The 115,343-nt window shown below is 50.0% G+C and carries 96 protein-coding genes (2 of these 96 only partly in view); 27 read left to right on the top strand and 69 right to left on the bottom strand.

What is annotated here, in order from left to right; genetic code table 11:
* The 23 genes from rplF to HRI97_RS02180 form a co-directional block, all read right to left on the bottom strand.
* Positions 1-13: the start of a 50S ribosomal protein L6 gene (rplF, locus tag HRI97_RS02290; protein ID WP_180486848.1), read on the bottom strand. Its footprint begins 527 nt before the window's first position; only the first 13 of its 540 coding nucleotides appear in the window; it begins with the start codon at positions 11-13; the stop codon falls past the left edge of the window.
* Positions 14-25: 12 nt separating this feature from the next.
* Positions 26-424, bottom strand: coding sequence for a 30S ribosomal protein S8 (gene rpsH, locus HRI97_RS02285; protein ID WP_180486849.1), 399 nt, complete (start codon positions 422-424; stop codon positions 26-28).
* A 15-nt stretch (positions 425-439) separates the two neighbouring features.
* Positions 440-625, bottom strand: a complete 186-nt coding sequence (locus HRI97_RS02280; RefSeq protein WP_021331277.1) for a type Z 30S ribosomal protein S14 — start codon at positions 623-625, stop codon at positions 440-442.
* Positions 626-635: 10 nt separating this feature from the next.
* Positions 636-1,187 (bottom strand): 50S ribosomal protein L5, encoded by a 552-nt coding sequence (rplE, locus tag HRI97_RS02275; RefSeq protein WP_180486850.1) that lies wholly within the window; start codon positions 1,185-1,187, stop codon positions 636-638.
* Complete coding sequence (gene rplX / locus HRI97_RS02270) at positions 1,187-1,504, bottom strand: 50S ribosomal protein L24 (RefSeq protein ID WP_180486851.1); 318 nt, start codon at positions 1,502-1,504, stop codon at positions 1,187-1,189. The genes rplE and rplX overlap by 1 nt, the downstream gene beginning before the upstream one ends.
* Positions 1,505-1,516: 12 nt before the next feature.
* Positions 1,517-1,885 carry a 50S ribosomal protein L14 gene (rplN, locus tag HRI97_RS02265; protein ID WP_180486852.1) on the bottom strand — a complete coding sequence of 123 codons (369 nt, stop codon included), beginning with the start codon at positions 1,883-1,885 and terminating at the stop codon, positions 1,517-1,519.
* 15 nt (positions 1,886-1,900) lie between these two features.
* Complete coding sequence (gene rpsQ, locus HRI97_RS02260) at positions 1,901-2,176, bottom strand: 30S ribosomal protein S17 (RefSeq protein ID WP_180486853.1); 276 nt, start codon at positions 2,174-2,176, stop codon at positions 1,901-1,903.
* Between the two features lie 10 nt (positions 2,177-2,186).
* Entirely contained in the window at positions 2,187-2,411 is a 225-nt protein-coding gene (rpmC, locus tag HRI97_RS02255) for a 50S ribosomal protein L29 (RefSeq protein ID WP_180486854.1), read from the bottom strand.
* A 12-nt stretch (positions 2,412-2,423) separates the two neighbouring features.
* Positions 2,424-2,843, bottom strand: coding sequence for a 50S ribosomal protein L16 (gene rplP / locus HRI97_RS02250; protein WP_253726296.1), 420 nt, complete (start codon positions 2,841-2,843; stop codon positions 2,424-2,426).
* A 3-nt stretch (positions 2,844-2,846) separates the two neighbouring features.
* Positions 2,847-3,572: a 30S ribosomal protein S3 gene (rpsC, locus tag HRI97_RS02245; protein WP_180486856.1), complete on the bottom strand. Its 726-nt coding sequence runs from the start codon at positions 3,570-3,572 to the stop codon at positions 2,847-2,849.
* A 1-nt stretch (position 3,573) separates the two neighbouring features.
* Positions 3,574-3,930: a 50S ribosomal protein L22 gene (rplV, locus tag HRI97_RS02240; protein WP_021331280.1), complete on the bottom strand. Its 357-nt coding sequence runs from the start codon at positions 3,928-3,930 to the stop codon at positions 3,574-3,576.
* An 11-nt stretch (positions 3,931-3,941) separates the two neighbouring features.
* Positions 3,942-4,274, bottom strand: a complete 333-nt coding sequence (gene rpsS / locus HRI97_RS02235; RefSeq protein WP_180486857.1) for a 30S ribosomal protein S19 — start codon at positions 4,272-4,274, stop codon at positions 3,942-3,944.
* Between the two features lie 17 nt (positions 4,275-4,291).
* Entirely contained in the window at positions 4,292-5,116 is an 825-nt protein-coding gene (gene rplB, locus HRI97_RS02230) for a 50S ribosomal protein L2 (RefSeq protein WP_180486858.1), read from the bottom strand.
* 27 nt (positions 5,117-5,143) lie between these two features.
* Complete coding sequence (locus HRI97_RS02225; RefSeq protein ID WP_021331276.1) at positions 5,144-5,428, bottom strand: 50S ribosomal protein L23; 285 nt, start codon at positions 5,426-5,428, stop codon at positions 5,144-5,146.
* Entirely contained in the window at positions 5,428-6,069 is a 642-nt protein-coding gene (gene rplD / locus HRI97_RS02220) for a 50S ribosomal protein L4 (RefSeq protein WP_253726295.1), read from the bottom strand. Before rplD ends, HRI97_RS02225 begins: the two co-directional genes overlap by 1 nt.
* Before the next feature lie 19 nt (positions 6,070-6,088).
* Entirely contained in the window at positions 6,089-6,709 is a 621-nt protein-coding gene (rplC, locus tag HRI97_RS02215) for a 50S ribosomal protein L3 (protein WP_180486860.1), read from the bottom strand.
* Positions 6,710-6,859: 150 nt separating this feature from the next.
* The gene (gene rpsJ, locus HRI97_RS02210; protein ID WP_253726294.1) at positions 6,860-7,168 is read right to left on the bottom strand and encodes a 30S ribosomal protein S10; all 309 of its coding nucleotides are present in this window, start codon (positions 7,166-7,168) and stop codon (positions 6,860-6,862) included.
* Between the two features lie 54 nt (positions 7,169-7,222).
* Positions 7,223-8,419 carry an elongation factor Tu gene (tuf, locus tag HRI97_RS02205; RefSeq protein WP_180486862.1) on the bottom strand — a complete coding sequence of 399 codons (1,197 nt, stop codon included), beginning with the start codon at positions 8,417-8,419 and terminating at the stop codon, positions 7,223-7,225.
* 612 nt (positions 8,420-9,031) lie between these two features.
* Positions 9,032-9,277 carry a TIGR03905 family TSCPD domain-containing protein gene (locus HRI97_RS02200; protein WP_180486864.1) on the bottom strand — a complete coding sequence of 82 codons (246 nt, stop codon included), beginning with the start codon at positions 9,275-9,277 and terminating at the stop codon, positions 9,032-9,034.
* 27 nt (positions 9,278-9,304) lie between these two features.
* Positions 9,305-10,729, bottom strand: a complete 1,425-nt coding sequence (locus tag HRI97_RS02195) for an HU family DNA-binding protein (RefSeq protein WP_253726293.1) — start codon at positions 10,727-10,729, stop codon at positions 9,305-9,307.
* On the bottom strand, positions 10,719-10,997 hold the full coding sequence (locus tag HRI97_RS02190; RefSeq protein WP_253726292.1) for an HU family DNA-binding protein: 279 nt from the start codon (positions 10,995-10,997) through the stop codon (positions 10,719-10,721). Before HRI97_RS02190 ends, HRI97_RS02195 begins: the two co-directional genes overlap by 11 nt.
* A 124-nt stretch (positions 10,998-11,121) precedes the next feature.
* The gene (locus HRI97_RS02185) at positions 11,122-11,379 is read right to left on the bottom strand and encodes a hypothetical protein (protein ID WP_253726291.1); all 258 of its coding nucleotides are present in this window, start codon (positions 11,377-11,379) and stop codon (positions 11,122-11,124) included.
* 387 nt (positions 11,380-11,766) lie between these two features.
* Complete coding sequence (locus HRI97_RS02180; protein ID WP_253726290.1) at positions 11,767-13,098, bottom strand: hypothetical protein; 1,332 nt, start codon at positions 13,096-13,098, stop codon at positions 11,767-11,769.
* A 1,088-nt stretch (positions 13,099-14,186) separates the two neighbouring features.
* Here HRI97_RS02180 and dnaE point away from each other — a divergent pair.
* The 3 genes from dnaE to HRI97_RS02165 are packed head-to-tail and all read left to right on the top strand — an operon-like array spanning position 14,187 to position 20,874.
* Positions 14,187-17,762, top strand: coding sequence for a DNA polymerase III subunit alpha (gene dnaE, locus HRI97_RS02175; RefSeq protein ID WP_253726289.1), 3,576 nt, complete (start codon positions 14,187-14,189; stop codon positions 17,760-17,762).
* A gap of 19 nt (positions 17,763-17,781) precedes the next feature.
* Positions 17,782-18,378: a YggT family protein gene (locus HRI97_RS02170; RefSeq protein ID WP_180486869.1), complete on the top strand. Its 597-nt coding sequence runs from the start codon at positions 17,782-17,784 to the stop codon at positions 18,376-18,378.
* A gap of 3 nt (positions 18,379-18,381) precedes the next feature.
* Entirely contained in the window at positions 18,382-20,874 is a 2,493-nt protein-coding gene (locus HRI97_RS02165; protein ID WP_253726288.1) for an ATP-dependent DNA helicase RecG, read from the top strand.
* A gap of 79 nt (positions 20,875-20,953) precedes the next feature.
* Here the strand turns inward: HRI97_RS02165 and HRI97_RS02160 are convergent, their stop codons facing one another.
* The 7 genes from HRI97_RS02160 to lepB form a co-directional block, all read right to left on the bottom strand.
* Complete coding sequence (locus tag HRI97_RS02160; RefSeq protein ID WP_180486870.1) at positions 20,954-21,793, bottom strand: sigma-70 family RNA polymerase sigma factor; 840 nt, start codon at positions 21,791-21,793, stop codon at positions 20,954-20,956.
* Positions 21,794-22,243: 450 nt separating this feature from the next.
* The gene (locus HRI97_RS02155) at positions 22,244-24,382 is read right to left on the bottom strand and encodes a methyl-accepting chemotaxis protein (protein WP_253726287.1); all 2,139 of its coding nucleotides are present in this window, start codon (positions 24,380-24,382) and stop codon (positions 22,244-22,246) included.
* A gap of 188 nt (positions 24,383-24,570) precedes the next feature.
* On the bottom strand, positions 24,571-25,848 hold the full coding sequence (locus HRI97_RS02150) for an O-acetylhomoserine aminocarboxypropyltransferase/cysteine synthase family protein (protein ID WP_253726286.1): 1,278 nt from the start codon (positions 25,846-25,848) through the stop codon (positions 24,571-24,573).
* Positions 25,849-25,887: 39 nt separating this feature from the next.
* Positions 25,888-27,126 carry an HD domain-containing phosphohydrolase gene (locus tag HRI97_RS02145; RefSeq protein WP_253726285.1) on the bottom strand — a complete coding sequence of 413 codons (1,239 nt, stop codon included), beginning with the start codon at positions 27,124-27,126 and terminating at the stop codon, positions 25,888-25,890.
* Positions 27,127-27,323: 197 nt separating this feature from the next.
* Positions 27,324-29,264 carry a motility associated factor glycosyltransferase family protein gene (locus HRI97_RS02140; RefSeq protein ID WP_253726284.1) on the bottom strand — a complete coding sequence of 647 codons (1,941 nt, stop codon included), beginning with the start codon at positions 29,262-29,264 and terminating at the stop codon, positions 27,324-27,326.
* Positions 29,245-31,113 carry a penicillin-binding protein gene (locus HRI97_RS02135; protein ID WP_253726283.1) on the bottom strand — a complete coding sequence of 623 codons (1,869 nt, stop codon included), beginning with the start codon at positions 31,111-31,113 and terminating at the stop codon, positions 29,245-29,247. The genes HRI97_RS02140 and HRI97_RS02135 overlap by 20 nt, the downstream gene beginning before the upstream one ends.
* Entirely contained in the window at positions 31,110-31,622 is a 513-nt protein-coding gene (gene lepB, locus HRI97_RS02130; protein WP_253726282.1) for a signal peptidase I, read from the bottom strand. Before lepB ends, HRI97_RS02135 begins: the two co-directional genes overlap by 4 nt.
* A gap of 45 nt (positions 31,623-31,667) precedes the next feature.
* Here lepB and HRI97_RS02125 point away from each other — a divergent pair, with 45 nt between their 5' ends.
* The 6 genes from HRI97_RS02125 to murA all read left to right on the top strand — a co-directional run bounded on the left by HRI97_RS02125 (position 31,668) and on the right by murA (position 39,702).
* Positions 31,668-32,858 carry a M23 family metallopeptidase gene (locus tag HRI97_RS02125; RefSeq protein WP_253726281.1) on the top strand — a complete coding sequence of 397 codons (1,191 nt, stop codon included), beginning with the start codon at positions 31,668-31,670 and terminating at the stop codon, positions 32,856-32,858.
* Positions 32,859-32,939: 81 nt separating this feature from the next.
* Complete coding sequence (locus HRI97_RS02120) at positions 32,940-33,185, top strand: zinc ribbon domain-containing protein (RefSeq protein ID WP_180486878.1); 246 nt, start codon at positions 32,940-32,942, stop codon at positions 33,183-33,185.
* Positions 33,182-35,398, top strand: coding sequence for a polysaccharide deacetylase family protein (locus HRI97_RS02115; RefSeq protein WP_253726280.1), 2,217 nt, complete (start codon positions 33,182-33,184; stop codon positions 35,396-35,398). Before HRI97_RS02120 ends, HRI97_RS02115 begins: the two co-directional genes overlap by 4 nt.
* An 893-nt stretch (positions 35,399-36,291) precedes the next feature.
* Positions 36,292-36,798 carry a hypothetical protein gene (locus HRI97_RS02110; protein ID WP_253726279.1) on the top strand — a complete coding sequence of 169 codons (507 nt, stop codon included), beginning with the start codon at positions 36,292-36,294 and terminating at the stop codon, positions 36,796-36,798.
* Positions 36,799-37,097: 299 nt separating this feature from the next.
* Positions 37,098-38,369 carry a peptidase T gene (gene pepT / locus HRI97_RS02105; protein WP_253726278.1) on the top strand — a complete coding sequence of 424 codons (1,272 nt, stop codon included), beginning with the start codon at positions 37,098-37,100 and terminating at the stop codon, positions 38,367-38,369.
* A gap of 49 nt (positions 38,370-38,418) precedes the next feature.
* Positions 38,419-39,702, top strand: a complete 1,284-nt coding sequence (murA, locus tag HRI97_RS02100) for a UDP-N-acetylglucosamine 1-carboxyvinyltransferase (RefSeq protein WP_253726277.1) — start codon at positions 38,419-38,421, stop codon at positions 39,700-39,702.
* A gap of 325 nt (positions 39,703-40,027) precedes the next feature.
* Here the strand turns inward: murA and HRI97_RS02095 are convergent, their stop codons facing one another.
* From HRI97_RS02095 to HRI97_RS02080, 4 genes are all read right to left on the bottom strand, one after another.
* The gene (locus HRI97_RS02095) at positions 40,028-40,750 is read right to left on the bottom strand and encodes an SH3 domain-containing protein (RefSeq protein WP_253726276.1); all 723 of its coding nucleotides are present in this window, start codon (positions 40,748-40,750) and stop codon (positions 40,028-40,030) included.
* A gap of 57 nt (positions 40,751-40,807) precedes the next feature.
* A complete protein-coding gene (locus HRI97_RS02090) occupies positions 40,808-42,610 on the bottom strand; it encodes a hypothetical protein (RefSeq protein ID WP_253726275.1) in 1,803 nt (600 codons plus the stop codon).
* 6 nt (positions 42,611-42,616) lie between these two features.
* Complete coding sequence (locus HRI97_RS02085; protein ID WP_253726274.1) at positions 42,617-43,582, bottom strand: hypothetical protein; 966 nt, start codon at positions 43,580-43,582, stop codon at positions 42,617-42,619.
* A gap of 713 nt (positions 43,583-44,295) precedes the next feature.
* The gene (locus HRI97_RS02080) at positions 44,296-44,847 is read right to left on the bottom strand and encodes an anti-sigma factor antagonist (RefSeq protein WP_390902858.1); all 552 of its coding nucleotides are present in this window, start codon (positions 44,845-44,847) and stop codon (positions 44,296-44,298) included.
* Between the two features lie 279 nt (positions 44,848-45,126).
* Between HRI97_RS02080 and HRI97_RS02075 the strand changes: the two genes are divergently transcribed.
* Entirely contained in the window at positions 45,127-45,858 is a 732-nt protein-coding gene (locus HRI97_RS02075; RefSeq protein WP_253726273.1) for an RNA methyltransferase, read from the top strand.
* Here the strand turns inward: HRI97_RS02075 and HRI97_RS02070 are convergent.
* Together HRI97_RS02070 and HRI97_RS02065 are read right to left on the bottom strand one after the other, a co-directional pair.
* Positions 45,855-47,000, bottom strand: a complete 1,146-nt coding sequence (locus tag HRI97_RS02070; protein ID WP_253726272.1) for a sigma 54-interacting transcriptional regulator — start codon at positions 46,998-47,000, stop codon at positions 45,855-45,857. The two genes, HRI97_RS02075 and HRI97_RS02070, sit on opposite strands and share 4 nt — an antisense overlap.
* Before the next feature lie 95 nt (positions 47,001-47,095).
* Positions 47,096-47,836: a WecB/TagA/CpsF family glycosyltransferase gene (locus tag HRI97_RS02065; protein WP_180486905.1), complete on the bottom strand. Its 741-nt coding sequence runs from the start codon at positions 47,834-47,836 to the stop codon at positions 47,096-47,098.
* 211 nt (positions 47,837-48,047) lie between these two features.
* On the opposite strand from HRI97_RS02065, the gene HRI97_RS02060 reads away from it, so the two are divergent.
* The 3 genes from HRI97_RS02060 to HRI97_RS02050 all read left to right on the top strand — a co-directional run bounded on the left by HRI97_RS02060 (position 48,048) and on the right by HRI97_RS02050 (position 49,945).
* Positions 48,048-48,494 carry a PTS sugar transporter subunit IIA gene (locus tag HRI97_RS02060; protein ID WP_180486906.1) on the top strand — a complete coding sequence of 149 codons (447 nt, stop codon included), beginning with the start codon at positions 48,048-48,050 and terminating at the stop codon, positions 48,492-48,494.
* 86 nt (positions 48,495-48,580) lie between these two features.
* A complete protein-coding gene (locus tag HRI97_RS02055; protein WP_253726271.1) occupies positions 48,581-49,120 on the top strand; it encodes a hypothetical protein in 540 nt (179 codons plus the stop codon).
* Positions 49,121-49,180: 60 nt separating this feature from the next.
* A complete protein-coding gene (locus HRI97_RS02050; RefSeq protein WP_253726270.1) occupies positions 49,181-49,945 on the top strand; it encodes a transglycosylase SLT domain-containing protein in 765 nt (254 codons plus the stop codon).
* 116 nt (positions 49,946-50,061) lie between these two features.
* Here the strand turns inward: HRI97_RS02050 and HRI97_RS02045 are convergent, their stop codons facing one another.
* Positions 50,062-51,390 carry an ArsB/NhaD family transporter gene (locus HRI97_RS02045; RefSeq protein WP_253726269.1) on the bottom strand — a complete coding sequence of 443 codons (1,329 nt, stop codon included), beginning with the start codon at positions 51,388-51,390 and terminating at the stop codon, positions 50,062-50,064.
* A gap of 266 nt (positions 51,391-51,656) precedes the next feature.
* Here HRI97_RS02045 and HRI97_RS02040 point away from each other — a divergent pair, with 266 nt between their 5' ends.
* The 3 genes from HRI97_RS02040 to HRI97_RS02030 all read left to right on the top strand — a co-directional run bounded on the left by HRI97_RS02040 (position 51,657) and on the right by HRI97_RS02030 (position 56,427).
* The gene (locus HRI97_RS02040; RefSeq protein WP_253726268.1) at positions 51,657-52,928 is read left to right on the top strand and encodes a deoxyguanosinetriphosphate triphosphohydrolase family protein; all 1,272 of its coding nucleotides are present in this window, start codon (positions 51,657-51,659) and stop codon (positions 52,926-52,928) included.
* A 501-nt stretch (positions 52,929-53,429) separates the two neighbouring features.
* On the top strand, positions 53,430-54,617 hold the full coding sequence (locus HRI97_RS02035) for an ABC transporter substrate-binding protein (protein WP_253726267.1): 1,188 nt from the start codon (positions 53,430-53,432) through the stop codon (positions 54,615-54,617).
* Between the two features lie 16 nt (positions 54,618-54,633).
* Positions 54,634-56,427 carry an ABC transporter permease gene (locus tag HRI97_RS02030; protein WP_253726266.1) on the top strand — a complete coding sequence of 598 codons (1,794 nt, stop codon included), beginning with the start codon at positions 54,634-54,636 and terminating at the stop codon, positions 56,425-56,427.
* A 148-nt stretch (positions 56,428-56,575) separates the two neighbouring features.
* On the opposite strand, the gene HRI97_RS02025 is transcribed toward HRI97_RS02030, so the two are convergent.
* The 4 genes from HRI97_RS02025 to HRI97_RS02010 all read right to left on the bottom strand — a co-directional run bounded on the left by HRI97_RS02025 (position 56,576) and on the right by HRI97_RS02010 (position 60,525).
* Positions 56,576-56,845, bottom strand: coding sequence for an ACT domain-containing protein (locus tag HRI97_RS02025; protein WP_180486920.1), 270 nt, complete (start codon positions 56,843-56,845; stop codon positions 56,576-56,578).
* Between the two features lie 92 nt (positions 56,846-56,937).
* Positions 56,938-57,684, bottom strand: coding sequence for a leucyl/phenylalanyl-tRNA--protein transferase (gene aat / locus HRI97_RS02020; RefSeq protein WP_253726265.1), 747 nt, complete (start codon positions 57,682-57,684; stop codon positions 56,938-56,940).
* Positions 57,671-60,070 (bottom strand): AAA family ATPase, encoded by a 2,400-nt coding sequence (locus tag HRI97_RS02015; RefSeq protein WP_253726264.1) that lies wholly within the window; start codon positions 60,068-60,070, stop codon positions 57,671-57,673. The genes aat and HRI97_RS02015 overlap by 14 nt, the downstream gene beginning before the upstream one ends.
* A gap of 134 nt (positions 60,071-60,204) precedes the next feature.
* Positions 60,205-60,525, bottom strand: a complete 321-nt coding sequence (locus tag HRI97_RS02010; protein WP_180486923.1) for an ATP-dependent Clp protease adaptor ClpS — start codon at positions 60,523-60,525, stop codon at positions 60,205-60,207.
* Positions 60,526-60,723: 198 nt separating this feature from the next.
* Here HRI97_RS02010 and HRI97_RS02005 point away from each other — a divergent pair, with 198 nt between their 5' ends.
* Complete coding sequence (locus HRI97_RS02005; protein WP_253726263.1) at positions 60,724-61,488, top strand: rhomboid family intramembrane serine protease; 765 nt, start codon at positions 60,724-60,726, stop codon at positions 61,486-61,488.
* 190 nt (positions 61,489-61,678) lie between these two features.
* Here HRI97_RS02005 and HRI97_RS02000 read toward each other — a convergent pair whose 3' ends face one another.
* The 8 genes from HRI97_RS02000 to HRI97_RS01965 form a co-directional block, all read right to left on the bottom strand.
* The gene (locus HRI97_RS02000) at positions 61,679-62,857 is read right to left on the bottom strand and encodes a phosphoglycerate dehydrogenase (protein WP_253726262.1); all 1,179 of its coding nucleotides are present in this window, start codon (positions 62,855-62,857) and stop codon (positions 61,679-61,681) included.
* A gap of 90 nt (positions 62,858-62,947) precedes the next feature.
* Positions 62,948-64,045 (bottom strand): 3-phosphoserine/phosphohydroxythreonine transaminase, encoded by a 1,098-nt coding sequence (serC, locus tag HRI97_RS01995; RefSeq protein WP_253726261.1) that lies wholly within the window; start codon positions 64,043-64,045, stop codon positions 62,948-62,950.
* A gap of 198 nt (positions 64,046-64,243) precedes the next feature.
* Positions 64,244-64,744, bottom strand: a complete 501-nt coding sequence (locus HRI97_RS01990; RefSeq protein ID WP_253726260.1) for a hypothetical protein — start codon at positions 64,742-64,744, stop codon at positions 64,244-64,246.
* A gap of 125 nt (positions 64,745-64,869) precedes the next feature.
* On the bottom strand, positions 64,870-65,748 hold the full coding sequence (locus tag HRI97_RS01985) for an SH3 domain-containing protein (protein WP_253726259.1): 879 nt from the start codon (positions 65,746-65,748) through the stop codon (positions 64,870-64,872).
* A gap of 100 nt (positions 65,749-65,848) precedes the next feature.
* Positions 65,849-66,784 (bottom strand): hypothetical protein, encoded by a 936-nt coding sequence (locus HRI97_RS01980; protein ID WP_253726258.1) that lies wholly within the window; start codon positions 66,782-66,784, stop codon positions 65,849-65,851.
* Positions 66,785-66,922: 138 nt separating this feature from the next.
* Positions 66,923-67,396 carry a hypothetical protein gene (locus tag HRI97_RS01975; protein WP_253726257.1) on the bottom strand — a complete coding sequence of 158 codons (474 nt, stop codon included), beginning with the start codon at positions 67,394-67,396 and terminating at the stop codon, positions 66,923-66,925.
* Between the two features lie 31 nt (positions 67,397-67,427).
* Positions 67,428-68,120, bottom strand: a complete 693-nt coding sequence (locus HRI97_RS01970) for a Gfo/Idh/MocA family oxidoreductase (protein WP_253726256.1) — start codon at positions 68,118-68,120, stop codon at positions 67,428-67,430.
* Between the two features lie 305 nt (positions 68,121-68,425).
* The gene (locus HRI97_RS01965; RefSeq protein WP_253726255.1) at positions 68,426-70,003 is read right to left on the bottom strand and encodes an immunoglobulin-like domain-containing protein; all 1,578 of its coding nucleotides are present in this window, start codon (positions 70,001-70,003) and stop codon (positions 68,426-68,428) included.
* Positions 70,004-70,358: 355 nt separating this feature from the next.
* On the opposite strand from HRI97_RS01965, the gene HRI97_RS01960 reads away from it, so the two are divergent.
* Positions 70,359-72,761: a helix-hairpin-helix domain-containing protein gene (locus HRI97_RS01960; RefSeq protein ID WP_253726254.1), complete on the top strand. Its 2,403-nt coding sequence runs from the start codon at positions 70,359-70,361 to the stop codon at positions 72,759-72,761.
* 58 nt (positions 72,762-72,819) lie between these two features.
* Here HRI97_RS01960 and HRI97_RS01955 read toward each other — a convergent pair whose 3' ends face one another.
* Positions 72,820-73,710: an Rpn family recombination-promoting nuclease/putative transposase gene (locus HRI97_RS01955; RefSeq protein ID WP_253726253.1), complete on the bottom strand. Its 891-nt coding sequence runs from the start codon at positions 73,708-73,710 to the stop codon at positions 72,820-72,822.
* Positions 73,711-74,058: 348 nt separating this feature from the next.
* Here HRI97_RS01955 and HRI97_RS01950 point away from each other — a divergent pair, with 348 nt between their 5' ends.
* From HRI97_RS01950 to HRI97_RS01940, 3 genes are all read left to right on the top strand, one after another.
* Positions 74,059-74,916 carry a sulfide/dihydroorotate dehydrogenase-like FAD/NAD-binding protein gene (locus HRI97_RS01950; RefSeq protein WP_253726252.1) on the top strand — a complete coding sequence of 286 codons (858 nt, stop codon included), beginning with the start codon at positions 74,059-74,061 and terminating at the stop codon, positions 74,914-74,916.
* Positions 74,917-74,993: 77 nt separating this feature from the next.
* Positions 74,994-76,511 carry an NADPH-dependent glutamate synthase gene (gene gltA, locus HRI97_RS01945; protein ID WP_253726251.1) on the top strand — a complete coding sequence of 506 codons (1,518 nt, stop codon included), beginning with the start codon at positions 74,994-74,996 and terminating at the stop codon, positions 76,509-76,511.
* A 530-nt stretch (positions 76,512-77,041) separates the two neighbouring features.
* Complete coding sequence (locus HRI97_RS01940) at positions 77,042-77,974, top strand: GerMN domain-containing protein (RefSeq protein ID WP_253726250.1); 933 nt, start codon at positions 77,042-77,044, stop codon at positions 77,972-77,974.
* A 531-nt stretch (positions 77,975-78,505) separates the two neighbouring features.
* Here HRI97_RS01940 and HRI97_RS01935 read toward each other — a convergent pair.
* The 15 genes from HRI97_RS01935 to HRI97_RS01860 form a co-directional block, all read right to left on the bottom strand.
* Positions 78,506-79,588, bottom strand: coding sequence for a DUF7954 domain-containing protein (locus tag HRI97_RS01935; RefSeq protein ID WP_253726249.1), 1,083 nt, complete (start codon positions 79,586-79,588; stop codon positions 78,506-78,508).
* A gap of 47 nt (positions 79,589-79,635) precedes the next feature.
* The gene (locus HRI97_RS01930) at positions 79,636-81,483 is read right to left on the bottom strand and encodes a proline--tRNA ligase (RefSeq protein ID WP_253726248.1); all 1,848 of its coding nucleotides are present in this window, start codon (positions 81,481-81,483) and stop codon (positions 79,636-79,638) included.
* Between the two features lie 100 nt (positions 81,484-81,583).
* Positions 81,584-83,959, bottom strand: coding sequence for an adenylate/guanylate cyclase domain-containing protein (locus HRI97_RS01925; protein WP_253726247.1), 2,376 nt, complete (start codon positions 83,957-83,959; stop codon positions 81,584-81,586).
* 719 nt (positions 83,960-84,678) lie between these two features.
* Positions 84,679-85,500, bottom strand: a complete 822-nt coding sequence (locus HRI97_RS01920; protein ID WP_301338896.1) for an ADP-ribosylglycohydrolase family protein — start codon at positions 85,498-85,500, stop codon at positions 84,679-84,681.
* A gap of 42 nt (positions 85,501-85,542) precedes the next feature.
* Complete coding sequence (locus tag HRI97_RS01915) at positions 85,543-87,249, bottom strand: AMP-binding protein (RefSeq protein ID WP_253726245.1); 1,707 nt, start codon at positions 87,247-87,249, stop codon at positions 85,543-85,545.
* Positions 87,250-87,305: 56 nt separating this feature from the next.
* A complete protein-coding gene (locus HRI97_RS01910) occupies positions 87,306-88,097 on the bottom strand; it encodes a TatD family hydrolase (protein ID WP_253726244.1) in 792 nt (263 codons plus the stop codon).
* A gap of 44 nt (positions 88,098-88,141) precedes the next feature.
* Positions 88,142-89,047: a PAQR family membrane homeostasis protein TrhA gene (trhA, locus tag HRI97_RS01905; RefSeq protein WP_253726243.1), complete on the bottom strand. Its 906-nt coding sequence runs from the start codon at positions 89,045-89,047 to the stop codon at positions 88,142-88,144.
* A 221-nt stretch (positions 89,048-89,268) separates the two neighbouring features.
* On the bottom strand, positions 89,269-90,423 hold the full coding sequence (locus HRI97_RS01900; protein WP_253726242.1) for a leucine-rich repeat domain-containing protein: 1,155 nt from the start codon (positions 90,421-90,423) through the stop codon (positions 89,269-89,271).
* A 69-nt stretch (positions 90,424-90,492) separates the two neighbouring features.
* A complete protein-coding gene (locus HRI97_RS01895; RefSeq protein WP_253726241.1) occupies positions 90,493-94,248 on the bottom strand; it encodes a right-handed parallel beta-helix repeat-containing protein in 3,756 nt (1,251 codons plus the stop codon).
* Between the two features lie 11 nt (positions 94,249-94,259).
* The gene (locus HRI97_RS01890; RefSeq protein WP_253726240.1) at positions 94,260-95,519 is read right to left on the bottom strand and encodes a fibronectin type III domain-containing protein; all 1,260 of its coding nucleotides are present in this window, start codon (positions 95,517-95,519) and stop codon (positions 94,260-94,262) included.
* Positions 95,509-100,263 carry an adenylate/guanylate cyclase domain-containing protein gene (locus HRI97_RS12675; protein WP_436411268.1) on the bottom strand — a complete coding sequence of 1,585 codons (4,755 nt, stop codon included), beginning with the start codon at positions 100,261-100,263 and terminating at the stop codon, positions 95,509-95,511. Before HRI97_RS12675 ends, HRI97_RS01890 begins: the two co-directional genes overlap by 11 nt.
* Positions 100,264-100,459: 196 nt before the next feature.
* On the bottom strand, positions 100,460-102,334 hold the full coding sequence (locus tag HRI97_RS01875; protein ID WP_253726239.1) for a methyl-accepting chemotaxis protein: 1,875 nt from the start codon (positions 102,332-102,334) through the stop codon (positions 100,460-100,462).
* 137 nt (positions 102,335-102,471) lie between these two features.
* Positions 102,472-103,260: an ABC transporter ATP-binding protein gene (locus HRI97_RS01870; protein ID WP_180486955.1), complete on the bottom strand. Its 789-nt coding sequence runs from the start codon at positions 103,258-103,260 to the stop codon at positions 102,472-102,474.
* 3 nt (positions 103,261-103,263) lie between these two features.
* The gene (locus HRI97_RS01865) at positions 103,264-104,259 is read right to left on the bottom strand and encodes an ABC transporter permease (protein WP_253726238.1); all 996 of its coding nucleotides are present in this window, start codon (positions 104,257-104,259) and stop codon (positions 103,264-103,266) included.
* Between the two features lie 48 nt (positions 104,260-104,307).
* Complete coding sequence (locus HRI97_RS01860) at positions 104,308-105,249, bottom strand: ABC transporter substrate-binding protein (RefSeq protein ID WP_253726237.1); 942 nt, start codon at positions 105,247-105,249, stop codon at positions 104,308-104,310.
* Positions 105,250-106,305: 1,056 nt separating this feature from the next.
* On the opposite strand from HRI97_RS01860, the gene HRI97_RS01855 reads away from it, so the two are divergent.
* From HRI97_RS01855 to HRI97_RS01845, 3 genes are all read left to right on the top strand, one after another.
* Positions 106,306-106,872, top strand: coding sequence for a tetratricopeptide repeat protein (locus HRI97_RS01855; RefSeq protein WP_253726236.1), 567 nt, complete (start codon positions 106,306-106,308; stop codon positions 106,870-106,872).
* Between the two features lie 106 nt (positions 106,873-106,978).
* On the top strand, positions 106,979-108,025 hold the full coding sequence (locus HRI97_RS01850) for a hypothetical protein (RefSeq protein WP_495574007.1): 1,047 nt from the start codon (positions 106,979-106,981) through the stop codon (positions 108,023-108,025).
* Positions 108,026-108,084: 59 nt separating this feature from the next.
* Positions 108,085-108,693, top strand: coding sequence for a helix-turn-helix domain-containing protein (locus HRI97_RS01845; RefSeq protein WP_180486962.1), 609 nt, complete (start codon positions 108,085-108,087; stop codon positions 108,691-108,693).
* Between the two features lie 126 nt (positions 108,694-108,819).
* Here the strand turns inward: HRI97_RS01845 and HRI97_RS01840 are convergent, their stop codons facing one another.
* Entirely contained in the window at positions 108,820-110,037 is a 1,218-nt protein-coding gene (locus HRI97_RS01840) for a hypothetical protein (RefSeq protein ID WP_253726235.1), read from the bottom strand.
* Between the two features lie 393 nt (positions 110,038-110,430).
* Between HRI97_RS01840 and rpsU the strand changes: the two genes are divergently transcribed.
* The 3 genes from rpsU (at position 110,431) to HRI97_RS01825 (ending at position 112,944) form a co-directional block, all read left to right on the top strand.
* The gene (rpsU, locus tag HRI97_RS01835; RefSeq protein WP_016520808.1) at positions 110,431-110,643 is read left to right on the top strand and encodes a 30S ribosomal protein S21; all 213 of its coding nucleotides are present in this window, start codon (positions 110,431-110,433) and stop codon (positions 110,641-110,643) included.
* Between the two features lie 191 nt (positions 110,644-110,834).
* Positions 110,835-111,782: a PilZ domain-containing protein gene (locus tag HRI97_RS01830; protein WP_253726234.1), complete on the top strand. Its 948-nt coding sequence runs from the start codon at positions 110,835-110,837 to the stop codon at positions 111,780-111,782.
* A gap of 1 nt (position 111,783) precedes the next feature.
* Positions 111,784-112,944 carry a tetratricopeptide repeat protein gene (locus HRI97_RS01825; RefSeq protein ID WP_253726233.1) on the top strand — a complete coding sequence of 387 codons (1,161 nt, stop codon included), beginning with the start codon at positions 111,784-111,786 and terminating at the stop codon, positions 112,942-112,944.
* 128 nt (positions 112,945-113,072) lie between these two features.
* On the opposite strand, the gene HRI97_RS01820 is transcribed toward HRI97_RS01825, so the two are convergent.
* The 3 genes in view from HRI97_RS01820 to HRI97_RS01810 are tightly spaced (at most 49 nt apart) and all read right to left on the bottom strand, a layout consistent with a single transcriptional unit that may run on beyond the window.
* Complete coding sequence (locus HRI97_RS01820; protein WP_253726232.1) at positions 113,073-113,579, bottom strand: DUF192 domain-containing protein; 507 nt, start codon at positions 113,577-113,579, stop codon at positions 113,073-113,075.
* Between the two features lie 49 nt (positions 113,580-113,628).
* Positions 113,629-114,171, bottom strand: coding sequence for a hypothetical protein (locus HRI97_RS01815; RefSeq protein ID WP_253726231.1), 543 nt, complete (start codon positions 114,169-114,171; stop codon positions 113,629-113,631).
* A 25-nt stretch (positions 114,172-114,196) separates the two neighbouring features.
* Positions 114,197-115,343, bottom strand: the 3' portion of a protein-coding gene (locus tag HRI97_RS01810; protein ID WP_180486967.1) for a Crp/Fnr family transcriptional regulator. The gene runs 44 nt beyond the window's last position; the window shows 1,147 of its 1,191 coding nt (coding positions 45-1,191); its start codon lies beyond the right edge, outside the window; its stop codon occupies positions 114,197-114,199.

Genomic DNA, 115,343 nt, shown 5'->3' with positions numbered 1-115,343 from the left:
CTAGTTTTGACATAACACTCTCCCCTTACCATACCGTGCAGATCAATTCGCCGCCGACCATTTTTTCGGTCGCCTTTTTTCCGGTCGTCACGCCCGCCGACGTCGAAACGATAAGCGTTCCGTAGCCGTTATACACACGCGGCAAATCTTTAAAGCCAGAATACACGCGGCGTCCGGGCGTCGAAATTCTTTTCAGCCCGTGAATGACCGAATTGTTTTGACCGTCGTATTTCAAAAAGATACGGATAACGTTTTTCCCTTCTTCTTGAACCTTTTTAAAGTTTTTGATATACCCTTCGGTTTTCAAAATCTTGACAATTTCCAGCTTCAGCTTCGAAGTCGGAACGTCGACTTTTTCGTGGCGGACAGCAACCGCATTCCGAACCTTGGTGAGCATATCCGCTACGGGATCCGATGCACTCATTTTACACTCCTGCCGCTACCAACTCGATTTCGTGACGCCCGGGAGCAGGCCTTCACTTGCCAATTTACGGAAGCACAAACGGCACATTTTAAATTTCCGTAAATATCCACGCGGGCGTCCGCAAATCTGACAGCGGTTGTATTCCCGTGTCGGATATTTTTGCTTGCGGGCGGCTTTAATAACCATCGATTTCTTAGCCATAGATCCTCACTTATTTCCGGAACGGCATATTGAACTTGGCAAGCAAAGCGCGGGCTTCGTTGTCCGTCTTTGCGCTCGTTACGATCGCGATATTCATGCCGGATATCCGCGCGATTTTATCGAAATCGATTTCCGGGAAAATAATCTGTTCCGTAATGCCGAGAGAAAAATTTCCGTGTCCGTCAAATCCGGTCGATTTGATACCGCGGAAATCCTTAACGCGCGGAAGGGCGACATTGACGAGGCGGTCCAAAAATTCATACATCATTGTTCCGCGCAGCGTTACCCGTGCGCCCACTTCATTGCCCTCACGAAGTTTGAAATTGGCTATGCTTTTGCGAGCCTTTGTCTTGACCGCGTGCTGTCCCGTAATCTGCGCCAGATCTTCGACAGCGGCATCAAGAAGTTTCTTGTTGGTGAGCGCTTCGCCCACGCCCATGCTCACGACAATCTTTTTGATTGCGGGAACCTGCATCGGCGTCGTATAGCCGAACTCTTTTATGAGAGCGGGAGCGATAGTTTCCTTGTAGACTTTCTTAAGCCGAGGTACGTAATTGTCCATTACAGTGTTTCTCCACATTTACGGCAGACACGAACTTTTTTATCGCCGTCAATTTTATAACCGATCTTTACCGGGCGTCCGCATTTTTTGCACACGACGCCGACGTTGGAAATGTGCAGCGGCGCTTCGACTTCGACGATGCCGCCCTGATCCTGCTGGCTTCTGCGCTTCATCGCCTTTTTGACGATATTGACGCCGGAAACGATCACTTTGTCTTTTTTCGGAATGATGCGCACGACAGAGCCGCGTTTTCCCTTATCTTTGCCGGCAAGCACTTCCACATTATCGTTCTTTTTAATTTTAAATTTCTTTTGCATACGAAATGCTCCTTACAATACTTCCGGCGCAAGCGAAACGATTTTCATAAAATCCATATCGCGCAGTTCGCGGGCAACCGGCCCGAACACGCGTTTGCCTTTCGGATTTTTACTGTCGTCGACGATGACGCACGCGTTGTCGTCGAAGCGGATATAGGTTCCGTCCGGACGACGGTATTCTTTCGACTGGCGCACGATAACGGCTTTTTCGACCGCACCCTTTTTGATCGTCGACGTCGGGATCGCGTCTTTGACGGCTACGACGACGATATCGCCGATACCGGCATAGCGGCGGTGCGTGCCGCCGAGCACTTTGATACACTGAACCGTTTTTGCGCCGGAGTTATCCGCAACGGTAAGCATGGACTGCATTTGAATCATACTGCTGCTCCTGCGTTATTTTGCACGTTCGATAATTTCGACAAGCCGCCAACGTTTGTGCCGGCTGAGCGGTCTGCACTCCACGATGCGCACGGTGTCTCCGATATGAGCGTCGTTTTTTTCATCGTGAGCCATATACTTCTTTGTCCGTTTGACGTATTTTTTATAAAGCCTGTCCATCTTCCTTGTGGCAACGGAGACGACGATCGATTTTTCCATTTTATCGCTCGTCACGAGACCGACAAACGAACGGTGATTCGGCTTTTTTACCTGAACAGTCTGCTCTTCCACGGTTCAGCTCCTATTTATTTGCTTCGGCGGTTTTTTGTGCCGCGGGGCACTTTTGCCGAATGAACGTATTTAAGCGGGCGATTTCGCGGCGCATCGTACGTTTTTGAAGCGGATTATCTACATGGGAGATTACCATCTTAAAACGTAAATCCATGTACTCTTTTTTCATCTTGTCGCGCTTTGCAACGAGTTCTTCATAAGACAGTTCTTTATCTTTGATATTTTTATCGGCCATCTTATCCTCCCGTTACGCCGTAACCGGCTTGTACGCGATTTTCGTCAAAATAGGCAGTTTGCTTTGCGCAAGTTCGAGCGCGCGGTGCGCCTGCTTTACGTCGACACCGCCGATTTCGAATAAAATCATACCCGGCTTGATAACGGCCGCCCAGAATTCGGGCGCACCTTTTCCCTTACCCATGCGGACTTCGGCCGGCTTTTTTGAAATGGGCTTGTCGGGGAATACGCGGATCCACACTTTGCCTTTGCGGTTGAGTTCGCGGTTGATCGCAACGCGGCACGCTTCGATAACCGTCGCTTTGAGCCACGTCGGCTCCGTCGCGACGAGCGCTATGTCGCCGAAATCTATATGATTGTCGCGCGTTGCGTTTCCTTTTTCTCTACCGCGCTGCACTTTACGGTGCAATACTCTTTTCGGACTGAGCGGCATACCTTAACTCCTTGCCTGTTTTTCGGACTGCGCCGGAGCGCGTTCGCGGCGGCCTTTGCGCACAAGCTGGCCGGCGTCTTCGTTTTGTTCGACACCGTAATTCATACCGTTGTACACCCAGACTTTGACGCCGATTTTGCCGTACGTCGTCTGCGCTTCATACGTGCCGTAGTCGATATCGGCTCTCAGCGTATGGAGCGGAACGCGGCCCTCTTTGTGCTCTTCGGTGCGCTTCATGTCCGCGCCTCCGAGACGGCCGGCGAGACGGATTTTAATACCCTGAGCGCCGGCGCGAACCGCGTTGTTGATCGCCTGTTTTAAAGCGCGGCGGTACGAACCGTGACCCGCAAGCTGACGTCCGACGTTTTCGGCGATGAGCGTCGCGTTCAAATCGGCACGCTTGATCTCTTTGATTTTGATCTGCACCTTTTTCGGTTCAAGCTGCTTTTGAATCTGTGCACTGATCGTTTCGATCGTCGCGCCTTTGACGCCGATAATGACGCCCGGACGCGCCGTATGGATTACGATCGTCACGCGCTGCGGATGACGGACGATTTCGATCTCCGCTATGTCGGCGTTTTTGCATTCGGGAAGATTTGCAATCATTTTGCGGATTTTCAAATCTTCGAGGACGAGACCGGCATATTCGCGGGGATCCGCATACCAGCGAGACTGCCATGTTTTGTTTACGCCGAGACGCAAACCGATAGGATTAACTTTCTGACCCACTTTATTTTCCCGCCTTTTCGTCAACGACGACAGTAATATGACACATACGCTTTAAAAGCTGATCCGCACGTCCGCGTGCGCGGAACCAAATCCGTTTGAGCCGCGGACCCTCGTCGATTTTGATCTCTTTGACGTACAGCATATCTTCATCGAGCTTGCTGTTCGCGTTGAGCGCGTTCGACACGGCCGACTTGAGCGTTTTGCCGATAAGGCGCGCGCCTTTTTGCGGCATATTTTCGAGAATGACCGCAGCTTCGGAACAGCGCTTTTGATGTATCACACGGGCGACGGGGCGAACCTTCGTCGGCGATGCGAACAGAAATTTCGATACAGCTCTATATCCTTTGTTTTCAGCCATAGTTTTCACCCTTATTTAGCGGCGGCCGGAGCGGCTGCGGGAGCCGCCTTCGGTGCGGCCGCGGCCGTCTTTGCAGCGGACTTGTCGGATCCGCCGTGCGCGCGGAACACGCGGGTCGGAGAAAATTCTCCGAGCTTATGCCCGACGAGGTTTTCCGTGATATACACGGGAATCCACGACTTACCGTTATATACGGAAATCGTATTTCCGACCATTTCAGGGATGATCGTCGAACAGCGGGAATACGTCTTTATCATCTTCCTGTCCGATTCTTTGTTCATCGCCTGTACTTTCTTATAGAGGCTCTTTTCCACAAAAGGGCCTTTTTTAACCGATCTTGACACTGTCAGCTCCTCCGTACTTACTTCTTACGGCGCGAAATAATAAATTTGCTCGACGTCTTCCGCTTGTTGCGGGTTTTGTAGCCTTTGCACGGCTGTCCCCACGGAGTAACGGGATTGCGTCCCTTTCCGGCGCCTTCGCCGCCGCCGAGCGGGTGATCGACCGGGTTCATCGCCATACCGCGAACCGTCGGGCGTACGCCCATCCAGCGTCTGCGGCCCGCTTTTCCGAGCCGCACGTTCATATGATCTTCGTTTCCGACAACGCCGATCGTCGCATAACATTTGCTGTTGACTCTGCGCATTTCGCTCGACGGCAAACGGATGATGACATAGTCGCCTTCGTTGCCGGCGATCATCGCACTCGTACCGGCCGAACGCGCGAGCTGTCCGCCGCGCCCCAGCTGCAGTTCGATATTGTGCACCGTAAAACCGACGGGAATGAGACCGAGCGGCAGCGCGTTGCCGACCGTCGGAGCCGCCGTTTCGCCGGCCATGATCTTCTGTCCGACCTGCAAACCCTTCGGCGCGATGATATAGCGCTTGTCGCCGTCGGCATAATACACGAGCGCGATATTTGCGCTGCGGTTCGGATCGTATTCGATCGTCTTCACCGTACCGGGAATACCGTGTTTATTGCGTTTAAAATCGATGTCTCGATACTTCCGTTTGTGTCCGCCGCCCTGATGGCGCACGGAAATCCGTCCGCCGCCTCCGCGGCCCGCGTGAGACACCATACCTGACGTAAGTGTTTTTTCGGGTTTCTTTGCCGTCAAGTGATTTCGCACCAAGTCCACGCGTCCGCGCGTACCCGGCGTTATCGGCTTAAATATCTTAAGAGCCATTGTAAATCCCCTTAATCCTTAAAAAGCTTACACGCCTTCAAACGCCTGGATCTTTTCACCAGGGGCGACGCGCACAATCGCTTTTTTATACGAAGCGGTCATACCGGGAATACCCCGCGTGCGCCGCATCTTTCCGCCAATATTCATCGTCGTGCAGCCGATAACTTTTACGTTAAAGAGCTTTCGAACGGCGTCTTTGATCTGTATTTTGCTCGCATCTTTGTGAACGATGAAAACGTATTTATCCTGCTCGCGCAGCATATTCGCTTTTTCCGAAATAACCGGCCTGATAAGAATATCCGTGATATCCATTATTCAGCCTCCTTTTCTTTCGCCGCGTAAAACGAAGAAAGATTTTTTACCGCGCTTTCGAGAGCGATGATCTTCCGTCCGTAAAACAGCGCGTGTGCGCTCAAGCGGTTGTACGACAAAAACTGCAGCGACGGGATATTGCGCGCGGCCTGTTTGATTTTCGCATCGTCGTCTTTCAAGATAAGCACAGTGCGCTCGCCCTTGGTAAAATTGTCGAGAATCTTTACCAAGTCTTTCGTTTTGCCGCTGTCGATCGTAAAATCTTCGACGACGGTAAAACGGTCGCTCTGTGCCTGCATACTCAAAATCGATTTCATTGCCAGGCGTTTTTCCTTTTTCGGTATCGCATAGCTGAAGTCGCGCGGTTTCGGTCCGAAAATCGTACCGCCGCCTGTGAGAAGCGGAGATTTTTTATCACCGCGGCGCGCGTGCCCCGTACCCTTTTGTTTATACGGCTTCGCGTTGCTGCCGTGCACTTCGGAACGACCTTTTGTACAAGCGGTTCCGACGCGCCTGTTTGCCAATTCATTCGTGACGGCATAGTAAATGACATCTTCATTTACCGGAAGACCGAATACGGCGTCGTCAAGCGAAATCGTACGCAGCTCTTTACCGTCGACCGAAAAGACTTTCTTTTCCATAATGAGTCACCTTCCGTCGTTATTTTTTCACCGCGGACTTGACGATCAGCGTGCAGTCTTTATTCCCGGGGACGGCCCCGCGAACCATAATCACTTTCAGATCCGCATCGGTTTTGACGACCTGCAGATTTTGAATCGTAACCTTTTTCGAACCCATACGGCCGGGCATTTTAATATTTTTGAACGTATGACCCGGAGTCGTCGACTGTCCCGTGCCGCCGGCTTCGCGGTGAAATTTCGAACCGTGCGAAGCGCGTCCGCCGTGAAAGCCCCAGCGTTTCATAACGCCCTGAAAGCCCTTACCCTTCGACGTCGACGTAACGTCGAGAAAGCGCGTACCGTCGAAGAGTTCCATGCCGATTTGATCGCCGACTTTCACTTCTTTTTCGAAATCGCGGAATTCTTTCAATGTCCGCTTCGGCGCGATGTTTTCCGCAAATTGATTTTTATACGCTTTCGTCACTCTCGATTCTTTTACATCGTCGATTCCGAGGACGACCGCGTCGTAACCGTTACGCTCTTTTGTTCTCGTGGCGATGACGGTATTGGGATCGATGCGGATCACGGTTACCGGAACAAGGTTTCCGCTTTCATCGAATACCTGCGTCATCCCCACTTTTTTTGCAATCAGACCTTTCATTCTGATACTCCTGTAAAATTTGCAAAACCTGCGCGGCATTCCGTACAAGTTTTGCCGTAAAACGTTCGCCTGAAAGCGAAAACGCTTCGGCTCGGCCGTCATCCCGGATCCTCGGGAGCGTACCGTTTACAGCGGATTTCCGAACGGAAATCACTGTTTTACTTTCACTTCAACACCGGCAGGCAGTTCCAGCTTCATAAGCGAATCCATCACGTCCGAAGTCGGATTCAGTATGTCGATAAGGCGCTTATGCGTGCGCATCTCAAACTGTTCGCGCGACTTTTTGTTTACATGCGGCGAACGGAGCACCGTTATCTTATTGATCCTTGTCGGAAGCGGAATAGGACCTGAAACACGGGCACCCGCTTTTTGAACGGTCTGCACGATGGATTTTGCACTCTGATCGATCACTTCCACATCGTAAGCACGGAGCGTGACGCGAATCTTACCACTTGCCATTATTCCTCCAATCGATGCGAACGGCGCTGCAAAGAGCGCCGCCCGTTTCGAAAACTACTCGATAATCTTCGTAACCTGTCCCGACGCGATCGTATGACCGCCTTCGCGGATAGCAAGCTTCAGACCTTCATCCATAGCGATCGGGTGAATGAGTTCGCCGATGATCTTGACGTTGTCGCCCGGTTTTACCATCTGAACGTTCGCTTCGAGTTCGATCGTTCCGGTGATATCCGTCGTGCGGAAATAGAACTGCGGGCGGTAGCCGGAGAAGAACGGTTTTTTGCGGCCGCCTTCGGCTTCCGTGAGGACGTAGATCTGCGCTTCGAATTTCGTGTGCGGGTGAATGGTGCCCGGCTTTGCGAGAACCTGACCGCGCTCGACGTCTTTCTTTTCGATACCGCGCAAAAGGATACCGACGTTATCGCCGGCCATACCCTGATCGAGGGTCTTTTGGAACATTTCGATACCGGTGACCGTCGATTTCTGCGTCGGGCGAATACCGACGATTTCGACTTCGTCGTTCATATTGACGACGCCGCGTTCGATACGGCCGGTTACAACCGTACCGCGTCCGGTGATCGTAAAGATATCTTCGATCGGCATGAGGAAGGGCTTGTCTTCGTCGCGGACGGGATCGTCAAACCACGTATCCATAGCCGTGAGCAGCTCTTCGATGCACTTCGTATTTGCGGGATCTTCGGGCTGGTTCAGCGCTTTAAATGCCGAACCCTTGATGATCGGCGTATCGGGAGAAAAGCCGTATTTTGCGATGGTGTCTTTGACGTCTTCGACGGCCATTTCGATCATATCGTCGGCTTCAGCCGCATCGAACTGATCGCATTTATTGAGGAAGACGATGATCTTCGGAACGCCGACCTGACGGGCGAGCAGCAAGTGCTCTTTCGTCTGGGGCATACAGCCGTCCGGAGCGGAAACGACGAGGATGGAACCGTCCATCTGCGCCGCACCGGTGATCATGTTTTTGATATAGTCGGCGTGTCCCGGGCAGTCGATGTGCGCATAGTGGCGTTTATCGGACTGGTACTCAAGGTGACGGGTATTGATTGTGATACCGCGGGCCTTTTCTTCAGGAGCATTGTCGATTTCGTCATACTTGAGCGCGTGGTCACCGAATTTTCTTGCACAATATTGGGTGATAGCAGCCGACAGCGTAGTCTTACCATGGTCTACGTGACCGATGGTTCCAACGTTCATGTGGGGTTTAGTTCTGACGAACTTTTCCTTTGCCATGATTTTCTCCTTGCCGGATTTCCTAGTCCGACATTGCATAATGGTATGTGTTGCACTTTAAGCCAGAACGGGACAATTTCCAACAGAAAACGCCGCATTCGCATACACACTGTTATATTGTGAGAATGATATGATGAACGTAATTTGACGGACAAGAATTTGTATTCATACGAAATGCTCCATACTTTCGGAACATTCTTGGCCGACACCACCGATCATCATCAAACTCGCTTTGACAACTGGTTTGGCATCTTCGAGCCTCAGTCTGTTATGACCGGTCAAAAACCCGAAATGCTTCTATAAATAAACTCCCGCTGCCGACGACAGCGGAATCCGCACTCAGGGCCGTATCCTCCTGAAAACCGAAATCGGTTGACTTTACGGGGATACCGGACTTACTCCGCTTGACTCTCAAAGAACCCTTTTACGCGTAAAAATGACGCGTTCTCCAGTTATACACTATTTGCAAAAAAGATGCAAGAGGAAAACGAAAAATTTTATAAAAAAAATTCGAATACCGATATAGCATTAAAAGTTTTTATGGAAGCGAATAATGCCCCGACCGACACATACGGCGGAACGCTTACAGCGGCAGCTCACCGCGGCGGCGCGTCATTCGCTCATGACCGCTTTTGCCAGCTGATCGGCGCAGCTCGTCTTTTTAAATCCGCACGTATTGCCGGCAAGTTTTGCCGCAATCTCTTCGGCGGTCATACCCTCGCAGAGTTTTGCAATCGCTTTTAAATTGCCGTTGCAGCCGCCTGAAAACGCGATGTCCGTTATGCGCCCGTCATCGCTTTTGGTAAAGCGGATCGTCCTCGCGCATGAACCCTGTGTTTTAAATACGATCTCTTTCATATATCGTTTATATCGCTGACAAAAAAATCAGCGTCCGGCGTTTTTGATTCGTTCCCGTGCCGCGCTTACGTCTTCCGCATCGAGGCGGATCGCGTATTTGTCGATAAAACCGCCGTACAGCGACTCTCCGCAGATGAGAGCGATAACCGCATGCTCTTTGCGGATGGCCGCCGCTCTGCCGCGGGGATTCGCCGCGATGAGCGAACGGTACGAATCGTAGACATCGATTACGGAAAGTTCTATATCGCGCCGATCGATCGCTTTGTCGGGCTTTGACGGCACGATGAGTTCGCGCGCCGCACCGGGATTGTCGGGATCGGGATAGCGCAGCATATTCGCGCTGAAAATATAGGGCCAGAGATTCCGCTCGCCGTACTCCGCCTGCGCAAGAGCGGCATAAAGATTGTCATCCGCCGCAATTTCAAGCGAAACGATTCGGCTTTCCGGCACTTGTTCTACGACGACCGTTTTCGGTTCGGGAGCCGCGGTTTTTACAAGCTTGGCTTCGGGCGTACGATGCGAAAACACATACACGAGGGCGCCGATCATCAAAGCGGTAAGAACGACTGCCACACCGGCAAAAAACCAGCAGCGGCTTATATAGCGTTGGATTCCTTCTTCGTAATCGTCGCCGTCATAATCGGGATCGAATACGTCTTCTTCCGTTTCGCGAGCATCCTCGGCGTGCCGGTCTTGAACGACGCGCTGCCGGACGATCTGCCGCTCGATAATTTGCTGCTGTATGACCGCGTGCCGGACCGTTTGATTTTCTACGGCCGAACCGCCGGCAGGAGACGGCGTTTCATAAGGCACGGAACGAGGCGCTTCATAAATTGCAGAGCGAACCGATTTTTGCGCCGCTTGAGTCCCCTCCGGCGGTCTTCTTTGCGCTTCCGTTTGAGGAGCATTTGAAGGGGAAACGTCGGAATCAAAATCCGAATCGAAAGCGTCGGTCCCGTCATTTCCATCGAACCCGTCGATTTCGGCGAAAGCATCGCGGAGCGATTCGGATTCTTTTTGATTTTTGGAAAAATCGTCCGATACTTTATTCGGTTCGATTTTCGCTTCTTCTTCGGCGGGCGCTTCTTCGATGACTTCCGGCTGCAAATGCTCGTAGGGTTTATTGATACGTTTTGCGAGCGCCGACACCGGAACGAATTTAATTTTATACTGTCCGGGCGTAATAATCGTTTCACCTGTGGAAGGATCCGTACGCTCTTTTTCGTCGACGAGCATCCGGTCGAAAGTACCGAAGCCGAGGAGTTTAAATGAACCGTTATCGAGGATGTCCCTCCTGACCGCGTCGAAAAACGAATTGATAACCTGTTTAATTTTATTGTCGTCGAGAGATTTGTCCGCAAGGCGCGATTTGATGCGTTCGGCGAGTACGGAAACCGTTACCGATTCCGAAGCATTCGCCGCGTTTTTGAGAGTCGTCTTTTTATTCGGCATTCAGCGTATCCTTTAAAATTTTTGCCGGTTTAAAACGTACGGTGCGCTTTTCGGGATAGCGCATTTTTTGTTTTGTAAAAGGATTGCGCCGAACCTTCCCTTTGTGTACTTGGGTATCGAAAACACCGAAGCCCGACTGCGTATATTTGCCGCCGTTTTCCAAAACCGTGTATATCTCTTCGAGCATTGCCGAAACGACTTCTCCGCATATTCTCTTATCGAGTTCGACCGCCGCGCTGATCGATTTTATCAAATCCGAACGTACCATATTAATTATTATAACGGTAATGCCGGTTTTTGTATAGAAGGGAAAACAATGGATAATGGGTAATGGGGCTGTCTCAAAAGTCGGTTACCGGAAAAGTCGGTTACTTTTTCGACAGCCTGTCGAATTACTGTTTTACCGACTGAACGACGTCTTTGCAAAAGTCCGACATGGATTTTACATAATTGGCTCCTATCCAATTATGTATCCCTATAGTATGCGCCTGCTTTCCCTTCGCTTTCGGAGAGACTTTCAGAAGCGGTTCGGAAAGCCATATCGGTTCACCGAGGAAATAATATGTTTTTTCCGTTTCGCGTTCTTCTTCGTCAAGACAGAGTCCGTATTCCCATTTCATAACGAGGGCGCTGCCGAACATTTCTTCCAAAGCTTTTCGCCGTTCTGCAAAAAGCTTTTTCGTATTGCCGCCCGTATCGCGAAAAAAAGCAGGACGGGTGCATAGCAATAAATACCGTTTTTACCGATCACCTTTTTTGTATCGCGCGTAAAATACGGTGCGAAAAAGTCGATGTCGATGTTTGTCTTGGTCTTGTCCTTGGAAGGGGGCGGATCTTTGCGTTTATATATATTATGTCCGAAAAACCGCTGCAATTCGATTATATATTTTAAATCCTGAATCAAAATCCTCTTTCTCTCAAGCGAAGCGAATAAGTCCATACCGTAAAACTCCTGCGACATTTCGCCACGTTCCATACTTACTTCCGTGCGTGCACGAGCCGTACGGAAGCTCATGTACGCACTACCAACGCTCACGTTAAAAGCCGGCTATACAACACACATCGTAATCGTAGTACTTGTAGCTGTAGTAAAAGGTGCCGCTACCGAATTCCGCAAGCCACGCATAGTAATTGTTGTTGGAAAACTGCGACGACGACCAGAACCACCCCGTTTCGAGATTTGCATCCGCATAGGCGCCGTTAATCCCCTTGATTTTCAAAAGACTTGCATTTACCGTATCCTTATTTTTATACACTTCCGAGAGTTCGGCTATGCTCGGCATATACCATGCGGGACGGGCTGCCCCGAGCTTGGATTTGTACGTCTCATTGTACGTATTCACCCAGTCGAAGGCGGGGTAGTTTACGGCGGCATTCGCCGCTCCTACGGGGTCTACGGAACATATATAATCCCAGTTGTCGCTTCCGCCCGTATCGCCCGTAAAAGTCGCCCAAGCGGCAGCTCCGCTTGTATGCGATCTACTCGGCGTGCAGATGATCCCTTCGAATTTCGTGTTATAGCCTCTCGTATCCCTTTTTGCCCACGGCAAATGTGACCTGTGCAGCGCAACGCCGATCGCACCCCCATATGCGTTCGTTTTGTAAACGACTGCGACTGGCGGATTTGCCGAATCTATTGCCGTATAGCCGTCTTTATCGACTACCGTATTATCCGCAAGTACGATTTTTCCGGGATCCCAACCGGTGTAGTCCTTGACGGAAAGCATTCCCGTTTTGCTCGCGCCTTTACAGTGTACCGTAACAATATGCTCGCCTGCCGTATTCGGACAGCTTACTTCCGCAGTCGCTTTTACATCGCTTATAACTTTGAAATTTGAAAAGGTTGCACCCGTACCGCTGAAATCGGCCGCGCTTATGCCGGGAGCGGTAAAGTTTTTTCCGACAATCGTTACGGGGAGCACATTTCCCCCATAGCTTATGCCCGCACGGGGGATCGCAATCTTTGTAATGACGGGGTCGTCATAGAGCTTTTTCACAGCGCCCGCGCTTTTGTTGAGCGACGTATCAACGGTTTTTACCGTAAAGATGTAGTTCGTGTCGGCTCTTAAACCGTCCGCACTGTAGCTTACATCTTTTCCCTTTTCCGCCGCAAGGTATATGGCGTTTTTAAGCGAGCCGTGAGCGGGGTTTGCCGTGATCTCTACCTGATAGAGGTCGTCGTCGGCCGGGTTTTTCCAGCTTAAAATGACGACGCTTGCACTTCCGGGCGTCGCCGTAAAGTTTGCAACTTCGGCAGGTGCTGTCGTGTCCTTCGGCGGCTGTGCCGGCGTTTCGGCATTTTGCTGACAGCCTGCAAGCAAAAATACTGCGGCAAGCGCCGCAGCCGTAAACGATTTTTTGTGTATCATAATTCCTCCTAAACCTGTTTGATATATGCGCTGCTTTGAAGCCGACAATCAACCGCATGGAAAACAAAGCCGTGCAGGCGTTTCTTTCGCTGCGTTCCGTGACAAAGAGCTGCGGCGCGCGAAAGATACCCTTCGTGCACCGCCGAGAGAGATGATCGTATGTTTTGGATTTCGGGCGGAATTCGCCCTATGCCGTGAAGCCGTGAAGCCGTGAAGCCGTGAAGCCGTGAAGCCGTGAAGCCGTGAAGCCGTGAAGCCGTGAAGCCGTGAAGCCGTGAAGCCGTGAAGCCGTGAAGCCGTGAAGCCGTGAATTTTGCGCGATGCGCGTATGCGTGTCAAGTACCCCGTACGACAGTATCCCGTACGACATATACGCTGCAAATACGTTTTTCATCGTCTACAGTATATGCCGTATGCGCGGAAAAGTAAAGGCGTTAATAATGGGTAATCAGGGATTACGCATGAGAATCTATATTCCCCAAAAAACAACCATTACCGTACAAAATCGGCTGCACTCCCGGCAGCAGCCCTGCCGTTTGCGCGGGGAACTTCGCGCTTCGCGCTCGTTGCAAGTGCCGCAGCAGACCGTGATTGGAATCGGACTGCGCGAACTTTTTTGCCAAAAAGTTCGCTTGCCATTCTCTGAAGTGCGGCATTACAGAAAATGTCGATTTTCGAAAATGCCGCACTCGTGCGCGAAAGCGCACACGTATATAAACAAGTTTGCGGAGCAAACTTGCACTTAAACGGGAGGCGCTATTTTAGCATCCCGTTTAAACTCGGTCTGAGCGGCTCGGCGGCATTGCCGCTGCCTCGCGTTCCGCTTTTTTTTATTTTATATTATGTCTCTTTTCTGTGTATACATTTTTCATGCGTAATCCCTGAATTGGTAATTGGATAGATGCGGGACGGGAGAAATTGATAATCGATAACGGCGAAATACGAAACGGAACGTCGGAACATATACCGTTCAAACGTAAAAAACAGGCGGCGCTCCCGATGCGTTGGTCTCTGATGTTCCCGCCGCGAAAACCGCACACCTGATGCGACGACTTTCCCTTACGAGGGAAATCATCTATACTGACGGTATGGCAGATTATCCCAAATTCCCCGAAGCGCCGGAAGGCACCCCCCCTTCGCAGTTCGTGCATCTTCACGTGCACTCCGATTATTCGCTGCTCGACGGCGCGGCAAAAATAGAATCGCTCGTAAAGCGCGCAAAAGAGTTCAATATGAAAGCGCTCGCGCTCACCGATCACGGCACTATGTTCGGCGTACTCAATTTCGAAAAACTCTGCCATACGAACGGCATCAATCCGATCGTCGGCGAAGAATTCTACGTCGCGGAAAACGACTGCCGCGTACAGGAAAAGACGCGCTACGGCGGAAAATACTATCACCTTATTTTGCTGTGCGAAAACGAAAAAGGCTACCGCAATATGTCGTGGCTTTCGAGCATCGCGTATACGGAAGGCTTTTACTATAAACCGCGTATCGATTTCAAACTGCTCGAAAAATATCACGAAGGGCTTATCTGTCTGTCGGCCTGTCTGCAGGGCGAAGTGCCGCAGGCGCTGCTCCACGGAGACGAAGCGCATGCGGAAGAAACCGCAAGGCGCTATGCCGAACTTTTCGGCCCCGACCGCTACTATATCGAAGTGCAGGATCACGGAGTCGAAGAGCAAAAGCGCGTTGCCCCGCGCCTCATCGCACTCGCAAAAAAGCTCAATATACCGGCGGTGCTGACGAACGACGTACACTATTGCATGAAAGAAGACGCCGAAGCGCAAGACGTGCTGCGCTGCATCGGCTTTCAGACAAAGCTTTCCGAACCGCACCAGACGATGGGAGACGGCAGAGCAGAGTGGTATTTTAAAAGCGAGGGGGAAATGCGATCCCTTTTTCCCGATTACCCCGAACTCATGGCGAACACGCTCAAAATCGCCGATATGTGCAACCTGACGATTCACCAATACGATACGGCCGAACTTCGTACCTGTCTGCCGCACGTGCATATTCCCGAACCGTTTAAAAGCGAAGACGAATACGTGCGCCACTTAGTCGAAACGGGTTTGCGAAAACGCTATAAAACGATAACGCCGGAAATGACCGAACGCGCCGAACACGAACTTTCCATCATCTTTAAGATGGGCTTTTCCGGCTACTTTCTCGTCGTATGGGAATTCATCAACTGGTCGAAAAAAAACAATATACCGATCGGGCCTGGCCGCGGTTCGGGCGCCGGCTCCCTCGTCGCATACGCGATGGAAATTACCGACATCGATCCGTTCCGCTTTAAGCTGCTGTTCGAGCGTTTTTTAAATCCCGAACGCATTTCGATGCCGGACTTCGACGTGGACATGGATTACGATTTTCGGCAGGAAGTTATCCGGCACACGCGGGAAGTTTACGGAGATCCGCAAGTCGGACACATCGTCACTTTCGGTACGCTGAAAGCGAAAGCCGTCATCAAAGACGTCGGACGCGTGCTCGGCGTTCCGCTTGCGGAAGTGACGGCGCTTACGAAGTGCATTCCGAACAATCCGAAGTTCCGTTTAAAAGACGCGTTCACGCCTCCCGATGAAAGCCATCCCGAAAACGGGCAGCTCATCCGATTCAAAGACGATCCGCGCTACGAAAAGCTTTTCGAGCTGTGTTTTAAACTTGAAAATATGAACCGCAACACGAGTCTTCACGCATCGGGCATGGTGATTTCGCTGACGCCGCTTCCCGACTGGGCGCCGGTTTTCAAAGATCCGAAAACGGGCGAAGTCGGCGTGCAGTATACGATGGATATCATCGAACCCTGCGGCTTGGTCAAAATGGATTACCTCGGATTGAAGACGCTTTCGCTTATCCGCTATGCCGAGACGATCATCAACAAGCATCGAAAACCCGGAGAGAGCGAGTTCCGCACGGAAAGCGTCGATGAAGCCGATAAAAAAACCTACGAGCTCTTTCAGCGGGGCGATACCGCGGCGATTTTTCAATTCGAATCGCCGGGTATGCAAAAGGTTTTGCGTCAAGCGCAGCCGACAAAACTCGAAGATCTCGTCGCATTGAACGCGCTCTATCGGCCGGGTCCCATGCAGTTTATCCCGCAATTTATCCAAGGCCGCTTTCATCCGGAAACGATCACCTATCCCGACGACTGCCTGAAAGACATTCTCGAAGAAACCTACGGCGTCATGGTGTATCAGGAACAGGTTATGCAGGTTGCGCAGCGGATCGCGGGCTTTACGCTCGGACAGGCGGACATGCTGCGCCGCGCCATGGGCAAAAAGAAAAAAGACGTCCTCATGGCACAAAAAGAAAAATTCATCGCAGGCGCCGTCAAAAACGGATTTTCCGAACAAAAAGCCGACCGCATATTCGAAATCATGGTGCCCTTCGCCGGCTACGGTTTTAACAAATCGCATGCGGCCGCGTATTCGGTAGTCGCATACCGCACGGGCTGGCTCAAGTGCCACTACCCCGCGGAATTCATGGCGGCGAATTTGACGAACGAAATCACATCGACCGACAAACTGCCCGAATACATCGAAGAGGCGCGGCACATGGGCATCGCGGTCGACGCGCCCGACGTCAACCGCTCGGACATCGTGTTCGACGTCGTGGACGGACACATCGTATTCGGACTGAAAGGCATCAAAGGTATGGGAGAAGCGGCGGCACAGTGCATCGTCGATGAACGAAATAAAAACGGTGCGTATAAAAACTTTATCGATTTTCTCGACCGCGTCGATCTCCGCACGGTAAACAAACGCGCACTCGAAGCGCTTATCAAAACGGGCGCTTTCGATAAACTCGGTCAAAACAGGCCGACGCTGTTGAAAAATCTTGAAAACGCCGTATCGTATGCGGAAGCGAAAAAGAGGGATGCGGCAAACGGACAGGAAGATTTATTCGGCAGTACCGACGAAAAAGTCTTCGCCGATTTCGTATTCGAAAAAGTCGAAGACATGTCGAAAACCGAAAAGCTCAACGAAGAAAAGCAGCTCATCGGAAGCTATGTAAGCGGTCATCCGCTCGACGATTATAAAACCGCGGTAAAAAACGCGGTGACGCTCAATTCGCAAAATATCGAACGGGAAGCGAAAGATGTGCAGGCTATAAAAACCGCCCGCATCGCAAACGGAGCGCCGTCGTGGCAAACGCGGAACTCCGGACGGGAGCACGTCGCGCTCGGTATGCTCACCGATATACGAATCATCCGCACGAAAAAAGGCGACGAAATGGCCTTTGCAAAGCTGCAGGATTACGGAGGCGCGATCGACATTACGATATTTCCGCGCACGTGGGAAACGGTAAAATCGCGGATTTTCGAAGACGGTATCTATGCGTTCCGAGGCAAAGTCGATGTGAATAACGACGCGGCATCCTTTATCGTCGATTCGCTTGAAGATCCCGCCTCTCTCGAAGCGCACGCGGTCAGCGAAGTGCACATCGCCGTCGAAGACGGTTTTGCGGATGCCGCAGAAATCAACCCGCTGAAAGATTTTTTATTTGGCAAATCGGGTCAATGTTTTGTATATTTTCATATAGATACCGGTAAAGGCCCGTACATCGTCAAAGCCAATTCGCAGCTCACCGTACCGTCGGATTCCGCCCTTATCGCCGAATTGAAAGAGCTGCCCTTCGTCAAAGACGTATGGACTGCATAAAAATTGTAAGAGGATGCACATGGTAAGGTATGTTATCGCGACGCTCATACGGCTCATCAATATCTATTCGTTTTTGTGTTTTATACGGATAATCCTCACGTGGATTCCGGGCGCACAGTATTCGGCGCCGGGCAGGATTTTGTCTGCGCTGTGCGATCCGTTTTTAAATATATTCCGCGGTACGAGATGGATGCAGATCGGCTCACTCGATTTTTCTCCCGCCGTTTCGATCGGACTTTTGTATGCGCTTTCGTATATTTTACAGAATATTTTGATGACGGGGCGCATATATTTCGGTGCCGTTCTCGCGATCATCATCGGTATGGCATGGTCTATCGTCAATTCGCTCGCATTGTTTTTGCTCGTTTTGCTCGTCATCAGATTTATCGTCATCCTTTCGCAAAAGCGGGCGAACTACTACGGCTCGCTTTGGTCGCAGCTCGATTACGCGCTCGAACCCTTTGTACACCGCATCTCCCGCATATTTACGGGAAACAAATTCGTCGGCTATAAAACCTCTCTCGGCATCACGATCGCCGTCATGATCGGAGCTCTCGCGGGCGGCCATTACCTTTTCAAATGGCTTATAAAAATCGTACAGCAGCTGCCGTTTTAAATAATGAAACTCGGCGATATACGCAATTCGATAACGACTCTTCCGGGCGTCGGGCCGGCGGCGGCAAAGCTGTTCGCAAAGCTCAACGTATTTTCCGTAGCCGATTTGCTCACGCTGTATCCGAAACAATACGACGACCGCACGAAACGTATAGGGCTTTCCGCATTCCGCTCATCGAAAGTGCACTGCGCCGCCATCGTCACTTCCCACGAATGGTTCGGCTACGGCAGGATGAAAACGCTGAAGCTCATCATCTGTGACGGAGAAGCGGAAGCGGAACTCGTCGCCTTCAATCGGCCGTTTTTGGAAAAACAGTTTCCCGTCGGAACGATCATATCCGTAACGGGCGCCTTCGATATAAAATACGGCAAACTCCAAAGCACTTCATTCGAAATTATTAAATTGAGCGAAAGCGGCGATCTTGCCGATTATGAAAAGATGACGCTTCCCGACTCCCGCGTCCTCCCCGTCTATCCGCTCACCGAAGGACTCAATCAAAAAAACGTACGGAAAACGATCTTCGCCGCTCTTCGAGAATACAGCGCGGGAATCGAAAATGAACTGCCCGATTACATCATGGAAAAACACAAACTCCTTTCAAAGCGCGATGCGATCCGGGCGGTGCACGCGCCCGAAAGCCTTTTGCAGGCCGAAAAAGCGCGGCGAACGCTCATCTACGAAGAGCTCTTTCATTTTCAATGCGTCATAGCAAAGCGCGCGTGGGAACACAGGGGCACAGTCCCCGACGCATCGCTTTCGCTCTCTCCGTTTGAAAGTACGGAAGAGCGCGGAGCGAAAAGCGGAGGCGGCAAAAGCCCTGCCGCCGGCACGGATGAAAGCGGCGCGGCGAACGGAAGATCGCAAGGTGCCGTCGCCCAAAGCGGCGCACACGACGGTGCAGACGGCGGCGTATACGACGCGACACGGCAGATATTCATCGATTCGCTTTCTCCGCTCCAAAGAGCGCTTTACGACCGCCTCCCGTTCCGTCTCACGCTCGATCAGATGAACGTCGTCATGGAAATGGATGACGACCTCGACAGGGGCTATCGGGAGCGCGAACTCGTCGCAAACGATGAAAAAAAGGATCCGGCGGAATGTACGAGAAACGCAAGTCCTGAACATACGGACGACGGAAAAACAGGCATAAAAACCGAACGCGCTGAAAACGAGCGGCCTCCGGTGTTTACGATGGCGCGGCTTTTGCAGGGAGACGTCGGCTCGGGCAAAACGCTCGCCGCTTTTTTCGCATGTCTCCGCGTCATCAGCTGGAAAGGACAGTGTGCGTTTATGGCTCCGACGGAACTGCTCGCCAGGCAGCACGCGGAAAACGCTTCGCGCATGCTCGCGCCGATCGGCATACGCGTCGCATTTCTCACCGGAAACGTAAAAGCGGGCGGCAGGGCGGAATTGTTAAAACAGCTTAAAGCGGGCAATATCGACATCGTAATCGGTACGCACGCGCTTTTTTCCGAAGCCGTGCAATACAACGACCTCGAGCTCGCCGTCATAGACGAACAGCACCGCTTCGGTGTTTTGCAGCGTCAGGCGATAATCGAAAAAGGCAGAAAGATTGCAGGTACTTCGTCCTACACGCTCCATCTTTTGATGATGAGCGCAACGCCGATTCCGCAGACGCTCGCACTCACCGCTTTCGGCGACTTGGACGTTTCGCTTTTGCGCACGCAGCCCGAAGGAAGAAAGGCGGTGAAAACCTATCTCGTGCGGGAAGGAAACGAAGCGAACGCGTACGAAGCGGTGCGTAAAGAACTCGAAGCGGGACATCAGGCGTATTTCGTCTATCCCGCAATAGAAGGCGACGGCCGGCAAACGGACGGAGAAGACGAAAACGGCGACGACACGGAATCCGCCGAAGCGGCGCATGTGGGATCGGGGGCGGAGGCAGCAGGCGCAAAGCGGACGCGGAACGCGCAGTTTCCGCTTTTGTATGGGAAAGAAAAATCCGCGGCAAAGGCGGCGGAAGAGATGTTCGCGTTTTTATCCGAGCGCGTGTATCCGGAATTTTCCTGCGCGCTCATCCATTCGCGCGTCGATGAAGACGAACAAGTGCGCATTCTCCACGATTTTCAAAGCGGGCGCATACAAGTGCTCGCCGCGACGACCGTCATCGAAGTCGGAGTGGACGTACCGAATGCGACGTGCATCGTCATCGAACAGGCCGACCGCTTCGGACTCGCGCAGCTGCACCAGCTGAGGGGCAGAGTCGGACGCGGAAATGCCCAGTCGTATTGCTTTTTGATCTACGGAAAAAACATCACGGAAACGGGGATCGAGCGGATGAAAGTTCTGCGCGAAAGCACCGACGGATTTTTTATTGCGGAGCAGGATTTAAAACTGCGCGGCCCCGGCGAAGTGACCGGAACCGCACAATCGGGAGAGCTCGAACTCGGCATCGCGGACATCCGCCGCGACGGGAAAATCCTCGTCGAAGCGAGAAAGGACGCGTTCGAATATATGCGAAGCGTTTTGCGCTGACGCCTTAAGCTTACCGTGCAAGCGGGAAAAATGCCGGCCGCGCATCGAACGAAACGCCGGCACGATTCAGGCAAAACGCCTATGCGATGTAAGCTTCGAGACGCTGCATACGTCTCGGATGGCGCATGCGCACGATAGCGTGCTTTTCGATTTGACGGATGCGCTCTTTGGTAAGATTGCACGTATCGCCGACTTCTTTAAGCGACATCGGGCGGGTGCCGTTCAGCCCGTAGCGCAGCGACAGTACTTTCGCTTCGTTCGGTTTCAGCGTGTTCAACACTTTTCCGATATCGCGCTTCATCGCATTCGAAATCGCTTCTTCGTCGGGATTGTCGTAGCGCTCGTCTTCGATAAAATCGCTGACGGACGTGCGGTCGTTGTCGCTCGAAGCGACCTGCGCGTCGAGGGAAATCATATCGCGGGAAATGTTCACCATTTCACGCACGTGCTGCTTGTCCATCTTCAACATACGCGCAACTTCGGCGAATTCCTGTTCTTCGGTTTTATCGCCCGTCATAAGCTTTCGCGCGTGTTCGATCTGAACGAGTTCGTTCGCGCGGTTGAGCGGCAGCCGAATGGCGCGGCTCTTTTCGCAGATCGCTTTTAAAATCGCCTGACGGATCCACCACACCGCGTATGAAATAAAGTGATAGCCCTTCGATACGTCGAACCTGTCGACCGCCGTCAAAAGGCCGATATTGCCTTCGCTGATCAAATCGGGCAAATCGAGTCCGTGATTTTGATACTTTTTCGCGACGTTGACGACAAAGCGCAGATTCGCGTTGACGATTTTGTCTTTTGCCGCCTTGTCGCCCGCTTTCGCTTTCAGCGCCAAATCGGTTTCCTCGTCGCGAGAAAGCAAAGAAACTTTATTGATATCTTTCAAATACATTGAAAGGATGTTTTCGTCGTTTGTCATAGGTAAACCTCCAAGCCGGCACAAACCGTATACGTAAATTATTGCAATATCTATGCCAACAAATGCCGCCGAAGGAAAATCGTTACGATAATATTCTGTTAGATCTGCGCATTATTTATATTTCATTATAATACAATAAAATAAAAAATCGATGATTTTTTGCGCCGCCGATTGCGATTCGATTTTTCTTGACTTTCGCCCGGATTTTGAGTAAATTTATGTCAAATCTACTCACCCTCATAAAAACGCGTTGAAATCGCATCGTTTTGACACAAATTCTTTATTGTCCTGCCGTTTTCGGCCGTACAAATGCAATTTCAAATACCGCATAGAAAAAAACCGCCCAAAAACTTCCGTTTTCGGGCAACGGCACTTGAAAAAATCAGTATTAACGCTTTATGGACAAAGCGGGGGTTGCTTGCACGATCGATCGCCGATTATTCGCCGCGTTTATATCTTGAACTTTCTCACTTCAGCGGCCAAATTGTCGATACTGTATTTATTCTTTTGCGTCAACGTGTTCACTTCTTGAACGGATTTATTGATTTCAGCCGCACCCGACGCCATTTCATTCATACTGTCGGTGATGATGCGCGTCAGATCGTCGAGCCTGCGCATTTCCCGCGCAACGCTCTCGCCGCCCTTAAGCATTTCTTCAGAACCCGTCTGTACTTCCGTCGTTACCGAATTGATGTCTCTCATCGCGGAGAGCACCTCTTTACTGCCGTTTTCCTGTTCTTTCATCGCTTCGGTAAGGCGGCCGCTCATCTCTTTTACCTGTTCGGTGAGATTGAAAATTGCGGTGAAATTTTCTCCGACGGTTCCGGAAGAAACCGAAAGCGTTTCGATTTCGGCGGAAAGCGCTTTCAACGTCGATGTAATCGATTTACCCTGCGTCGCGGAATCTTCGGCGAGTTTACGGATTTCGTCGGCAACGACGGCAAAACCTTTACCCGCTTCGCCGGCGTGAGCGGCTTCGATTGCGGCGTTCATGGCGAGAAGGTTCGTTTGACTTGCGATACGCTGGATAACGCTCGACGCTTCCATAAGAGAACCCGATTCTTCGGTAATTTTCTGTGCAACTTCGTTTGCAGTTATAAGCGTATTTTTGCCTTCATCGGTCGCAGATGCAAGTTTTTTGATCGCTTCATCGGCTTTGTCAAGCGTATGACCGACAGCCATGATATTCGAAACCATCTCTTCGACGGAAGCCGACGATTGCGTAACGCTTGCCGCCTGATTTTGAATGCTGTTGTTCAGCTGTCTGATCGTGCGGATAATCTCTTCGATAGTCGCCGAAGTTTCGGTAACGCTTGTACTTTGCGTCATCGCCTGCTCTTTGACGCCTTCGATATTTGCGCTGATTTGATGAACGGAACTCGCGGTTTGTGTCGTATTCGACGCAAGGTCGTTTCCTATGTCGGTCATCGTATAGCTGTTTTTATCGACGGTGCGTATGGACGCGGCGATTTTTTCGATCGTTTTATTAAAATATTCGCAGACATCGGTCACTTCGTCGTTCCCGTTTTCCGGAAGACGCACGGTCAAATCGCCCTCACCCTGTGCAATATCTTTCAAAGCGCTTGTCGCAAGACGAACCGGCTTTACCATCTGCGTGGTGATAAAATAGACGATGACAAAGACCGCAATTAAGATGAGAATACCGATGACAAACAGCGAAATGCTGAGATTTTTCACTTCGTCCATGAATTCGCCGTAGGGAGCGTTGATGACGACCGTCCAATCGGCCGAACGCATCTTTGCCGCAGCTGCAACTTTCGAAACGCCTTCGTATGTATACGAACCGATAACAGGGACATTCGATGCTATGGCATTATGTTCAAACGTGCCGATTGAAACCATGGAAGGATCGGTTTTTGATTCTTCAAAGGCATTGGACATAGTCAGTACCAGTTCGGCATCCACGTCCGCAATCGACGTACCCGTCGGCCCTATAATATAGCAGTTTCCCGTTTTTCCGATTACGATATCTTTAACATTTTCGCGCAGCTGGAGACCGGGAATATCGGCGGACAAAACCCCGCAAATGCGGTTATTCGCATCGTAAACGGGAACGGCGAGCGTTACGACAAGCGTATGGTTTGCACGTTCGATATACGGCTCGGAAATAAAGTTCTTTCCGGAAAGCGCGGTTTGAAACCACTTTCTGTCGGCTACCTGAACGGTGCCTCCGTCATAATAGAATGTTCCCCGCGTATCGCTTATATCGAGCTCACGGATGGAAGCGTTTTGCGCGGCTTCGCTTTTCAGCAGCGCGACGCGCTGTGCATACGAATACGAAGAATCATACAAAACGGGTATACGTGCAATACCTTCGAGAAATTGGAAGTGCGTGTTTATCCTTCCGTCGATAATTTCCGCCGTATCTACGGCTTTATCGCGCAAGTGTGCTTCGAGTTTTTCGATGACTGCCCTGCGCGCCAAGCCGATTACCAAAACGCTTTCGATGAGTATCGCTGCGGCAATCAGACTTCCGAAAACAATAATTACTTTTTTACGGATTGAAAATAGCTTTTTTCCGGTTGCACTGTTTATATTTTTTTTAAGGAATGCGGTATTCTTTTCCATAAATATAACGAAGCTCCTTTTCTATGCAGCTGTCGGAATAGACTTCAACTCGTTTTCAGTATATACGTTTTAACCGATTGCGTCCACTGTTTATTCGTGCGTTTATTCGTGTGTTCAAGCCGCCTCCGCATTTCAGACATACGATTTTTCAAGAGCACGCCTCACCGGTAATTTACAATGTCTACGGCTTATACTGCCGAAAGCGCACGGTCGACATCGGCGATGATGTCTTCGACGTTTTCAAGGCCGCAGCTGAAGCGTACCATGCCGCCGTCGATCCCCGCCGCCGCAAGCTGTCGATCGGTGAGCTGCCGGTGCGTCGAAGATGCCGGATGAAGCACACAGGTGCGGATATCGGCGACGTGGACTTCATCGGTTGCAAGCGAAAGAGCATCCACAAAACGCACCGCAGCCGCCCGACCGCCTTTGATACCGAGCGCGATGACGCCGCTCGTTCCGTCGGGTAAATATTTTTTTGCAAGCTCATGATTCGCGTCACCCGCGAGTGCGGGATAGGTCACCGATGCGATTTTATCGCTTTTTTGAAAATGCTCTGCAAGCGTGAGCGCGTTTTTGCAATATTGCCTCATCCGAAGCGGCATCGTTTCAAGCCCCAAATTCAATAAAAATGCCGAATGCGCCGACGGGTAGCAGCCGAAATCGCGCATAAGCTGCGTCCGCGCTTTGATGATATAGGCAGCTTTTCCGAATTCCTTCGTATAGGTGAGCCCGTGATAGCTCGGATCGGGTTCGCAAAAATCCGCAAAAAAACCGTTCGCTTTGTGTGCCGCTTCCCAATCGAAATTGCCGCCGTCTACGATAACACCGCCGCACTGGACTGCATGACCGTCCATGTATTTTGTCGTCGAGTGAACGACGATGTCCGCTCCCCATTCGAAAGGACGGCAGAGTATCGGCGTCGCAAAAGTATTGTCGATGATGAGCGGTACGTTCCGCGCGTGAGCGGCTTTCGCCCACGTTTCGAAATCGAATACCGCAAGCGAAGGATTGGCGAGCGTTTCTCCGAACACCGCTTTCGTATTCGGTTTAAACGCTTTGAGAATCGTATCGTAATCGGCGACGGCGGAAACTTGAATACATTCGATGCCGAGCTTTTTGAGCGTAAAGCAAAAGAGGTTCGTCGAACCGCCGTAAATCGCCGAACTCGCGATAAAGCTGTCGCCCGCCGAACACAGGTTTAAAATCGAAAGCAGGGAAGCCGCCTGCCCGCTCGATGTCAGCATCGAAGCGACGCCGCCTTCAAGATCCGCAATCTTTTTTTCAACGGCATCACAGGTCGGATTCGCCATCCGCGAATATATGTATTCCGTCGGTTTGTCGAAAAGAGCGGCAACGTGATCGCACGAATCGAATTTATACGTCGTGCTTTGTACGATCGGCATAACGCAGGGCTCTCCGTTTTTCGGCTCATATCCCGAATGCAGACATTTCGTTTCGATCTTCATAATTTGCTCCTTGGCATTGACGGATACCGTTCCGCATCGCTATTGTGCGGAAATGCATTCGCATCCGGTAAGACTTTTCATCGCGTCTTCAAGTTCCTGCTTGCCGAGCGGCCGCATGATCTTTATATCGTTGTCGTCCGTCTGAAGCGTTTTCGGAGAGCCGTCCGCATCTTTTTTCCCGAGCAGCTGTACGATCGGATTTTTCGGATTGTCGGGATTCACATCGATAACCTGCGCGGTTTCTCCGTTTGAAAGATACACATACGTACCGATCGGATAAAGCGATATGCTGTACAACAGCGCTTTGATAACGGTTTCGTCGTATTGGCGGTTTTCGTTTTTGAGCATTTCGACCATCGCGGCAAAAGTGCTGCGTTCCGTTTTATATTGACGCGGAGCGACGATCGATTCGAACGAACACACGACTGCAATTATCTTCGCGTAGAAAGAAATTTTATCGCCCGTAAGATTTCTCGGATATCCCGTACCGTTTTCGCGCTCATGGTGTTCGAGAATACCGAACTGCACTTCTACCGGAAAATTGAGATTTTTTGCGATTTCAAATCCGATGATCGGATGCTTCGATATCTCATCCCGCTCGGCCGACGACAATTGCTTTGTCGAAAGATACAGCTGCGGAGGCAGACGCAGCATACCGATTTCATGAAGCATACATGCGGAACCGAGTTCGACAAGCTTCGATAGGCTCATGTGCAGCTGCAGTCCGACCGCAATCGCGAGCACCGTCGAACGCATCGAATGCGTAACGATAAAATTTTTTTTGGCGGAATCGTCAGACGATGTGATTCTCAACACATAACCGCGGTTTTCACGGATAAAAATGCACAAGCTCCGCACCGTTTCCGCCAAACTCGCGTAATCGATTTGTTTATGCGTCGCATAGTGCGTGTACACATAATCGATATAATTCATGTATTCGTCGTATACATTTTGCACCGCTGCAAGCCGTGCCTGTTCGCTGTTTTCGAGCGTACGCATACGGCGAACATCTTCGAGAGAACGCTTTATACCGCTGCTGAGCACCGACTCAGACGTCTTCGATCTTTCCGTTCCGGCCTTTATGTGCGTCGCTATAAAATCATCGACGTTTACATTGCCTTCGCTGATAACTTCATTGAACTCCCAATCGGCAAGGGCCGTAATCACCGCTTGGGAAATCGAAACTCCTGCCGGCTCGACGACAAACAGCATATCGAGAAGCAAGTCCTTATCGAATGAAACACCGTCCTTTATAAGGCTCAATTCAAATGTATTCATACTACTCTCTATCCGTATATTGTAACGCGTTCCGTCCGTTTTGCAAGCTGAAAATACGAAAAGAGCAAAAAAAAAGTTGAAAAACCTCACACGTTTTTCAACTTTTATAAACACGGAAATCGGCATTGCAGGCGCCCGGATGTCGAATCGCCCGCGTTATCCGACATTTTTATTATCGGGGGAAAAAACGGAAAACTTTAATGAAACGATTGGAAATATTTTTCGCATTCGGATGCGGCGCGCTCGAGTTCTTCGTAGACGAGGTGCGAGCGCAAAAGACTTTTCCGAAACGCATCTTTTGTTTTATCGTCGCTTTCGCCAAGACCGGCAAAGCATCTCCCTTTCTGCAAGGCAAGAGAAACCGCGTCCTTTACGCCGCTTTTGAGGATCGCCGTATCGATGTCTGCGAGGGCGCGGAGCGTCGTTTGCCGTACACCGCCGTCCGCGAGCGCGTTTTCGCATATCCGCTTTCCTTCTTCTGCGGTTTTTCGAAAAGACGCGACTTCGTGCAAAAATTCGGAGAGAGCGGCTTCGAAGCGCGCTTTATCCGGAGGAGAGGCTTTTTTCGATGCTTCGCTTTTTTTAATAAATTTTTCTTTTTGTACCGTAATGTCGGGCTTTTCCAAAAACGAGCACACATCGACGGGCGCAATGCCGGGAATCGCGATCCCGCATCGCGCGAACGTATAGGTTTTCGCATCGGGACAGGAAGCAAGTCTGCTTTCAAACCACCACGCGAACATTTTCATGCGCGAATCGGTCGGCACGGGCTTTTCGTCGTAATCGCACGCCTCCTCCGCGCCTGCCGAAAAAAGGAGCGGCAAGTTTTGCGTTTCCGCAGGAAGGGTTCGCACCGAAGTTTCATGCGTTCCCTCTTCGAACATACTGCCTCTGATGTGCGTCTTTTTTCCGGGAAAAGCGAAATCGAGTCCGCAGCAGTAGATTTCGGACGCACCCGCCGCATACGCGAAATTCCACGCCGCCGATGCGACCGAACCGCCTGCGCCCAAATCGCCTTTTTCGCCGAGCCGCCGTTCGAACCATTTACCGATCGGAAAGAGAGACGACGAAAGCGCAAAGCTCCTGCACGGAAAAGAAAAGACCGAGGGGTACACTGCGATTTCCGCAATGAGCACGCTCGACTTCGATGCCAATCCCGCTATGTGGCGATACGCGTAGTACTGCGGATCTCCGATGACGATAAAATCCGGTTCGACGCCCGCTCTGAGGCAGGCGCGGAGTGCCGTGTCCACACACACGACGACGCTGCGCTTTTTGATTTCCGGAAGATAGGAGAGCGTACTTTCCAGAGAAGGGCCTGCCGCGACGATCGTAAACGGAATACCGCGCGCGTTGCCCGCATAGGCCGACACTCCGCGCCTCAGCGCATAATTGTTAAGATTTTTGCAGCTGTTTTTAAGCCAGCGTTTTGCAAAGCGTTCGAGGGTTGCGGCGTTGATATCGTCTTTGCGTCTGTTCCGTTCGACGAGGGTTCGAAGCGTATCGAAATAATCGGATGCGTGAGAAGTTTGCGAAGGCACCGAAAAAAACGCACAGCGGGAAACACCGTACTTTTCGATAAATGCAACGACGGTGTGCGGCGGACAGGCAAGGGCTGCGATACATTCTTTACTTGCGAAAACCGCCGTCCAATCGATGAGCGCGAGGGACGCGAAAAAGCGATCGGCGTCCGGCTCGACGATGATAATCGCTCTGTCCGGAAAGCGGGAAGCATAGGCTTCTACCGCATAGCCGAGCCCGAAGCCGAAAAACACGGCGGCGCGGCATTCGTCGAAATCGGAGTTTGCAACCGCCTGTTCGGCTTCCCGTTTCGGATTGTACGCCGAATGGAGCAGCGCGCCGCCTTCGTACGCGCTTACGCTTCCGTCTTTTGCCGAAACGATATTCCAAAACGGAAAGGGCCGGCCGATTGCCGCAGGCTCGTTGTTCAAACCGCCGCACGGAATTGAGCTGTCGTGCGTATCGCTTGCGGACCTGTCCGACAAAAACGTCGAGCTGCGCTCGGCCGTGTCGGTACACACCGCGTCGACTCGGGCGATTTCGGATGCGAACATTTTTGCGAGGGAAGGAAAACGGGATGCGAATGCGGCGCGGTTTTTATTCCAGATTGAGTTCAATGACCATATTCTCCGTGACGGGCGTTCCCGCCGGCGGCGTTTGGCTTGTGACCCAGCCGTTTCCGTGTATCGTGACGCGGAAGTTTCCGCCGTCGAACAGCGGCAAAAGATCGCGCTTCGACATATTCGTAAAGTCGGGAAGGAGGCTTCCGACGGCGAGCGTTTTGCCTGCGGGGATCACGATGCGTCCCGAATGCAAAAGCGATTCCGCGCCTCCGCGGCTCATGCCGAGGTGATTGATGATCGCGTCGGCGGCTTCGGCGATAACCGGAGCGACGATGCGCCCCGCATAGGTTTCGCCCTTCGCCTTTTCGATAACGATGTAGAGGATAATTTCGGGATCTTCGATCGGAAAGACCGCGATACAGTTCGATAAAAAATCGGTACTGCTGTATCCGCCGGATTTGTCCGCCATCTGTGCGGTTCCGGTTTTTACGCCGATGGATATATCGCCGAGCCTCGCACGCGAGCCGGTCCCCGTCGTCGCCGTCGTTTCCATGCAGCTCAAAAGATAACGCGCCGTCGCTTCGCTCAATGTCCGCTCACCTCGTTCGGCTTTATGCTCGTAATACGTCGATCCGTCTTTATTCGTAATCCGCTTGATCGTCGTAAGCTTTACGGGAATGCCGCCCGAAGCGATGGATGTTGCCGCATACATCATCTGCAGCGCGGACACGCTTATCTCCTGCCCGATTGCGATCGTCGGTTTCGAGCGCGCCGACCACGAGCGGGAGTTCGGATCTTTGACCGAGCCCGCCGTTTCGCCCGGAAGCTCTATGCCGGTTCGCTTTCCGAATCCGAGCGCGCGTATCTTTTCGATAAACTCATCTTCATCGATGCGGTCGCTCATTTGGCCGAGCGCGGCGTTGCACGAAAGACGAAGCGCATCGCGCGGCGTTACCCATCCGTGCGTGCCGAGACATTTGATGCGGATCGTTTCTCCGCTGCGCGTTTTTCTTTCGTACATGCCGTTACAAAAAAAGCTGTCGCCGCTGTGTATGAGCCCCGCGTCGTACAGGATCGCGACCGTAAATATTTTGAAAACGGAACCCGGCTCGTACGCCGTCATCGCAGGTCTGTCTATCGTCTCTTCGACGGTCGCTCTGCCGTATTCGTTTAAATTGACCGACGGCAGGCTGATGTACGACAGAATTTCCCCCGTCTTCGCTTCGGCCGCGACGAGCATCATGCTTTCCGCCTGCGTATTTTTCATCGCGTTTGAAGCGATCTGTTCGAGCTTGTACTGCAGATTCGCGTCGATCGTCAAATATACGTTTTTGCCCGGCTCTATCTGCGCGGAGTCCGAGCTTACGGAAGGGGCGAGCACGGACTGCATCGAATATTCGGTACCCGAAAGCCCGTTTCCGTCGTCTCCCATATAACCGACAAGCTGGGATGCGAGGGAGTTTTCCGGATAGACGCGGCCGGGAATCCTGTCGCAGCGCACGAAGGTGTAACCCTTCGTATCGATAATCTGCTTGAGTTCATCGTATGCGGTCTGCCCTATCTTTTTTTTAAGGTAGACGAAGTGCGCACCTTTTGCTTTTTCGATAATCGCCGCGACCTCACTTTCTTTCATACCGAGAATCGATGCGACGTCTTTTGCAAATGAAGCGGCGTCCGCGACCATCTTCGGCGTTACGCCGACGTGATAAAAATTCGTCTGCACGGCAAGCGGTTTTCCCGAACGGTCGACAATCGCACCGCGTTCCATGACGGGCGTACGCGGAGTGATTTCGGCGACAGGCGTGAGCGCGAGGCGGACATAGCGGAGCGTAATATAGGCGGCGGCGATAAAAACGAAAACGGCAAGGACTATGATCCGCTTCGTGTGAAAAAAATCGTTCATTTATTAATAATCCTGCCGACGACGTTTTTGACGGAAACGAAACCGTAGTTCCTCGAATCGATCGATTCGGCATAGTTGTCGCCGAGGGCGAGGATGTATCCGTCCGGTACGCGGGAAGAAGCGCGCATCAATTCATACTGTTCTTTCGTCAGCTCGATTTTCAAATCTCCCACAAAAAGACTATATCCCGAATTCGACGAATATTCCAGATGCGCGCCTGCGACGGCGGCACAGCGCTTGACGACGATGCGGTTCGCGTGCAGGTAGATTACGATATCGCCCGCCTTCGGCTCCGCCCACGAAACGAAAAATCCCGCGCTTCCGGGCTTTACGAGGCCGTAGGCGAGTTTGTTGACGAGTACCGTTTCCCCGTCTTTGATCGCGGGTTCCATCGAGCGTCCGGAAATATGCAAAAAATCGATGACGAAGAGTTTAACGACGATGCCGATACACAGACCGATGAGCAGCGGAACGATAAAATGCCGCGCTTTTTTTTCAGCTTTTTGCATGGCTTTATTCTAATATGAGTGCGTTTTTATGTCGATAGAAATAATATGGAAATAATCAATTATGTCGGTTTTGAAGGAAGCCGGACGAAGCCGTCCGTAAAATTGCCGTTTTTTTTCGGAGAACGCAAAAACAATATCTCGTACGCTCTTACGCACTCCCCTCTAACGCATTCGTTTGCAGCCGCCGCCGTGCGCCCGAATTTTTCGCTGCGCTCGTTTTTGATTTCGCTCGGCCGCTTTTCCGAAAGCGTACTTTCGCATTGGAAAGCGGGAGTTGCAGTGATCGCCGTATTCGCTTTTCTTTCGGGCGCCAAAGCGACGCTTTCGTATGCGGCAAGCCACACCGGCCCGCTTGCGCTTAAAGACAGCGGAAAAGCGGAACTCGAAACGCTCGATAAAGTGATGGCGGCCTTTGTCGCCGATGCGTCCGTAAGTTATACCGACAGCGGCGATATCGTCGGAAGCGGAAAATCGCGCGCGGAACTCGCCGCATTGTTTAAAAAGCCCGTTTCGTATCAAACCTATACGGTCAGATCCGGCGATACGCTCGGCGGCATCACAAAGCGTTTCGGCTTAACGAACCTTTCGACGCTCATCGATGTGAACGGCATTACAAACGCGCGTTCTCTGCACGAAGGGCAAAAGCTCCGCATCCCGTCGGTCGACGGCCTTATGTATACGGTGTCGAAAGGCAATTCGCTTACAGGCCTTTCCGCAAAATTCAACGTGCCGCTTGAAGATCTCCTCGACGTAAACGACCTTGCAAGCCAAACCCTCACCGTCGGGCAGCAGTTGTTTATCCCCGGCGCGAAGATGGATGCGGCGAAACTGCACGAAGTGCTCGGCGATTTGTTTAAAATCCCGATTACTGCGGCATACCGCATTTCATCGAAATTCGGCTGGCGTCCCGATCCCTTTACCGGCGTGCGCTCATATCACACGGGAATCGATTTGGCCTGTCCCGAAGGCACTCCGATCCGCGCGGCGATGAACGGAACCGTCGCCTTTGTCGGCTGGTCGAACGTGTTCGGAAACTACATCATCGTAAATCACCCGAACGGGTATCAAACGCTCTACGGTCACATGTCCGCATCGCGCGTAAAAAAAGGACAGGGCGTAACGCAGGCGACGGTCATAGGGCTCGTCGGCTCGACCGGTTATTCGACGGGGTCGCATCTGCATTTTACCGTGTATAAAAACGGCCGGCTCGTCAATCCGTCTTCCGTGCTGAAGTAATCGGTTCCGCGGAGAATTGTCCGAAACGGTTTTGCAAAATATTACGATATGGTTTATACTTACAACGACGGAGGTCACCGTATGAAGCCGGTAACTGTGTGCCGCGGATGCGGGCGCACGATCGATAACGATTTTATCTATTGCCCGTGGTGCGGCTATTCGCGCGTCGCTTCCGACGACAGCGCATCGCTCGAAGCGGTGTTCAATCAGCTCGAACAGCTGCAAAACGATTCGCGCAACCGGCAGATAAGCGAAATGGAAAAGCAGCTCGACGATCTCGTGCACGAACTCGACACGATCGTTTTGAGTGCGGAGCTGCATAAATGACGAAGCTCTGCGCCCTGTGCTGCATCTTCGCTTCGTTTGCCGTGCTGCCGCTCGGAGCGGGCGTTTCCTTCGGCAACGCCGATCTGAACGACAAAGACGAAATCCTTTTTACGGTGCGCCGCGATTTTCCCGGAACTCCGTCCTACCGCTCGCTCTTTTACGCAAAGCTTGTAAACGGCGCTCCCGCAGAAAGCCCTCGAGCGCTTACCTGCTATCCCGAGCGGATGGAACTGCTTTCGGGCGGAAGCGTATTGCAAATACGGAACCGCTGCGGTACGGCGCGCTATTCCTTCGAAACGGGCACGCTCGAATGGACAGAACAAGCCGATACGATTCCCCTCGATTCGATGCCGCTTTTTCCCCGCGCGGTAAGTCCCGACGGAGCATGGAGCTGCTTTGTCGTCAAAACGGGATTCGCCGAAGGCATTTTGACGTTCGAAAATTCCGCGACGGGCAGGCGCACGGCGCTCGATCCGCACGCATCCGTCAGTTACGATTCTCTTCCGGTTAAGTGGGCGCCCGACAGCTCCCTCGTGCTCTACGCTAAAGACGGAAAAGTGTGTTTTTGCAGTCCCGACGCGCTTTTCCGCGGCGTCGAAATCGACGAAGCCTACCGCGAAATCGGACCGGGTTCGATCGATTCGGTGTGCTGGGCGGGCGGCAGCGTTTTTTACATCGACGGCGACATGCTCTATAAAATCAACGTAAAGGAATTGTATACGACGGGTTTGTATTCTGCCGTCATCGGCAGAGGAACGCCTGTCGGTCGTCTGCCCGAGGCCTTCGATCCTTCGCGCGATGTGTTCAGCGTCGACAAAAACGGCACCTCTCTCTTTTTAATAAAATCGGGAAAGCTGTTTTCGCGCTATCTCCTGAGAGGTAATTCGGCGGACTATCTTCCCGTCGTTTTTTCCCGCCCTTACGTGAGCGATTCCGCTTCCCTCATCGATGCTGCCGTCCTGTGGGATTCCGACGGAACGCCCTATGCGTGGATGCGCGTCATGCCGTATTCGGGAGGCAAACCGATGGCCGCCGTATACCGCGCGTCCGATTCCCTTTCGCCCCTTCTCTCCGCAGAAAATTCCTGTCGTCCGGTGATTTCTCCCGACGGAAGCCGCGCGGCTTTTTTTTCCGGCAGCACCGTCTATGTGTACGACATTTCGTCGTGGAAGCGCATCGGCGAACTTGCAGGGGAAAATACGGTGAGCGCGGTTTGGAACGGAAACGACACGCTCTATGTCGGAGGAGACCGATCGGTGCGCCGCTGGAACGTCGCTTCGGGCACGAGCAGCGCTCTCTTCCTTTCATCCGCTTCATCCTGTTCGTGGGATCGCGAAACGAGACGCGCGACGGTGACGACGGGAGGTAAAACTTTTTCACTCGACGCATCGCTGAAAAAGTGGACCGAACTGCCCTCCCCCCGCGAAAATACCGTTTCTATGCAAAACGGCCGCTACCGCGTATTTTTCGGAACGACGCCGTCCCCGTACTATGAAAACGCGCTGTACGTGCGCACGCTTTCGGGCAAAGCGGTTACGCGCGCGGTGTTTCCCGAAAGCGCACAAAAAACTCCGCCTCGAAAAAAAGCCGCGCTCGCTTTCGACGCATACGACAGCGCTGACGGGCTTCCGCTCATTCTCTCCGCACTCGACACGTACAACATACGCGGAACCTTCTTTTTCAACGGCGAATTTATCAGGCGCTATCCGAAAGAGACAAAACAGATTTCGCTCACCGGCAACACCTGCGCCTCTCTGTTTTTTTCGGAACTGGATTTTATGCGGAGCCCCTTCGTCATCGATGAAGACTTTATCCGACGCGGACTTGCACGAAACGAAGATGAGTTTTTCAGATGCACGGGAAAAGAACTTTCGCTTTTGTGGCACGCGCCGTTTTACCGTGCAACCGACGCCGCACGAAAAGCGGGGAAAAAAGCGGGTTATGCTTATGCCGAATCCGTAATCGGCGATATGCGAAACGGAGCGAATACAAGATACAATCCGAGCGCGTACACCGAATACCGGAATGCTGCCGATTTTATCGAAAGCTGTCTTGCATCTCTGAGTGAAAACGGAGGCGGTATCGTACCCGTAAGCGTCGGCTCTTCGCGCGATCCGACAAACGAGCGCGTTTATCGAAAACTCGATCTGCTCATAAGCGCGATCCTCGATGCCGGTTTCGATATCGTCGGCGCGGACGAACTCGCCGAATAACGCTGCAGCGGAAACGCGGCACCGCTGTTTAGAAGCTGTACTCTATTGATCAAATCGATGACTGCAATGTCGCGGAGCTTTCCTTTTGAAGCATATGGAAACTTTTATAAAAAGCCGATTTATTATGAGAAGATCGACTTGTTGGAGAAATGATCGGTGAAAAACAATATTAACGATTGTTTAAATTATATAGTAAGATTTTCCAACAAAATAACGGCAATACAATTATTCTTGTTTTTTTTTATTTATTTTTATTTTGGGTTGATTGATAGGCGTTTATTGCGTATATTTGTCGGTTGGTTATTAAGAATAAAATTTATAGGTAATATAAATGATTTGAAATTAAAAGCAACAATTTGTGTCGGAATATGGGGTTTGTTGTTATTAATAATATTTAAATTATTAATTGTACTTATTGGTATAACAGTCTATTTACATAAACGGCGATGATAAATACCTTACTTTTTTGTATCAATTTTCCATTGTATTCTGTTTTTCTGTTTATTAAGTATTTTTTATTTGTTAAGATTAATAATACAGGAATGATTATTGAAGGATATTTTATGGTGAATTTGTTTTTTGGAATAATGATCTTTCCTGTTTATATTCTCCATAGGCATACAAAGAATATTTATTTTTTTATTAATCTCAGTAAGTTTTCCAAATATATAAAAATTCCATTGTTATTGCTTGGACTTATTTCTACTGCAGTAATTTTTAAATTACCTCTTTTTCAAATCGAGGTCTCTCAACGCACGATAGCAATTGTCCCGGCTTTGGGTTATACTTGTTCATGTCTGTAATTCCTTATGTGATATTGTTTTGTGTGCTAACTTAACTATATCACGAATTACAGACTTTAAATAGTATCTAATTTATCTTGGACAGTAGTGATGACGCATCCAAATAAAAAAATATTCATAGCATTCTTTTTTCTAATATTTAATATTATATTTTGTAATTCGTTAAGTTTTAACTCTAAAAGAATTTCCAATTCGGATTCAAAGGAGATCGAAGAATTGCTAGGGGTAATCTATAGGAATTTTGAAGATAATGATTGGAGAGAGATAGAGAATTTGTTCTATAAAAACAAATTAAATATTTGCATAGAATCTAATCAAATAATCGAAAATTACAATAATTATAATTACCTTGGAAAAATTCATAATATAAATGAAATTCAATTATATCAGGCTTATAGAAATAAAGCAGGAAAAATTATAAAGAAAATGGAAGTGAGTAAAGATTTTGATTCACAGCCATATGATTATCCAATCGGTAATATTTATTATATAAAGATAAATGTTGAATATGAAAATGTAAAAACTAATGAATATTTTTTTATAGTAAAAACTGAAGAAAAATTCAAAATTTATGAATTGAAAATAGTACTTTTATAAATAAGAATTGCGGTAGTATTTTATGTTATAATTCGGATAAGAAAGATTGTCTTAATATATTGTTCCTCCAATTAAAATTAGATTTGATATAAATGGACTATATTTTGGCAAACGAAAATAATAATTTTTCGGTAGATGCATATTTTACTCCCCCCCTACACCGGATTGCTTCCCCGCGCAATATTCCCGTCGCGAGCGAAAGCTCACCAAGCGACATACACGGCAAGTCTGCGGAGCAAACTCGGCAGCGATCGAAGTCATCGATTGCATAAGGCGCGTGAAAATCATATTATAACGATATGAACTACATCAAAAAAAATTCACTGGAAGAAAAAGAATTGCTCGAACGTTTTTTGCGCTATGTAAAAACGTATTCCGAAAGCGATTCGAATAAAGCCGACGAAGGGATCATGCCCTCAACTCCGCAGCAAAGGGATTTTGCAAATATGATTGCCGAAGAGATGAAGGCTGCGAGTTTGGAAAACGTGCACGTCACCGAGTTTTGCTATGCGTACGGCGTTCTCCCCGCTTCCGAGGGTTTTGAAAACGTGCCGCCTTTTTGTCTCCTTGCACACATGGACACGGTCGACGAAGTGAGCGGAAAAAACGTCAATCCCGTCGTACATGAAAACTACGACGGCGCTCTCATCGAACTTGCGGAAACGAATCCTCTCGATGCGGCTTCGGACGAAGCGCTCGCAGAGGCGGCACGCGAGCGCGATACGATTATCACGACGGACGGGCATACGCTCCTCGGTGCGGACGATAAGGCGGGCATCGCGGCGATCATGACGGCGATTTCGTACCTTAAAGCGCACGAAGAGATCAGGCACGGAAAAATCGAAGTGATCTTTTCGCCCGACGAAGAGACAGGGCACGGCATGGATAAAGTGCCGCTCGAATCGATTCAATCGAAACGCGCATACACTGTCGACGGCGGACATATCGGCGAGCTTGAAACGGGATGCTTCAATGCGGTCGGGACGACGGTCGTCTTTACGGGCAAAGCGACGCACACGGGGACGGCACGGAAAGCGGGCATGATAAACGCGATCGCTATGGCATCGCATTTTGTGTCCTCGCTCCCCATTACCGAGCGTCCCGAAACGTCGGACGGTACGGCAGGCTTTTACGCGCCCATCGAATTTACGGGAACGATCGAAAAATCGACGGTGTATCTTTTGCTGCGCGACTTTGACGGCGAAAATATGAAAATGCGGCAAAAAACCGTCGAAGCGCTCGCCGAAGCTGCCGCACTTTCTTTCGGCGGCAATGCAAAAGTGACGCATAAAACGCAGTATTTCAATATGAAGCAAAAGCTCGACGAACATCCCGAAGTCGTGCGCGATTTGAAAGCGGCATACCGAGCGGCGGGCGTGGAACCCGTCTTTACGCCGATCAGAGGCGGTACCGACGGTTCGCGGCTCACCGAAATGGGCATCCCTACGCCGAACATCTTTACCGGCGGACACAATTATCATTCGCGTATGGAGTGGGCTTCGCTTAACCAAATGTGTAAAGCTGCCGATATTTTAATAAACCTCGCAGGCATTATCGGTACGGCAAATTAACCCCCGATATACCTGCGTGTTAAACGCACTATGAAAACGGGAGGCTGCAATGCACGAATACATAATCGACGGCGGATATCCTATCAGGGGAAGCATCACTGCGGGCGGCAATAAAAACGCGGCGCTGCCGTGCATTGCAGCGGCTTTGCTCACGGAAGAAAGCGTTACGCTGCACAATATTCCGGACATAGAAGACACGCGCGTTATGCTCGACATTGCCCGATCCTTCGGCGCCGACGTCGAGTGCGTAAAAAATCACAGCTGGAAAATCACCGCCAAGCGATTTGCAAACACGATGATTCCGCCGGATCTTTCAAAAAAGATACGCGCATCGATTTTGTTTGCGGGTCCCCTCCTCGCCCGAACGGGAAGAGCGGAAATGCTGCCGCCGGGCGGAGACGTTATCGGCAGGAGAAGACTCGACACGCACTTTCTCGCGCTCACCGAACTCGGCGCACGCGTAGACATAAACGGTAAATTCGTGTTTTACGCGGACGCGCTCAAAGGCGCCGACATCTTTCTCGACGAAATGTCGGTAACAGCGACGGAAAACGCCGTCATGGCGGCGGTGCTCGCAAAGGGAGAAACGATCATTTCGAATGCCGCAAGCGAACCACACGTGCAAACCTTGTGTACCATGCTCGTGAATATGGGCGCGAAAATCAGCGGCATCGGAAGCAATATTTTGCGCATAGAAGGAGTCGACTCCCTGCACGGCTGCGAATGCACGATAGGCCCGGACTATATGGAAATCGGTTCGTTTATCGGACTCGCGGCGGCCACTCGCGGTTCGCTCACGATCGAAGGCGTCAATCCTCAGGATATGCGGCCGCTCAGGCTCGGTTTCAGCAAACTCGGCATCGCGTGGAATATCGACGGCACTACGCTCACCGTCCCCGAACGGCAGGAACTTAAAGTAAACGGCGATATCGGAAACTCGACGCCGAAAATCGACGATGCTCCGTGGCCGGGTTTTCCGCCCGATTTGACGAGCATTATGACGGTCGTCGCAACGCAAGTCGAAGGCACCGTGCTCATCTTTGAAAAAATGTTCGAATCGCGTATGTTTTTCGTCGATAAACTGATAAACATGGGTGCCTGCATCACGCTCTGCGATCCGCACCGCGCCGTCGTGTCCGGTCCGCGCATCCTCCACGGCGACCACCTCGTTTCACCCGACGTGCGCGCAGGCATGGCGATGGTGATCGCGGCGATGACGGCGCACGGACAAAGCAGAATTTCAAACGTGTATCAGATCGAACGCGGCTACGAACACTTGGTCGAACGGCTTCAGTCGGTCGGAGCGCACATCACGACGGTCGACGTCGAGTAAAAGCGCGGGGCTTGCGGCAGCGGAAGTCCCTTCGTGCGAAAGAGTCGGCGATTTTTTATGCGAATATGCGGACGGCTTATTCTTTACAGAATAAATAAAACTCTCCCCAAGGCGTTGTTAAAATACATGATTATCGAATTCTCACTTTTAACGATTTACAAGACAGTCTGAAATTTCTTCGTAATTCTTCGCCGAAATATGCAGGCCTACCCCCGTTTCGGTATTTTTGATTACGGTTCCCGAAAGTTTTCGTTTATCACCCGCTTCAGAATTAATAATGCGTATGCAAAAATATCCGTTCCGGAATAATGTTTGTGATGTGATTTTATTTTATTACTCCAAAATCCTTAAAATAATCATCTCGTTTTGATACATACTCTCCGAATATCCAGCATATAGGATATCCTTCCAGTTGTATTTGATACCAGTAATTATGTTTACCATCAGCTTCATAATGCTCTGATTGTTTCAATATTTTTACATTATCTCCGGTTTGAAGTTTTCCCAGAATGATTCCTTTTGTATTTGGTTCAAGTCTTATTTTGACATTTAAATTGTTTACTACTCCATCTTCCATTTTAATATTTGAATTTTTTGCATAATTCTTTCTATACAAAGTCTTTCTGTATATACCAAGTGGAGGATTTACTAAAATCAGGGTATTTTCATTTTGAATATAAACCGTACATATATTCGGTTCACTCAGTTTTACAGGTTTTTCATTTGAATCGGAGGAAGAAGGATAATAGCCATATTCGAAAACAAACATATTATCTTCTTTTTTTGATACGGAATAAATAGCTCCAACGCCACCTATTCCCGATATTCTGTAATATCCCCAATCTTTATAATTAACCGAATTATTTTTTTTAGGAAAACTAAAACTAACAATATCATATTTATCTAAAATAGGCTTCTGATAATTAATAATATATTCTACAGATATATTATCGAGCCATTCACAATTTGAAAAATCTTCAATTTCATATGCAAATATTTTTGAAAAAAATAAAAACACTACAATTACAAAATAAAATCTTTTCTTCATTTTTTTCTCCTGTCGCTCCAGTGCGGGCACCACTCCCGCAACGATTTTCGCCGCGCGCTATCCTTCGCTGCGCGCCAAAAACACGAGCGACACGATGAGCAATATGACGGCATACACAAGTGCTCCGAGCGGGAGACAGTACGTACCTGCAATACCGATGAATACGTAATTAATAATTTTAAAGAGCCACATGAGCGCGCGGTATAAAATGTGCGCGAGTACGGAAAAAAACGGAAAGGCGAAAATCCACGACATTTTAAACAAACTCGTTTCACCGATCCGGTAATTCCACGCGAATGTCGCAAACCAGATAAAGAGGATCAGCATAAACAGCGGATACAGGATGCGGTTCAAAAGCACTTGGGCGAACACTTCGTCGGCATAACCGAAACGCGCACCTTTTCCGACAAAGCGGAAAAGCGAAATCATATTCATGTATTCGGCGCCGCGGGAAACTTCGGTGAGCAGCAAAAGGTCTTCGTATGACAGCGGCAGCACGATCCGATCGCTCCCGCCTTTTTTATCGGAAGCGGCATAGCGGTAGAGCGGTCCCTCCGTAACTCCTTCGGTATCTCTGTCGATCGAGCGGAGCAGAACGTACGGAACGAAGTGCGCGCCGTCGGGTACGCCGAGAGAGCGCTTTGTATCCGCGTCGAAATCTGCGGCAGAAACTTGGCGCATTTTCGCATAGGGCACGTAGACGCTGTCGGTGTATGCTCCGTTTGCATCGATCGAAAAAATCGAAAGAGCGCGGAGGTATTGCACGATGCCTCCGGATCCTTTTACCGGAGTGATGCCTTTGATATAGACGATCGATGTCGCACCGTCGTCTTTTTTAAGCGAAAAATACACATCGCTTGCGGTTTCGAATTCCTTCGCATCGATTATCTCGTCGATAAAAAAATACTCGGCGTCGAGCCGCGCATGTGCGATCGCAAGATAGCGCACGATATCGGGATCGTTCGCGTTTTCGCGCGATGCAAGCGAAAGCGTGCGGAAAATATAATACGCTTTGAGATTGTCGCCTTCGATGAGCGCGGTATAGCCGGAAAGTTTTCGCGCATAATTTTTTTGTGCGTCGGTTACGGCGGGTAAATCCGCGGCGGAAAGCGCGTTCCACGCATCCGCGGCTATGCGCTGCACTTCCGCGTAATTCGTATCGCGCCTCGTCGTAATCGACACGGCGCTTTGCGCCCAGTAGTGCGCGTCGAAGTATTTTTTTTCGGCGTACGCTTTTTCGGCACGCGCGCGGAGTTCCCGCACCGTATAGCCTTCTTCACTCACGGGTTCGCTCGCCGCCTTCGAAACCGTTTTGCGTACGGCATTGTGCGCTTCGCGCGAAGCGATTTCGGTATCGCGGAAAAGGGAGAGCGCGTCGGGAGAAGAAGGATCGATTTTCAGCGCAAGCTGGGCGTAGCGGTACGCGAGAGCTCCCCTGCCCGACCGTTCAACCTGTCGTCCGACACGGACGTACTCCTGTACGAGAAGCGGCATCCGTTCCAATTGCTTTTGCCTGGCGGATAAAATCGGCGTTCCGATTTCCGCCGCCGCAGTCAAAACGAAAGACAGAACGAGGGATGTGACGACGACGCTGCGGTAGCGGCGGAACATCGCTTGGGAAAATCGCCGAGCGCTGCCGTCGGGATTTCGTCCGAACGAAAGGGCATAGCCGATGACGAAGCCCGTCACGGACAGAGCGGGAAGGATGCGGCAAAACAGTTCAAGTCCGCTGTAAATCCGATAGAGTGTTTCGGTTTTCGCAATAAGCGGCGGCAAAGTACCTGCAAACAAACGAAACGCCATGCACGCGCAAAAAGCGAAGAGAAGGTAGCTTATTAAAATCTGAAGGACGCGTTTCATAAGCGCTTATCTCGTCCTCTTAATCCGCTTTGCGCGGACGACTGCGGCGAGACATCCGACCGCAACGCACAGAACGGCAATACCTGCGTTGATGCAGATAAGGAGCGGATCGCCCGAGAGGGCAAAAAACGGAAACGCATTTGCGAGCGGCGCGCCCGCTTCACGCAATCGCTTAAAATATTCCGAATAATACAAAAGATTGAACGACAGCACGCCTGCGTCCATTATGAGAAGGTACAGAGTTCCGACAAGGCGCCAATCGCTGCAAAACGAAACGGCGTATGTCGCGCAGAGCGCAAGCGCAAACGACAAAAAACCGAGCCATGCAAAATGCCCGCTTTTCCACGCCTGCTCGGCATGCATTTCGATCGTATCGATGCCGCTTTTAATCCACACGGGAAAAGAGGGAACCGTTTCACGGATGAGGATGTCGGCAAAAGGCGAACTTTCCGCTTCCATAATGTTTGTATCGACCTGCGCGAGACTCACCGCGTTTTCATCGCCCGCACTTTTGAGCACGACGGCCGGGGTTTCGGGTGCGGAAGCATCGCGTAACAGATAAGCGGCTTTCCCGGCATACGGGCGGAAATATCCCGCCGTGAGCGCGCTTTTCGGAGCGGGAGGTAAGGATTGCTCGGTTTTCCATTTGAATTCGATAAAGCGCGGAAAAAGCACAACCCACATCACCGCACATAAAAGGATGTAAACGATAACGGGTAAAAATCCGCCGCCGGAGTGGCGAATACGATACAGACTGAAAAAAAGCGGCGACAAAACGATAAAAGCGGGCACGACGATAAAAAAACCGCGGACAAACACATATGCGTTGAACAATTCAAGCGGACGGCCGGCGACGAGATGCACCGTATTGCAATACATCATATATGCGAGTTCGCCGACGACGATACAGCACGCCGTAATCCCGATATACGCGGGAATGAGCAAAATGGATTTTTTTACCGATTCGGCCATACTGCTTCCGCCTGCTCCGAAAGAGGCATCCGATTCCGAAATGGAAACTCCCGAACGCACTGCTCCGGCTTTTACGGTTCAATTTCGAGTTTAATAAAACTCGAAATTTTCCAACCGTTTCGCTCTCCAACCGAATGGTAAGTTTCGAAAGCAAATAAAATTGCGCGAAAGGCAAGGTTCCGGCTGCGTGCCGTTTCGAGCGTTAGGCTTGCGGAAGCCTGCCTTAAAAAGCTCGACCGCGGCTAAGCGGACGGATTCTTGCCGAAAGCACAACTTTATCGGATCATACTTTCTAAACTCGACATTCGGCCTTTTATGATTATCGGCAAAAACCGATTATTTCGATATATCTCCGATTTTATAAGGTACGAAAAAGAACAAACGGAAGCGTACGCGGAAATTTCGCCGACTTTCTTCCGTTCGGGTTTTCCACCCGATCGTACACAGGCTTTCCACAATTTATCCACAGGGAAAAAACGGAAAACTTCGGTAACGCTATTTTTCTATAATACCGATAAATAGCCCTTTGTACACGATAGTATATAATTTGTTGTATTACAAAGATTTACAAAATATTTTGACAGCAGTGCCGAAGTTTTTCAGTTTAGGGGAGATTTTTCCGCAATCCGCTGCGGTATTCTGCATTTTCTCCACATTTTTCCACAACTTATCCACAAACAAAAAACTCGGCAGACGATGCCGGTTCCGTACGCTTATCCGAGCGAAATCGCTCCCTCTCCGTCGATTGCGAGAATGGATTTGCATTCCGAACAGCGGAAACGCCCTGCACGCGTCGCTCTGAGGCGTTTCGTACACACGGGACACGCGAAAACTTTCGGGAAAACGCTGCTTGCAACGGGTGCGCCGTTTTTGAAAAACGCAACCGCATTTTCGATCGTATCTTTGATATTGAAAAACTGTGAAAATCCGAGCAGCTGAAACACTTCGGATACTCTCGGCTGAATGTCAAGCAGGACGATATCGCCGCCTTTCGGTTTTACCATTTTCAAAAATGCGGTAAACGATCCGATACCGGTCGATGAAACATAATTAAGCGAAGAACAATTAAAAATCAAATTGATATACCCGGAATCGACAATTTTTTGAATTTTTTTCTGAAAAAAATTTGAATTGTACGTATCGATATAACCGTTCAAATATATGCACAAACCGCCTTTTACCGTGTCGATTCTTTCAAGCGAAATCTTCAAACTGTCGTCTTTTTCATCGTTAAAACCCGAAACCAAATTATTATTATTTATCATAACCTTTTCATTATCTCCAAAATACACCGTTCAACTTTATACTCTATATATAACAATACACTAAAATCACCATAATGTCAAATATATTAACTATTGAAAATAAATCAAATTTACGTTTTTTCATCGCGATATTTTCCTTACTTTCATTAAAGAACACTGCCGTCAACGCCCCCGGTTGACATAAACGTTTTTACAAATATCGCTCCGGCGAAAACCCGACGCCTATAAAACTATCGGCACATCTGGCGTACAATAATAAAAATAAGTATAGTATATTTTATGGATTTAGGGAAGATATGTATCGTCCTCGTGCGCCCCGAAGAAAGCCGGAACATAGGAGCGGCGTGCAGGGCTTTGGCGAACAACGATATCGCCGATCTGCGCATCGTCGGGGAAAAAAGCGATTACGAAGACGGCGCGGTACGGACGCTCGCACTCCACGCGGCGGACATTTGGGAGAGCGCACGTTTTTTCCGTTCGATAACCGATGCGACGGCGGACTGTACGCTTTCGGCCGGTACGACGAGACGACGCGGTAAAAACAGAAAAGGCAAACTTTTATTGCCCGAAGAATTCGCCGCAAAAGCTGCCGATATCTGCAATGCACAGGGCACCGTCGCGGCCGTGTTCGGCAACGAGCGCACGGGTCTCACCGATGAAGAACTTGCCGAATGCACGCTCGGCGTTACGATACCGTCGAGCGAACGCTTCGCCTCGCTCAACCTTTCGCACGCCGTGCAGATAATCTGCTATGCGCTCTTTCGAAAAAAACACTGCGGCATCACGGGGTACACGCCGCTTCCGCTTTCGCGCATCGATGAAACCGTTTCGATCATCGCGGACAATCTGCAAAAAATCGGATTTTTCAGCGTGACGGGACGGCGCGATATGGAAAATTTTTGGAGGGCAATCCTTTCGCGCGCCTCTCTTTCCGAAGGCGAAGCGCAATACTTGGAAAAAATATTTACCAAAGCGGCGGGACTGGCTTCACGAAATAAAATTAATAATTAAAAATTGATATCCTCCGGATAAATCATTTCACCTTTTGAAAACATACACGCCCTCTTCAAACAGTTGATAAGCTGACGCACATTGCCCGGCCAATCGTAACTCATGAGTTTTTCACGCGCCCTGTCGGACAGCGCGATGTTACGCTCTTCCAAAAAAGAAGAAGCGATTTCGTCGATATCTTCGAGGTGCCGGCGAAGGGGCGGAAAGGTTATCGTGCAGCCGGCAATCCGATAGTACAGATCGCTTCGGAATCTTCCCTTCTGCATCATCTTTTGCAAATCGGCGTTTGTCGCGCATATCAGACGGATATCGATACGGCGTTCGACATCGGAGCCGACGCTGCGGTAAGTTCCCGTGTCCAATACGCGCAAAAGTTTTGCCTGCAAAAAAAGCGGAACATCGCCGATTTCATCGAGAAAAAGAGTTCCGCCGTTCGCTTTCGCAAAACGTCCCGATCGCTTGACCGCACCGGTATACGCGCCCGGAACCGTACCGAACAGTTCGCTTTCGGCAAGACTTTCGCTGACGGACGACATCTCTACGGAAACGAAAGATTTATCTTTTCGGGATGAATTATCGTGCAGCAATTTCGCCGCAAAAGTTTTTCCCGTTCCGCTTTCGCCGAGAAAGAGTACGGACAAGTCTTTCGGCGCGACTTCGGCAAGACGCCGTTTCAAATCCGTGACAATTTTTGAAGACCCCGCGAATTTTCGAAAACCGCTTATGTCGACCGTACGGGAAAAAGAGCGCACCGGTTTTTTAAATATCCGATCGATATCGTTTGTTTTGGGCAAATGCCGTTTGACGACGGTGCGCAGCAAATCGGAATCGCACGGGAACGGAATACACGTTTTATAATGACGCCGTACGTAAGAAAGCGGAAGCGTATCGTCCGATTTAACAAGAAACAACGCATATCCGCGGCGGGCGATATTCGTAAACATTTTTTCGGTTTGCCCGTTGAACAGCGACGCATCGATGAGTACGAGCTTTTGAAACGCGGCAAGCGCACACGAATAGGATTGCAGAGAATCGACGACTTTGACGGAAAAAACAGGCTCCAGCGCGTGACGGCACCAATCGATCACTTTTCTATCCGAGGATATTAAAACAACGGTGTTTAAATTCGGGAATACCTCCATTTCGCGTCCCCGTTTTTAAGCGGCATGAACATTCACGTTTCCGCCGCACACACGATGTCCCGCCTCTTATTTTGTCAAAAACCGCCACACGTCTTTTATGTATTTTTGAAAAGACGATACCCTATCAACAACAGTATATACCATAAGTAGGGAAAAAGCAAAAATATTTTCAAAGGGTTATGAAGAATTTCCGCATAGATTTCGTGACCGCGCGCAAACGTTTTTTCATCGACGCGCTTAATGCGTTCGGCAAAGATATCGAATACGTCTTTATAATAAATAAAAATACTCGACGCAAAGCGGTTCCGTCTGCGGTACACCCATACGTCTTTTTCTTTGATGCCGTCGCTTACGAGCACGAGCGAGGGAGAGGATTTGTAAATCGCTTCGATGACGGCCGCTTCCGCGTTTTTCGAATAATGGCCGATATAGCGTCCGACGATCTGTAAATTCGGAAAGGTATCGCGCACGTTCGATTCGGCTTTTTGCAGCGTCGCCCGCCGGGAACCGAGCAGAAAAATCGATTTGTAATGACGCTCAAGCACCGACAACACTTCGATTACCGCATCGAAAGGATTGTAGCGTACCGGTATCGATTTTTTGAGAAATTTTGCGCCCCGGATAATGCTCTTTGAAACGGGCAAAATCAAATCGGCGCTGCGCACGCATTCGGCGTATTCGCTCTTTCCGCGCGCACGAAGCAGATCCCACACCGACAAAAATACGATCTGTTTCGTTCCGGGCTTTGCAAGGAGCTCAAGCACTGCGGATTCCATGTCTTCCGCACGGCAAATATCGACATTTACGCCTGCGACGCTTATCCTTTGAATACTCATACCGCTTTTATTTTAATTTACCGTACAAAATTATGCAAGGCAAGCGGCGGAGGTTTTACTATCCCCTCTCCGAACCCGAATACGTCGATTTATTTTCGGACGGCACCTATGTGCAATCCCGCCCTCCGTGTAATACCGCGGATTTTCTACAACCGCGATAACCGCGGATTTTCTCCTTGACAAGAAACCAATCTCGTCATACACTGTCAGTATGGACTTAAGAACAGTATTAACGACCGATACCGTAGATCTCCATCTCAAGGGAACGACAAAGGAAGCGATCATCGACGAAATGCTCGACTTGCTCGTAAAGGCCGGTAAAGTTACGGATAAAGCGGCCGCCCGCGAATGCGTGCTCGACCGCGAGCGCAAGATGTCTACCGGCATGAAGCACGGTATCGCGATTCCTCACGGCAAAACGGACACGGTGAGCGATCTCGTCGCGTGCATCGGCATTTCCGACAACCCCGTCGATTTCGATTCTCTCGATCAGGAGCCGTGCCGTATCTTTATCATGACGCTCTCTCCGGTAAACAAAACCGGTCCGCATCTTCAGTTCCTCGCGGAAGTAAGTCTCCTGTTTAAGAGCCCCGAAAAACGGCAGCTCATCCTCGAAACGCAGGATAAAGCGGAAGTCATCAGAATCCTCACCGAATAGTATTTTCGTTTTTTATAGTTTTTGAAAACGCTCAAAGGCGGTCTTTACGTATTGCATGAAGACCGTTTTTATTTTAAACTCACACTATGAAACTCGATGCGCGCTTCGAATCGAAAAACGGAAAACTCTATGCGCTCAAAACGGGCGCGGAAGCCGATACGGGCGCTTTGATCCCGTTCGACTCGGGCGTCCTTTCAGGCGCTTCGTCCGAAATTGCGGAAACGGAAGCGCAAAGGTTTTCGGATAGCAGCGGCAAAATACTTGCCGTATACGTTCCGCACCGTGCCGTAGAAATTTCGGAAAATATGTACGATGAAATGTATCTTGCAGCTCTCCGCGTGTTTTTAAAAAGCATCGAAGCATACGGCGCGTATGCGATCGTCGTACCGATTTCGGACTGCGGTGCTGAACGGTTAACACAGGCGATGTGCCATACGGCGCGGCGAATTAAAGACTGTGCGTCCGTCATCGGTTTTGCTCTTCCCGATGCACTGACGGAAAGCGAAGCGACAACGTTTACGGACGCGATGAGCGCAAAGCACGCGCATTACGTCTATTTTTCGAATCGGTATGCGGGTTCATCCTTTGTCACGTACGCCGTCGAAAGCGGACGCGGACAATCGTAAGCTTTCGTCGCAGGCGAAAATGACGCAAGCGTATGCACAACAATTATCGGTATAACAAAAATGAAATATAAACCCGACGGAAAAAATTTTGCAAAGACACAGCGAAGCGCACTCATCTTTATAAGCGTGTTGGGCGCATTGTCGCTGTCGATCTTTTTTATATTTCCCGAACAAAAAGTTACCCCGTTTGACATTCCCGTTGCGAAAAACGAAAGGCCGAAAATACAGGCGGAATTCAATACACCGTTATCCGACAAGCCCGCTGCCGTGCGGCACGGAGACGAAGGACTCACGCTCTACCGTCAGCCGTATTACCGGCTCGCCGTCGAAGATTTTTATATCAGTGAAACGAACAACCGCAGCATTACGCTGGCGATCCTCGAATTCGCCGACAAAAACGACATTCCGCTGTCACTCGCGTTTTCGCTTGCGTATACGGAAAGCCGCTACAATATACGCGCAGTCAACTACAATACGAACAGTTCGATCGACCGCGGTCTCTTCCAGCTCAATGACCGCTCGTTCCCGCAGCTCGACGAAAAAGATTTTTTTAACCCCGCAGTCAGTGCGCGCTACGGAATGGCGCACTTGCGCTTTTGCCTCAATATCGCCGGAAACATCATCCCCGCGCTCGCAATGTACAACGCGGGCGCCAACCGAGTGCGCTCAAACAGCACGCCGCAGTCGACGCTGAACTATATCGGCAATATCATGACGCACAAGCAGATGATCGATAAACGCTTTGCCGAAGAAGTCATGGCATATATCGATTATAACAATCCGCTCGATGCGAACGTATCGGTCGCGATGGGCGGAAAACGCTAAACATACGCCGTCGAAAATTTTTAAAACCGCACCGAACGCAAATTTTCCGTCCCGTGTGCATCGTTTCGAACCGCGCACGGGCAGCCGCCGAAGGGTACGCTTTTTCCCAAGCAAAACTACGCCCACACGAACCACAGAGCCAGAGCTGCGGCGGCTGTCGTTAAAATCGTAAACGGTGCGCCGATTTTCAGCCAGCCCGCAAAATTGACGGGGCGGCCTTCTTTTTTGAGTATACCCATCGCGACGACGTTTGCACTCGCTCCGAAAGGCGTCAAATTTCCGCCGAGACAGGAACCGATAAGAAGCGCGAACATGTAGAGTTCGGCGGCGAGATTCATCCTGACGGCGAGCGTTTTCGCAATCGGCAGCATGACGATAATATACGGCACGTTGTCGACAAAGCCCGAAATGACAACGGATACGACGAGGATCAGCATAAAACCCGCGAACACATTGCCGCCGGTAATGCGCGCAAGGATATGAGCAAAATCGGAGAGCAGTCCCGTTTCAGAAATCGCGCCGACGACGATAAATATGCCGATCAAAAACGCAATCGTTTCCCAATCGAGCCCTTTGATAAGCAGCTGCGTTTCTCGCAGCGATCGGCGCCGTACAAATCGGAACCACAGCACGCCCGCAATACCGAGAAAAAGCACGTACAGTCCCGATAAAAATTCGCAATCGAAATGAAAAAACGAAATCGCCGCAAGCCCGAAAATCATCGCGAGCAGGAGCAGAAGCGGTACCGAAGAAATCACTTCGGTTTTATCGAAATCGGGTTTTTCTTTTTGCTTTGCAAAAAACAAATAAAAATACAGGCAGCCCGCAAGCATACCTGTTTGAATGAAGAAAAAAATCGACGGTTTGGCGGCATGTACGAAAAAATCGTTGAACGTATAGCCCGCGAAGCTTGCAAAAATCATCGACGGCGGATCTCCGACGAGCGTCGCGGTTCCTTCGAGATTCGACATGACGGCAAGTCCTATCATAAAATACGTCGGATCGATTTTAAGCTTTTTGCACAGCGCAAGCGCTATCGGCGCCATGACGAGCACTGTCGCGACGTTTTCAACGAAGATCGAAATAATCCCCGTCATCGCGAGGATGAGCACGATTGCGATTCCCGTATTCGGAGCTTTTTCGACGATTTTATCCGCAATGAACGCGGGCATCTGCGAATAGATAAAGAGCGCGGCTATTATCATGCTTCCGACGTAAATCATGAGCACGTTCCAGTTGACAAGGGATGTGAACGCGTGCACGAAAGGATATATGCGAAGCGGAACGCCGCCCGCAGACAAAAAAATGCTTTCCGGAAATATCGCGCCCAACAACAGGATAATGAGCGCCGCAGCGGATGTAAATACGATTTTTTTATGCTGCACGACGATGACGAGCGCATACATCGAGGCGGCGAGTGCAAGCACGACCCATTTCATTTCCATAGTTAAAAAGTATACAGAAAAAAAAGCCGCAGGTAAATCACACGATTGTATTGCGAGCCTACGTGCCGTAAATTTATCGACTTTATGCTTTATAATTTTCATAATTTTTTCTTCGGTTGTAACCATTTTCCGCATCCGTCGTTTATAGAGTGTAAGCATTATATGCAAACGCAAAGGTCACTGTTTTTCCTCCTTTTAACAGTGACCTTATTTTTTTTAACCGCGCACTTACTACCGTTCTTTTTCCGTGATATAATAGCCGCCGTATGAAAGATTCTTTTAAAGACGTGAGATGCTGTCCCGAACGCAAAAATTGGGCGGAATGCATAAAGCGCGAAGTACCGCTGTACGGCAGAGGCAACGAAATCAGATCCGACTTCGAGCGCGATTATACGCGGCTTTTGCACTGCCGCGCATTCAGCCGCTTAAAGCATAAAACGCAGGTTTTTTTTGCGCCGCACAACGATCATACGTGTACGCGCATGGAACACGTACTGCACGTCGCTTCGGTCGCATCCGAAATCGCAAAATATCTCGGCTTGAACGAAAGGCTTGCCGCTGCAATCGCGATCGGGCACGATATCGGTCACGCGCCTTTCGGTCACCACGGAGAAAACTGTCTCAACTCGCTCCTTGAACAAAAAACGGGCGTCAATGCACCGAAAAAATTCTGGCACGAACGCAACAGCCTTTTTTTTGCAGACTATATCGAAACGCTTGCCGATCCCGATGGTATCGAACAGCCGCTCAATTTGACGTATGCGGTGCGAGACGGGCTTATCTGCCACTGCGGCGAAATCGATCAGCAGGGTATCATGCCGCGGACTGAAGCGATCGATCTCTATTCGATAAAGCGGCCGGGTATCGTACAGCCGTACACGTGGGAAGGCTGCGTCGTAAAGATCGCCGATAAAATCGCGTACTTGGGACGGGACATCGAAGACGCGCGGGCATACCACATGCTCGATATGACGTCGTACCGCGAACTGCGCGAAATCGTTGCGACGACGCTCGGCATCGACGGCAAAGCGAAGGGTGCGTTTCGAAGCGGCAAAGCGGTCAACACGACCGTTTTGATAAACGATTTAATCGTCGACTTGTGCACGCAGTCGAGTCCCGAAAACGGATTGCGCTTTTCGGACGAGTATTTTCGTTTTATTATCGAACTGAAAAAATTCAATTATCGGCGGATCTATGCGCACTGGCGCATAGAAGAATTCATGCACTACGCGTCGGATATCATCAAAACGCTGTACGAAGTGCTCATGCGCGTGCAGCCCTACGCGCAAAACGGACGCGCCCGGCAGGCGCTGCGCTATTATCCCTCTCTGTGCGCGACCTATGAAGACTGGCTCGTCAAATACGCAAACTACGCGCCGCTCGGGCAGGAAGACCGCAAAAAAATCCTCCGCTGCAACACGGCCGAAGTGTTCGATATAAACGACAACGAGTCGTACCAAAAATGCGTCATCGAATATATTTCCGGTATGACCGATCAGTTCGCAATTCAAGTGTATGAAGAGATCATCACGTTTTAACATACTAAAAGGTTCAATTTTGAGTTTTTTAAAACTCGCAGGACTGTCGAAAAAGTAATCGCTTTTGAGACAGTCCCTTTTCCATCAGTTTCGTGTAACGTCGGAATGGCGAGTTTTGAAAACGAATAAAAGTGTGCAAAGGCGAGGTTCCGGCTGTATGACAAAATCGCGGAAGCGTACGTGATGCGGCGCAGCAGCGGGAGACCCGCGTGTGACTTTGTGCGTTCAGCTTGCGGAAGCCTCGCTTAAAAGCACAACCGGAGCGTAAGCGGGGAACCCGCTGTGAGAGCCGCGATTGTGTACGATTACGAAAAATTGTATCGTAGCCGTTCTCGCCGAAAGCATAGCTTTATTCACGCATACTTTCAAATCTCGACATTCGACAAAATATTTGACACACAACAAAAATCCGTAGTACAATGAAATATTGTCGGCTGAACGATAATTTCAGCCCGTCACATAAAAAAATCAAATCGTTATGAAATTTGTTTGGAGGATTCTATGAAAAAAATGCTGACCGGAATCGTTTTATGCGCATCGCTGTGCGTACTCGCTTCCTGTTCAAAAAATGCGCAAAAGATGAACGTCAGGCAAACGATCGACGCGGCAAAAAATATGTCGCACGATGAACTCGTCGCAAAAGCGAAAGAAGAAGCGGCGGCGGCAAAATCGGCCGGTACCGTATTCAAAGCGTACGGAACGAGTTCACGCATCGCGAGCGCAGCAAAGGCATTTACCGAATTATACGGCATCGACGTCGAAACGACGAATGTCAAAGACAGCGAAATCTATACGAAACTGCAGGCGGAAATCAGCGGAAAGATCGACGGCGCGGATGTCGTACTGACGCAAAACGGCGCGGTGATGAAAGTGCAGATGGTCGATACGGGAAATCTCATAAACTACGTTCCGGCATCCGTCGCGTCGAACATCGACGGCGCGGACAAAGTGCCGCTCGTGCAGCAATATATCGACAAGCTTTTTATCTTCAATACGGTCGGTTCGAATGTCCCTGCGATCACGAACGTGTGGCAGCTGACCGAACCCGCGATGAAAGGCAGAGTGTTTTTCAAAAGCCCCGAAACGGAAAAGGTAAACGAAAACTTCCTCATCATGCTGACGAATAAAACGTGGGCGGATAAGCTCGCAAAAGCGTATAAAAACTTGTACGGAAAAGACATTCAGCTCGGCAGTTACAAAAATGCCGGCTATAAATGGATTGCGGAATTCCTGCACAACTGCTCGTTCGGCAATACCGACACGACGATAGCGGAACAGATTTCCAATGCCGAAGCGTCCGGAAAAATCGGTCTCTTCGTGTTGAGTAAACTCCGCTCGAAGACGGTGCGTACCGAAAATCTTGAAATCGCTTCGTACTATGCGGACGGCAAAAATACGACGGTTGACCCCTTTGCGGGCTTTATGTATCCGCTCTATGTCCAGATCGTCAAAACGACGACGATGCCCTACACGTCCATGCTCTTTGTCGAACATTTGGTAACGGCGGCGGGATACGCTCCGTGGGCAAAAAACATCGGTGCGTATTCTTCGAACGCGAGCATTCCGGTAAATAAAGGCGACCAGCCGCTTTCGTATTGGAAAACGCGCCTCGTCATGGAAGATCCCGAATACATCAATGAAGCGTACGCGGACGTTTTCGAATTCATTTCAAAAAATCTGACCAAATAGCCTGATGGGAGCTGTCATGTCAAAAAAAGCGGCGAATCGCATTAAGACGTTTTTGCAAAATCCCGCAAATGTCATCCTTGTCGTATTTTTCGTTTTGCTCGCGGCGTTGACGCTGTATCCGCTGCTTTCGCTCGTATTGGAAACCTACAGCGTTCACCCGATGGAAATGCAGCTCATACGCAAGCCGACCGGCGCGCTCACGCCGTACCACTGGAAGAGACTGCTCGCAGGCGGCGAATATTCCGTTAATAATTTTTACCGTCCGCTGCTGAATACGGTTCTCATGGCGATCGTCGCGTCCGTCATCGCGATTTTTTTCGGCGGGGCGGTCGCGTGGCTCATTACGAGATCGAATCTCAAATACAAAAAATTTATTTCGTTCGTATTCGTCTTTCCGTATATCATGCCGTCGTGGACGCTCGCGATGTTTTGGACGAACTTTTTCAGAAATACGAACGTCGGTATGGGCATCACGGGCATCTTTACGGCGCTCACGGGCATCGCAATGCCTGAATGGTTCGTCTACGGACTTTTCCCCTGCTCCGTCGTGCTCGGACTCCACTATTCGCCGTTCGCCTACATCCTCATCGGCGGCATCCTGCGCAATATGGATGCGAACCTCGAAGAAGCTGCGACGATTTTAAAAGCGAGCCGCGCAAAGATCATGCGGAAAATCACGCTGCCGATCGTCATGCCCGCCCTTCTTTCGACTTTTCTGCTCGTGTTCGCCTCCGCGATGAGCGCATACGCCGTTCCGGTTTTTCTCGGATCGCCCGTGCGCTTTTGGGTGCTCACGACAAAGATGTACACGATGATGAACGGCAACTTCCAAGGCCAGGGATACATCATCGCGTTTACGATGATTTTATTCGGCATCGGCATACTCGGATTGAATCAATGGTTTACCGGCAGGCGAAAATCGTTTACGACGATCACCGGAAAATCTTCGCAGATTTCGCTCGTGAACCTTCGCGGCGCACGGACACCGCTTTCGGCCTTCCTCGTCGTCCTCCTGTGCTTTATCGCGATCGTACCGCTCATCACCTTTGCCCTTGAATCGGTGCTGCTCCTGCCCGGCGATTATTCGCTGAAAAATTTTACGCTCGACTTTTGGATCGGACGCGGCGAATCCGCCCTCGAAAACGGCATGGACGCGGGCATCCTCATGAGCGCCGACGTATGGCGCACGCTGTGGAACAGTCTCCGCCTGTCGGTCGTGTGTTCCGTCGTCGCCGGCACGAGCGGCATCCTTATCGGCTATGCGATCGGAAAACGGCGCGGGTCGAAATTGGCAACCTTCGTCAACAATCTCGCGTTTTTCCCGTACCTCATGCCGTCGATGGCGTTCGGCGCGATCTACCTTTCGATTGCGACGAAGATACCGTTTTTATACGGTTCGTTTTTTATCCTCGCGCTCATCGGCTCGGTAAAATATCTTCCTTTCGCATCGCGCAGCGGCGTCAACGCCATGCTGCAGCTTTCAAACGAAATCGAAGAAGCCGCCGTCATCGTCGGCGTGCCGTGGATAAAGCGCATGTCGCACATCATCGTTCCGATTCAAAAGGCGACGTTTCTGTCGGGATTTTTGCTGCCGTTTATTTCGTGCATGAGAGAGCTTTCGCTGTTCGCACTCCTCGTCACACCGCAAAACAAAGTGCTTACGACGATGCTCATGCAGTTCAACGAAAAAGGCTATACGCAGTACGGCAACGCGATCAACCTTATGATCATCGTACTCGTATTGCTTATCAATTTTACCGTAAATAAAGCGACCGGCGCTTCGATCGACAAGGGTGTCGGCGGCGCGTAAATCAATTCGAAAAATCGTTTGTACGGGCGGACGGGCTGTGCGCACTATGGAATCGCGCGGTTCGAATCGCCCGTATTTTTTTATCGGAAAACGAATACGCTTTTATCACCCCAATACGACGCGGCGTAAAATCCGCCGGCGCCTGCGATCAAATCCGATGCATTGCGGAAAACACTTTTTCGCTCATGATGTTGATTTCGACGCCCATAGCGTCTGCGGTTTTATTCATTTCAGCGCGGAGATCTTCGATCGAAATATCGGCGCCGTCGAGATCTACCATCATCATCATAACGAATTTTCCGGAAAGGATCGTCTGCGAAATATCGGCTATATTGACTTTGTGTTCGGCGAGAAAACCGCTCACTTTTGCGATGATGCCGACCTTATCCGAGCCGACGACGGTGATAATTGCATTCATAAAACGAGTGTAGCGCATTATTTGATATCTCGCAAGCCGGCGCGGAAAAATTGCAAGCGTCTCCGATAAAAAACGCGCTGAGCGTTTTCGGCTTACGGCTTCATCAGTGCGATTTCGGCAAAAACTTTGTGCAAGTCACCTGAAAGTTTTTGCGGCAAGAGTTCGCTTTCCATGCGCAAAAACGCCGTGCGGCTTATATTGCGGCCGCCGTATCGTGCGATATTTTCCGTATACACTTGCGAATCGATCAAAACGCCGCCGCATCTTTCAAACGCTTTTGCAAAAAGCATAAACGCGCTTTTGCCCGCGTTCGATTCAAGCGTAAACATCGACTCGCCGCAAAACACTTTTCCGATGAGCACTCCGTAAAGTCCGCCCGCAAGCTCGTCTCCGTGCCACGCTTCGACAGAATGCGCGATACCGCGTTCATGCAGCGCGCAGTAGATATCGATCATGCGCTCCCCTATCCACGTGCCGTCCTGACCGGCGCGATGCACGTGCGCGCAATTTTCGATGACGCGGGAAAAAGCTGCATCGATGGTATACGTATACGGGCTGTGTTTTAAAAATTTTACGGCACTGCGCGGAAAGCGGATTTCATTTACGGGAAGCACGAAACGCGGATCGGGACTCCACCACAAAACGGGATCGCCCGAGCTTTCGTCATACCACGGGAAAATCCCCTGCAAATATGCGGAAAATACGAGATGGGGCGTCAGAATTTCCGTATAGCCGAGCAAACCGTTTCGGCTGAGGTCGCGTATAAAAAAATGCGTGTATTCAAAATCGCTTCCGAAACGTTCGGTACCGAGCTCTTCCCGCCAATCAACGCTTTCCATAATCGAAAGTCAATGTTTCCGTGCCGTCGCTTCCGCGCGATACGTCGACGCGCACTTCACCGCCCGCGGAAAGTTTTCCGAACAGCACTTCGTCGGTAAGCGGAGATGCGATCTTTTCTTCGACGGTGCGAGCCATATTCCGCGCTCCGAATTCGCGCGAATAGCCTTTTTCCGAAAGATAGGCGATCGCACGCGGGGTCGTTTCGAGTTTGACTTTTTTTTGCGCGAGGCGGGATGCGAGTTTTGCGACTTCTTTTTTTGCAATGTCGTCGACGATCTCCTTTCCCAAATGAGAAAACGCGATAACGCCGTCGAGCCGGTTGCGAAATTCCGGTGAAAAAGCTTTTTCGACCGCTTCGCGAAGAGAACCGTTTTCATCCGCAGCGTCTCCGGCACCGAAACCGACTTTGCTCTTTTCCATGTCGCGTGCGCCGGCATTGCTCGTCATGATGATGATACAGTTTCGAAAATCCGCTTTACGCCCCTGATTGTCGGTGAGAAATCCGTAGTCCATAACTTGGAGCAGCACGTTGTAAATTTTCGGATGCGCTTTTTCGATTTCGTCGAAGAGCACGATCGAATGCGGATTTTTGCGCACGTCTTCGGTAAGCTGCCCGCCCTCTTCATAGCCGACGTAACCGGGCGCCGAACCGATGAGTCGGCTCACCGTATACTCTTCCTGATATTCGCTCATGTCATAACGCAAGAGCGTTTCACCGAGCGTACGGGAAAGCGAGCGCGCAAGCTCCGTTTTGCCGACGCCCGTCGGACCGACGAATAAAAAACTCGCTTCAGGCCGTTCGGGATTGTTAAATCCCGCGCGCGCCCTTTTTACCGCTTTTGTCACCGCAGCGACCGCTTCATCCTGTCCGAAGATTTCCGAGCGTATCGTGTCGGCGAGGTCGCGGAGCTTTTCTTTTTCTCCGCTCGTCACCGATTCAAGCGGCACTCGCGCCATCTTTGCCGTCACCATTTTAATAACAGAAGTCGAGACGACGGGCTTTTTCGAAAGCGCATTTGTACGCACGACTTCCTGCGTATGCGCGGTATCGCTTTCAGGCGCGGAAGCTTCGCGCATGCGGGCAAATCCCCCCTTCGCTTTGATTTTCATGTACGAACCAGCTTCGTCGATAATGTCGATCGCTTTGTCGGGAAGGCGCCTGTCCGGCAGATACTGCACCGACAGATCGACCGCAGCTTTGAGCGCCGTATCGCTGTATGTCACTCCGTGGTAGCTTTCGTACCTTTCGCGGAGCCCTTTTAAAATCGACAGCGTATCTTCGGGAGACGGTTCTTTGATATCGATCTTTTGAAAGCGGCGCGCGAGCGCTCTGTCTTTTTCGAAATTTTTCGCATATTCTTCGTGCGTCGTCGAACCGATGCAGCGGATTTTCCCCGACGACAAAACCGGCTTTAATAAATTCGCCGCATCCATCGTACTGTTGCCGCTCGTACCGGCACCCATGATCATATGGATCTCATCGATAAATAAAATCGCATGCTTTTTTTTCATCAGTTCGTCGGTGATCTTTCTGAGACGGTCTTCAAAATCGCCGCGGAATTTCGTACCGGCGAGCAGCAAACCCATATCGAGGCTGTAGATTGAAAAATTATTAATCGCATCCGGTACTTTATTTTGCGCAATCTTGAGCGCGAGTCCGTTCGCGATCGCCGTCTTTCCGACGCCCGCATCTCCGACGTAAAGCGGATTGTTTTTCGTACGGCGGCACAGAATCTGAATCGTGCGGTCGATTTCCTCCGTCCGTCCGATAAGCGAATCGATTTTGCCCCGCCTCGCTTCGTCGGTCAAATCGACGCAAAATTTTTCTAACGCCGTCGGTTTTGTTCCCCGGGGACTTTCCTGCCGCGCATCGTCGGCTGTTTGCATACCCGGCATGAATTTCTGCTGCGCATCGCCGGGATCGGAAAAAAATTGATTTTCATCGGTAAGTTTCGCTTCTCCGATCGCTTCGATAAGACGGAGCGTATCGACGCCGCCCATGCGCAGCGAATACGCACAGTAATTGCGTTTTTCTTCCGTCATACTGACAAGCACATCGGTGATATCGAGAATCTGTTTGTCGCTCGACGCGCAGTGAAACACGGCGCGGTTCATCACTTCCTGAAAACCCTGCGTTTCGACGGGTTCGGCGCTCTGCCCGTTCCCCTGCACTGCGGACACGGGCACGTTTTTTTTGATGTATTCGTTGACGTAATCACGGATCGTCGCGACGTCCGCACCGCACGATTCGAGCAGATCGCGTACCGAATCGAAGGCGAGCGCGGAGCTGAGTAAATGCTCCGGCGTAAAAAATTCGTGGCGGGCGTATTTCGCATCGGAAAACGAAACCGATAATATCTTTCGCAGCTGCGGACTTATTTCCATATCTTTCCACTTCCCACCCGCCACCATGCACGGCGAGTTCCGGGATCGAACAAAAACCGCACCTGTGTGCAATTTTCATCGATCGCTATAAAGTCGGTTATCGATTATATTTCGTTTCGGTTAATCGATGCCGCCTACACTTCCTGCACTTCGACTTTCAGCGGGAAGCCCTGTTCACGCGCACGCCGCACCGTTATCGCAGCCCGCGTTGCCGCTATATCGAACGCGTACACTCCGACAATACCGGAACCCGTTTTGTGTACGGATTCCATAATGACGCACGCGTCGTGTTCCGATTTATGAAAGACGGACATGAGCACGTCGACAACAAAATCCTTCGTCGTATAGTCGTCGTTAAAAAATACGACGCGGCCGTTCGGCGGAATATCGTAATCGACGGCATCGACCGCTTCGATCGAAAACTCGCCGCTTCCGAACGTATCGCTGCCAGCCATGCTTATAATATACAAAATTTTCGCCGTTAATCCAATAGCTTTTATCTAATATCTTTAATAAATTTAAAAAATCAATAAGACAAACGAATACGCGTGACTTTGAAAATCTTCATGCGCTTTCGATTGAATTTTTATTTACAAACCGCATATACGCAAAAATCGCTTGAGGCGCGGCGTTCGTTTTATTATACTGTCACCATGCAGGAACATACCGAAGTACGCTCGAAAATCCGCGTAACCTACAACGCGCCCGTTACGCTTACCTTTGTCGCCGTCTGTACCCTAATCATGCTGCTCGATACCTATGTATTCGATCGGCACCTTGCGGCGGCACTCTTTATCATACCGGGCGGAAAATACAGCAGTCACCCGTTCGATTGGAGAGCACCGCTCGATTATTTTCGCCTCTTTTCGCATGTGTTCGGACACGCCGATTGGCAGCACCTCATTGCGAATATGTCGCTCGTTTTGCTGCTCGGCCCGATCATCGAAAGCCGCTACGGATCGCGTGTCCTCGCACTCGTCATAACGATAACCGCACTCGTCACCGGCGTCATCAACGCGTGTTTGATCACGCATCCGGAAATGGGTGCAAGCGACGTCGTGTTTATGATGATCATGCTTGCATCGTTCACGTCGTTCGCAAAAAACGAAATACCGCTGTCGTTTATACTCGTGTTTATTTTGTATATCGGCGGGCAGTTTTTTAATTTCGGTACGCTGCAGCATAACGGTATTTCGGTCATCGCTCACATAGCCGGAGGATTATGCGGAAGTCTCTTCGCGTTTTTGCTCACACCGCAAAAATTTCCGGCAGGCGCGCAGAATGAAAATTCCGCAAAGCAAAACGGTTCGGAGAGAGCGCAAAACGCTGCTTCAGAGTCGGCCGGCGAACGCGATGTAAAAATCGGTGCAAAAAAATCGGCATTTAAAAAACATACGAAGGGCAGAAAAAAACGATAGAGAGCCTCTAAAAATTGCAGTCTTTAATTGCAGTTTTCAGAGGTACCTTTAAAAATACTTTTGTATTCGATGCGCCGAAAATCAAACGGGGCGTTGCGGGGTGTCCCCGCTTGAGGGGGCAGCGCGCAACGAAGTGCGCGCGAGGGGGAGACTTCCCCCCCTTAATAATTTTTTTTGCAAAGAAACCGGCTCACCCTGCAATCGCGCGCACGTGCGTGACGTTTTCCATTGCGGAAAGTTTTGCAAGCGTATCGTCGCTCACTTTGTCTTCGACGTCGATGATATTGTAGGCAATGTTGCCGCTGTTTTGGTTTATCATGCCCGCGATATTGAGTGAAGCTTCGCCCAAAATCGTCGAAAACTTCGATACCATGCCGGGAATGTTTTTGTTCGAAATGCAAAGGCGCGTACCGCCCGGAGGGATTTCGTTTTCGGTAACGATTTTCGGAAAGTTGACCGAATTGGTTATAGTGCCGCGTTCGAGAAATTCGCGAAGCTCTGCGACTGCCATGACGGCGCAATTTTCTTCGGCTTCGGGCGTCGATGCGCCGAGGTGCGGAAAACAGATGACTTTCGGATTTGCAAGCAGTTCTTCCGCCGCAAAATCGGTGACGAACATGGAAACCTTTCCGTTCGCAATCGCCTGAAGCATGTCGGCATTGTTGACCAATCCTCCGCGCGCAAAGTTTACGATGCGCACGCCGGTTTTCATCGCGTTCAATCTGTCGGCATTGATAAAGCCTTTCGTGTCGTTTGTCTGCGGCATGTGGATCGTGATGTAATCGGATTTTGAAAGCAGGGCGTCGAGGGTTTCCGCCTGTCTGATGTGCGTGTCGAGCTGCCATGCGTGTTTGACGGAGATAAAGGGATCGTATCCGATAACGGTCATCCCCAAACCGACGGCCGCGTTTGCGACGAGGGCTCCGACGGCACCGAGACCGATGACGCCGAGCGTTTTGCCCTGCAGTTCGGGCCCGACGAATTGGGATTTGCCTTTTTCCGCAAGGTCGGGAATCTCATCGCCTTTGCCCGCAAGACTTTTTACCCACTCGGCGGCGGCGATCGCGGGGCGATTTGCGATGAGCATACCGAGTATGACGAGTTCTTTAACCGCGTTCGCATTCGCGCCGGGCGTATTGAACACGACGATGCCCCGCTCGGTCAACTCCTGCACGGGGATATTGTTGACGCCCGCACCCGCTCGTGCGACGGCTTTTACCGTATCGGGAATCGTCATGCCGTGCATATCTTGAGAGCGCACGAGGATGGCGTCGGGATCGTTGATCGAAGATGCGATTTCGTAATCGTCGCGGGGAAATCGTTCAAGCCCCGCAGAAGATATTTTGTTGAGCGTTTGAATTTTAAACATATTGCCTCTCAATTTTAATAATTATTAATATGGATGCCGCGTTTCGAAAGCCGCATCGAAACGATATGCTTTCGGCGGGCATTCGTCCGCTTAAAAATTTTCAACGGCAAACGTATCCATAAATTCGATAAGACGTTCGACGCCTTCGATCGGCATGGCGTTGTATATGGACGCGCGCATACCGCCGACGGTACGGTGCCCCGCAAGGTTTACGAGCCCCGCTTTCGCCGCTTCGGCTGTGAATTTTTTGTTGATCGCGTCGGCCTTCGCTTCGTCTTTCTCTTTTGTCAAAAACGGCACGTTCATGATCGAACGGCTGTCTTTGTCGGCGGTTGCACGATAGACGGCGCTCGAATCGAGGTAGTCGTACAGGCGCCCGGCCTTTGCATAATTGCGCGCTTTCATGCCTTCCGCGCCGCCGTTTTTTTCTATCCAATGAAGCACTTTACCGACGACGTAGATCGCATAGCACGGCGGCGTATTGTACAAAGAATCTTCATCGGTATGCGTTTTATACGTGAGCATCGTCGGCGTACCTTTTTGCGGAGAATCGGTGATGAGGTCGTCCCTGATAATGACGAGCGTAACGCCCGCAGGCCCGAGATTTTTTTGCGCACCTGCAAAAACGAGACCGAAAGCGCTCACATCGAGCGGCTCGGACAGGATACACGAAGAGATGTCGGCGACGAGCGGAATGCCGCCCGTATCGGGAATGTAATTCCAGTGCGTGCCCTTGATCGTGTTGTTGAGGCAGATATACGCGTAATCGTAATCGCCCGTGATTTTATCGATTTTCGGAATATAGCAAAAATTGCGGTCTTTCGACGACGCGGCGACATCGACGGAAACGTATTTTTTCGCTTCTTTGATCGCTTTACCCGACCACACGCCGGTATCGACGTAGGCCGCTTTGCCCGAACGTATGCCGAGGTTTTGCGGCACCATCGCAAACTGAGTCGAACCGCCGCCCTGCAAAAACACGATTTTGTAGTTGTCGGGCACGCGCATGAGTTTTCTCACCATAGCTTCCGCGTCCTCAACGATCGGCTTGAATACCGACGAACGATGGCTCATCTCCATAACCGACTGCCCCGTGCCTTTGTAGTCGAGCATTTCATCGGCACACTCTTTCAACACTTCTTCCGGCAAACACGACGGTCCCGCCGAAAAATTGTACACACGTCCCATAAGTGACTCCTATAAAAAATTTTGCAGGAAGTTAGAGCCTACGGCTCGTTCTGCAAAGAACCGATTCTACGTGTCCGTTTTCGCGGTCTTCGAATCAACTTCCGAAAAAGTTTTTAGCCGTGCGCATGCTTCGCAACGAACGCGTAAGCGCGAAGTTTCGAACTGCGCACATATTAGATATTCGAGTTTGAAAAATAATTATACACCATGTTTAAATGAATAATACCAGCAATATTTTAATTCGTCGTTTTCAATATAATAAATTCCAATCCCCGTAATACCATAACCAAAATTTGCAAAGGCAAAACAAGAATTATCATAGCTGTTTTTATAATCTTTAAGTTTTTGTTTCACTTCTGTTACGGTGATGGTTTCAACCTTATTATGCTGGCTGTTCGGATCTGAATAGGTTATAAAAGTCGATGAATATGTCAGAACTTTAAGTTTCGGCCTCACATCCCAATTTTTACCGACATTTGTATATTGGTTAATAACGTATTTATTATACGCATTGATCAAATCGTCTTTATTTTTATAAAAAGACATTTTTTGAGTCGATGTAAAATTTCCCTTAAAAGAAATTGAGGACAATATCTCCGGCTCAAATTTTTCCCATCCTTTTTTTTCAGGTTCAAAAAAATTACATGAACTGAAAACCATCATTGGAATCAGTACCGACAAAAATAAAACTCTTTTCATAAAATCCTCCTATGATTTTATTTTTACGGACTTTGCTTATTTAAAGAGCCGTCCGTCTATCATTGTTTTAACCCGCACATTGCATCAGCAACCTGTCGGCTATAATTTTTTTTAGGTGTTCTTTATTATTGATTTCCCCAAGTTTTATTATATTCATGTATAAACTCCTGATTCTCTAACTTAATTCCCATTTTTATAAGATTAGTCCATAAAACAGTAGTATCTTTAATCGGCAAATTTTTTATCATTGATGTAACAAATGAAAAACGTAATGCATTCATTGCCGGTTCATCAAAACTGCTAAATCTCATTTTTTCCATGGCAACATTTCTCCAGAAATTCGAATTTGTGAATGCCGGTAATAATGTAACTTCAGAGCCTTTAATCTCCAATAACAAGGAATCTTCTTTTATATCTAAGATTTTATAAATTTCTTTTTCAACAGGACCTTTATATTCCTCATCGCCATACGATACACTTAACGTTATAGTTTTATTTTTTATTGATACTGAATATTTTCCACTCCCTCCCCTACCCGACTCTAAAAGACCAAAGAAGTATTTTCCTTCGGGAAAAAATCTTCTATACTCTCTATTATCCGAAACCCATGAAAATCTGCTTAAATATCTTTGTAAGTCAGCATCAGACCATTTTTCAGTTGAAAATGGAAATAATTTTTCAGTTAAGTAACCGCCAAATACCCATCCGTATACATTACTTCCCGTATTAATCGTTTCAATAGGAAGGAGAATTTGTACCCAATTAGATTTTATTCCATCTATCTCCGCTTCATTTCCAATTGAAACGACTTTTACAACCATTCTATCAAATAAAGTTCCAATTTTTTTTGAATACAATGAAGCACTATCTCTAACACGCAAACCTTCTGTTGCATTTACATAAAGAATATCAATATTTTTATTTTTGTTAAAATAATCATTACTTTCCCCAAACAATGAACCGGTGATTAATCCAAGCATAACTGCTAAAATAATTTTTTTCATTTTTACTCCTGTACTCGAAGCAGCGGGCAATCCGTATCATTGTTTTAAACCGCAAATTGCCTCAGTAATCTGTCGGCGACGAAAACCGTGTTATACGTTTTTATTTTAATTTTCGTACTAATTCATCGGGAAGTTTTATCATTCCTTTTGATGGTTCATGGATAACTTTGTAAAATTGTTTACCGTCAAACCAATATATCGTATCCGTAATGCTTCCCGGACCTTGTTGATACATATAATTTACCAATCCGATCATTTGCACGATATCATTATTCAAAGTTTCTTTATTAATATTCTTTAGAACTATGCCATATCTGTTCGGAACAGCTACAAAGGCACCGTATTCGGAAAGAGACTTATATTTTTTATTTAAATCGTAAATGGAAGAAGTAACAAAGATGTTTGTATCGGAAAACATTATAGAAACCGAAAAAGTATCCGATATTTTATATGCTTCAAATTCTTCAGTATTGTTTTTAAGCGTATTTTCTTTTGCAATTTTTAAGATTTCTTTTTCACCGATTGACCATTTTTTTATGTATTCATTTGATAAAGCTTTTACTGCACTGGGAAAATCTATAACAACAACACCGATATAATCATCCGTCGAACAATCCGTTATTGAAGATTGTGAAATTTGTTTTTTATAATCAATCGGATATAGGCGAATTCTCAAATATTCTTTAGCCGTTTCTATTTTTTCCAATTTAGGAAGAATTTCTTTTTCTTCCGCTCTTCCTTTTTTGCTTTGAGAAAAATAATCTTTAATTATACTTTTCCATTGTGATTTATCATTTTGTACACAGACACTATATAAATTTGTTAATCCGACTTCCGTACCGACATCAAAATAATCGTTTTTTTCTTTGATAATAAAATACTGTTCATTGAAGTGTTCTTCATAATTTTGTATACGGATTTCTTTTAATTCTTTTTTGACAATATTTACAAAAATAGTATAATCTTCAGCAGATTGAGCAGCTATTGAAAACAAAACAAATAAACACAATATCGCTATGAACAATCTTTTTTTCATTTTTACTCCTGTACCCGAAGCAGCGGGCATCCGTATCATTATTTTAAACCGCACATTGCATCAGCACCTGTCGGCGACGAAAACCGTGTTATACATTCTTTTGCAAATTCTTTTTCATAATTTTGTAAATACACAAACCTACAAACTTTTTGTGTAATCATAAAGATTTCCAATATCGCCGGTAATTTTTTGTTTTATCAGTTCGAAGGGATAAATTACTTCTCCCTTTTTTACGAGTTGCGGAATTAAATCTTTTGTGAAATTCCATTTATAGTGCTTTTTGTTACATAAAATTTCACCATAAAAACTTCCCAGTTTCATAAGTAAATCATTATCAGCAAGTATATCTTCGGTTCTATATATACCCCTTTTTTTCTCAATATAATCGTCAAGTGTTGTGATAGAATTTAGCGTGCCTAATCTCCATTCTTCACCAGTTTGCATAAACTCAACCATTAATTCGGCAGCTTTATCTAAGGCTTGTTGTCTCGGTTTAGATTTTCCACTTCGTTTTTTAACTTTCATAATTTGTCCAAAAATAATCAAATAAAAGAAAATTGCTATAATTGTAAGCGCACTTATTATTATTACGTCATTAAAAAAATCATTCATTTCTTAACCACACAAAATCTATTTAACCGTATTAACAAGCATCGAACGTCGCGTTTCTTTTTACTTCCTCCGCTTCCGGCGCGATTCCCGAAACGCGGGCGGAAAGCGTTCGGAGGAGCGTCACCGGAGATGCGTTTTCCACCCGAGCCGATACGGTCGATCCCAGCACGGCATCGGTATAATTGACGATACCGCGTATGCCGCAAGAGACAAGGCGCGCAGCAAGGGATGCGGCATCTTCGTTTTTCGACGCGAGGATCGCATATTCGATGCGCTCCGAGGCGACGACCGTTTCGATCCGCGATGCCGGATAGAGCGGAAACGCCGATCGGAGGATTTCTGTCCGGTTTACGTTCGGATCGAATCCCGCGACGATTTTATAGCCCGTACCGTCGAATATCGCTTCGTCAAGGAGGGCGGTGCCGAGCCTGCCCAAACCGACAATGCAGCACTTCTTTTCGCTCGACGCGGGAGCGATTTCGAAAAAACGCAAAATCGCATCGCAGAGGCGGCGCACGTCGTAGCCGTTTGAAACGCCGCCGCAAAAACCGATCGACGCTATATCGTGCCTGATGAGCGCGGAACTCCAATGCACGAAAGATGCGAGCTCGACCGACGTAATGCGCGTTTTGTCCGTACGCGAAAGAAATTCCGCCAAGAGCACGAGCCGCCGCTTCGACGGTTCGGAAACGCGCTTTTGCGGCGCGGCAAGCATTTCGTTCATTGCAATCCTCCCGATAGTAACGGATGTCAGGTTTTCCGGTCAAGGAAAAATTCGGCCTTTTCCCCTGATTTGAAGCCGAAAAATCGAAAAAAAACGGAAAATCCGCATTTACTGTGAAATTTTTAACAGTAATTTAAAAAAAAGTAAAGCCAGGCAGCGGTAGAGATAAAGGAAGGCGACGGAAGGATGGGGCAATTCGAAAACGGATATGATGTATGAAAACAAAAAAGCGGGAGCGCACACAATGCCGCCCCCGCTTTCCGCTTTACAGGATATTGTCCGAACGATGCTTTTTATGATCGCATTTAATTCAGATAGCTGCCTTCAAACTTCAATGTGTAAGACCGGGCTGCACCGCCGTCTATGCCTATGTCCGCAGTCATCGTACCGGCGGAGGGAACGGTTATATTCGTTATAACAACGGAAATAGAACCTTCTGAACCGGTGAGCGTTATCGGTGTTCCTTCATTGAACGGAACACCCATACCGGCGGTATAATAAACTTTGTAGTCGTTTTTGGTAAGATACAAATACAACAATATTCCCGAATCGATTTTATAACCATGAAGTTCAATCCTTTTAATCGCTTCGGTGTCATTCTCATAATTATAGCTGCCCTTTTGCTCATACCAGCTTTTGCCGCCGGCATACATCGCTGCTGCGGAAAAAGTATAGGTGCCGTCGGATTGCTTCGTAAGTTCATATCGATAAAACGCGGGAGAAAATTGTGTACTTATCAAAGCTTTTTGCATAAGGAACCCACCTTCAAAAACTGAAATACACGCTTTAAGCTTTGCAGTCTTTTCCGCTTCCGATAATCCGTCGAAATCGGTTTTATTTCCTAAGGCACCGATCACGCTGAGAAATCCAAAGATATCGTCATCTGTAGGGTTTTCTTTACTGCCCGGCATCATCGAATAAAACGTTTTAAAATCTCCGAGCGTAAGCGGATTTTTATTTTTGAGTCTATTCAGTTCGGCTGATCCTTGATTCAGTAAAGATTCAAAATCCTGCTTTGCCATCCACTTTCCGTTCAAGTATAATGCGGTTTTTATAAATACGGCTTTTTTCAATTCCGAATCTACCTCTGAATATCCGTATTTATAACCGGAAGTTATTTCCTTACTAACCTTATCAACTCTGGTGTATATAAATTCCGTACCGGTAAACTCGTATTTATCAATTGAATGGGATGTTTCGGAACTTATCTCTTCGATATGGCTTACGTTCACATCAAATTCTTTTATCGCCGTCGCGCTTTTATATTCCACTTTCGCCGTAAGCTTCACTTTTCTGTCGACAATATCTTTTGTGATGACGCCTTTTTCAGCGCTTCCGTTGTCTTCGATTTTAATAATATTTTCGTCGGCGCTTGTCCATGTTACGACCGCAGCGGCATAACCGTCTACCGTTTTCGGCAGCGTCATATCGCTTGAAACGGAAGACGGGATCGTTAAAGAATCGGCAAAATCTCGTGCCGAAGGCTCGGTATTTTCGGCGCAAACGGTAATCGTAAAAGTTTTTGTTCCGGTCTCACCGTCTTTTACAGCCGTCGCGGTCAGCGTAATGTTTTTATCTTCCGTATCGCGCTTTTTGATTTTACCTATGTCGGTTCCTGCCGTTTCGATATAGCCTTCCGGGATTGCCGCCCATGTAATCGTGACACCCGACACGCTTGTCGTCGTCGGGAGCGTAACTTTGTCCGTCAGTTTAAAAACTTTTTCAGGACTGACCGAAAGTTCTTTGAGCGCTTTTTCAACAGGTGTTTCCTGAGGTGTAATACCTCCGTTTTCGGAACCGCTTCCGATGTTCGAACAGGATATAAGCATAATCGCCGGAACGATAACGCTTAAGCCGATAATTTTTTTGATGAGCCGTTTCATCCGAACCTCCTTTGCGCAGTTTTCAAGCTGCCTTTGTGCGATAAAATAAAAAAAGACGCTTTGCTGCATCCGAAAACGCTGCAAAGCGATCTTTGTATGAGAAAAAAAATAAATACGTGCGCGTCAGTAAATTTTGTGTATATATGGGGGGGGGGGTATAATAAATGCACAAACCCGCTTTGTCAAGCGGCAATTTTCAGCATACGCACGGAACGTGTTTTTCGAAAACGTCAACCCCATGTCGATAATCATATATTAATAATTTATTTTGTCAAGCGATCGGATTTTGTCGTTGCACAATCGTACTTTCCCCTTCCTTGCCACGCACCGTCCTTTTCCGTACAATAGCGCCTATATGGAATTTACTCAAGACACAATGGACGCGCTCGCAATCGACGAAGCGCTCATCGTACAAAAAATCGCGGCGGAAATCGGCATCCGCGAAATGCAGGTGCGCGCCGTCATCGATCTCGTAAACGAAGGCTGCACGGTTCCCTTTATCGCGCGCTATCGAAAAGAAAAGCACGGTTCGCTCGACGAAATGCAGATACGCGACTGCGACCGTCTGTTCAAATCGCATAAAAATCTCGAAGAGCGGCGTCTCGAAATCGCGAGGGGTATTTTTGCTCAAGGGAAGCTCACCGAATCTCTGTACGACGCGGTAATGAGCGCGCTCACGCTTACGGCGCTTGAAGACTTATGGGCGCCGTTTAAAAAGAAAAAGAAAACGCGCGGCATGATCGCGATCGAACGCGGGCTCGAAGCGCTTGCGGATGCGATGCTCACGCTCGACGATACTGCATTCGAAAAAAAGGCGGAAGAATTTATTAAAATAAACGACGACAACCCCGAACTTTCGGTTCCGACTGCAGAGGATGCGATCGCGGGTGCGAAAGACATCATCGCGGAAAGGACGGCTCAGGACAGCGCAAACCGCAAAGCGGTGTACGACCTCTATATGGCGACCGGATCGATCGTTTCAAAAGGTATAGGAGACGAAGAAAAGCAAAAAACGTCGACATATCAAATGTATTGGGATTATACGGAGCCGCTCAATCAGATAAAGCCGCACCGCATTCTCGCGATAAACCGCGGAGAACGGGAAGAAGCGCTCGAAATTACCGTAAACGTGGACGTCGATGCGGCCGTAGATATGCTGCAAAAGCGCCAAACGATCAACAACGCGTATCACGCGGATGCGATCAAAGACGGCGTCGTGAGACTCCTTTCACCGGCTGTCGTGCGCGAAATCCGCAGCGACGAAACGGACAAAGCGGACGAACACGGTATCGGCATATTCAGCGAAAACCTCAGAAACCTTTTGATGACGCAGCCGATCAAAGGCAGCCGCGTGCTCGGCGTCGATCCGGGCATACGAACCGGAACGAAGTGCGCCGCTCTCGACGAAACGGGAAAATATCTCGGAAGCTTTTTAATAAAGCAAGTCGCCGACGTTTCGGGTTCCTACGAAACGCTTAAAGCTGCGATCAAAAAATACGATATTCAAGTCGTCGCCGTCGGAAACGGAACGGGAAGTCCCGAAGTGCGCGAACTCGTAAGCCGCGTCATAAGCGAAAACTATCCCGACGTGCGCTACACGGTCGTAGACGAAAGCGGTGCGTCGGTGTACTCCGCAAGCGACATCGCGCGCGAAGAGTTTCCCGACTTGGATTTGACGATACGCGGAGCGGTGAGCATGGGGCGGCGCCTGCAGGATCCGCTTGCCGAACTCGTCAAAATCGATCCGAAAGCGATCGGCGTCGGACTCTATCAGCACGACGTCAATCAAAAAAAACTTTCCGACATGCTCGACGAAGTGGTCGGTTCCGTCGTAAACAAAGTCGGCGTCAATTTGAATACGGCGAGCAGTTCGCTTTTAAAATACGTTTCGGGCATTACGCCCGCAACGGCGAAAAAGATCGTCGCATACCGCGATGTGAACGGAAAGATTACAAGCCGCGACGATTTGAAAAAAGTGAGCGGCCTCGGTCCGAAAACTTTCGAGCAGTGCGCGGGATTTTTAAAAATTCCCGAAAGCGGAGAGCCGCTCGACAACACGTGGGTGCATCCCGAAAACTACGAAGCGGCGCGCGAGCTTTTTGCCGTCATCAAATCGGGCGGCGAAGTTTCCGGAGAATTGAAAAAGGAACTCGAAGAAAAATACGGCATCGGGGAAACGACGATTTCGGATATCGCAGAAGAATTGAAAAAGCCGAACCGCGATCCGCGCGACGACTACCCCGCTCCGATCATGCAAAAAGGCGTCGTGCAGTTCGAAGATTTGAAGCCGGGTATGAAAGTTACCGGAAAAATCAAAAATGTCGTCGACTTCGGCGCTTTCGTCGACCTCGGTTTGCACGAAACGGGACTCATCCACATCAGCGAGCTTTCGGACAATTTCGTCAAAGAGCCGATGGAAGTCGTCAAAGTCGGCGACGTCAAAGAATTTACAATTCTCGCGCTCGATCCCGACAGAAAACGCATCAGCCTGTCGCTGAAAAGCGACGCCGCCTCTCGCGCGCTCAATCCGACGGAAGCGAAATCCGGCGACAAGGGAAACGGAAAAACACCGCATGAAAAAAAACCGAACGGGGGCGCAAAGAGAGCGATCGTCGTAAAAGCGCTTTCGAAAAATGCGGACGGCACGCGGCAGAAGAACGACGGCAAAAACCGTCAAAGCTCAGGCGCAAAAACGGGCGGCATGCGGAACGACGGTATGACGTACAACCCCTTTGCGGATCTGCTGAAAAATCGCTGAATCGGAGTGTCGGAGCTGTGGAATATCGGCGCAGACAAGACTTCGGGGTACGGAATACTTACAGCTGTTCGACGTCCGCTTTCGTGAGACCGGTTATTTTGCAAATGTCTTCAAGCGGATAGTGCATAGCGAGCATGGTTTTTGCCGTTTCAAGCTTAGCTTGGTATGAGCCTTCGGAAAAACCTTTTACTTCGCCTTGCGCAATGCCTTCCTGCAGAGCGATTTCCCGCTCTTCTTCCCGCTGCACGGCGATGTCCACATCGTAATCGTATTCGGCTATGAGCATATTCATCACCTCCTTCGACTTCCGCTGTAAATACTCCCGCAGGATGTCGTTTCGTATGCACTCTTTGATCGCGTTCTTAAAGCCGTTTTCACTGTCGAGCTTGGTATGTTTCCGCACCGCTTCGATGAACAGCGTATATTCTTTCAGCGGTTTGCACGTATGCAGGATTTTGTTATCTTTATTATAATTGATATTCGTCACGCTGACAACGAGTTCGAGGCTCTGTTTTTCGGGTATCGTCATAAAGGCATCGGAAAGACGGAGGGTCGTGCTTTCAGGGTAATCTTCTTCTCCGTTATAGAACATGTAAAACTCAGGTGTAGGGATTTTTTTCAGGCGCCTGAGATAACGGTCGCGCGGGTTTTGGATGCGCTCATAGAGGCGCGCGGCATACTGCAGAAATCGCAACGGCATATTCGCGTTGATTGTGGATTGATGTTCTGTCAGGGCGATGATTTTGCCGTCTATGAGATAGGCGACGTCGTTCCGAAAAGCCATATACATGACCTGTTCAAGGCGGAGCGCCTTGAGCTCCGTAGGTGCGTCAAGGTGAGTATCGTGGAGCGCGTTGTAGAGTGAGAGAAAGTTCGCTTTTGCATTTTTATCTTCGCCGAAAAAGTCGACGAAAACCGAATCTTTGTACCGACGATTGTGTTTTGTCATAAGACCTTCCTTAAAATGCGGCATTGCAGGAAGTATTAACTTCCGAAGATGCCGCATCCGTGCGCGTAAGCACACATATTTGCTATATAAATCGCGGAAATGTTACGATTTCGGAGTTTTTTCGGAGAAATTTTTGTGACGGTATACAGCCGTACGGCGGACGGGGCGTTGCGGGGTGTCCCCGCCGGAAGGGGCAGCGCGCAACGGAGTGCGCGCGAGGGGAAGGCTTTCCCCCTTAAATCCCGAAAAGATCTTACTCGATAAATAATTTTTAAAAACTTTAATTCGATTTACTTTTTTTCCCCTTTCCTATACAATAACGGATATCTATTCTATCGAAGGTATGCTATGTTCAAAATTCTTGAAAAGAGAGAAATTTCCGCCGGCGTCTACTACATGAAATTCGAAGCTCCCGAAATTGCGCGCAACCGCAAAGCGGGGCAATTCGTCATCGTGCAGCTCGACGAGGATTACGGAGAACGCGTTCCGCTGACGATCGCGGATGCGAATGCGGAAGAAGGCTGGGTCGTGCTCGTCTTTCAGGCGGTCGGAGCGACGACGTATAAACTCGCGCAAAAAAAGACGGGGGATTCCATCGCTGCGGTGCTGGGCCCGCTCGGAAATCCGTCGGTTATCGAAAAGCGCGACGGGCCGGTCGTCGTCGTAGGCGGCGGTTTCGGAGTCGCACCGTGTTATCCGATCGTGCAGGCGCTGAAAGCGGTCGGCAATAAAGTGATTATGATCATCGGCGCGAGAAACAAGGATTTGCTCATCTTCGTCGATGAGATGAAAAAGGTTGCGGACGAAGTTATCGTCATGACCGACGACGGAAGCGCGGGCAGGCAGGGGCTCGTCACGGTGCCGCTCGATGAGCTCTGCAAATCCCAAACGCCGCCTGCGGAAGTCATCGCTATCGGGCCTCCCATCATGATGAAGTTCGCTGCAAAGACGACGGAAAAATACAATATTCCGACGGTGGTGTCGCTCAATACGATTATGATCGACGGTACCGGTATGTGCGGCGGCTGCCGCGTTACGGTCGGCGACGAAACGAAATTCGTGTGCGTCGACGGACCGGATTTCGATGCGCATAAAGTCGATTGGGACAATATGATGATGCGCATGGGCACGTTCAAAACGCAGGAACAGGAAGAGTTCCATAAATGCAAACTGGAAAGCGTGCTCGAGCAAAAAGCGCAAGCATAATTTTAACAGGGCGAAATTGAATCTGATAACTTCCTGCAAAAGTTTTATAGAGGACAATATTACAAAGGACGATAATCATGACGGAATATATTTCAGCAAATGAATTGGAAGCGCAGGCGAAAAAGGAATTCGACGAAATCGAACGGAAGATAAAAACCGCTCCGCTTTCTCCGAAAGACCGCATGGCGATCCCGCTTCAGGAAATGCCGGTCGCGGATCCGAAAAAACGTGCGCACGAAATGGGCGAAGTCGCGCTCGGCTATACGAAAGAGATGGCGATCAACGAAGCGAACCGCTGTCTCCAATGCAAAAACGAACCCTGTGTCGCAGGCTGCCCCGTCGGCATCGCGATTCCGCAGTTCATCGCGGAAATCCAAAAGGGGGACTTCAAATCGGCGATCGACACGATTAAACTGACGAACCTTTTGCCGGCGATCTGCGGCCGCGTGTGCCCGCAGGAAAAGCAGTGTCAACAGGAATGTACGGTCGGAAAGATTCACAAAACGGTCGATAAAGCGGTTTCGATCGGACGGCTCGAACGATTCGTCGCGGATTGGGAACGCACGAACAATAAAACGACGCTGCCGACGGTCGCAAAAGCGACGGGTAAAAAAGTCGCCGTCGTCGGATCTGGGCCTGCAGGGCTCACGGTCGCGGCCGACTGCGCGAGAGCGGGTCACGACGTTACCGTATTCGACGCGTTCCACAAAGCCGGCGGCGTCATGCTTTACGGTATTCCCGAATTCCGTCTTCCGAAAGACATCGTCGCAAAGGAAGTCGACAATCTGAAAAAGATGGGCGTCAAATTCGAAATGAACTTTCTCGTCGGACGCACCGACACACTCGATCAGCTTTTGACGGAAAAGGGCTTCGACGCCGCCTTTATCGGCACGGGCGCGGGACTTCCGAAATTCCTCAATATTCCGGGAGAAAATCTCATCGGCGTATTCAGCGCGAACGAATACCTTTCGCGTGCCAATTTGATGAAAGCGTATATGAAGGGTACTGCCGACACGCCGTATTACGAAGCGAAAAACGTCATCGTCGTGGGCGGCGGAAACGTCGCGATGGACGCCGCGCGCATGGCGCTCCGGCTCGGCGCGGAACACGTCAGCATCGTGTACCGCAGAACGCGCGATGAAATGCCCGCGCGAAAAGAAGAAGTCGGCCACGCGGAAGAAGAGGGCGTCGAATTCCGCTTCCTCGAAAACCCGATCGAAGTGCTCGGCATCGAAAGCGAAGACAGAGCGCTGAACGGCCGCGTGCGCGGCATCAAAGCGCTGCGATACGAACTCGGCGAACCCGACGCATCGGGCAGGCGGAGACCCGTCGCGATTCCCGGAAGCGAACACGAAATCCCGTGCGATGCGGTCATCGTCGCCCTCGGTAACGGCAGCAATCCCCTGCTCGTTCGGACGACGCCCGGCCTCGATGCGGATAAACACGGTCACATCGTCGTCGACGATAAACAGGCTACGAGCAAAACGAAAGTGTGGGCGGGCGGCGACATCGTGCTCGGAGCGGCGACGGTCATCCTCGCCATGGGCGAAGGCAGAAAAGCGGCGGCGAGCATAAACGAATATTTGGCCGGCTGACGAATCACACGAAACGGCAGGGCTGCTGCCGGGAGAACTGCCGTTTCTTTTCATTAGGGAACCTCTAAAAACCGCACTTTTTGGAGGTACCTTTAAAAATGCGATATTTTCAGCGAATATAGTTTCGGTACGGTTGCCCTGCATTCGCCCTAATAGGTTAAAATTCGAGTTTTCTAAAACTCGAATTTTTCCAACCGTTTCGTGCATCAATTGGATGGCAAGTTTTGAAAACGAATAACAGTATACGAAGGCGAGGTTTCGGCTGCGTGCCGAAACGGCTGCAAGCGTACACGATGCGGCGCAACAGCGGGAGACCCGCGTGCGACTTTGTGCGTTCAGCTTGCGGAAGCCTCGCTTAAAAGCACAACCGGAGCGTAAGCGGGGCGTCCGCTGTGAGAGCCGCACTTGTACACGCTTACGGACAATTGTACCGTAGCCGTCCTCGCCGGAAACATAGCGTTATCCGCTGATAGTTTCGAAACTTGACATTCGCCCTAATAGTGCGGGCAAATGCTACCGATACTGTAGATATGGCTGAACGGAATACAAAAAAGAAGAATACGGGATTTGCATTTGCGTGCTGGCTCCTCGTCGCGCTCATTCTGCTCGTATTCTTTTTTGTTAAAAAAGATACCATACTTTCAAATCTGCAAAACACCGATTTTTTCGGCCGCGTGTTCGGAAAGACTCCTGAGTTCGTCCAAAACCACGAACAAAAACAAAATCCGAAAAGCGGTGACGACGCATTTCAAATAGATATTTTACCCGAAGCGAATTCGACAGAGTCGTCCGTCACCGAAAATAACCGGTCGAGCGTTACAAAGCAAAACGAAAACATTGCACAAAAACCGACTTCAATACCCGACGCGCAAAAACCTGCCGATCGGTCGAATGCCGAAAAAAACGGTGAAACAAAACCTGCTGAAAAGCCGAAAACTGACACTCGGGGCACCGAAGCGAAGCCTGCAGAAAAACCGAAAACGGATACACGGCACACCGACAAAACGCAAAGTCCGAAAAGCGCACCCCAGCCTGCGACGACGATAAACGTGCCGCTCTGCTTCGTCGTCATCGGATCCGACGGATCGGTGAGCCGCCAAATCGTAACGCGCAAACTGCCGAAGTCGGATTCTCCGCTCACCGATACGCTGAACTCACTTTTAGCCGGCCCGAGCGCGGAAGAAAGAGCGCGCAACACGATGACGTTGATCCCTTCAGGCACACGGCTTCTCGGTGCTTCGGTAAAAAACGGTATCGCAACGCTCAATTTCAACGAAGCCTTTTCGTTCAACAGCGTCGGCGTGCAGGGCTACCTCGCACAGCTCATGCAGATTGTCTACACGGCGACTTCGTTCAGCACCGTCAACAGCGTGCAGTTTATCATCGAAGGACAGCGCGAAGATTATCTCGGAAGCGAAGGCACGTGGATAGGCTCTCCGCTGTCGCGTTCGAGCTTTCAATAAAATTATTAATCAGCCTGAATGCCGAGTTCTGAAAGCATTTCAAAATAAAAGTATGCTTTCGGCAAGAACCCGTCTGCTTAGCCGCAGTCGAGCTTTTAAGTCAGGCTTCCGTGAGCCTAACGCTCGAAACGGCACGCAGCCGGAACCTTGCCTCCGCATCATTTTATTTGTTTTCGAACTCAGCATGCATTGATGTACGAAACGGTTGGAAAATTTCGAGTTCTGGCAAACTCGAAATTCGGGTTAATCAGCCTGAATGCCGAGTTCTGAAAGCATTTCAAAATAAAAGTATGCTTTCGGCAAGAACCCGTCTGCTTAGCCGCAGTCGAGCTTTTAAGACAGGCTTCCGTGAGCCTAACGCTCGAAACGGCACGCAGCCGGAACCTTGCCTCCGCATCATTTTATTTGTTTTCGAACTCAACATGCATTGATGTACGAAACGGTTGGAAAATTTCGAGTTCTGGCAAACTCGAAATTCGGGTTAATCAGCCTGAATGCCGAATTTCAAAATCGGACATTCAGGCGATACAATCACTGTACGGCGGTATAAGAACCGGCGATGCCCTCGAAATACGATTTGTTCGCCGCGTACGCGTCTTCGAAAACGCTCATCGTAAAAAACGCGTACGAACCGTCGGCTTTTTTTGTCAATTTTCTGACGATGCGCGTCGCCCGTTTTTTTTCGGCATCGTAAAAGACCGCGCCGAGCGTATAGCTTCCCGCAGCGTTCCGCACGGAAGCGCGTCTCCAATCGGCATAAGACGTACCGTTTCCTTCGAGCAGGCGCCGGATCATGAGAGCTTCCGCACGATGCGAAGTTTCCGCAAGTTTCGGAAGAGATGCCATGGAAATGACCGCATCGTTTCCGAGCATCCACATATTGTCCATCTTTTGCACCCAGTCTTCGTCGGCGTCAAGTTTTTGCCCGTCAAACGAGAGCGTCGTTTTTTTTACCGCGGTTTTTTTTCGCGGCGCGGACTTTTTTTTATCCGCGTAGGATTCGGGAAAGCCCGTAAAATTCGAAAACGCCGCATCGCTCGAAGACGCAAGCTTTCCGACGCTTACGACGTCGAAGAGGATCGACATATCGCTTCCCTTTGCGATGCGCGCGACATTGAAAAGCGGAATGAGGTAATCGTATTCGACGACGACATCGCCGCCGAACTGCATAATGTCGTCGGGTACGATCCGCTCGCGTTCACGAACGATGCTGCCGGCTTTGATACGGTGTGCATTCAGCGTATACATCATATCTTCAAGATAATTGACGATTTCGCCGTCGCGCGGAGAACCGGATGCGATCTGCTTTTCGCCGGTAATCTCCATGTGATCGGATGCGGGATCGAGCGTTACAAAAATCGTTACGGAAAGCGGCGCGTCTTTATCCGTTTTCGGCGCATAATAGCGCGCAGCGTACGTCGCTTCGTCGTAGCGGAGAAAGCCGACGTAAGATTTCCGCGTAAAAGTTTTATCTTCGTAATACACGTATTCGCCCGACGCGTCTTCGATGTACGGCGTAAACCCCGGAAGCGCGTTCGCCGCTCTCATACACAAAAAAAGCGCCGCACAGGCGATCGCCTTATAATGATTATTAATTTTTTTTATCGGTTGCATTACGGTCATCCCTCCCCTTTTATACCCTACGGATTTTATATTGAATTTTAAGCATTGAGCGCACTGAGCGCATCCCGCACGATCTTTTCCGCCTGCTTCGCCGCATCGCCGGCGGGAACGAGGGACGCTTCACTCGCCGAGCGTTCTTTTATCTCCACATTCGGAAGATTTTTTTCACCGACGACGATACGCACCGGTATGCCGATCAAATCCATATCGGCGAATTTGACGCCCGGCCGTTCGTTCCTGTCGTCGAGCAGCACTTCGACGCCCGCTTTCATAAGCGCATCGTAAATGCCGTCGGACACTTCTTTCATGCGGCCTTCGTATTTTATCGGCACGATCGCGACGTGGTAAGGCGCGGTGCTCATCGTCCAGATGATGCCTTTATCGTCGTGGTGCTCTTCGATGATCGACGCGAGTGTGCGGTCGACGCCGATGCCGTAGCAGCCCATGAGCGGCGTACACGCTTTGCCGTTTACGTCGAGATATGAAACGTTCATCGCCTTCGTGTATTTTGCGCCGAGCTTAAAGATATGGCCGAGCTCGTTGCCCTTTTTCGTATAGAGCGATTGCCCGCAGACGGCACACGCATCGCCTTCTTTTACGGTACGCACGTCGGCCGTCATAAACGGCGTAAAATCGCGCAGCGGTTCGACGTGCATATTGTCGATGTCTTTTTCGCCGCCGCCGGTTACCGTATCGTGGACGCGAACCTCGTACGAACCGTCGTCCTTTTTTACCATAACGCTTTCGTCCGCAACGAGCGGCACTTTCGTCAATCCGACAGGCCCGACAAATCCGTGCGGCGCACCCGAATACTTTATGACGTCTTCTTCTCCCGCGAGTTCTGCACCGCTCGCTTTAAGCGCGGCTGCAAGTTTCGTTTCGTTTACGTCGAGGTCGCCGCGGATTGCGACTGCAAAAAAACTTTCCGGATAATATTCGTTTCCGCCTTCGTCTTTTTCGCGCTTGAACGCGGCTCCTCCGGGCGCATCCGTCAAATCGAGAGAGGAATTATATACTTTGTAGATGAGCACTTTGATAAACTGCGAAGCGCTCATTTTGAAAAACGTTTCCATCTTGGCAATGGTTTCGACTCCGGGACACGGAACTTTTTCGATCGGTTTGTCTGCCGCAACCTGCACCTTGCCTGCAGCGTCGAGAGCGGTATCGGCTTTGCACGAAGCTTTTTCGACGTTCGCCGCGTAGCCGCACGAAGGACAGAGCACGAGCGTATTGTCGCCGACCGAACTTTCGACCATAAACTCTTCCGACCCGTCTCCGCCCATAGCGCCCGTATCGGCTCTTACGGGAATCACGTTGATGCCCATGCGTTTGAAAATACGGCGGTATGCGCGCGAACATTTTTCATAGCTTTCGTCGAGCGAACGGGCATCCGCATCGAACGAATACGCATCCATCATGATAAATTCGCGGCCGCGCATGACGCCGTAGCGAGGTCTGATTTCGTCGCGGTATTTCGTATTGATTTGATAGATAAAGATCGGCAGCTGTTTATAAGAGGTAAGACCGTCGCGCACGAGAGCCGTAAACGCTTCTTCCGCAGTCGGGCTCACGATCATATCCTGTCCGCCTCTCGTTTTGGCGCGCAGCATTTCCGGTCCCATCGTCTGCCATCTCCCGCTCTCTTTCCACAAATCGCCCGGCTGAATGACCGGCGGTTTTATTTCAAGGATGCCCGCAGCATCGAGCTCTTCGCGGATAATCGTTTCCGCTTTTCGCAGCGCACGCAAACCGAGCGGCATATACGCGTACAATCCGTTTGCCAATTTTCTGATAAGGCCTGCGCGCATCATAAGCTTGTGGCTTTCGATGACGGCATCCGCAGGAGAATCCCGCAGCGTCGAAATAATCGTTTGAGAAGCTTTCATAGCGTTCTATTGTAACGTAAAGCGCGATGCGATTGCAAGCAAACGCAAGGCTTGCAAAATGCAACATCTGCAGCTGTCAAAACGCGATCGCCGGCGATCGCTATTTCCCCGTCATTACAAAAACGCCTTTCCATTCCCGTTTCGGCGGAGATGCCTGATAGCGTTCAATTCTTTTCAAAAATACTTTTGACGGCGCATCGTTGTATTTTTCCACGTTTTCGGAAAAATATTTTTTAGCATAATGCCATTTTCTCTTTCGATAATACGACAAACCGGTTTCGAACGTCCGTTTTAAGTCGATAATTTTATCGGTCGCAGCTTCTTTCGCCTGCAGCACTTCATAAATGCGCACGGGTTTTGTTTTCCCTTTGACCGTTATATAGTCGAGCTCGCGGCACACAAAACCTTTTCCGAGCTTTTCATAAACCGCTCTTGAGATAATCGATTTGGAACCGTATTCCTTATTCGCGCTTTCAAGCCGCGCTGCAAGGTTTACGGTATCTCCGATCGACGTAAAATCTTTGCGAGTTTCCGAACCGACCGAGCCGAATACGACGGAACCGGAATTGATGCCGATACCGACGGCGATAGCGGCCGCCCCTTTTTCCAACGCGAGCTGTTTTTCGCGGTACATCGCTTTTCGGATTTCCATCGCGGCTTTGCAGGCATTGATTTCCTTTTTCGGCCCGGAAAAAAACGCCATTATTTCATCGCCGACGTATTTGTCGACATCACCGCCGTTATCGAAAATAATTTTCGTTTCGATATCGAGATAATGATTTAAAAGCCGTATGACTTCTTTCGGCGGTACTTTTTCACAAAGGCTCGTAAAGCCGCGGATATCGGTAAACAAAAAACACAGTTCCCGCGTCGCGCTCAACCGGCCGGTGTTTTTTTCCGCGTTCTGCACCGTATGAAAGGACACGTAAGGAAGCATACCGCGTACAAGCGCTACGATATTTTTTATTTCGACGGAGAGATTTTTTATCTCGTCGTTCGTATTGACGGTTTCTTCAAAAATCAATTTGCCCGATTCGATCTTTGCATTTCCGGCGAGCATATCGCTGAGGCTGTTCGCCGTTCTTCTGATATTGCCGCAAAGGAAGAGAACGGGATTTACTATAAAGTCCGCAAGGAACAGCGTGACGATTATGGAAACATAGAAAAAAATCACCGAAATCGAAAGGATAAAAACTTTCGCCTGAAAATACGGCCGATTTAGAATTTCTTTCAAATAGGTAACGACCGAAAATCCCACAAGCTTTTGCCCTTCTTTGCGCGAAAAAGTTACGGGGTACACGTAAACGCACGTGTTCTTTCCCGGCTCGCAAATCGGTTTGCCTCTCGTGTTGATATTTTGAAAATGGACGATGTACTGAATGGCTTCCGACGGCAAAATCCTTTTTTCTTCCGCAGGAATCTCATGTATCTCTACGGAAGCCGTCGTATATGAAAAAACGTCGAATTCCGGCAGCTCCGTCGAATAATCGATTTCGTCGAGCAAAATATTCGTTTTAGCGCTCGTCGTAATGATGTCCGCCCGTTGACACGGAAAGGGAGAAGACGCGTTTGTTTTTTTAATGCCTTCGAGAAAAGCGCTTATCTTCGTATGCAGTCCGTCGGAAAAATCGTAAATCGCGGCAACCTGCTCCGCAAGATTTTTACCCGTATTGTCGGCAGTCTGTGAAACAAGAGCTTTATAATTATTCAGATCGGTATAAATAAACGTCGAAAGAATGATAAGGATCGTCAAAAGGATAACGACGGTTATTTTCGTCTTTATGTGCGTTTTGATTTTGATTGTCCTCACCCTATACGCCCATTCTCTCATCGCAGCTTTTACGACGGTAAAATTTTTACCGGTACCGGCTTCGGCCTTACTCCGCCTTTTCAATCTTTCCGCCGCCTTTTTCCGAATGACGGCTTCTTTTTTTTCTTCCGTTTTTAATAATTCTTTATATTCGACATAGGACTCGTTTTGCGCTTTTATGGAAATTATTCCGACGGTGATGAGCCACGAATGCAAAATAAACGCCGAAAAAAACGCAATATATGCGAGCGGACTCAGCGAAGAAAACCAGCGGGCGGTATTCGCAAATAAAATGATTCCGCAAACCGATGCCGCCAAGTAAAACGTCAGAGAAATAAGCAAACACAGATACACGATGAGTTTGGTTATTTCTTTTCGAAAAAACGACAGTACGATGACGATAAACGTTATCGGCAAAAGAAAAAACGAAAGACAGCAAATATAAAAAAAGTTAAAACCTCTCGTTACCGCCCCCGACCGCAATACGGTGAACGGGAAAAGCAGGCGGGAAGTTTGTTCGGGATTGAACAAATCCATACCGGTCATACTGAACGGGAGCAGCATAAGTTCGACCAACACGACGAGGTACAACACGTTTAATGTCAGAGGAGAAGCGGCAATCTTTCTCACACCTTTTTTAATTTTTTCAAACACGATCTTCATCATAGCTATTTGTAATATATAGTATGCTTCGGCATATAAAAAATCAAGAGCACAGGATTGCGAGCAGTGCGCAACAATCCTGTGCGTCTCCAACAAAAGAAAAACGGCTCGGCCGTTTTTCGACTCCCGACTTCCTATAAGATTCCGAGCAGTGCGCGACTTGCAACGAGCGCGGAGCGCGAAGTTCCCCGCGCGACTTGCAACGAGCGCGAAGCGCGAAGTTCCCCGCGCAGGAATTGCCGAGCGTCTCCAATAAAAGAAAAACGGCTCGGCCGTTTTTCGACTCTCGACTTCCTATAAGATTCCGAGCAGTGGCCGTTCGCGCTGCATCCGTGCACCGCTCACTACCGTATTTTTGCATAGCAAAAATACGCAGCCGTTTTGCCAAGATACGACACGGCATCCGTGCCGTGCATTGAACGAGCGCGGAGCGCGAAGTTCCCCGCGCGACTTGCAACGAGCGCGGAGCGCGAAGTTCCCCGCGCAGGAATTGCCGAGCGTCTATCACAAAGCGAGCATAAATGCCGCGCTTTGTGTCCTCATAAGGAATTGCAGTCGGAAGCTGTCCAAAAACTTCAGTTTTTGGACAGCTTCCTTGATTTTATGTGCGACGTTTAAAATTAAGTCATTATAATATAAAGACTTAATTTTAAACTCGACAGGCTGTCGAGAAAGTAACCGACTTTTGAGACAGCCCCCTCCGCGCGGATAAAAGCAAACGCTCAGCGATTTTTTTTCGCATGCGCGATTTTGTCGAATTCTTTCATCACCGCATGCATATCGTCCGGCGTCAGTTCGATACATTTCGCCTTCATGTCTTCGGGGATACCGTAAAACGCTTCGGCCATACTTCCGGCAATAGCGGTAAGCGTATCGCAGTCGCCGCCGAGAGAAACCGCGGTTCTGATAACGTCTTCAAAGTCACACCCTTCCAAAAATGCGGTCATCGCTTCGGGCACGGTTCTTTGACAGGATGCTTCGTAAACATAGAAGGGGCGGATTTCGTCACACGTGCGTGAAAGATCATAGCCGAATTCTTTTTCGACATAGGTTTTGATTTCGGTTTTTGCGTACCCGTTCCGCGAAAGCCAAATCGCCGCTGCAACCGACTCTGCGCCTTTGACTCCTTCGGGATGATCGTGCGTGATCTCGGCGCTCCATGCAGCGACCTGCCGCGTCCGCGAAAGCGTTTTAAAAAGCCAGCCGACCGAAGACACCCGCATCGCCGATCCGTTTCCGAAACTGCCGTACGGTTTCGGGTCGGCACTGTGCAGCCAACGGTAAAATCTTTCACCGTAACCCGCGCTCGGATAGTTTCGTCCCCAGTGCAGCATACTTACCGTCAAAGCCGCTTTCATCGTCCGCTCATCCGCGCGGAGACCCGCCGCCGAAATTCCTTCGCACACGGCGATCGTCATCACGGAATCGTCCGTAAACCGAGGCTCGGCGCAAAACAGCGGAAAATCCTTTGTCTTCGGATTGCCTCCCGCCTCATAAGGCTCGCCGATTATGTCTCCCAAAATCGCCCCGTACACAAAGCGCATCCTTGGAAATTATTAATTTTTCACGGCATAATTTTCGGCGCGCTAAAATTTAAAGTGATTCGTCTTGTCTTTTTTTCCGGACGAAGTCTCTTTATCCTTTTCGCGGATTTCGACACGGCGAATTTTACCGCTGATCGTCTTCGGCAATTCCTTTACGAATTCAACGATGCGCGGGTGCTTATAGCTCGCCGTCTGATGTTTTACGTAATCCTGCAGTTCGAGTTCAAGCGCTTTGCACGGCTCGAAACCGGCATTGAGCACGATCGTCGCTTTGACGAGCTGACCCCGCCGCTTGTCTTCGACGCCCGTCACTGCGCATTCGAGTACCGCCGGATGTTTCATCAGCACGCTTTCGACTTCGAACGGACTGATGCGGTAACCGGAACTTTTAATAATATCGTCGTTGCGCCCGATAAACCACAAATAGCCGTCGCTGTCGTAATACGCGGTATCGCCGGTATGATAGAGTCCGCTGTCGAAGGCCGCAGCCGTCAGAGAAAAATCGCGGTAATAACCGGAAAACAAACCGAAGGGACGCTCTTTGTCGACATGGATGACGATTTCACCGGCTTCTCCCGCTTTACATTTCATGCCGTTCGGCGCGATGATGTCGACGTCGTAACCCGGCGCGGGCTTTCCCATAGAACCGGGCTTCGGTTCCATACCCGGAAAATTGCCGATAATGACGGTCGCTTCCGTCTGCCCGTACGCTTCGAACATTTTAATGCCCGTCTGCTCGTAAAATTTATTGTATACTTCCGCGTTGAGCGCTTCGCCCGCCGTCACGCAATAGCGCAGATTCGACAGGTCGTATTTTTTCAAATCCTGCCGGATAAGATAACGGTACACGGTCGGAGGTGCGCAAAAGGTAGTCACTTTATAATGTGCAATCTTTTGCAGCATTCTGTCCGGCTTAAAGCTCGTCATATCGTACGAAAAGACCGCCGAACCCGCAAGCCACTGACCGTAGAGTTTTCCCCACACCGCTTTCGCCCAGCCCGTTTCGGCTATCGTCAAATGCAAACCGTTGTCCACGACATTTTGCCAATACTTCGCCGTAACGATGTGTCCGAGAGGATATACGAAATTGTGCTGAACCATTTTCGGATAACCCGACGTACCCGACGTAAAATACAGCAGCATGATATCTTCATTGCACGTCGCTTTGTCGCCCGTCGGCCGGTCAAAGCGCGCATCGTATTTTTCAATCTCTTTATGAAAGTTCACCCATACGCCGCGCTCCTTTCCGACGGTTACGAGCGTCTTTACCGACGGAGAAGCTGCAAGCGATTTTTCGATCTCTTCCTGCACTTTCGGTTCGTCGAATGAAATGATCATCTTCACTTCGGCGGCTTTATTGCGGTATTCGATATCTTTTTCGAGCAGCTGATCCGTCGCAGGGATGCCGATCGCGCCGATACGGTGCAGCGCAATGATAAACCACCAAAACTCATACCGCCTGCGCAAGATGAGCATGACGGAATCGCCCTTTCCGATGCCGTACGCCGACAGAAAATTGGCAGTGCGCTTCGACATCTCCGAAATATCGGCGAACGTAAATATATGTTCTTCGTCCGAATCGTCGCACCACACGAGCGCCCGCTTTTGAGGATCTTCGGCCGCATAGCGGTCTACGACATCGTATGCAAAATTAAAATTATCGGGAATTTTAATTTTAAAATTCTTTTTCAAATCTTCATAGGACAGATAGTCCCTGTCGTTTTCAATAAATTCTTTATACAGCACCATATAACAATTCCTCTTCAAGTTAACCCGCACAGTATAATCGATACCGCCGAACAATGCTAGACGGTACGGTAATCGATATTCGCCGCCGCAAAAATTTTCTCGGCGTTTTTTTGCAAAATCGATTCCGCCTCCGTATCTTCGATCCCCTTCGCTTCCGCGATATCGCGCACTACGCGCTTTATCAAAAGCGGCGACGAATCCTCGCCTCCGAGCCACACTTCTCCCGTCGGATTATCCGTTTCGGAAAGCAAAAACTCAAGAGGCGTCCGAGCGAGCAGCGCTTTGATATGATCGGAATAGCGCACTTCGCAGCCGAAAGTTTGCATATACCCGCGCGATAAAAAAACATCGTACGGCAAGTCCGCCCCGTCATACCAGTGGATGACGGGCTTTGCATGCGGGAAATCCGCAAGGATGTCTGCGATGCGCGATTCGGCGCCCTTCGTATGCACGACGCAATATTTTTCCGTACGTTCGCAATGGTCGAGTATACAACGGAACACGCGTTCCTGCGTTTCGTGCGATATCTTTTTTTCCCAATAAAAATCGAGTCCGATTTCTCCGATGATCGGCGATGCACACAGATACGGCTCAAGCAGATCGGCAAGTTCTCTTTCGCTTTCCGGCAAACCGGCGCAATACGACGGATGAATACCGAAGGTCGGAATTATTAATTTTTTCCCGTGCAAAGCAAAGGAGCGAGCTTCCGAAAGCGTTTCGTTCCATGTCGCCCTGTCCACGGAGGATGCGACCGTGAGGATTGCATTTTGCCGAATGCATTCGAGCGCCGCATCCCGCTCATCTCCGCGCCGGTATGCATGCAAATGCGTATGAAAATCGACAAGCATACGGTGCGCTCACACGCCGCCGCGCGGCACCGCTTCTATAAAACTCATGCTACGGAAAAGAAAAGCGAAGCGTACAAGTACAGCGTCCCTAAAAGCATAACGGCGTTCCCTGCGGCAGGCATATATTTGATTTTGTGCAGCAAAAAAAATACACAGCCTAAACTGTACAAAAGCCCCGAAATGATGAGATAGACGAAACTGCGTATGGCGTGTCCGAGATAAAATTGCCGAACGAGAAAAAGTCCAGCCCAGCCGATGACGAAATAAAATACGGTATTGGTTATCTTCAGTTCGCTTCCCCATACCGCGTACAGCACGATACCGACGACGGCGCTTGTCCACACGAGACCGAAAAGCACCCAGCCTCCGACGCCGCGTGCAAAAATCAATATAAACGACGTATACGCGCTGCCCAGCACTAAAAAGACAAAACAATGAGCGAGCCTGCCGAACACTTCTTTTGCGTTTTCGGACACAAGCGCGTGATGCAGCGTCGACATGATGTACATGACGATCATCAATCCCGTACTGCATACGAATGTGGAAACGTACAATACGCGAAGCGCACCGTCGGCATGCTGAAGGGCGCGGTCGGCAAGAACGGCGGTCGCCGCAACGGACAAAAGCACACCGAGCCCCTGCACGATTGCGCTGAAAATCTCTTCGCCGAGAGAAAGACGCCTTTCTTTGCTTTGCATTTCAATACGCCGCTGTTCGTGTTCGATCCTTCGTTCGGCGCGGCGCTTTGCCCGCTCGCTTTTCGCATAATCGTCGGCGGCGTATTTGGCACGCAGACGTTCGGGATCTTTCGCGTATTTGATATTTATTTCGCGGATTTCCGAATCGTAATTCGCTTTTATCTGTTTGAGACGTTCTTTCTTTTTCGCTTTAATCGATTTAAGCGTCGAGCGGCGCACCGCACGCGTCGCAGCATTATCTTCCCGTGTCATAAAATCATTATAGCAAAGGTCACGGCGGTGCGCAACGCCGCGAGCACGAAACGACATACGGAAAAGCGGATACCGTTCGGACGGCGGTAAAAGTTCCATTTGCCGAATATCCGTTTTTTCGTTTCGGTATACCGTTACACAGGACGTATAACGGTATACCGATTAATACCGCCGCACTGCCCGATACGAGAGTCTCGAGCAAGGCGGCTCGTATCGCAGCGTTAGATCTCAGAAAAATTCCCGCTTCCATTCAACTTATACATCTCCCACTTCTTTACCGTTTTTGCATTATTAAAGGCATCCGCTAAATCCGACGGGGCGCTAAAGTACGTATGATTGCCTTCGGTATCGCCGGTTTGTTCGGTGTAAAGATAACAACTTGCATTATCACTATCCGCCCGAACCGGTAAATCGTCAAAGAGCTTTTTAAATGCGTCTGCTGTAAGCCGATTGCCGTAGCACCACAGCCTTTGCAAAGCGGTTAAGCTCTGCACATTAAGTGCGGTGAGCTGATTCAAGTGGCAGTCCAGACTTTGCAAAGCGGTTAAGCCCTGCACGTTAAGTGCGGTGAGCTGATTGGCGAAGCAGGACAGCCCTTGCAAAGCGGTCAAGCCCTGCACGTTAAGTTCGGTAAGCCGATTGCCCCAGCAGTTCAGCCCTTGCAAAGCGGTTAAGCCCTGCACGTCAAGTGCGGTAAGCTGATTGCCCCAGCAGTTCAGCCCTTGCAAAGCGGTTAAGCCCTGCACGTTAAGGGCAGTTAGCTGATTGCGGTTGCAGTCCAGCTCAGTGATCTTGCCTTTTAGAATTACTTTTGTGCTTTTTGCATGCAGCACGGTTGCGGTGCCGCTTATAAGCGTTGTTTCGGTACAGCCTTCAACTGAAACAGAGGTGCCGTCGGCGGTTGTTCCCTTAACTGTGATGTCGAGCTTATCGGGGCTTAAGATGAGGGAGGCACCGCCTTCGACAAAGGGGGCAGGCAGTACAAACTTCACTCTTATGAACGCATTTGCCGTTACGGTGTGGGTGTAGGTCTTGTCCGTGCCTGCTTCGTCAATGACCGTACCGCCGTTTGTCCACTGTCCCACCTCATAGCCGGAATCGGGTTCTGCGGTAAAGACAATAGACTTACCCTGTTCGACTGAATCGCCGGTATGGATTTCCTTGCCGTCAACTGCCGCTTTAAACGTGCCGAGTCCGCTTCTGACACTGAAGTGTATCGTATACTTAGGCGTCGAAGTGCCGGCGGAATTCCCGCCCGCATCGGGTTGCGCCGCATTTGAGCACGCGGTCATACCGAACAGCGCAATGAGCGCCAAAACTGCGGCTGTAACGATTGCCGCGGCTCCTTTCGTTTTGTAAGTTTTAGATTTTGTCATATATTCCTCCTCATCAAAGTTTTTTTAATCGGTAATTACCAATTATTCATTTTTCTTCCGTAGTTTATTTTACTGTTTTTTTAGACACCCTTTGTCGTTAACAGACCAATTTCGACCGGATGCCCGCGTTACGGTGAACTTGGTGTAGTTATTGTAGTCCTTCATAGCGCCCGTAAGCACTTGCACTTGCGGAGTTTCGCTGTAGGTTTCAGGCGTAATACGCGCCGCCGTTCCGCCTGTGGGGTTAAGCTTACCGTTAACGGTTATCGTCTTTCCGCTTTTCAAATACACGTCGTTTTTGCCCGGTTTGTCTATATCGCTTCCGACAGAGGGTGTCACGGTTGCGCTGCCGGACATAGTCATTGTGCCGTCTACATACACGCCGCCGCCGTTTTCCTTTGCCGTGTTGCCCGTAAGGGTGCAGTTTGTTATGACGGCGATTCCTTTCTCGATATTCAAGCCGCCGCCGTTATTTACTGCCGTGTTGCCCGTAAGAGTACATCGCGTCATGGTGAGCGTTCCCCCATGAGTATACACGCCCCCGCCACCGCCCAAGTTGGAGTTGTCTGTCGCCTTATTGCCGCTGATGGTGCAGTTTTCCATGGTAACGGTTGAGTTGTTTGCACGCACGCCGCCGGCTCTTCCCGCCTCGTTGCCGATAATCCGTACACCATGCTTGACGCCGCCGTCGTCTGTGTACTCGTTAAGCGTCAAGATACAGCCATCATTTACATAGATGCCGCCGCCGAATCCCCACATATCGGTAACCTTGTTTGCGTCCGCACCCGTGCCGCCGATAGTGCCGCCGCTGATTGTTACGGAGGAGGCAACGGTGCCGTTTTTTTGTGCAAAGATTGCACCTCCTGCGCCAGTGGTGCCTGCCGCCGTGTTGCTCGTAAAAGTGCAGTTTGTCATATCGACGGTTGCGCCGCTTGCAAAGATTGCACCGCCGTAGCCGTTGGTGCCGCCTGCCGCCGTGTTACCTGTAAGGGTACAGGTTGTCATGTTGACGGTTCCGCCTTTTGTGTACACTGCCCCGCCGTAACCTTCCTCGTCTGTTCCTGTCGCCATCCCGTTCTTAAGCGTCAGGTTTTCAAGCGTGAGCATCTTGCCGTTTTGCACTTTGAAAATGCGGCACTTAGTATCGGCGTTCAAAACGGCAGAACTTGCGCTCTCCTCTTTCTTTATCGTGAGGTTTTTGTCGATGACGATTTCACCGCTGTCATCGCCGGAAGTTGCCGTAAATGTCCCGTTGAGGATCAAAGTCCCGTTATCGGATAGGCTTTGTACGATTTCTCTAAGCGCTTTCCAGCTTCCTGCAGTCGGAGCAGTCAGCACAGTACTCTTCCTTTGAAGCTGCAATTCATTATTATGTGTAATTCCGCCAACAGTTTCAGACAATTCCCATGTTTCTCCGGTCGGCATATTCGTTAAATGAAACTTATCTTTTTTCTGCTTTATACCTTTTCCCCTGATCAACCACTGATTGCTTTGCTTTATATAGTCTTCGGGTTCAATGTTGATATGAGAGGAATCGCTCAAGTCGGCGGATGTTGCCGAAACAAAAGCGGTGTGTATTGTACTGCCGATTTCGACATAGCCCAAACACACGGTATTTGAATTCGGATCGCTTGTTCCTATCTGCACATTGTCTTTGAGCGTAAGGGTCGGCGTGTCGGAGGCTGTCTTTGCCAAATAGACGGCCGAGCCTTTACCCTTATTCGGCGAACCGTTTTTTACCGTGTTACTCTGCAGCGTCACACCGTCGAGCTCACACGTTCCCTTCTCTATGTATATACCGCCGCCCTTTCCTTCGCCCGTTCCGATACCACCGTCGGCGTAATTATTCAGTATCTTGGTTTCGGTAAGGGTACAGCTGCCCTCTTTGACATAGATGCCGCCCCCGTCTTTTGCCTGATTGCCTTCCCAAGAGCCCGTTCCGCTGATCGAACCGCGCGTCAAACTGAGCGTGCCTTTCGTATACACGGCTCCTCCTTCTCCGCTTTTGTTCACACAGTCTATAATGCGGCAATCGGTAAGAGATGCGGCAGCGCCGGAATCAACGAAGATACCGGCGGCGCCGCCGCCGGTAGGTCTCATGCCACCTTTCAGCGTCAGGTTTTTAAGCGTGAGCGTTTTGCCGCTTTCTACCTTGAAGATGCGGTCTTTATTTCCGTTCGAAAGATTGTTTTTATTTGCGTTTATAACGGCAGAAGTTGCTCCGTCTGCTTTTTCTATGGTAAGGCTTTTACCAATGGTGATTTCACCATTATTGCCGCCAGCGTCCGTCGCTTTTATTTCTCCGTTTACAACGACCGTACCGCCCGCACTTGTCTCGTCAATTGCTTTTTTCAATATGTGCCACATCGGCAAAGTACTGCTGACCGCCTTTACTTCCCTGCGCACTTTGTAATACAGCGTGCGTTCAATACTGTCGTCAAAGCCTTCTCCCGTTGCCTTAACGGTAACTTTGTACACGGCTTCACCGCCTCCGTCCTTCGGAGAAGGAAGCTTAATGAAATCAGACTTAACATCTATGGAGCCGTTCAAGCCGGAACCCGATACCAGTTGAACACCCTGTCTTAGGATAACGCCTGCAGGATAGGGATTACCGTCATCTTTTTTAACCAAGAGTTTTACCGCATTCCCGTATGCGCTGTACACGGGTATGGGATCGGTTACGCTGCCGCTATGAGCCGCGCTGTTTGTCGCGTTGAGGTCTTCGTTGCCGGAGGCATTCGTTGCGCCTTTTTCCGTATATACGCCCGAAACCGCCGTAGTATCCATATCCGCATGGGCAAATACCTTAGGAGCGGGAAGCTCGCGCTTACCTATGCTTTGTTCCGCACGCGCGGAATAGAGCTTTCCGTCAAAGAGCCGTATGCCGTATTTTGCCGCAGCCTCACCTACCGGAACGTTCGTTTTAAGATAGAGCACCCACGGACCTGAAGGAACGATGCCCGGCTGCGGGCTGCCTGAAAAAACCGCCGCTTCCGCGGGATCTAATGAATCGACATCCGAGTACGCGATAAAGGCGGTGTTGGAAGTGTCCGATATATCGAAGTCGGTATGTCCTGTAGTAAGCGTAACGGGATATGCCGTTTCAGTGCCGCCGTTTTTACTCACGTACACGTGTGAAAGATCACTGTGCAGCGGAACGCCTGCCGGCATGTTTTCGCCGGGTAAGTCGTCCGCCTTAAAGCACAGAACGTAATAGTGTTTGCCCTGCGAATCGGCCGTATATGTTTTAAAAAGCGCAATTTTACCGGCCGCTGCCTCAACGGGCGCGGGATCCGGCGGCGGCGTATTCGCTTCCAAATCGAACTTATAGGTTTGATTGAACTTTCTGCCGTCGGTACTGTACAGCTTTATTGAAGCACCGATATTTGCATCGCTCCACTCGTTTGCTTTTAAAAAGGCGGACGTATACGTCAGCTCGAGCGCTTTGCCGTCCGAAGTCGGCACAAGCGTATAATCGGCGCCGTAGACTGGCTTAGCGCCGCCCGAACCTTTTACCTTGTCGTCCCCGAAGCTTACGATATCCGTCGGCGCTCCGGGAGAATTCGGCATTATAAACGAAAAGTTTTTGGGATTGTGCACTTCCATCGTAACCGTTACGGGGCCTGCAGACGGTACGCAGAGAACACGGTTATTATTTTGTTGCGTTTTTACCGACGGATCTATTTTAAAACCGGTGATGACGGGCTCCGCCGCCCAATACGAAAAATCTTCTTCTATATCCGCGGAAAACTGTTTGCAGGCGGTTATCGCGAGCAGTGCCGCAACCGAAGCGGCGCCGATAAGCAGCGTGACGGTCTTACGCATAACAACTCCCCTTAAAACATCCAGCCGACCGAAACTTCCGGCTGAACAATGTACTTCGGCATACCTTTTCTGAACACGATAAAGTGTTCGACGCCGGCTTCGACATACATCTTTTTGAATACATTTAAAAGCTGCAGCGAGGTTCCGGCACCGATACCCGGCCCCCAATACCAGTACGCGGGACTTTTTACGTCGCCCGAACCCTCAAACACGAAGCGGCTGTTTACCAAAAAGGCGGCGCCGAAACCCGCGTGCACGTCAAGGTTTAAGCGGTGTTTTATAAGCGGATATATGTACACCGCATTCAGCTGTGCGGTCATGAGCGTACCGTTCAGCGTGTAATAATCGCGTTTTGCGTTCATCATTGCGGCCGAATAGGTCAGGTTAAAGCCGAAGTGACCGTAGGTTCTTTTTATCGGCAGAAGCGAAAAGCGGAACATACCGCCCAAGGGGGCGACGTTCCTGTTATAGAACGTTTGAAAGACGCTTTCTCCGGCAAAGCCGGTAAACGCATAGCCTGCCGACACATAGGCGTCCACGGGCTTTTGGAATTTGAAAGTTACGGTTTTGCTTTTGTCGGTTAAGCCGCTTATGTCGCGTACGGTAAAGGTATAGACGCCCGGATTGAACTTGTTTAAGTTCAATTCAAAGCGGACTTTTTTTCCGTCTTTGGAAAGCTCGGTCGGCACAAGCGGAATCGGAGCGCCCCCTTGTTTGCTCAGAGAAAATACGGTGTGGCGCAAAAAGTACGCACCGGATGCGGCAAAGATGCCGTCGAAAAATTCATCCAAATAGATGAGCTGCGGCGATACGGAGTCGACTTCCGGCTGGTGCGCGATCAAAATTTCAAAATTGCGGTAAGCGCTGGACGCTTCGGCCTGTCCGAGCAGATTGATGACGGTTATTTTATAGCGGTAAGTTCCCGGCGGCAGCGACACATCGGTAAAGTTGTCTTTTACCGGTTTTTTATCGATTCTGCGCCAGTTGCCGTTATCGTCTTCTTTTTCGAGTTCGAACTCGTAGCCAAAAATATCTTCAACCGCCTGCCATGAAAGCCGCTGATATAAAATCGCACCTCGGTCGCTTTCCTCGATAAAATAGTGCGTCGTCTCCCCTGTCTTTTCGTCGGCCATTCCTTCCGTAGCGGGATTTTTGCCCGTTTGCTCTTGGGCGGGATTGCTCGTACCGGCAGGCGTCTGCGCCTGTGCGAACGGCGGACATACAAAAAAGACGAGCGCACACAAAGCTGCAAAAAATCGTTTATCGTCCATACAAAACCCCCGTATCGTCGGTTTCGATCTTTTGCGTTTGCGGCAAATCGATGACAAAGTGCCGCACCGAAGCGTTCCCGTCTTGGAATAATAAGCCGTTTTTTAGGCGCCGTTGGGCGCGTATGTCGGCATAAAACGTTCCGCGCGATAATTTGGCAAGATCGGTAAATGTAAAGACGCATTCGTCCGCCTTGCTCGGCACGGAAGCTTCGTTTGCGTCTATGTTGCGCTCGAAAATCTTTTGATTTTTAGCGTTGTATAATTTGATTGAATAATGCGTAGCTTCCGCGTTCTTTTTCCAGCGGAACACGATACTGCGGTTCGTTTTGAAAAAGTTTGCACCGAAGGTTTCGTTTTCCGCCGGAGAAAAAACGGCCGGTTTTGCAAGCGGAGGTATGGGTAAAACGGTAAATATCCCGTCCCGTACCGACGAAATGTCCAAGCCGTCTTCGGTTGTCGCGCTGACCCGCCAGCGGTAGGTTCCGGCTTCAAGCGGCGGAAGGGCTACCGTATAATCGGGATTCGAAGCCGAAATTAAACTGCCTGCTTTGCCTATCTTTTCAAGTACGAGGCGGCTTTTTACGGGTTTTTCGACCGAACTCCATTGCAAACTGCCCGGTTTGAGCGCCGCATCGACGCCGCTTATTCTTGCACCGCGCACAGGAGACACGAGTTCGACGGGGCGAAGATGCTTTAAGTCGAAGGTTTTATCGGCGGCATAGCTGTAACGCCTGCTCGACGTTACAGTCGCCGCGGCAAAACCCTGCACGTGTATAACGTACCGCCCCTCTCGTATCGACTGTAAAGCCATTTTTACTTCGGTGTCGGTAATGTACAGATTTTCGTATAAGGGCTGCGAATCCAAGCCCGGCTCGGTGATTTTTACCTGATAATAATCGGCAAGCGGAACGGCCGTCCACGCAAAGGTCGTTTTCGCATCGGGGCGGACAACGACCGAATCACCTATGCCGATAAGTTCCGGCCGATTGAGCGCGGGGGCGATGTTCAGCTTTTTAGCCGGCGTATGAAAGGTTTCGTCTTCGCTTTTTACCGCCACTCGCCAATAACAGTCGCCCCGCTCGAGCATGAGACCTTCGATGCCGGAGCCCTGCGCTTTTACGTCGAGGACGGGAGATGCAAAATCGGGCGACAAAGACACTTGAAAGCGCTGCTCGCCTTCCAAATTCGTCTTCCACGTAAAGCGCGTATCGAGGCACAAGGTGTCGGCCAACACGTAATTGTCCGGCGGAAAAAGCGAACGAAGGATAACTTCGCTGTCGCGCGTTTTAAAAGAGGAAGCCGCACTCGAAGTCAATCGCTCGCCGTTTTTATCGAGCCCTTCGACCGTCCAATAATAAGTGCCGTTCGGGAGCGCTTTTGCAGCGTTTTTCAGCTCGTAATAATTGATGTCGGAAGAACGCTCCAAAACGGGATTGTTCATCGCTTCGGTTTTTGCAACGCGCACAAGGTATTTTTTTACTTCCCTTACGTTCTTCCACGAAAAGGTTACGCTTTTGCCTTCGGCCGTATCGGCGATTTTTCCGGGCGCAAACTGTTCTATGGGTGCAAAGGTTTTTTGTTTTTCGATATGAAAAACCGATGCGGGAGTCGGCGTGCGGCTCGCTTCGTCTTCCGCCGCATAAATCGGCGTTAAACGCCAGTACCATGTTCCGTCGCGGGGAAGCACGAACGAAACCGATTCGCCGCTCACCTGCTTTGTAACGGCGGGATTTTTCATGTCGGGATCGGAAGCCGCTTCGAGTACGTATGACGAACACACATCGTTGCCCTTCCACAAAAAGCGCACGGCAGGAAGCGCTTCTTTATACGCATAGCGCCTGTCGCCCGCAGGTTCAAGAAGCGCAGGCGGGGGCGCGGCCAAGACGGTAAATTTTCCCGAATCGGAAGAAGCGTCTCCCGCTCCTTTTTCGGCGGCGTACAGTCTCCAATAAACGGTACCGGAACCCTCATCGACCGTCAGCTCTTTTAAGCCGGTAACCGACACGCGGCGCACGTTTTGCGTAAAATCGCGGCTGCGGGACCTTTCAAAAATCAATTCGCTGTTATCGGCAAAAGAGCTGTACCATTTAAACGGAACCGCAGCCGCTTTACCGGCGGCATTTTTGTTCAATATTTTCATTTCGGGAGCGGGACTTATAACCGAAACAAAGGGGCGATTTTCGGTGCCTGCGGTATCGGACGTTCCCGCCTCGGAACCGAAAGCGGCATTCACAACCGTCCCTTCGGTTAAGATTTCACCTTGCGACGCAGAATCCGCTTCGGTAAAACCGCCGTCCGTTTTGACGAGCGCAGCCCTTCCCCTTTCGACGCTCAAACGCAATACACCGCCCGAAGCACCGGAGGCATCTTCGCCTTCAAGCTTTTGCATGTGCAAAACCGAATCTTTTTCCACATTGACCGATGCGTTATCCGAGCGCACGGCTATCGCCGAACCTGCCGTCTGCACCGAAATTTTTCCTTCGTCAACCTGCACGGCCGTTTCGTCTTTTTGCGCCTGTTTGAAAATCTGGATCATCGTGTTCGCGCCGACATTTATCACATTTTGATCGGGAAAGTTAATCGTCGCTTCCGATGAAGGCGCGGTACGGATAATGTCACCGTTATATACGGGCGAATACTGCACGGGTCTGTCCCATACGGAGCGGTCGAGGAATTTTCGCTGCACGCTTTTGTATTTATACGAAACGGTTGCGACCGGCACCTTATCGTTCCGCTCGATCGTTTTATTTACATTATTAAAAAGTAAAAACGCGGTACAGCCGATGACGGCCAGAGAAAAGAGTACAACGAAGATATCCTGCAATACGCCCGATACGAAGTCAGGACTGTATTTTGTACTTTTTTCGTCTTCATTGAGATTTACCTTTGCGAAATCGGGAGTCGGGATTCCGAGCACTTGCCTGATCTGCGCAAGCGACTTCGGACCTTTCGCACCTGCGCCGGGGATGTCGTTTTCGGCAGGCATATTGACGACGGCGAACATACGAAGCGGCTTTTCTTTGCCTTTGACGGTAACGGACGGCATCTCTTCGACGAGTACGTGGTCGCGTACAAGCGCATACGTGTACTCGGTAATAAGGATATCCGTTCCCATCGGCTTGTTCAAAGCTTCCGTACGCGATGCGAGGTTTACGGCATCTCCGATAACCGTGTACTCCATTCGTTTTACCGAACCGATTTGACCTGCTACGACGGGACCGGAATTGATACCGCAGCCTATGCGGATAACGGGCTTTTTATCGCCGCCGCGGCCGCGGTTAAAGATTATGAGCGCAGCCCTCATGCGAAGCGCCGCGCGGATGCAGTTGAGCGCATCTTCTTTCGGACTTCCCGCCGAAGTCGGTGCGCCCCACACGCTCATAACCGCATCTCCGATAAATTTGTCGACGACGCCGTGCGTCGCGTTCACGCATTCGACCATCGCCGTCATATATTCATTTAAAAATTCGACGACTTCCGCCGGCGTAAGTTTTTCGGAAATCGCCGTAAACGAGCGGATGTCGGAAAAGAAAACCGTTACGTCTTTCGTTTCCCCTCCGAGCGCAAGCTCGCCGCGCGCGGCAAGCTCTGCGATTTCTTTATTGATAAAACGGCCGAAAGAATCTTTAAGCCGCTCGCGCTCGGCAAGCCCCTTGCCCATCTTTACGAAGCTCGACGTCAAAAGACCGATTTCGTCTTTCGTTTTCGGCTTCAAATCGAGTTCGTATTCGCCCTGCTCTATTTGCCCGGCGGCGCGCGCAAGGGTTTTAACGGGGCGGCTTATCGACTTGGAAAAAAACCATATAAACACAATCGAAAGAAACAATACGATAACACTCAAATAAATATTGCGCCGCGTCGTATCGGCAACCGGTTCCAAAAGAACGTCGGCGTCCGCGGTCGTTAAAACGGCAAGTTCGCCGAAAGAAAGGCGGCGGTACGAGCCGAAATATTTTTTGCCGGTATCGTCGGTAACGAGGAGCTGGCGGTTCGTATCGCCGTTTTCCCTCATCCGTGTAAACAGCGAAAAATTGCTCACGTTGGCGCCGTTTTTTACCAAGTTGAAGTCGGGGTGAATGAGGATGTCGCCGTCGTCGTTGACCAAATACGTCGTTTGCAGCGTTCCGGCTCCGAAACTGTCGGAAAGTTTTTCGGCGGAAAAGAAAACGGCCAAACCCTGATTTAAGCCCCGCTCCGTGTAGGGGTAGCACAGCACCAAAAGGGGGCTTTCGAACACGGGAGAAGCGTTCAGCACATTCGTAATGCCGCGTTCGGTTTCACGGATTCTATCCCGTTCACGGGATAAAAAAGTATCGATAAAAGCAGGATCCAATTCGTTCGACAAAAAGAACGCCGAACTTAACAGTTTGCGCTCCAAACCGTCGGGTCTGTTCGAATCGGTTACCAAAACCGCGGCAACCGAAGGGTTGCGCTCAAAGTAAAAATCGGCCGCCTGCTTTGCAAACGAACTTGCGCTTTCCGTTCTATTTAAAATATCCAAAAGCAAAAACGCGTTCGCACGCAAAGACGACAGATCTTTTTCAGCCAAACTTGCCGCCTGCGCGTTTACCGTGCGGTTGTTTTCTTCGGCGCTGATTCTGACATCCTGCCCGCCGAAGTACGTAACCAAAAGCGTAATAATTCCGAGCGCTAAAATCGTCAGCACCGAAATAATGAGAACAAGCTTTGCTCCGATTGAAAATTTGACATATTTGCCAATATCATCTTTCTCCGTTTCCATCATAAAATTTATTATATAGCAAATTGAGAAAAAATACAATTATTAATGAGAAAAAATACAATTATTAAAAGGTGAAATTATTAAAACGTACTCGGCGCGAAATACCGCATCGCCGCGCGTGCACTTCGACGGCCGAGTCTCGGTTCACTTTAATGAGATTTATCGAATCGCATCGCCGCGCGTACGTTGCAGCTTTCGGTTAACGGTTGACCGCAAAGGTATTGATTTCTTCGGAAAGTTTTTGGACGTTGTCGCGGTTCGTCACCGTTGCGGAATCGACGTCCTGCACGGAATGGATGATCGACTGCGCTCCGTTTGCCATCTCGCTCATCGCACCGTTGATCTCTTCCGTTAAGCCGGCAAGGGATGTCATCTCCGCCGCAATCTGCTTACCGCCGTTCGTCAATTCGGTAGAGCCCTTTACGACAAGTTCGATCATAGATTTGATTTCGGACATCGATTCGAGCACTTGAGAGCTGCCGGCGGACTGTTCCTGCATAGCCGTCATAACGGTACGATTCTGTTCCGTGACGTCGTCGGCAAGAGAAAAGATCGTATCGAATTGAGTCTTTACCTGCATCGTACCGTTCGATACCTGTTGAATCGACTCCTGCAGTTCCTGCAGCTGTTCGCTGATCGTTTTACCCTGCTCGTTCGACTGTTCGGCAAGTTTTCTGATTTCGTCGGAAACGACGGAAAAGCCCTTGCCCGCCTCTCCCGCGTGCGCCGCTTCGATTGCGGCGTTCATAGCGAGAAGGTTCGTCTGATCGGCTATATTCTGGATGATATTACTCGCTTCGAGCAAACCTTCGGAGCGTTCGAGAACGTCGCGCGCACGATCGACCGCCTGTTCCATCGCAGCTCGACCGTCATCGGACGCACTGCTGAGCTTTTGCGCGGCAGCCCCGCTCGCTTTCAGCGTACCCGTCACCGAGCGGATATTCGCGACCATCTCTTCAACCGCAGTCGAAGACGAATCGATACTCGCTCTTTCGCGGTCGATATTTTTGTCGAGTTCGTTGATATACGAAACCATGCTTTTAACGGTCGCCTGCGCCTCTTCGACGCCCGCCGCCTGATTGACGATTTTGCTTTTTACCGATTCGATGTTTGCGACGATCTGCGTAATACTCGAAGACGTTTCACTCATACCGTCGGCAAGGCTTCCTGCAGAATCGGTAGAAATTGTAACCGTACTCATAATGGCGCGGAGCAGTCGGCGCATGACGTTGTAGAATTGATTTAAGTCCGACATAAGGGCGCCGAAATCGTCGCGGCTCGTTACGATGAGGCTCCTTTGCGTATAATCGTTTTTGGAAAGATACGCCGAAAATTTCGTCATCGATACAATACGCTTTTGCATATTGCTCATAAAAAGATAGGAATCGAAAATAGCGGCGGCGCTTCCTATGATAAGCACGGGCAAAACGCGCGTTAAAAACAACGGAAGCGCGTCCATCGTTGCGTTCGCCGTACAAAACATCGGTGCAAGCACATAGAAAATAACGCCTAAAAAACTGAAACCGGTGATATCCGCGTTTCTTACGGACACCGAAAGCGTTATATATTCGCTTTTCATCGGAAGATTGTGAATATGTTTTTCAAAATATTCAAGAAACGGAATATACGAAATCAGCGCGAACAGCCATACGCTGCCCGGCGCCACCAACAACAAGACAAGCGGCTGATGCTCGATACCGTGCAAACGGCATGCTATAAGCGTAAACGCAAACAAGGCAAAACCGTTGATATTCGCGCCGATTATGGAGAGATTTTCAAAATGCTTTGCGCGACGATTCGTGATCTGCACCGATGCTTGCGAACCGTCGTATTTGCAAATGGTAGTTTCATAATACACATAGACACAAGCCGGAAGAACGACGTTGAAGATGACTAAGCCTATCAAAGAGCTCGGTGTAAAGATTATGCGCAGAAGATCCGCCATAGAAAGCGCATGGATAAAGACGAGAAAGGGACCGAACGCAAGCGTCGGCAAAGTATACGCTCCCATAAACAGCACTTTCATAGTAAACGGAAATTTCTCGATCAATCTGATGGAATTTGTATCGCTCATGCAAAACCTCTTAAACCGTACAGCTTTATTTTCAGCTCATCAATTTACCAATTATAATACATAACCGTATAATTTTCAATCGATTTATCGGAGTATTTTTTACCGTCGTCTCCCGCCCCGACGTTTCGCCCCTGCCGTTACGAAAGCAAAAGGCGGTCGTTCGCTTCTCCGCCTGTAGCATCGAAACGCTTGAGTAAATCTTCGACGCGAAGATTTTTCTTTTCGTCGCCTTTCACGTCGTAAATGATGCGCCCTTCACTCATCATGATGAGGCGGTTGCCGCAGCGTATCGCGTCTTTCATATTGTGCGTCACCATAAAGGTCGTCAGTCCCCCGTCGGTGACAAAGGTTTCCGTCAAATCGAGCACTTTTTTTGCGGTTTTCGGATCGAGGGCGGCCGTGTGTTCGTCGAGCAAAAGCAGTTTCGGTTTTTGCAGCGTCGCCATGAGCAGCGTAAGCGCCTGACGCTGACCTCCTGAAAGAAGACCGACTTTGCTCGTCATGCGGTTTTCGAGCCCCAAGCCGAGGAGCGCCAGCTTTTCACGGTAGAGAGCGCGTTCGGCAGGCTGCACGCCCCATGAAAGCGTTCTCCGTTTGCCCCTTCTCATCGCAAGCGCGAGGTTTTCTTCGATCTGCATATTCGCCGCCGTCCCCATCATCGGATCCTGAAACACACGTCCCAAGTATTTCGCGCGCACGTATTCGGGCATACCGGTCAAATCCATGCCGTCGAGAAAAAGCGAGCCCGTATCGGTAAAGTGAATGCCCGCGATGAGATTGAGCAGCGTCGATTTTCCCGCGCCGTTCCCGCCGATAACCGTGATAAAATCCCCGTCGTCGATTTCGAGATTGATGTTTTTGAGCGCGACCTTTTCGGTGATCGTTCCGCGATTGAATGTTTTCGATACGTTGAATAATTTTAACATCGCTTATTTTCCTGCCGTGTCGGTCACGTCCCGATCTTGCGGGATCTCCGCATCCGAAGCCCTCGTACCGGGGATAGCCGAACGACGGCGGTGCGCCATGCTTCCTTTGACGACGGGAACGGAAAGGGAAGCTGCGACGATGATCGCCGTAAACAATTTCAAATCGGTCGATTTCAATCCGAGCTGCAGTACGATCGCGATGACGATTCGGTAGATGATCGAACCGAAAACGACGGCCGAAAGCCTATACCAAAACGCGAAGCGCTTTCCGAACACGACTTCCCCGATGATGATCGACGCAAGTCCGATAACGATGACGCCCGTTCCCATGCCGACGTCCGCGTATCCCTGACTCTGCGCGACGAGCCCGCCCGACAGCGCGACGAAACCGTTTGCGAGCATGAGACCGAGTATCTTCATCGTGTCCGTGTTGACGCCGAGCGCCCTCACCATCCGCTCGTTGTTTCCCGTCGCTCGCATGGCGCTGCCGATTTCCGTTCCGAAAAACCAATACATAAGTGCGACGATACACACGACAAAGACGGCGCCGACGGCAAGCGAAGCGTTCGCCGCGGTAAAACCGCACCTGTCGGTAAAAAAGGTCATCATCGTATTGACGCCGAGCAGCGGCGTGTTCGCTTTTCCCATAATGCGGATATTGACGGAATACAGCGCGATCATCGTGAGGATGCTCGCGAGCAGCACGTGTATTTTTATTTTCGTGTGCAAGAGACCGGTCGCAAGACCCGCAAGCATACCCGCCGCAAAAGCCGCCGAAAGCGAAAGGAGCGGATGCACACCGTGCGCGATGAGCACGCCTGAAACCGCGCCCCCCGTCGCAAAACTTCCGTCAACGGTGAGATCGGCTATATCGAGAATCCGAAACGTAATGTATACGCCGAGCGTCATCACGCTCCACAGAATGCCCACGGCAAAGGCGCCGTGCACTGCAAACAACAATCCCATCTTTACGCACACTCCGTCGGCGGCAAACGGCACTGCCGATTATCGATCGTATCCGAAGCCGAAATTTTTCAAGCGCTCCCGCTAGTTCAAATAGTCGCGAATAGTCATGCCGATTTTCGCCGCCGTATCGCGGTTGATACTGAGCGTGCAATGTTCGAGATATTGAATCGGCATATCCTCAGGCTTTTTCCCGTTTTTAATAATATCGACTGCCATAGAAGCCGTCTGCTTTCCGAGCGCATAATAATCGATGCCGTAGGTCGCAAGCGCACCCCGCTCTACCATGCCTTCTTCCCCGACGATCGTCGGAATCCTGTTTTCGTTCGCAACCTGCGCAACCGTCACGATACTCGATGAAACCATATTGTCCGTCGGCACGTAGATCGCGTCCACTTTACCGACGAGGCTCTGCGTCACCTGCTGCACTTCGTTCGTGCTCGACACCGTCGCATCGATATATGCAAGTCCGAGTTTATCGCACTGGGCTTTTGCAAGACCGATTTGAAAGACGCTGTTCTGTTCGCTTGAACAATACAGCATGCCGACGGTTTTTGCGTTCGGTACGAGACGCTTCAATAAATCGATCTGTGCTGCACACGGCGTCAAGTCCGACGTACCCGTAACATTCGTACCCGGCGCATCGTTCGATTTGACAAGCTTTGCGCTTTCGGGATCGGTGACGGCCGTGACGAGAATCGGAATGTCTTTTGTGAGATTCGCGACAGCCTGCGCCGCGGGCGTTGCAATCGCGAGGATCAAATCGCTTCGATCGTTTACGAGCTTTTGCGCGATCGTAACGCAATTCGCCTGTTCGCCCTGCGCGTTTTCGTAATCGATTGAAATATTCGTTCCGTCGGTATAACCCGCTTCGGAAAGAGCGTCGACGAACCCCTTATACGCGTCATCGAGCGCCGGATGTTCGACAAGCTGCACGATGCCGATTTTAATCGTCTTCGACTTATTCGTTCCCTTGCAGCCGGCCAAAACGCACAGCACTGCAAACACGCCGATCAATCGTTTCATAATCGCCCCCTGCGAAAACGCAGCGCACTCAATGCGCAACGCTCCGCTTTTCTTTAATAATTATCGTAGAAAAGGTTTCGAATTTTAAATCGATATAAAATCGTACCCGCGTACCGGCATTTAGTCAATACATTTTTCAAATCTCTTTTTGCAAACATCCTTACACAAGGGGGGAAGTCTCCCCCTCGCTCCCGTCCTTTTCACTCCGCAAGTGTAAAACCGTCGTTTTCCCCTTGCTCCGTTCATACGGCCGTCCGCTGCCCCCTCTGCGGGGACACCCCGCAACGCCCCGACTGCAGCATGAAAGCGGAAGCGGAAAAAATCCGTGCGTCATGCGGCACGGATGCCGTGTCGTATCTTGGCAAAACGACTGCGTATTTTTGCTATGCAAAAATACGGTAGTGAGCGGGCTGTCTCAAAAGTCGGTTACTTTTTCGACAGCCTACGAGTTTAAAATTAAGTCTTTATATTGCAGTGACTTAATTTTAAACATCGCATAGTAAATCAAGGAGACTTTCCAAAAACTTCAGTTTTTGGAAAACCGCGAACGGCCACTGCTCGGAATCTTATAGGAAGTCGTGAGGCGAAAAACGGCTTTGCCGTTTTTCTTTTATCCGCGCGGAGGCTTTCATACCTCATCCTTTCGGATGTAATAAAAGGTATGAAAGCCGACTGCAATTCCTTATGAGGACACAAAGCGCTGCATCTATGCGCGCTTTGTGATAGGAGACGCTCAGCAATTGCTGTACAGAAAGCTTCGCTTCGTGCAATGCACGGCACGGAGGCCGTGTCGTATCTTGGCAAAACGACTGCGTATTTTTGCTATGCAAAAATACGGTAGTGAGCGGTGCACGGATGCAACGCGAACGACCACTGCTCGCAATCTTATAAGAAGTCGTGAGTTGAAAAACGGCTTTGCCGTTTTTCTCTCATAGGAGACGCTCGGCAATTCCTGCGCGGGGAACTTCGCGCTTCGCGCTCGTTGCAAGTCGCGCACTGCTCGGAATTGCCGAGCTCTTGCTTTTTTTATACTTCTCATTGTACACTGGAGGCGTTATGAAAAGGATTATTGCCATTACATTGACCTCGGCGGTGTGCGGTGCGCTTTTATTTGTTTCGTGCCGCACGATAAAAGATATCCCCGAAGATTTGACGTCGACGCAGCTCATTCAGCTCGGACAAAACGCATACGGAAGCGCGCAGTATAAAAATGCGGAAACCTATTATAAAACGGTGATCGCGCGTTACGGCATCGATTCGTCGGTCTACGTGGAAGCGCGATACGAACTCGGTCATCTCTATTTGAAGCAAAAAAAATACGCGGCGGCATACGCATCGTTTAAAGAGATTCTCGATATGTACGCATCGACGACACCGGGCGTACTGCCGGGCGCGTACAACAAATTGGCTGAAATCGGCATGAAGCGGATTCCGAAAAATAAACTGCCGGAAACGAAGCCGAGCAAAGTGCAAACCGACGTTCATACGGAAACCGAGCGCACGGAGGCGGCACAAAAAGCGCAAGATGCCGATATGCAGGAAACAAAGGACGCGGATGTGCAGGAATCGCAGGCCGCCGGAAATTCCGTCGAGCTTGAAAAAGAAACGCCGACGGCGGAATAAAAATTATCGATCGCGTACATCCGACTGATCGGTATGTTCCGCATTCGAAACTTGAACGAGACATCGACGAAAGACGTTTCGTTCATAGTATTATTAACAAAGGACGATCGATACGGAAACAAATACTTCTCCCGTCGATATCAAACACATCTACGATACCGACAACATCGCGCGAAGCAGAGACGACAAAGGCATCGTCATCCTCACGCAAAAGCAAAAAAAGCTCATCGACGATCTGCTTGTGTATATGAACGATGCGGATACGGAGCGCGTGTTGATAATTAAAGACAGGATGAAAGACCTCGAACACCTTGCGCGTGCGATCGCATTGTTTCCGTCGCTGCTCGAACAGCACGATCTGCCGGGCGGCATGCGTACGCCGAAAACGATCGTGGAGATGCTCATTGACAGTCAGGAAGCCGGGGATCGAACGCTGCTTTTGCCGTCGAAAGCGAGTCTCGGCAAGGGATTTCTCATAGCAAAGATGCACACGTTTTCATCGCTTTCAAAACAAAGCACGAGGATCAAAGCACCCGCGTCTCTTTCCGAAGAGCTTATGACCGAAGCGGTTACGATGATGTTTTCGCTGCTTGCCGAAGACGTATATCTGAATTTGATCGCAGATAAAACGCTGCCGCGGGAAATCCGCCGTCAATGGGGCTATTCGCTGCTCATGCTGTGGGAATACCGTACGGACGACCGCATTCAAGTCATCGCACCGATACTCAACGAAGTCTGGACTGCGCGCAGAAAACTCGCGCCCGCTTTCGGCACGATGATGGGTACGAGCGAGCTTCTGCTCATTTCGATGCAGATGGACGGACAATGGCTCGGTTTTATTAAAAATAAATTATGCGATCCCGGCGTCTCTCAAGCGATGGAAGAATTTCTGTTCGGCATTTCATACGAGCAGATTTCCCGGCTGCGGACGATTTTGCGGACAAAGGGCATCGCGGCGATCGGGCGCGACGAAGTGGCCGATTACCTCGGTATGCCCATAAAAACGGATGCGGAGCTCGACTACCGCGATTTTTATTCGCTGTATACGATCCGGAGGGACGATGCGCGCGAGCGCGCACGGATGAAACTTCCCGGCCCGCACAAAACGCTCGAAGATTACTTTATCCAATTTGTCACCGAGCAAAACGTATAAATCGAATGCCGTTCTCCGCATCTCGGCAGACGGCAAATGAGGGACGGCAAGAGAAAACGATGAGACGAATCAATGCAACCGGCAAAAAAGAAAGCAAACGCGTACCGTACCATTTCGGTAAAAAACTGCGCATGGTGCGCGAACACAAAGGCATGACGCTCAAAGTCGTCGCCGACAAAGCGGGAGTGAGCGAAAGCCTCGTATCGCAGATCGAGCGCAATAAAGTTTCACCGGCCATCGACACGCTGCTCGCGCTCGCCGACGCGCTCGATATCAATCTGGAATTTCTGTTTGAAGAACACCGGCGAAAGCGTCCCGTCAAAATAACGCGAAGCGACGAACGGAGAACCGTTTCGGAAGATACGATCAAATACGAAGAGCTTGCGCGCACGGACAAATCGGAAAAAGACAATCAATTCGAAGCGTACGTCATACGGCTGCCGCCTCATTCGCGTACGCACCGCGGTTCGTACGGACACATCGGCTGGGAGCTGGGTGTCGTTACCAAAGGGGCGATTATGCTCAAATATGAAGAAAAAGAATACGACCTGAAAGCGGGAGATAGCGCGTCGTTTTCCGCAAGCACACCGCACATGCTCGAAAATAAAACGGACGAAGACGCCGAAGCCATTTGGATCGTCACGCCTCCGCAGCGCTTTATAGAATAAGACCTCGCTTTTTCCTCTTGAAAAACTGCCGCATAAATCGAACCATAAAAAAATCCCGCCGCAATGCGGCGGGATTCGCTTTTCAGCATGAGCGTTCAAGGAGAACGCTCAAACGGAAAGTTCAGCTTAGAACGCAACCTTCAAAGCGACAGGTACTACGAGTTGGAAAGACGCGGTACCGTCAGCCTGTGTGCCTTCATAGAGCGGAATAACACCCTGAACAGCGGCAGAAAGCGTCACGTGTTCGACCGGTTTAACCGTCGTACCGACTTGGAGTTTGATGTTGTTGGTTGTAACTTTCTTGGGGTCGGATCCGTCTTTGTCAAAGTAGCCGCCTTCTAAGAAAAGATCGCACATATCGTTGAGCATATAGGTTCCGTTGAGCGTTATGTACATACCGTTTGTATCTTTCGTATTTCCGCCGGAATCTTTTGCGGTATTGTTCGAATAGTTGCCCATAAGCGTTACAGCGAGAGCATCGATGGGAGCCACGCGAGCGCGGAGGTCGATACCGAATGCGAAATCATCGGTCGCCTTCGATGTAGATTTGCGGTTGTCCCATGCGAGCGTACCGCCTGCGGAAACGCTGAGCATCTTAACCGGTGCTACGTAAACATACACGCCCGTAACAGCCGTGTTGGCATAGGGTACTTTTACAACAGCGTCGAGGGTGAAGAGCTTCGACTGGAAAGCCGCTTCAAAGCCGTAACCGCTCTGGAGATGCGGGAAACCCGGAGTCGTATCGAAGATAGCGGCTTTCGTAAGAAGCTTCGCATCGCCGATAGCGAACGTATAGTCCGCAATTGCCGCAAGATTTGCACCGTTGGTCATATTGTCCGCATCGGCGCCGACATGCTTGTAAAGCGCGACACCGTATTTGAACGGCTCGGCAAACGATACGTTGATGATTTTACCGACAGACTGTCTCATGCGGTTCGTAAAGCGGCTGCCCAGTTTACCTGCGGTAAAGTTGAATCCGCCGATATGGAACCAACCGTATACGTCACCCACACCGAGGATGGTGCTGATATCGGCTGTTTCTTTCTTGAAGGTGCTTCCAGGAAAATCAACATCTGTCTTCGAAGACAGAACTGTTGCAGCTGCGCTATTCAAATCGAACGTAACTTCAGCAGTAACACCGGCATTTTTTCCCGCTGCAGTAACACCAATCTTAGTGGCATCTTTATTATCCTGCTTGAGGAAAGATGCATCGGGATCGGCAGCTTTTTTGAATGTTACATCCATAACATCGATAACGGATCTGAATTCGACGCCGGTCGAAACCTGTGCAAAAGCGCCTGCCACGAGAGCGGATGCCAGCACAACACCTAAAATCTTTTTCATACAAAAAACCTCCATTTTTGCATCGGATGCCTGACCGACGGTCATTTTACGGCAACCGTATGTTTCGCAGTTACTTAACCGCTACTTCGTTTTAATATAACACAAGGTTTTTCAGCTGTCAAGGTATTTAAACGTTTTAAAACACCCCTGTTTCCCTGCGGTTTCAAAAAAAATATTTAAAATATCGTTATACCTATGCGTACGCGCGAAACTCCGCATCGGCATACGCCCCCGCAAAATGCGTGCGACGAGCGCGGAAGCAAAAAATATTAACATGAGAAAAGGCTGCCGGGAAAACCGCCAAACAAAAAAATTCCCGTCTTGCAAAACATACGCGTTTTATGGTATAGTATAGTCCTTACTCGGTACACCGGTCAGAAGGGGGCGAAACAGATGGCGACTATTGCAGTCGATGATTCCGAAAATCTTGAAAAAGCGATCAAACGTTTTAAAAGAATGGTAGAAAAAGAAGGCATTATCCGCGAATACAAAAAACGCGAATTCTATGAAAAGCCCTCTACGATTTTAAATCGCAAAAACAAAGCGCTTCAGCGCAAATTGATGAAAAAGACGCACCCGCGTCACGAATCGAAATCGGCATATTGATACGCGTATTTGCCGTATCCTAAGCCTATTCCGTACGTTCCCCGCATTTTGCAGCCGGAACGCACGGCACACGTGCCTGCCCTCCGCGGCGGGCGTTTTCGTTTACCGTCCGATAAAGCGGCCCCTGCGATATTCCGCAGCGATAATTCCGTATCGTTGACGAATGCATAGCAATCGATTATCATTTAAATATGGCGATCGCGACCAATCAGCAGATAGCGCATTACTACGATTCCTACAGCGACAAAGAAGTGATTTTTACTCGCGAAATTCTGCACACGCTCCGCATCGCTCCCCGTGAAATATACATCAAATGCGGCGGCAATCAATGGCCGTGCATTATCAATTCAACGTCACTCAAATCGGCAAAGGTAATTCTCGGCAGGGCGGGAGGCGCGTTCGCGCTCATCACGCGAAAAAACGCTCCGCCGATCAATCTGCGCTTTTGTTTTTTTATCGACAAGGGTACGGAAACGATGAGTTTTTTTATCGCAGGAAAAGTGACGGACGTCGCGCAGTACGCGGATTCGAAAGACCTCGCCGTCGTTACGCTCACCTATACACAGCGGCCGCCCGACGATTTTATCGTAAAGATCGGCGCGCTCATCGAAGCGGACATCAATTTCATACAGCGCAAAGAAGAGCGCATCGTCATGACAGGTGAAGCGCGGCACCGGCTCGGTATCGAAAAAGAAGATACGATAGTCTACGTGCAAAACGTCCCGCGCAAGTGCATCCTGCGCGACCTGTCGTTTTCAGGCGCAAAAATTCTTTTGCTCGGCGTACCGAAATTCGTAAGCGGCAAAAAAACCGTGCTGCGCATCGGTTTCGACGATCCGGTCGAAACGGTCGACATACGCGGGGCGATCGTCAGCGCAGACTTCGCAGAAGGCAGGCAGGGCATCGTCACGGCGAGTATACAATTCGATGAAAAAGCCGTGCCTGCCGTATACAAGCTGCACATCAACGATTACCTCACCATGGCGAAAAAAAATATCCTCGATGCGTCTTCTCAAACGCAAAGCGTACCGACTCAGACGGTCGAACAGGCAGCCGCTGCGCTGAAAGCGCGCCTCAATGCGGCAGCCCGGCGCGGCACATCGGTACAAAATATTTCAAATGCAATGTCAGGAAAATAATATGGATTCTATAAGCCAACTCGATACGATTTATTACATCAAACTCCCCGAAGATTTTCAGCTGTCCCGAAATGCGATGCGCATCGATCCGGAAATCCCGCTGCCGGTGCAAAAAAAAGACAGGGACGCGCCCGGCACCTTCAATGCCGAAGAATTGACGCAGGAGCAGATCCTCGCGGGCATCCTCACCGTGCTCGCCTACGACAAACACAACGAGCACACGGACTATTACCGTTCGCTGCTGCAAAAAGCGCGGCCGAATATCAAACGGGAGCTTTCCGAAGCGGCGATTTTAAAAGCGAAAAACGAAGATTACGATATCGCAGAAGAAATGTTCGCGGCGCTTCGCGGCCTCGACCCCGACGATATGACGACCGTGCTCAATACGGCGCTTTTTTTCGACGAACGCGCAAACTCGTACCGCCGCTCGGGATTGCATGAAGACGCCGACGCCTACGACAGCGATGCGCTCGCCTATTACAAAGCGGCGATGGATGCCGAACCCGCGATCCCCGATGCGTTTTTCAATGCGGGATTTTTTTACCTCAAACAATACGCATACCGCGAAGCGAAAGACTGCTTTGAAACCTATATCGCGCTCACCTGCGACGTAAGCGACGATGCGCTCGGCGAAAACGGTATATACAAAAAAGAGCGCGCTCAGGAAATCGTCGACAATATCCGCAATCAAAACATGGACGACGCCCACTTCAAAACAGCCTACGATTTGATTTCGTCGGGACAGGAAGAAAAGGGGCTCGAAGAAATCAAACAATTTATCAAAACAAATCAAAAAGTGTGGAACGCGTGGTTTTTGCTCGGCTGGGGACTTCGCAGGCTCGGACGCTACGGAGATGCGGAACAGGCGTTTTTGGAATCGCTTTCGTGTCCCGGAGGAGAGACGAACTGCGATACTTGCAACGAGCTTGCGATCTGCCGCATGGAACAAAACGATTTCGCGGGAGCGAAGCGCTATCTTTCGCGCGCACTGTCGCTCGATCCCGAAAATACGAAAATCATATCGAATTTGGGATTCGTCGCGTTAAAAGAAAACGACGTCGAAAAAGCGAAACAGTATTTTGCGGCGGCGCTTGAAATCGACCCGGACGATAAAATCGCGGCGGCGGAATTATTGAAATTGGAACAATCGGAAAATTCATAAGTGCGGATGCGCGCGCTTCGAAAAGCCGCACGCACGGTGCAAGTGCGCGAAAATACAAGCGCATAAGGCTGAATAACGTACCCGCGTACCGAGTCATTTGCATTTCGCGTCCTGTGCTGCCGGCTTACCTACTGTGCGTGCGTGTCGAAATCGAGGGCGAGCGTATCGCCGACTTTTATATTGACGCGATCGAACCAGCCTCGGGGCACTTCGAGAGCATAGCGCACGCTCACCGTGCTCTTAACCGGCGCAAGGCTGAACGGCGTCATGTCGTATATGTCGCGGATGCGTCCGCTCGAATCGATGTACGCGATCGAAAGCGGATGCGGCGTATTCATCATCCAAAATGAAAGAACCTCGTCTTTGGCAAACACGAAGAGCATTCCCGTACCGTCGGGAATGCGTTTGCGCTTCATAAAACCCCTGCTCTGCTGGGCAGGGGTACTCGCTATTTCCGCACGGACGCTCACCGTCGTGCCGCCGTCGGCTCTTTTAAGCGTAAGGGTTTGGACTTCCATGGGCTCGTCCGCACAGGACAGGAAAAAGAGAGAGGCGGCCGCAAAAAGCAAAGCGCGCACGCCGTTTTTTCGGCCGGCCGTTTTTTCGCTAATTTTACAGATCGTTGATTTTTCCATCGATAATTTTTCCTTTTTTCGTGTGCTTTCGCGCCGCACAAACGCTCTATCACAGCGCGTCCAAAAAGAGTTCGCGCGTCATTTCGGCAGCCGAAAGCGGAACGAGGGATGCGGCGTTCAATTCGTCGAAAACTTTCGTGTCTACATATTTGATCGCAAGCGGCCGCTCGAGGCTCATCGTCACGGTATCCGATTTCCACTCCGATTTTTCGGGCGACAGAGAGGTCGGGTTTCCGTATTTTTTGCACAGTGCGCTGAAAATACTGTAGTGATCCATGCGCTCCCGATCGACATTGATGATCATAATATAGAGGCGGTCCTTGTAAAACTGAAAATAGCACCGCTCGAGAAAAGACGAAACGCCCCGCGCCTTTGCATCGGTTTCTATGAGCACGCGGTTTTCTCCGGGAAGCAGCGACACGTCCCGATCGCCGTGGTAACCGAACTCGCCGTTTTTTTTCAAGCGTTCTTTTACTTCGTCGAGCGTCATACCGAGACGGATTCCGCCGTAACCGCGTGGAAGCGCTTTTTGCGCACACAGAGCAAAGAGAGATGCAAAAAATAACAACGCAGCTGCGATCGTTTTTTTCATCGAAAACTCCGCGTTACGCGCCCCGCTACGCGTTGTTGTTTTGTTTGCGGTAAAAGGCCGCCTGTTTTACGAGTTCGCGGCAGTCGGGCACGAGAATTTTTCCGTTGACAAAACGGACATGGGAATCGGACTGCAATCGAATAAGGCTTTCGGCCTGCTGCTCCTTCGGGATCCCGCACATATTCGCCAAATCGTAGGGCGTCAAATCCGTTTGATACTGAACGTTTTGCTGAGAAAGATTGATTTTCGTTTTTTCGACTTGCAGCGCGAGGATGTCGATGAGTTTGTGCAGCGGATCGTGCAGGTTCGCGTTGTCTATCTGACGGTACATCGACCACAAGCGGTCGGCGAGCATCGTCGTCAAGCGCGAAATGAGCTGGGGCTGGGTTGCGACCATCAAATCGAAGTTTTGCCGGTTTACCGCCATGAGTTTGCACGGTTCGTGCGCGATCGCGCTCGCCGATCGCGGCTTGTTTTCGAGCAGCGCCATTTCACCGAACATATCGCCTTTTTTCAGCATAGCGAGCGTCACTTCGTTGCCGTCGACGACTTTCGAAATCTTCACCTGCCCTTCCTGGATGATAAACATGTCCGGGCCGTTTTGGCTTTCGGAAAATATCATCGTGCTTTTCGGATAGACGCGCATGAGGTCGGGCGTCGATTCGAAATACACCGCATGCGTGCGCTCTTTGAGCACGATAAAACGCTCTTTTGCGCGCCCCGCGTTGATGCCGCGCGGACAGGCTTTGAGGTATTGATAATAGGCGTATACCGCGATGTCGGAAAAACCCGCTTTATCGTAATAGTCGGCGACGTCGAATATGTGCTCGGGTGTGTCGGCGACGACATTGTTGAGCGTCAGCTTTGTCAGCGTTTCGTTCATCGCTCTCATGCCGTTTGCAAAGGTACGGATGATCTTCATGGCGACGGGCGTATTGCGCATGATGAGTTCGGGGTATTGATCGCGGCGGACGGAAATACCGGTGACGTCGGTGATGGCGATAACGGTTTCGATTTGCGAATGCCCCGACATACAGGGGATAACGCCGACAAAGTCACCCGGGCCGAGGAGTTTAATCGGGCCGCCGGGCGTATCGGTCGCTTTAAAACAACGGACATTGCCGCTTTGAATGATAAAGAAGCGATCGCTTTCTGCCTTTCCTTCGACGACG

Origin of the sequence: Treponema socranskii subsp. buccale (assembly GCF_024181585.1) — a bacterium.
Taxonomy (GTDB): domain Bacteria; phylum Spirochaetota; class Spirochaetia; order Treponematales; family Treponemataceae; genus Treponema_D; species Treponema_D buccale.
Note: the sequence above shows the minus strand (reverse complement) of the source record. Positions and strands in the feature narration are given on the sequence as shown.

Excerpts from the sequence above, each read along its gene's own strand:
- rpsH (WP_180486849.1), bottom strand. The coding sequence starts at position 424 with ATGAGTGCATCGGATCCCGTAGCGGATATGCTCACCAAGGTTCGGAAT.
- HRI97_RS02280 (WP_021331277.1), bottom strand. The coding sequence starts at position 625 with ATGGCTAAGAAATCGATGGTTATTAAAGCCGCCCGCAAGCAAAAATAT.
- rplE (WP_180486850.1), bottom strand. The coding sequence starts at position 1,187 with ATGGACAATTACGTACCTCGGCTTAAGAAAGTCTACAAGGAAACTATC.
- rplX (WP_180486851.1), bottom strand. The coding sequence starts at position 1,504 with ATGCAAAAGAAATTTAAAATTAAAAAGAACGATAATGTGGAAGTGCTT.
- rplN (WP_180486852.1), bottom strand. The coding sequence starts at position 1,885 with ATGATTCAAATGCAGTCCATGCTTACCGTTGCGGATAACTCCGGCGCA.
- rpmC (WP_180486854.1), bottom strand. The coding sequence starts at position 2,411 with ATGGCCGATAAAAATATCAAAGATAAAGAACTGTCTTATGAAGAACTC.
- rplP (WP_253726296.1), bottom strand. The coding sequence starts at position 2,843 with ATGCCGCTCAGTCCGAAAAGAGTATTGCACCGTAAAGTGCAGCGCGGT.
- rplV (WP_021331280.1), bottom strand. The coding sequence starts at position 3,930 with ATGGCTGAAAACAAAGGATATAGAGCTGTATCGAAATTTCTGTTCGCA.
- rplB (WP_180486858.1), bottom strand. The coding sequence starts at position 5,116 with ATGGCTCTTAAGATATTTAAGCCGATAACGCCGGGTACGCGCGGACGC.
- HRI97_RS02225 (WP_021331276.1), bottom strand. The coding sequence starts at position 5,428 with ATGGATATCACGGATATTCTTATCAGGCCGGTTATTTCGGAAAAAGCG.
- rplD (WP_253726295.1), bottom strand. The coding sequence starts at position 6,069 with ATGGAAAAGAAAGTCTTTTCGGTCGACGGTAAAGAGCTGCGTACGATT.
- rplC (WP_180486860.1), bottom strand. The coding sequence starts at position 6,709 with ATGAAAGGTCTGATTGCAAAAAAAGTGGGGATGACGCAGGTATTCGAT.
- rpsJ (WP_253726294.1), bottom strand. The coding sequence starts at position 7,168 with ATGGCAAGTGGTAAGATTCGCGTCACGCTCCGTGCTTACGATGTGGAA.
- tuf (WP_180486862.1), bottom strand. The coding sequence starts at position 8,419 with ATGGCAAAGGAAAAGTTCGTCAGAACTAAACCCCACATGAACGTTGGA.
- HRI97_RS02200 (WP_180486864.1), bottom strand. The coding sequence starts at position 9,277 with ATGAAAGAGATCGTATTTAAAACACAGGGTTCATGCGCGAGGACGATC.
- HRI97_RS02195 (WP_253726293.1), bottom strand. The coding sequence starts at position 10,729 with ATGCCGAATAAAAAGACGACTCTCAAAAACGCGGCGAATGCTTCGGAA.
- HRI97_RS02190 (WP_253726292.1), bottom strand. The coding sequence starts at position 10,997 with ATGGTACGTTCGGATTTGATAAAATCGATCAGCGCGGCGGTCGAACTC.
- HRI97_RS02180 (WP_253726290.1), bottom strand. The coding sequence starts at position 13,098 with ATGATACACAAAAAATCGTTTACGGCTGCGGCGCTTGCCGCAGTATTT.
- dnaE (WP_253726289.1), top strand. The coding sequence starts at position 14,187 with ATGGCAGATTATCCCAAATTCCCCGAAGCGCCGGAAGGCACCCCCCCT.
- HRI97_RS02170 (WP_180486869.1), top strand. The coding sequence starts at position 17,782 with ATGGTAAGGTATGTTATCGCGACGCTCATACGGCTCATCAATATCTAT.
- HRI97_RS02165 (WP_253726288.1), top strand. The coding sequence starts at position 18,382 with ATGAAACTCGGCGATATACGCAATTCGATAACGACTCTTCCGGGCGTC.
- HRI97_RS02160 (WP_180486870.1), bottom strand. The coding sequence starts at position 21,793 with ATGACAAACGACGAAAACATCCTTTCAATGTATTTGAAAGATATCAAT.
- HRI97_RS02155 (WP_253726287.1), bottom strand. The coding sequence starts at position 24,382 with ATGGAAAAGAATACCGCATTCCTTAAAAAAAATATAAACAGTGCAACC.
- HRI97_RS02150 (WP_253726286.1), bottom strand. The coding sequence starts at position 25,848 with ATGAAGATCGAAACGAAATGTCTGCATTCGGGATATGAGCCGAAAAAC.
- HRI97_RS02145 (WP_253726285.1), bottom strand. The coding sequence starts at position 27,126 with ATGAATACATTTGAATTGAGCCTTATAAAGGACGGTGTTTCATTCGAT.
- HRI97_RS02135 (WP_253726283.1), bottom strand. The coding sequence starts at position 31,113 with ATGAACGATTTTTTTCACACGAAGCGGATCATAGTCCTTGCCGTTTTC.
- lepB (WP_253726282.1), bottom strand. The coding sequence starts at position 31,622 with ATGCAAAAAGCTGAAAAAAAAGCGCGGCATTTTATCGTTCCGCTGCTC.
- HRI97_RS02125 (WP_253726281.1), top strand. The coding sequence starts at position 31,668 with ATGGAAATAATCAATTATGTCGGTTTTGAAGGAAGCCGGACGAAGCCG.
- HRI97_RS02120 (WP_180486878.1), top strand. The coding sequence starts at position 32,940 with ATGAAGCCGGTAACTGTGTGCCGCGGATGCGGGCGCACGATCGATAAC.
- HRI97_RS02115 (WP_253726280.1), top strand. The coding sequence starts at position 33,182 with ATGACGAAGCTCTGCGCCCTGTGCTGCATCTTCGCTTCGTTTGCCGTG.
- HRI97_RS02110 (WP_253726279.1), top strand. The coding sequence starts at position 36,292 with ATGACGCATCCAAATAAAAAAATATTCATAGCATTCTTTTTTCTAATA.
- pepT (WP_253726278.1), top strand. The coding sequence starts at position 37,098 with ATGAACTACATCAAAAAAAATTCACTGGAAGAAAAAGAATTGCTCGAA.
- murA (WP_253726277.1), top strand. The coding sequence starts at position 38,419 with ATGCACGAATACATAATCGACGGCGGATATCCTATCAGGGGAAGCATC.
- HRI97_RS02095 (WP_253726276.1), bottom strand. The coding sequence starts at position 40,750 with ATGAAGAAAAGATTTTATTTTGTAATTGTAGTGTTTTTATTTTTTTCA.
- HRI97_RS02090 (WP_253726275.1), bottom strand. The coding sequence starts at position 42,610 with ATGAAACGCGTCCTTCAGATTTTAATAAGCTACCTTCTCTTCGCTTTT.
- HRI97_RS02085 (WP_253726274.1), bottom strand. The coding sequence starts at position 43,582 with ATGGCCGAATCGGTAAAAAAATCCATTTTGCTCATTCCCGCGTATATC.
- HRI97_RS02080 (WP_390902858.1), bottom strand. The coding sequence starts at position 44,847 with ATGATAAATAATAATAATTTGGTTTCGGGTTTTAACGATGAAAAAGAC.
- HRI97_RS02075 (WP_253726273.1), top strand. The coding sequence starts at position 45,127 with ATGGATTTAGGGAAGATATGTATCGTCCTCGTGCGCCCCGAAGAAAGC.
- HRI97_RS02070 (WP_253726272.1), bottom strand. The coding sequence starts at position 47,000 with ATGGAGGTATTCCCGAATTTAAACACCGTTGTTTTAATATCCTCGGAT.
- HRI97_RS02065 (WP_180486905.1), bottom strand. The coding sequence starts at position 47,836 with ATGAGTATTCAAAGGATAAGCGTCGCAGGCGTAAATGTCGATATTTGC.
- HRI97_RS02060 (WP_180486906.1), top strand. The coding sequence starts at position 48,048 with ATGGACTTAAGAACAGTATTAACGACCGATACCGTAGATCTCCATCTC.
- HRI97_RS02055 (WP_253726271.1), top strand. The coding sequence starts at position 48,581 with ATGAAACTCGATGCGCGCTTCGAATCGAAAAACGGAAAACTCTATGCG.
- HRI97_RS02050 (WP_253726270.1), top strand. The coding sequence starts at position 49,181 with ATGAAATATAAACCCGACGGAAAAAATTTTGCAAAGACACAGCGAAGC.
- HRI97_RS02045 (WP_253726269.1), bottom strand. The coding sequence starts at position 51,390 with ATGGAAATGAAATGGGTCGTGCTTGCACTCGCCGCCTCGATGTATGCG.
- HRI97_RS02040 (WP_253726268.1), top strand. The coding sequence starts at position 51,657 with ATGAAAGATTCTTTTAAAGACGTGAGATGCTGTCCCGAACGCAAAAAT.
- HRI97_RS02035 (WP_253726267.1), top strand. The coding sequence starts at position 53,430 with ATGAAAAAAATGCTGACCGGAATCGTTTTATGCGCATCGCTGTGCGTA.
- HRI97_RS02030 (WP_253726266.1), top strand. The coding sequence starts at position 54,634 with ATGTCAAAAAAAGCGGCGAATCGCATTAAGACGTTTTTGCAAAATCCC.
- HRI97_RS02025 (WP_180486920.1), bottom strand. The coding sequence starts at position 56,845 with ATGAATGCAATTATCACCGTCGTCGGCTCGGATAAGGTCGGCATCATC.
- aat (WP_253726265.1), bottom strand. The coding sequence starts at position 57,684 with ATGGAAAGCGTTGATTGGCGGGAAGAGCTCGGTACCGAACGTTTCGGA.
- HRI97_RS02015 (WP_253726264.1), bottom strand. The coding sequence starts at position 60,070 with ATGGAAATAAGTCCGCAGCTGCGAAAGATATTATCGGTTTCGTTTTCC.
- HRI97_RS02010 (WP_180486923.1), bottom strand. The coding sequence starts at position 60,525 with ATGGCTGGCAGCGATACGTTCGGAAGCGGCGAGTTTTCGATCGAAGCG.
- HRI97_RS02005 (WP_253726263.1), top strand. The coding sequence starts at position 60,724 with ATGCAGGAACATACCGAAGTACGCTCGAAAATCCGCGTAACCTACAAC.
- HRI97_RS02000 (WP_253726262.1), bottom strand. The coding sequence starts at position 62,857 with ATGTTTAAAATTCAAACGCTCAACAAAATATCTTCTGCGGGGCTTGAA.
- serC (WP_253726261.1), bottom strand. The coding sequence starts at position 64,045 with ATGGGACGTGTGTACAATTTTTCGGCGGGACCGTCGTGTTTGCCGGAA.
- HRI97_RS01990 (WP_253726260.1), bottom strand. The coding sequence starts at position 64,744 with ATGAAAAGAGTTTTATTTTTGTCGGTACTGATTCCAATGATGGTTTTC.
- HRI97_RS01985 (WP_253726259.1), bottom strand. The coding sequence starts at position 65,748 with ATGAAAAAAATTATTTTAGCAGTTATGCTTGGATTAATCACCGGTTCA.
- HRI97_RS01980 (WP_253726258.1), bottom strand. The coding sequence starts at position 66,784 with ATGAAAAAAAGATTGTTCATAGCGATATTGTGTTTATTTGTTTTGTTT.
- HRI97_RS01975 (WP_253726257.1), bottom strand. The coding sequence starts at position 67,396 with ATGAATGATTTTTTTAATGACGTAATAATAATAAGTGCGCTTACAATT.
- HRI97_RS01970 (WP_253726256.1), bottom strand. The coding sequence starts at position 68,120 with ATGAACGAAATGCTTGCCGCGCCGCAAAAGCGCGTTTCCGAACCGTCG.
- HRI97_RS01965 (WP_253726255.1), bottom strand. The coding sequence starts at position 70,003 with ATGAAACGGCTCATCAAAAAAATTATCGGCTTAAGCGTTATCGTTCCG.
- HRI97_RS01960 (WP_253726254.1), top strand. The coding sequence starts at position 70,359 with ATGGAATTTACTCAAGACACAATGGACGCGCTCGCAATCGACGAAGCG.
- HRI97_RS01955 (WP_253726253.1), bottom strand. The coding sequence starts at position 73,710 with ATGACAAAACACAATCGTCGGTACAAAGATTCGGTTTTCGTCGACTTT.
- HRI97_RS01950 (WP_253726252.1), top strand. The coding sequence starts at position 74,059 with ATGTTCAAAATTCTTGAAAAGAGAGAAATTTCCGCCGGCGTCTACTAC.
- gltA (WP_253726251.1), top strand. The coding sequence starts at position 74,994 with ATGACGGAATATATTTCAGCAAATGAATTGGAAGCGCAGGCGAAAAAG.
- HRI97_RS01940 (WP_253726250.1), top strand. The coding sequence starts at position 77,042 with ATGGCTGAACGGAATACAAAAAAGAAGAATACGGGATTTGCATTTGCG.
- HRI97_RS01935 (WP_253726249.1), bottom strand. The coding sequence starts at position 79,588 with ATGCAACCGATAAAAAAAATTAATAATCATTATAAGGCGATCGCCTGT.
- HRI97_RS01930 (WP_253726248.1), bottom strand. The coding sequence starts at position 81,483 with ATGAAAGCTTCTCAAACGATTATTTCGACGCTGCGGGATTCTCCTGCG.
- HRI97_RS01925 (WP_253726247.1), bottom strand. The coding sequence starts at position 83,959 with ATGATGAAGATCGTGTTTGAAAAAATTAAAAAAGGTGTGAGAAAGATT.
- HRI97_RS01920 (WP_301338896.1), bottom strand. The coding sequence starts at position 85,500 with ATGCGCTTTGTGTACGGGGCGATTTTGGGAGACATAATCGGCGAGCCT.
- HRI97_RS01915 (WP_253726245.1), bottom strand. The coding sequence starts at position 87,249 with ATGGTGCTGTATAAAGAATTTATTGAAAACGACAGGGACTATCTGTCC.
- HRI97_RS01910 (WP_253726244.1), bottom strand. The coding sequence starts at position 88,097 with ATGCTTGTCGATTTTCATACGCATTTGCATGCATACCGGCGCGGAGAT.
- trhA (WP_253726243.1), bottom strand. The coding sequence starts at position 89,047 with ATGACACGGGAAGATAATGCTGCGACGCGTGCGGTGCGCCGCTCGACG.
- HRI97_RS01900 (WP_253726242.1), bottom strand. The coding sequence starts at position 90,423 with ATGACAAAATCTAAAACTTACAAAACGAAAGGAGCCGCGGCAATCGTT.
- HRI97_RS01895 (WP_253726241.1), bottom strand. The coding sequence starts at position 94,248 with ATGCGTAAGACCGTCACGCTGCTTATCGGCGCCGCTTCGGTTGCGGCA.
- HRI97_RS01890 (WP_253726240.1), bottom strand. The coding sequence starts at position 95,519 with ATGGACGATAAACGATTTTTTGCAGCTTTGTGTGCGCTCGTCTTTTTT.
- HRI97_RS12675 (WP_436411268.1), bottom strand. The coding sequence starts at position 100,263 with ATGATGGAAACGGAGAAAGATGATATTGGCAAATATGTCAAATTTTCA.
- HRI97_RS01875 (WP_253726239.1), bottom strand. The coding sequence starts at position 102,334 with ATGAGCGATACAAATTCCATCAGATTGATCGAGAAATTTCCGTTTACT.
- HRI97_RS01870 (WP_180486955.1), bottom strand. The coding sequence starts at position 103,260 with ATGTTAAAATTATTCAACGTATCGAAAACATTCAATCGCGGAACGATC.
- HRI97_RS01860 (WP_253726237.1), bottom strand. The coding sequence starts at position 105,249 with ATGAAACGATTGATCGGCGTGTTTGCAGTGCTGTGCGTTTTGGCCGGC.
- HRI97_RS01855 (WP_253726236.1), top strand. The coding sequence starts at position 106,306 with ATGAAAAGGATTATTGCCATTACATTGACCTCGGCGGTGTGCGGTGCG.
- HRI97_RS01845 (WP_180486962.1), top strand. The coding sequence starts at position 108,085 with ATGAGACGAATCAATGCAACCGGCAAAAAAGAAAGCAAACGCGTACCG.
- HRI97_RS01840 (WP_253726235.1), bottom strand. The coding sequence starts at position 110,037 with ATGAAAAAGATTTTAGGTGTTGTGCTGGCATCCGCTCTCGTGGCAGGC.
- rpsU (WP_016520808.1), top strand. The coding sequence starts at position 110,431 with ATGGCGACTATTGCAGTCGATGATTCCGAAAATCTTGAAAAAGCGATC.
- HRI97_RS01830 (WP_253726234.1), top strand. The coding sequence starts at position 110,835 with ATGGCGATCGCGACCAATCAGCAGATAGCGCATTACTACGATTCCTAC.
- HRI97_RS01825 (WP_253726233.1), top strand. The coding sequence starts at position 111,784 with ATGGATTCTATAAGCCAACTCGATACGATTTATTACATCAAACTCCCC.
- HRI97_RS01820 (WP_253726232.1), bottom strand. The coding sequence starts at position 113,579 with ATGGAAAAATCAACGATCTGTAAAATTAGCGAAAAAACGGCCGGCCGA.
- HRI97_RS01815 (WP_253726231.1), bottom strand. The coding sequence starts at position 114,171 with ATGAAAAAAACGATCGCAGCTGCGTTGTTATTTTTTGCATCTCTCTTT.